Here is a 115,343-nt window from a genome sequence, read left to right as displayed (position 1 = left end):
TTTAAGTCAACACAGCGTTTCCAAACGATTTTACGCGTATCAATTCCAAGTGTGTTTCCTTGTTGGATATGATTATCAATAAACGCTGCTAATGCGTTATTGGCAGTTGTGATCGCATGGATATCTCCAGTAAAGTGAAGGTTAATGTCTTCCATTGGTACGACTTGTGAAAAACCGCCACCTGCTGCTCCACCTTTTAATCCCATCGTTGGTCCAAGAGATGGTTCACGAAGTGCAATTACTGTTTTCTTACCAATTTTATTAAAAGCTTGACCTAAACCAACTGTTACTGTTGATTTACCTTCTCCAGCTGGAGTTGGGTTAATCGCTGTTACTAAAACAACTTTACCGTCTTTCTCATCTTGTAAGCGCTTAAAAATATCAAGAGATAACTTACCTTTATAATGCCCGTATGGCTCTAATTCATCTTCTAAAATATTTAAATCAGCTGCAATTTCTTGAATCTTCTTCATACTCGCTTCTTGTGCGATTTCAATATCGGATTTCACTGTTGTAGTAGTTGTCATATACCCTAGTCCCCCTTTAATTGGTTCTGATGATATTGTATCAGTTTTTTGTATTTTCTGCACTTATTTACCTCCTAAAAATTCTTTCATTTCTTTATACGTTTTTTAACATAAATACCCATAAGAATGTTAACGATTGTTGTAACTCTGTAGGTAGTTGACCTAGCATCTTCTCATTTACTCCGCGCTTATATACGCCGATGCCATCTACAACTTCAAAACCTTGTTCTTTCGCTAACTGTTCAAATTCCCAAGGCATCATCGTATTACAAACAACGTCTTTTCCATACAAGCGAGGATAACTGTTCTCTCGTGGCTTTGCTGTCGGTCCTAAAATTGCAATACATGCATATCCATCTTTCTTTAACACACGCTTTATTTCATTTAACGCTCGTAATGGCTCTTCCGTCCATTCTAAAGAATTAATTGCCATAATTGATTCAAATTGCTCATTTTCAAATGGTAATGCAGAAAGATCTCCTTTTATAAAAGATAAATTTGGTCCTTCTCCGCGCTCCTTACCTTTTTGAATCATCACTTCCGATAAATCTACTCCCACTGCTTTATAGCCTGCGCGACTTAATTTATATGTACCGTACCCATCACCACAACCAACATCGAGCACTTGTGCTTCTTTCTTCACGTATTGTTCAAAAAACGGAATAATTGTGCTCCTACTCCCGCTATCCCACATTTCCTGACTATTTTGATTCCAAAACTCCGCACTACTATCCCATTTCTTCTCTGCTGATTCATGCCAATTAAATGTTGTCATACATTCCCCTACCTTCACGTATTATCATTCATTTCATTCTACATCATTTTCCAAAATTCCTGTTTTATCCCGCTTGCAGTAAGACACCTACCCCAAAATTCAATGGATGCGGACCAGTTAATGGGAGAGAATTGCTCATAAAAATCCAATTGTCGCTGGCTGATAATCAGTCCTAGTGGAAAAAATTCCACACTTTATCTTCAATAGGAGATGGATATGTTAACGATGGAATGCGTATTCTCCAATTTTTGCTTTACTTGGGTTTAACTCATACTCATGCTCTTCTCATTTTGAAAGATACTATAGATACACCCAATTGAAAGAGAGGGATGTACATGCGAAGAAAGAGAAATCATCATTTTAAAAGTGGTGAAAAAAACGAAGAGTATGCTGCTGAAATATCACCAGCTGGCATTCCAATTAGACATAAGCGTAAAGAAATTGCAAATGAGATAGAAGGTACAAATACCGGCGCAATGGTAGGCTATGTCGCCTTATTTCTTTCGTTATTCTCCATTGCTTTTTATCCCGTTACGCTCGGCTCCCTAGCAATTTTAGTTGGCCTATTAGCTGTCAATTTCGGAGCAAGAACACTTGGATATACAGCAATTGGCTTTGGTAGTTTTTCTGTTTTATTTACTTTACTTTATCCGCTTGCTTTGTCAGCGTTTTAAAAAAACACACCAAGTTATACTTGGTGTGTTCATTCATGATACAACATAATATGACCGCATCCACAACAATGTTTCGCTGTAATTTCTTGAAACACTGGATAATTTTCTTCATCTCGATGCTCAATAAATACTTTTTCAAATCGATACATGTTTGGTGCATATGCCCAATCTTGTTTCGTACGTGCATATAACGTTGAGGAAAAAAACTCCTCACCACCGCAAACGATACATGTGTTCTTCATCGCTATCCCTCCTATGCTTGTCTTACTTCATCTATATGAACATAAGCATAAAAAAAAGACCTTCTATTACTAGAAAGTCTTCTCTGAAACAAAAAGAAATGTACCAAACATTCCTACTCCGCTATATTCTTTTGAAACACCAGCTTCTGTTTTAAATGTTTGCTTTACAGTCATAAAGAATACACCATTTCGTGCATCTGTACTTTCAAATTGTAGTTTTTCTTTTTTACCATCTACATTTTGCGTGCATTCAAAACTACTCTCATTACAATTCAACGCATACTTATCCTCTACATACACTTTAAAATCTGATTCTTTCGGACAAGTTATAAGTAATATTGCCACGAGAATAATACTTATAATACCCACAATTGTATAATATTTCTTCATTTGTACTCCTTTCAAATGACAAGAAAACTTGACTTCATACGCCAAGTTTTCTTAGTCAACAACCCATTGCCACTCTTGTTCTTTCTTATCAAAAATGAGCCAACCTGTTTCTGTTGCTTCCTCTTTCAATTCATCGATATTATCTAACACCTCATCCGTACTTTCATACGAACCAACTACATATACCGGAATTTCAAGACCTCTTCTTGACTCAATCTTCCCTGCTAGATCTATGTAAAGACCATCTTCCATTAGTGGAATCAGCCCCATGATCAATTCTTTTGAAATTGCTGGGAAAATTTTTGATTTTTGGAAGAAAGAAAAACGTTTCTTACCGAAAGCACCGAGTTTATACGGAATGACTTTACTTAACATTCCTACAAAATCAGCAATTCTACGATAATACACTTTGTTGTACCATCCGTCATCATGTGAAAAATAAACAAATCGATTTTTCAACAGCGGAAAGAATGTTCTTGCAAGTGGTTCTTTTTTGTGAGCCAAATATAATAATTCTGCAATTTCTTTCGGCTCTAATTCATCTAAATCGCTTGCATCATCAAAATCTACCCAACAAAATTCATCAAATTCATCAATCTCTGCTTGAATTAACTTATGTATATTTTCTTCCTCAACATATTCAAATAAAGTATGATAATGAAAATCCGTCCATTCAAAGTTGTGCTTCAAAAGCAACACTTGATGAAGCGGTGAAGGGATGTTACTCGCAAACTCTTTAAACGTAATTCCTGATGTAATAAAACAATGACCTCGACGATTACCATTAATATATATCATATTCTTTACTTGGTCAGATCCTCCAGACAAAGCACCTAGCCACCTTCGTTTTATATGTTTCAATTCTATAGCATATTTTAACATGAAAAATTTTAGAAACATAGAAAAAACTTCAAAAACTATTTACAATTTCATGTGTTTTATTACATAGTGATTACAAGAAAAAACGCCTGCTCATAAGCAGGCGTTTTTAAAGGATTTCATCAGGGTTTTGAGGATGATGATTTCCCTCTTTCTTTTCTTCTTTTTGGAACATCGATTGAATTTTATCAATTGTTTGCGGAGCTAATTCAATCATTTTTTCTGCTAAATGTGTCGCATTTTGTAAATGAAGAATATTTACTCCATCTTTATTCACCACAAGAAATGCTACTGGTGTAATCGAAACACCACCCGCGCTACCGCCACCAAATGCAGCGTTACCGTTCGCTCTTTGTCCATCATTCGTTTGGAAATCAGAACCTCCTGCTCCAAAACCGAACGCTACTTTAGAAACCGTTAACACCACACCACCGTCAGCCGTTTGAACAGGCTCTCCAACAATCGTATTTACATCAACCATTTCTTTTAAATTTTCCATTGCTGCTTTCATTAACCCTTGAATTGGATGATCCACCGTTCATAACCTCCTTTGTCATATCTTTCCTAGTTTTTCCGAAAGTTTGTGAACTAAACATAAAATTTTATATTGATTTCAAAAAACTTAAGTTGTAATATTTAGAAAAATAAAAAAGAGGTCGATTCGTTATGATGCGAAAATTAACAAAGAAAGATCATGAACAAGTATTCGCTTATCTAAAAGAAGAAGCAGCCCTTAACTTGTTTATTATTGGAGATATTGAAGCTTTCGGTTATGACACAGATTTTCAAGAATTATGGGGAGTATTTAAAGAGAATGGAACATTAAAATCAATTCTACTCCGATTCCACGATTCATTTATACCCTATAGTAAAGAAGAATTTATTACCACTGATTATGAGGCACTTCTTTCCGCATATAAGCCACTTAAACTCTCTGGTAAGTCGACTATCGTAGAACAATTTGAAACTGCTTCAAATATACAACTAGGTACTAAAAATGAAATGTATTTTTGCGAATGTCTAAATGACAACAACTTACCTAGCACACCAATTCATGAAACAATTAAACTTGCCTCACTCGATGATATAGAACGAATTATGAAATTACGAAGTGACATTGCTGAATTTCCGACTACTAATGAATCAGAGAAAATATTAAGGCAGGCTATCGAAACGAATACAGGACGCACATACTATATTGAAAAAGACGGCGTGATCATCGCATCCACCTCTACTTCCGCTGAAAATTCATTATCCGCTATGGTAGGACAGGTGAGTTAATTCACCCGAGGCAGGACAAGCCTCACAAGGTCAAGCTGAATGGTTGTCTATGACAGAAACAATATTCTCACAAGAGACCACTTTCTAGGTTACTCACAAGTAGCCTATGGAGGTGGTCTTTTTGTGCGTACTCAAGGGGGGGAACTAAATGGCACTACTTAGATTTATGATTAAGGATTACCTAGAGGATAAAGAACTCAGTGGGCTAGCTCCTAGGACAATACAGAGCTACGGAGATACACTCAATGAGTTTTCTCGCTGGCTCGTCGCTGAGAAGGAGATCATTAACATCGAGGATATTACTCCACCAGTTATAAAGGGCTACCTCCTCTACTGTTCCAAGGAGAGAGGAAACACGGTGGTCACTCGTAATGGTAAGCTCCAGCACTTGAAGACATTCTTTAGATACTTAGAGGATGAGGACATTATAGAGATCCGTAGCAATCCCACTAACAAGATTAAGCCTGCTAAGACGGACAAGACCATCAAGGTGTACTCCGATGAACAGATAAAGCAAATGCTTAGATACTACAGGAGGATGCGCTCTCGAGAAAACACGCTGTATAGCTACAGAGGACATACCGTGATAGTCGTCCTCGCTGGTACAGGCATAAGACTAGGCGAGCTGGTATCCATGAGGTGGGATTCCGTGGATCTACTCAATAAGACTATCACTATCTTCGGGAAGAATCGTAAGAGCCTGTCTACTCCATTAACGGATAAAGTTGCTCGAGAGTTGTACGAGTGGAGATTATTCTGCGAGAGGTTCTACACTAAACTACCTACTCATGTGTTCTGTGACCACAGAGGACGCCAACTCACAGTTAACGCTGTTAAGCTCATGTTCACTCGGCTGTCAGCTCGTATGGGATTCAAGTGTACAGCTCACATGTTTAGACACACCTATGCAAGCAACTGTCTTAGAGCTGGGATGGATATCTACACTCTTAGCAAGCTCATGCACCACTCACAGATAAGAACTACTGAGGTGTACCTACATGCTTTCGGTAACTCATTAGCCGAATCAAACGATAAGTACAACCCACTCAATAAGTTTGACATATAGAAAAAGGCTCTACCCTGACAGCTGGACACTGGAGGTAGAGCCTTCTCACACCATAACTAATAAATGGAGTACACTCAGTTTACCATCCCTATAGGTATCCTGCAAGTGTCTCCTATCAAGGGGGATAACCATGAAGGAATTACATAAGTACAGTCAGTTTGAATCTGTAGATGAGATGGACAAGTCTATTCAGATGTACCTAGAGGAGTATGACTTAGGAGAAAGAGATCGCACTATCCTATGGAAGATTGCTTGCTACTCAGTTAAATTCAAGGGAGTTAGCTATCTCAAGTTACAAACGTTAGCAGACCTAACTGGATACGCTAAGAGGACTGTTAGTCGTGCTATGAAGAGTCTAACTGAGAAAGGAATCCTAACTCGTATAGACCAAATGAGAACGGTCAACAAAGGACAAGGAGCTTCTATAACAGTCATTAATCCTTATGGAAGTCAACCCCTACTGTCTACCCTAGAGAACGCTACAGAGCCTACAGTTAAGCCTAGCGAGGCATCTATCTCTAGTTGTGAATCAATTAACTCTAAAGCTAAACCATTAAGTTCAAATACTTACGTAGAGGACAAATTAGAACTAACTGCAGTAGGTGTGCCTGTAGAGTTCGCTATCTCTGCATTATCCTATCTAGATGTAACACAGGTGTACAAGCTATGGAGCCGTGTCCAGTTAGCAGCACGTAAACACGCACCTGACTTGGTGGAACTAACAGAGATTGCCGTCTCAGCAGTACGAGCTAGTGTGCTTGCATCTAAGGTTAAACGAGTGAGAAACTTCACAGGGTACTTCTATGGAGTTGTTGCTAGTAAGCTAACTCAAGCTCAGCGATCTCTCAAGTGCCGTCTGTTTAACTTCCTCCAGTAGGATTACTGTAAGTAATATTCCTGCTATCTGGTTGCTGTCCTATTTCGGTTAAAACTAAAGACGGCGCTATGTAGTCAATGCTCGATTGGATACTTGGTAGGCATTCAATCTGGTTCTTGCCCTACCTCTGTGGGTACAATCCTTTAGGTTGAACTTCAACCCATAGAAGCTGGCATCTCGTCAGGCATATGCTCGATTGATTACCACTTCAAGGTTACCTTCAAAATGAAGGTAACCTAATTCGAACTCTCAGATTCGTCTGTACGGGGTTCTACGAGACTAGTTTTAGTGTTTGTACCTAGACAAGATAAATCCCGTGTATGAACTCTGTAGAGCTTCTGTAAGTACTCCGTCTCATGTAGCACCTAAACCGCTACTATCTATCGAGAACGAAAAAAGTTTAACAAAAGGGTTGCGCAACTTATTGAAGGCGTGTTAAGATGATTTCAAGCAAGGGAGGTGACAAACTTGCAAGAGAAACAACTTAGATACTTCACTAAGATTATGGACGCCTACTCCCTAGATTCAATCGAGGAGGCACAGAGGTTCTACAAACTGTTCAGCGCCCTCAAGTTATTACCACCGAGTAAACGCAAGGAACTAGTAGATCTATCTTTTGAACGTATCAATGCAGGCAAATCCATTGTGGATAAGTAAACACAAATAGCCCTACCTAGCGAACACCCTGAGAAAGTGGCTAGATAAGGCTATGCAATTCAGTCGAACCAATACAGGCTCTCCCTCCATAGTAACATGGGTAGGAATGGCTGTAAAGGTTCGACCTCAATAGGAGGCGATCTCATGAACGAAGAACTAAGAGAGGCCATCGTTGTTGTTAGTGGCTCTACAGCTTTCTTGTTTGGAGCTGGATACTTAGTCTGTTACTTAATCGTTAACTTCTAAGCTTTCACCTATCTCATAAAATACTAGGAGGAATACAAATGAATACAACTGTACAGGTAACTAAAGAGGATATTGTTATGCACGAGATCGACACATTAGTATCTCATTATCAGGATGCACTGGCTCGTATTACTGATAATGAATGTGTAGTAGATACATTCCAACTAGGCATTATATACGTAGTAACCCTGAGAGCCGGCCGAATCTTCAAGGCTCTTAGCTTCAATCTACAAGAGTTGACTGAGGAGGCAAACTAATGGCATATACTGTATTGACTGTCTTAGGAATAATTGGAATGAATGTGGCTGTGGTGGTTATGAATTTAGAAGAAGACCAAACTAAGGGGGAGCTCAAATGAACTTATTCAAGCGAGTACTAGCATGGGAGAAACGTGAAAGAGAGAATCTATTCAGCCAGCTCAAGGGGGACATACAAACCCACAGAGACAGACCTGTTAGTGGCGCTGAGTTCTACCTAGACGGTGAACGCTGGATAGTAACTGGCATGTCCGATCTCAAGGTGGTTTGGAGCTACAGAGAAGCAAACAGACGTGCTCATACAATGACCAATCAATTGACAGGTGAGAAAGCTAAGTTGAACATGAACCACATAAGTAAGATTAGAAAAGTTACGTACAATCCAGTGACAAATGAGGTAACAGCCTTTGAGTATTAACACTAAACTCACTATCTCATATCACTAATAAAGTTTGCAAAGTAGATACATTCCAACTAAGCCTTACGTATGCAGTTATCTCACGAGCTGGCAAAATCTCTAAAACTCTTAGTTTTAATTTAAACGAATTAACCGAGGAGGAATACCAATGAAAAAACGAATGGTTGTTTTCCTGTCCAGTATTATCCTGCTGAGCGCCTGCAACAGTTCAACAATCTCCGAAGATGAGTATAACTCTCTAGAGGAAGGGATGACGCTCTCAGAGGTTGCAGATCTCGTGGGCGGTAACGGAAAGCGCACCAACTCTAATGGCTACACCAACGTAACTTATGATGGTGACGGTGAGGAAACTGGTGAGATTGACTTTGCAGTAATGGTATTCGAAAAGGGTAAACTAAGAGTGTGGGATCGAGTAGATAATAACTAAGGGGAATAAACTAAAACTCTAGGACACTCCCCTTCGAGCTGGCTCTCATTGAGTCAGCTCTTTTGTTTTCTTCCTCACATATACCATTACGGTAATTGAAATTATAGTTTGTATTCATGTGAATAACTTTTATGAGACCGCCTTACTAAGGTTACACCCGATGTTACCAATATGTATTTTCTCTGTAAGTCTACATTCCCCACAGGCACCTACCCCTATAGCCATAAAAAATAGGTAGCCTCCTCGGGAAAGAAAGCTACCTCGTTAGCCAAGCACACAGATTATAGCTAACCAAAACACTGTATTGATTGTAGCTCCTATAATGATTCCTTTATAGAACTCACTCACCGACATTACCTCCCTCACAATGCTAATATAGCTAGCGCTATGAGACCGCCTCCTATGAAAGCTATACAGGCCATTACACAGACTAGCCCACACAAAGCAGGTATACTCTTCCTCATCGTATCACACTCCTATGATTAACTCGTAGATGATTATTACTCCTCCCAATAGAGCTAGACCGCCTAGACCAACGGCTACGGATAACACGAAGGCTACACCCCATCTAAAGGAGTGAAACTTAATGTGATCCCATAGCGTCTCTGGAGGATAACCTATACGCTTAAACCGTTTAGCACTCCTATCTTGCCTCTCTTTAACGAGTCGGACTAACTCGGAGTCTGTGTTTTGTTTGGCTAACTCCTCGGATCTCCTTTGAGCTAGATACTCTTTGTCCTTCTCTAGTTGTTCATTCATTGTATTGATTCTTTCCTCAGTGGCTCGAAGCCTCTCCTTGAGTTCTTCTCTTTCTTCCTCATCACTCTTGAGAAGGCTATTAAATCGGTCACCCAGTCTTACCACATTAGACCACGTCCCTTCATTGATTGAATTTAGCTCATTAGTTCATCTTTTATAGGACTACATAGAGTACGGCATATTAATTGCATCCATCTAGAATTACTAGCTCTTTGTTGGCTTCAAAATGTTTCCTTGATACCTTACGAGTACGAACGCTGTTGAGCGTTCCTCCTAGTGGCTCGATAGACTCCCTCACTAACCTCTCCGTGTTCCCTCTCAATTGTACCGCCGCTAAGACTGGGTTACCCTCCATAGCCACACACTGTTGAGTTTCCATACGCTCGCCGTTCTCTACAAAGTTAACGTTCACTTGGTAGTAATTCATCGTCTAACACCCCTTTTCTGTAGGTTAAGGTCTCGCTTGCCTTCTCTGGAGAGTGCGTGTCTTTTGTATTCAATCTCACTTACTTCTCTAGGAGTAACACTAATGAGATCGCACTGAGTAATAACGAATGCCTTCTCGTATGCTCGTTTGGTTGCTGCTGAGTAAGCTTCCATTGTCCGTGTGATATCGTCCTCAGTTTGGAACATACGGCTCTCTAGGAATCTCTCATTGTTTTGCTTGTAAGCTACCTCTATACAAAAGTAATTCATTGTCTATCTCTCCTTTTAATAACCAAGGAGACCGAAGTCTCCCTAGTATTTTCTAATTGATTGTTGTAAACCTGTGTAGTCCATTCCGCTCACGCCTTGCTCATAAGCTGTTCTTGCGACTCTCTGCTCTACAGTGCTTCTTAAAGCATCCCCGTCTACATCTACAGTGCCATTAACATTATGCTCGTGCTTGTGGGTAACTGTGATAGCCGTCTTTCCTCCGGTGAATGCCTCCAAACCTGTACCTGCTAGAGCTACATTAGCCTCGTTAGCAACTCCTTTGAAGGCACCTCCTACAGCACGTTCCATCGATCTCACTTGTGTTAATGCAGCTTCATACCACGTAGGGAAGAACGCTTCACCTGATTTGTCTAAGTCTGATAGAGGCCCTTTCTTTGCTGGTGAGAACGGTAAGTAAGCACGAATGTTTTTCATACCTCTAGAGACAGCATCAGCAGCATCTCCGAATCCTTTCCAGATACCATTTACGAACTCACTAAGTAGCCCTTTCCCTGAGTTGTAGAAGTCTCTGAAGTATCCAGTGAACTTGTTTACCATCTTTCTAATTCCGTCGCCTGTGGCGCTAACAGCATCGTTGAATCCATCTCTCACAGAGTTCTTTAATGCTCTTAGCATATCTGAGCCAGCTTCTCCAAAGTTACTTACCTTGTCTTTAGCAGCTTGAACCATATCGTTAAACTTCTGCTTAGTGTCATTCAGCATTCCTTGTAATTTATCTACTGTCTTACTCTTTAGTTCTTCGTATTTCTCGACAACACCGTTCTTCAAGTTAGTTACTTTCTGCTTAGCATCATTAACAATACTGTTCCACTTGTTAGCATTGTCTTGGAGGATACCTTGTATCTTATCGACTGCAGCTTGTTTCATCTCTTCGTACTTAGCGACTACTTTGTCTTTCATCTCCTGAGCTTTCTGTTTAGCGTTGTCTACAGTGTCATTCCATTTCTGCTTAGTCTCATTCCACCACTGTTTAACAGCCGCAATCATCTGATCATGAGCATCACCAATAGCCTTAGTCATTCCGTTCCAAGCATCCTTAACCTTGTCCCAAAGCTCCTGAGCATACTTCTTAACCTCATCCCAGTTTTGATACAGGAGAACACCAATAGCAATCACTGCTGCAATAGCTGCTACTACCCAGAACCAAGGAGAAGCCAACAGCGTCATACTCAACCGACCTAGCAACTTGATAGCGTCAAGTATCCACGAGCCAAACAATTTACCTATCTCGATTACCTTATTGATAGCCTTTCCTGTATCATCAATCCAAGTAGCTACACTTACTAGGATACTGAAAGTCTTAAAGCCTGCTACGATACCAATCACTAATGGAGCTAGCCACTCAATGTTGTCGATGACAAACTGCATAGCATCCTTCACCAGTCCTAAAGCAGTATCTAAAGCACCTGACTCTCTAGCCCACTCCATGAATCTATTAGCTAACTCGAATACTTGTATAGACACTGGAGCTAACGCTTGGATGATATCCCACAGAGTCAACACTAAGTTGCCTATGAATTGCATAATGACTGGCGTACTCGTCTTAACAAAGTTAACGAAGTCTTGGAAGGCTGTATTCGATTGTAATCCTGCTGCCCAGTTAGCGAACTTCTGAGTCAGATCTACCATGCCATTCCCTAAGTCCATACCTAGTGGAGTGAATGCTATCATGATGTCGCTGAACCCCTTGAGGATATTACCGGCAGATTTCATTACCATTTCGAACATCGGAACCGCGAAGGTATTCATATGCTCGAAGAACTTATCAGCTTTACCTTGAGTGATACCTTCGTTCATTTTGCCTATCATGTTGGAGAATGATTGTCCGACTCCTTGGAAAGAAGGGAACAGTTTAGTCATTGTCAACCGGAGGAAGTCTGTAGAGTTAGCTACGAGGTCTAATGTAGTCGGAGCCATTTTGTTTTCCATCTCTCGCCAAGCATCACTTAGTTGGTTAATGGCTATTACAGCTCTCTTCTCTTCCTCCGTGAGACTCTCCATGATGGCTTGCACCAGAGCCATCTGTTTTGCATAACCTTTGGTGTCACCTGCTATCAGGGCAGCGTTAGCCTTGAGTTGGGCTTCCTCTAATTGGTTTGCCGTCTCTACAGTCTTCATTATGGTAGTAGTCGCTAAGGCTCCAAACCCAGCAGCCGCTATACCGGCAGTACCGAATAGAGAGGCGATTGCTCCTAATCCACCTAACAGAGCTGGAGTCATTGCACTTGCCGCTATCGTGATTCCACCTATGATAGCTGCCATCTTCTTAGCTTCTGACGAGGTTTGCCTGAACTGACCGCTAGCTCTGTCTTGAGCTTGAATTATAATATCTATCACTGAGGCCATTTAGTAATCACATCCTTATGTTTATGAGAACGACAAATAAGCCTACCTGCAAAGTAGGCTAGCAAGATCCGTCCTCACTAGTTTTTAGTTATCAAACAATTGGTTATATATGTTCACGTTGTTAGTATTGCTTGCGTTCTCTCTAGACTTACGGAACTTACGAGACATTCCTAAGTCGTCCATTAACCTAATTAGACGTCCTTCAAAGTCAACCATTGAGACTTTCTCATTGACCGCATAATCCATAGACTTACCATTCTTGCGCCAGCTCTTAATTGTATTCATGAGAGCTAGGTCAATCTTAGAAATGTCTAGTGGATCTAAGTCCTCATAGTTATTCTTGTACCATTCCATCATGTCAGCATACCAGTCCTTCTCCTCTTGAGTAAGAGTTGCCAAGAAGTCTTTTGAGTACAACCCATGTATAGGCTGTCTCCCTTTAGCTAAGTTTTCTTTCATTTTATTTTTCCCCTCCTCTGTAGTTGCTCCTGTGCTTCTACCTCCGTGGACAATACAACGACCGTTCTTGTGAGATGGCGTCGTAGAACAAACTCGACCACTCCCAGTCACAGCTCCACAGATAGTCATTTCGGCTTTCAATACCTTCTTGATTTCTACCATCTCATCTGAATCCCTCAGGAGTTCACCACTACGTATCCTATCTCTGATATCGTTTATGTACTCTCTGAGTCCTGCTTTTAGTTTCCTTGGGTTAGCCATCTTACTTCCTCTTTTGACCTAAGCCTAGTGAGGTCACGTATTTGTCGTACTCTGCTTGTTCCTTGGGAGTCATCTTGCTAGGAGCTTTCTTTTTACCGATGCTAATGAGATAGTTATCATACTCTTCTTGATGTTTCTTATCGAGTTTGTCCTTCTTGCTCTTCTCATGCGTCGCCTTCTCTTCAGCTAATTTCTTCTCAGCCTTGTTTAACTTCTGAGCGAACTCCTCGAATCGTCTTTCCATTCTCAATTGCATATCTTTCATTTGTTGTTTTGCATTCATATTGTTTCCTCCTCGCTTGTATGCTTATTAGAAAGCCACTTGTTGTGTGTTGGCTGTTTGTCTGTTGTGTAGATCTCCGGTGGAGACAATTTACCAAGCTGGCTTCCTCCACCTGTGTAGTCTGGTTTCAGCGGTTACCAACTCAGCATCCATCTCTAGGGTGATGCTATATAGTCATCCTGCCTTGTGTTAACGATTTAGGTTGATCACTGATTGAGGTGTTAACTCGATGTCGTGTTTCTCAAAGACAGCCTTGATAGCTTCTTGGAGTTCTTTCTTGATAGCCTCAGCTTGTTCGTAAGCCTGCTTCTCGTCCTCATTGTTCATAGCTACGATGTCTTTCCAATCTTCTGAGCGAGGATCAAGTGAGTCCGTGTCTCCAACCCCATAGGCTTCTCCTAAGTTGATGCCTTCTTTGTTTGGCGTGTAGATACCTAGTACGTCTCCTAATTCGAGTCCAAACAGTTTGTTGAACTGAATAGTCGCGATACTATCTCGTCTAACTTTAACGTTATGCTTACGAGCTAGGTCACCTTGAGAGCGGAATGTTTCTCGAATAGCTAAGCGCTTCTTTTCAGCTACCTCTACTAGCGCTTCCTGTGTAGCCGCGATCTCCTTAGTTAAATCGTCTAGCTTGCTTGTAGCTTTCTTCTGTTGAGCTAGTGCTTGTTTGTCGTTCTCATCAATTACTAAACTAGCTTCCACTACAGTTAATGCTTGTTGGATTTTAGCCTGATTCGATTGTGCCTGAGCTAGTTGACCTTGTAGATCTGACTCTTGAGCTTGTACTTTTTCTAACTCCTTGTCTGCTGACTCCTGTGTCTTAACTTTACCGCCTGTTAGTAATCCTTTAAGTGTGTTCATCATATTCAATCATTCTCCTTTTGCCTCTGTGGGCTGTTTAGTTGGCGTCCTCGTTGGACAAGATGTGTAGCTATGTGTTACCATTAGAGTCGGGATATTCTAGACTCATTCTCTGAGAATGCCTACTGGGTCTACCTCTCGTAAGTACTCTGCTGTCTGTGCTAGTAAGCTCTCAACCTTGTAGGACATAATGTGTTTAACTGTTAGCTCGTCCTCAATGATTACCTCCGTAGGCGTGTCACTGATTGAGCCAGCCCACTCTAGGTTCTCCACAAAGTGGATACTCTTCTTTGGTTTGTCTAACTGTCTCATATCATTTCCAAAGTAGTAACTGTTAGTGTACTCTCCGCGCTTAATCTGTAAGTAACCTTTGTCGGCTAACTCCTGTACATGATTCTTAACAGTACGTAAAGAGAAACCTGTTAGCTTTGCCATATCAGTGTATGTGATAGATCCACCTACAGTGGCAATAAGCTTGATAGCCTCGAACGTAGTCTGTACGTTTTCCTTAACAGTCACACCCTCAAAGAACTCTTCTAACTCCTTAGCTTCCTTTCTAGATAACTTCTCGCCTTCCTCTGGAGCTTCTGTCTCAACTATGTACTCATTGTATTGCTCCTCAGTAGATAAACCCTTGTAGCCTTTCTCCTTGCGCCATCCTAAATAGTTCTCCCAAGTTTTGTCCATTAGATCACCTCCATGTGTTGTTGTTTTAATAGTGTGTACTCACATTCGTCTACCTCTCTACAGTCGATACTAACTAGGCTAGTAATACCTGAGTCATACAATCTCATGTAGGCTGCTATCAGGTTAGCCTTGTGCTTGTCTTGTTTGCCGTCTCTACAAGATGCAATATGGTTAGTTAGGAGCACTGTAGGTAATCCTTCAAAGCGCCATCTCACAGTGTAATGCAAATAAGCTTTCTTCATTTACTTCACCCCTAGTTTTCTGAAATGGTCCCTCATTCGCTCTTCTCTGTTAGCGTCTAGCTGCTTAGCTTTAATCTCCATTAGTTTGAAATCTACATCGCTGTTCTTCTTAGGGATAAACATCTTGAATACTTTTCTCATTAGTCATCCTCTCCTTGACTTATACTGTTAGCGCTGGCTCCTTGGTACCTTAACCCTTCATGACTTTAATGATCTTCTCTGGCTCGTCAATCTTAAGTGCTGTTGCTATTGAACTGATCGTCTCTAGTGTAGCTGACCCAGTAGCCTTAACTCGTGAGAGTGTCGATCTCGTTACACCTGACTCTTCAGCCAATAGAGTTAGCGTCTTATTATGTTGCTTACATAGGCTGTCTAAATCGACATAAAACATAATAGCCATTTCTCTTCCTCCTTCTCGTTAGTTATAAATCTATATTGTTATCGTTTAAGTGTATAAGCAGTTATACCGTGAGACTAAAAAGGAGCCAGCTCAGTAGTTAAACCAAGCTGGATATGATTGAGTCACCCAGAAGGATGACCAATGACCAATTTAGTTGAGGCTCCCCAGCCTCATTCTACACGGAGGAACTTGTGCATAGGAGGTGCAATGTAGTTCCTCGCTAGCTACCTCTAAAGGGGGAAAGAGATAACCACCAAGCAAATACACTCGTTTAATTGCTTCATATATATAGTAAGAAAACTGCAACTAGTTAAGCTCATATCTCATCTCAAAAGGTTAACTCCCCCTATTGAATTACGTTTCAAAAATAAGACACAAGATATATTTGTAAAGAACGAACAAAAGAGCTACCCTCCTCAGGTAACTCAACTTCCTTTTTCCACTGTTTGGCAATCGGCTTGCGAGAAAGCATTAGTAACTCGTAGATTCCGTCTTCCGTTATAAACCAGTATTCGTTGTTGCTTGTGAGTAGACCTAATTTTTGTTTAGGGCTGATTTTAACTTTTTCTTCTTCATCCACTGATTTCAACATCATAGTTAAATTCGTATGTCCAATCCACTCAGCAACATCCTTCGCTAGAAACAACGGCTCCTCCACAGTTCCATAAACTTTAAAGTTTCTTCCCAAAACTTCCTGCTCATAGTCGATCTCATAAGTCTTAACCTCGATAGCCGCATGTTCTTCGATATTTAACAACTGAGTACGGACTTCCTTGGCTACTTCCGAGTCACGTAGTAACATTCCTACTCGGAGGATTGCTCTCTTAGGGAAGAACCCATTACTCCTGTTTGAGAATGATACCTCAACATTATTTCTTAAGGTTACAACGTATTTTCCTTTTTGAGCTTCAATTTTCTTTAGTGACAATTTGTCACCATAGAGATTCGATGATTCTTTTCCAGTTAATGTATTGTATCCATCAGTTACTAATTCATCTCTATTTCTTTTTACAACCCATTTGATTGTATCTAGGCTTACACCATAGAAGTCCGCAACCTGTTGAGTAGTAGCCATTTCCAACTCGGGTAATAACAATAAATCTTTCACCTTCTCCAGAACTTCCACTCGTTCTACCAAGCTGTCACGCTCTATTTTGTTGTCGATTACCTCGATAGTTACTATTCTTGTATAACAATAAACTCCTTGCCCACTCCTCAGAAACCTTCCCGAAAGTTGTAACTTTTCTTGCACTCCGTACCTAATTTGGCTACCTCTAAATGAATGTATCCCTTGTACCACTAGGGTTAACCCCTATAGCCGGCTATCTCAAAGTAAGGCTATACGTGTGGGCTATAGAGACAGGTCTAGAGAGAAGTACCTAGAGAGGATTACTATATAGACAAAACTAATAGATTAACCTGTTAGTTAATTATTTAGATATTTAAAAGTCTACTAGAGGAGTATGTCTCTAGAGAATAATCTTTAAAGACTTGTCTATCTCATTACAGAGATGGAATATCTTTAAAGACTTACCTCTAGAGAAGTATTCTAAGAGATGCTGCCTCATATAGTTCTTTTGTTTTTAAATATTTAAATACCTAAAACCTAGAGAAGGATAATCTAATTAGAATACCTATAAGTAATTCTCTAGAGATTTAACTAATAGTCTGTCTCTGTATAGACTTTGTTTTAAATGATTTTAATAATTAAATACCTATAGAGCTGGGAACTAATTAGAATTACTTATAGTCTTTCTCTATAGACAGTCTCTTAGGTACTTCTCTTTAGTCTTTTATATCTTTTCTAAAGAGGTATATCCTAATTAGTTAATTCTCTAGAGTAGGTCTTTAAAGAATTGTCTAACTAGTAGTAAAGGTATGGCCTATTTGTACCCTCGAGACGGCAACCTCTAAGTATTTGACTATGAGTATTCGGCAGGTTAGACCGTCTCCATGGTATTTCGAGATAGGATTCTGTCACGTTGGCACTGAGGAGGTTGCAGTTTTCTTACTATATATATGAGCCAGTTAAGTTAGGCTTATTTTATTTACCCAAGTAGTTATACAAACAGATAACCAAGGAGAGATGACTAATGGACAAGATTAAAAACAAGCGTACTCTAGAAAGATTCAATCACTACAGAGACAGCAATGGAGTTACTTTAAGATTCCTAGCTAAACAACTTAGACTGCATCACAATACGATCTCTATGTGGAGAGCTAATAAGAAACACTTTGGGGATGAAACTTTGAGACGGATAGATGCTTGGTTGAATTCTAAAGAGAGGTAGCATACAGATACAGAGAAAGCCGACAACAAAATAGACTCATTCCCTTGTGAGAGTAAGACTCAAGGGCTTTTTCTGCTGAACTTCTCATACACCAAAAATGAGTTTGCTGAACGTTTCATACACCAAAATTAAACCTACAGGAGGAATCACGATGGAACAATATACTACAGATGAAAGAATGAATATGACTGGAAGAGAGTTGCTCAAGAGCGGTCATGTTATATACAAAAGAGAAGACGAGAAGGAACAAGAGGAGAAGCACTACGAAGGCAACACACAATTTGTATTTGTTAAAGAAGGGACTGATGAGGTGGACAAGCTATTAAGTTTAGAACAATCAGGAGTAATGATGTTTCTCTTAGGGTTTGCCAAGATGGGTAAGGACGGCGATCTCTATATAGAAGAAGGTGATAAAAAGAAAGCTGTCAAGTTAACATCTTCAGAGTTAGCCAAGTTACTAGGAAAGACTCCTCAGGCGACTAACAGATTGCTTGCAGAATTAGAGAAGCTTAGCTTAATAGACCGCACTAAGGAAGGAAAGAGCTTCGCTATCTCACTAGGTCAACAGTTCTTCCACATAGGAAAACTCAATGGAGAAAAGTCTTTCCTGACTAAGGTATACAAAGAGAAACTAATGGAGCTAGCTAAGAAGGTGACGTTCTCAGAGTTAGGATTGTTCTTTAAACTTATCAGCCACTTCCATTATGACTTGCATATCTTAGTGGACAACCCTCATGAGAAGTCAATTGATGAGCTGACTATCTGGAGTAGGAAACATATTGCCGACTCTGTAGGATGCTCGCAAGACTTTGCTAAGCGAGCTATCCCTAAGTTGCTTAAAGCTAACTTCCTTATGGAGATTACATCTGCCAAGAAGGTAATCATCTTGAATCCATTACTAGTGAGTAAGCAAAAGAAATCACCTAGCCTATACGAGATCGCTGAGGCTATCGAGACAGCAGCTTTTTCTAAGGCTAACTTTAAGAAATAACCCCTACCAAATAAACCTCGTGTTAACCCACACTAAACAAGACCTGCCTCTCAGGTCGAAGGAGACTACAATGACAAATGAATTATTCGAGTTATGGATGCCAGTTAAAGGATACGAAGGACTATACGAAGTAAGTGACCTCGGTAGAATCAAACGATTAGAACGATATGTAATCAATGAGTACGGTAACGAAGAGATCCTAGAGGAGCGCATCCTCAATCAGTACAACGGAGAATACAAGACGGTCTCCCTCTACAGAGACGGCAAACAAGACTGGATTAGCGTACACAGGATAGTCGCACAAGCCTTTATAGATAACCCTCATAGTAAACCTTGTGTGAACCATAGAGACTTAGACAAATGGAATAATGATGTAAGGAATCTAGAGTGGGTAACTCACAAGGAGAACACCCTACACTGGATGCAAGCAAGATCCTCTAAAATAATAGCTTCATAGGCTCACCCCTTGAGCCGACACTGATAAGCCGTCCTCTCTAAGAGGGTGGCTAAAACTTAAGAGGTAGTTAAACTAACTTTCTAAATCTAAGATGGTTGCCAAAAACAACTATCTAAAACCCAAGGAGGAATATCAATGAGACAATTAAACCTAAGCATGTTGCCTATCAATAGCGGAATTAGAGTGCAACTAGAACGAGCGTACCTAGGAGGATGCCAAATGGATATGTATACTAAGGAGACCGTACTCGAGGTGTTAGCTGAAATGAAGTATCTAGGTAAGCCGATCTCAAGTGTAAGCCTACAAAGAGACCGCCCTCAATTGTACACTGCTGCGGTAGAACACTTTGGGTCTGTAGAGATGGCGGTCTCACAGGTACCAACCGTAAAGTACAAGACTAAGAATTTAGCTGAGCAAGACAGAGAGCACAATAGGTATCTGCTTGGATTACACTAGGAGAGTTTACTCATTTGTGAGTGAGCCTTCTTTTTTGTATATAGAGGTAGCGGTCTCATCAGCAACAAACTAAACGACAACCCATACAGCACGAACCCATTTAGGCATAACTGTGTAGCGCTCTCCTCAGTATTCAATAGTTGAGCACGAACCTTTCTGGCAACTTTAGAGTCACGTAATAGCATTCCAATTCGGAGGATAGCTCTTTTAGGAAATAACCTGATCTCGTGGCTAGAGTATGTATACTTCTTTCCATTTCTCGATTTTACCGTATATGATCCTCTTCTTTTCTTTTCTTGAAAGAAGAAGCTTATTTTGTTTCCCGTCATGAGCGTGTACCCATCTGAAACAAGTTCATCCTCGTGAGATTTAAGTAGATTAGTTATCTCTTTATCTGATACATCGTAAAAATCTGCGACCTGTTGAAGAGTAGCCATTTCCAACTCAGGTGGCAACAATAATTCTTTTACTTTGCTAAGTACCTCCACTTTGTCAACTAAACTATCGCGCTTATCTTTCGGGCTGATTACCTCATTAGTTATTTTTAAGTCACTCATGAATATCCCCCTTTTGTTTATTTTAATTATATGTCATCCTCATCAACATCATACTAGCAGCCATCCCATAGAGAACGCATCCATTTAAGTACAACTGCATAGCATCCTTTCCCCTATCCTTCTTTCTAGTAAACCACCACTCTCTCATGATACTAAACTCATCTTTAGTAGAGTTCGTTCTCTCAAAGAACTGTTGCAACCCTCTATCTGTCAACACTCGTAGCTTGTAACCAGAAGGCGTCTGTATGGTTCCCTGCTCTGTGTCGTCTACCTTGGCTAGCAGATCAGTCATACTCCTATAACCTATCGTACTCATGAGAACGTCCTTAGCTACATACCAATCCTCGTGAGTACGGATACTGCCTAGCGGTGACTCTATGGTCGTGAACATACTATCCCCTCCTCTATGGTTATTATTATAGGTGAGGACTGGGGAGGTAGCCAATAGTAATTCTATATATTGCATATAAGTAATACTGGGGTATGACTAGTGAGGAAGCTGTCTCTGTAGATGAAGATGAAAAGGGTCTGTACAATGTAAATACCCTTGGAGAAAAACAAAATGCTTGGTTCCTCACTGAAGACGGAGTCTACGAAGTACTAATGACATCTCGTAAGCCGATTGCCAAACAGTACCCGTCTCGTCAGTATATGACTATAGAGAGATATTCTCCCTCAAGCGCCAGCTCATTAGCCTTCTTCTTTAAGGAGGAGGCTAACAGTCAATGTATTTAAATATTTAAAAGTCTAATATAGGAGACGTCTATCTTGTAGATCTCTGTAGGCTGTCTGGTGAGTAGGTCAATGTTGGAGATTCTAAAAATTTTATTCTGGTGAGATGGGAATCTATGTAGGCTTTTCTCATGGGTAGGCTCGATATTGGGAGATGCTGAATAGTTTTACTGGTGAGGTGGTGACTAGATGGGTGCTGGCTCTAGAGGTAAATACTAGGGGGTCGATTTTCCTATATGATTTCTCCTACATAAGTTTAGGTGCGTACGCACACATCCCCCTGCACCTCCTAAAAGGTGGGGTACCCTTGGAGGTGATGGCTGGTGAGGACGGTGGCTACTGAGCTGGCTGTCTCATGGCACTGCTCCCTAGTCCACACACTGTAGACGCACACTTAGACACACCAAGTAGGCTCATACAGAGGAGGCAAGGCACTAGTAATACAAACAAATATAAGCTTCCCTCTTAGTCACACTACAAAGCAATGTATGCCGTCTCATGTGCAGCCTAGTAGGCATAACACTGTGGCCACACACATAGGTTATACACTGGTGAGGTAGCAGCACTGTAGGTATACACCGAGGAGGCAAGGCTAACAGGTAGCCTGTATGTACCCAGCTCATAGGAGCCTCTCCGTATGTAGCTCTCCTCTCTTGCTGTCTCATGTGCTTTCACTTTCGGCTTAGTACTTTCGGAGGGGTGTGTCCAGTGAGGTGGTCAGTGCGTGAGCGTACTTTCATGGTAGTAGATCGTAGTGATAGTGGACTGCATAGGACAGTGCTTTACTTTCATTGGTTGATTCAAGATTATTAGGAGTTGGCATCTATTGAGGTTCGCCCTCTGTAGCTACACTGGAGAGAAGATGATACTACTTATAGCTACCGTCTCATACAGGTCAATCTGAAGTGTTTAACAGGTATGTCTGTATGAGTACCACTGTAAGTTGTACTGGTGAAGTAAGCTAGGTGGATCTACCCTAAGAGTTCGGCTACCGTTACTATACGTTCAGCAAGGCTAAGAGCTCATACAGAGGCGCACCCCTATACATAGTAGTCGTTAAGCATCCCCTCCCTGTAGGTATGCACAGAGGCAGGCTCATGAGTTCACTCTGTAGAGTTCAGCTACCTCGCTTTCATATAGTTGTAACACAGATAGTTACTACCCATAAGACTGATTATGTCAACTACAGGTACAGCTCCGTAGATATACTCTAGGGTATCTGCCCCCTTGGTACATCTACACTGATCGTACTTTCACTAGTCCTTTGAATAAATTACTGTATGAGGTGGCGGTCTCCACAGGTATTCACCTAGTGTATATCTACTCAGTCGTATTCACCGCAAGGTGGCGCTAACTAGCATGGATATAGGGTTTCTGTCTCTGTTGGTTATGCACTTCCTTATGGGTTCCACCTCTGTAGTTGTACTCTGTGGGTAGTTGCGAGGAGGTATACTCTGGAGGGGTACTTGTAGACTGACTCAAGGGCGATTACTTTCAAGGTCATATGACCTTATAGTTCCTAAATTGGATATCCCAACAGGCACCGCATCGAGGTGGGGGTTTTGCTATTTAGTATCACCTGACAGTTACTTTAATTGGTTAGAGATTGCACCTCGCTTACTTCTTTTTAGGTACAGCACTCCACAGGAAGAACCAACTCCCTATAGCTACAAATAACAAAGCCACTGTTCCAGCAAACCACTTGCTCATCACTACCTCCATAGTATCCGTTAGTTTCCTACCTCCCAATTGCTACTCTATAAGTTGTTCTCTTGTAGGTACCCACATGAGACACCCTAAATCGTATATTCGTTCCAGTTAATTTATTTTCAACATATAGAGTTTGGTATTTCTTATTAAAGTTAGCTACAAAGTTCCTTGCATCAGCACCTATGAGAACGACTCTATCATCACCGATATAAAACTCAATAGCAGCCTGATCTAGATTATCGGGCCCTTTAACCCACTTCTCAAACCACTTAAACATTTTATATTCCTCCTCTTAGTTTTCATAAATAGTTATTCTATTTATTCCCAATTCCCCCCTATCCATACCACCTGAGATGGCACCTATTTTAATCTCCTAATTTTGTCGAATACTAGCTCACAAGTTTTGTCTGAATAGTACACCTTGTTAGTATGCTGTCTCAGTGAATCTATAAGTTAATAATCATTTACAATATCTCTCTTGAGAACGTTAACTTAAAAGCTAAAACTGTGGAGGTCGCAGCAAAAGAGATTGACTACATAATCCAGCTCTCTTGTTACAGTTCATACACGAGCTAGGTAAATCCATTAGTTCAGCTTTCTTCCCTACCTCACAAGTGTCCGCTGAATAATTTACCTCTGATAGTTATTGACTCACAAGTCTGTAACCTCTATAATTTTCCTAAACGAATAACTAAAAGAGTGGTCACTCATAGATAAAACCTCATCAGGCATCGCATCCGCCTCTACTTCCGCTGAAAATTCATTATCCGCTATGGTAGTTGGTGTATGTACACACCCGAATTATCGTGGAAATGGCTACGCTTCACTCATATTACAAAAAATGATTCAAGACTTTACGAAAGAAGGCCGAACACTTTGTTTATTTTATAACAATCCAGCTGCTGGACGAATTTATAAACGACTAGGATTTAAAGACATTGGAATGTGGACGATGTATCGATAATAAGAAGTACTCTATAAGAGGAAATAGTTGTAACTTAGCAATAAAAGCCGATTACACAAAAACTTCACACCGTTATTATGAAGAAACTACTTGAGGAGCGAGGACTCTAACTAAAAAATGGTATGCATTCAAACTAAATTTAGACAGATAAAGTGAAACTTTAATCAGTGGGGGGTTTTCTCCATCCCCCACTGATTATTAGTTGAACCAATCGGACTTTTATGGGCAGTTGATCCCCCACCTAACTTCTTTGCTTTCGCTGCATTTTGAGGTGGGGGTCTTACTGCCCATTAAAGCGGGATAAACGCCCCAGTTGCATCTACTCCAGCAACTGGGGCTACATATTTATACTCAATTTCTTTCCACTACAAATAGAAATATTTATGAAACATTTATCACACTTATGTCGCTATTATCTTTCCGTACAAATGCCCTTCTAAGTATTACTGCGTCTCATTATACTTTGCTTTAAAATCAATATATTCCTGTTTCGCATCTTGGTTATTACCTTGGTGACTATCAAAAGATGTGTGTATTTGTGATATATATTCTACTAACTTACCTTCATCATTTCGCTTTTTATAATTTATTACAATACTTACCTCCAATATCTGCTCTGAACCATTTTTTGAATCAATATGCAATGCGATTGATCCACCATCATATTCATCATATTGTATTTTCAACTTATCATTAATGATACTCTGAAACTCTAATTCAGTTAGTTTGTATCCAACAGTACTAGGCTGATCAAACTTTTTTATATCATCTCCGGGCTTCATCTTTAGTTTCCCTATTCCTTTTAAACGATCAACAATTAAGTTTACGTATGAAACATCCAAATTTGAATCCGGACTTTTCACCTGTCCATTTTTATACATAATATTGGTACGATAAACACCTTCTTTTTTATTATCTTTGCTGTCTACTGCTGAAGTAACCGCTTGTGTTGTACTTCCATATAAACTTTTATCTTTCGTATTATATATCCCTTCCGAAGTTTGATAGATTGTTTTTCTATGCTCTCCATCTTCCTTTTGTTCATATGTACTATATATACCTCTTTGTTTCACATACGCATATCCATCATCACTCGCAGACATAACCTTTCTCATGTCACCTTCATCCAATGCCTTAACAAATGGCTCATACTCTATCTTTTCTTCAAAAAAACTACATGCTTGTAGTAGGCTGATTGCTATTATGATCGGAATTATTTTAGAAACACTTTTTTTGTTCATTTCATCATCACACTACCCACTCTACATTTTCGATCAGATAACCTCCTAATCACTTTAATCACCTTACATAATTAAATTTTCTTTTAGAAGTGAAAATACTCTCCTGTAAATAATTACTTTTCTATCATCAAAACGTACAATACGCACTTTTTTTATGCCTTACGTTTCGATTTACCTTTTTTATTTTTCTTTCGATATCTTGGAGTCTCTCTTTTATGTTGCTCCCACGTTTTATTAAATGATGGAAATTTAAATCTGCAATATGCTAATAGTTGAAATTCAGCTGCTCCTATGGCTATCGTATACATTAAAACAGTTCCTATTACATATCCAATAAAAGTATCAAACGCATAATCATTATGAAAATAAATCAAAATAAGAATGATTAATGCGTATATTGAAGCAACTTTCATCATAGTTCCTTTTGTTTTACTAAAAAAGGATACGGATCTTTCATCCATACTAAACGCACCTTCACTTGCCAATTTAAATGTATCTATTGTTGTTACAATATGAAAAATTACTGCTCCTAAATATAGCAAACATACATAATTCAACGTAATACGATCCATTGAATTATTAGCTATTTCAGAAACAACTAAAACTGTAAGTAATATAGTAGCCATTTGAAGTGCGTATAATAATACGACAAGTGTTTGTAGCTTTTGAAATTTAAATTGAGCTTTTGGAAATAAATATAAAATGAAAAAAATTACTTGCAGAGCATATAACAACACTTCCAGCTTAACAATTCCTATATTAAGGAGAACCATACAGTAATCCCAATCACCTGATACAATAATAGAAAAGACGGCTATTGAACTATAAAGTATTCCTCCAAACATAAATCCTGTAGCACCCTCAGGACTTAAACGATCATTACATGTCATCCTAAACTTATCTAAATCTTCTTCTTTTATATTCCACATCCTGACTTTTCACCTTCTATACAGTTTAAATAATTTTCATTCACTAAAATCCCATTACATTCCTAACTTTTTAAGTACATTCATCTTTGTGTAACTATATTCAGATAATATTATCTCTATATTAATTACCGTACATAATCAGAATACTTTTGATAGTTCAAATAGCCTTCTTTCTCCTCAAAAGCTCTAAATATTCTTCTCTCTTTCACTTAACCATATCCCTCATACTCTATTTTTGTTTCTCTGAAATTGCACTCACTTAGTAAAAACGTTACTGTCATCACAATTGTATCGAGATAATATAGCTTTAATTTTATCTTCAGAAAGGTGATAACCTCCCATCAACAATATGCTAGGAGGTTATTACAGTTATTTAAAATTTGTTTTTTATTTTAATGGATTCGATTTTTGCAAATAATAATGTTATTTAATTTGAGCAGCGAATATTAAAAACATACTGCTTAATAACTCGTAATTAAGTCTTCCCCCTCATATCTAGGGTCTTTCTCAACTTTACCATCTTTTGTTTTGATGACTTTTAGTCTACCTAACCACTCTGCTCCGTTATATGTCTCTTCACTTACCCATACATTATGCTTTTTACCATCTACCTCAACTACTAATGTGGGGTGTGTAAACATGAATTCCTTCTCTACATGCCTACCTACAATTTCTGCATGTAATGATGTACCTTCTTCAACTAATTTACTATTTTGATACCCTTCGATAATAGGTAATCCAATAAATACAAAGAGTATCAGTCCAAATACGATTACTTTCTTCTTTGTACTCCATTTATTCTTTTCTTTCAATTCCTTCTGTCTCGCTTCTCTTTCTTCGCGTTCATCCAAACTCTCATTTAAAGCATCTTCCCATGCCTTAATTTCCGCTTCGATTTCTGCTTCAGCTCTTGCTAGTTGTTCTAGTTGTTCATCGGTTGCTACCATCTCATATGAGTTGTCTCCAACCAAACGAATTTCAGCACCATTTTCTTTTACTTTTCGCAAGTCTTTTTCTGTACAATTAAACTCTCGAATGATTTCCCCTTGTGTGTTTACCAGTCTAACGTAAATGTTTTTTTTCTCCTTCTTCTTAAACATCTGAACTCCCCCTTATTTGTTTCCTATCATAGATAACCCTATTGCAATAAGATAAAGAAAACGATAATAAGGAAAGTCTTCCCTTTGCTTACTTGTGTTGTAGAACCTTCCAAGACAGCCCATATAAAAATTTGGAAAAGAAGAATACCTAGGAGAATATCAATTAACTTGTTGCTACTCTTCTTTAGTGGTTTTTCTTCTACTATCGGTTTTATCTGAACAGCTTCTTTTCTTATTTGTTTCGGTTTCTTTTTCTTCCATCTATGATTCACCCAACATACTCCTTTTAGAATAACTTTTTCCTAACTATAAAAATACCGAAATATCCCCATTTTCCATTTTATAAACCTGTCCAGGTATTACAAAATCTGTGGCTTTAATGGCGCCATCCAAAGGACCATATTCATTTATAAGACTGCGGCAATTCTTCATATTGGTCCCGTATACGTACTTAACCACATCCTTATTTAAAACAGGCGCAGGATTTAAAGCTAATACGTTTATATTATCTTCTTTCCTTTATTACCCGCCTTGACTTTTTCATAAAATTTTTCTGCTTGACTATACTGAAATTCCGCTAATGACCCCAATATAGGTGAATTAGTTAAATTATGCAGCCAAATTGCTCCATCGGTTGCTAAATAGCCTATTTGGCTCGGTTGGTTTCCAACGTATACAATGAAAATTTCATGCGTGTTTCTATCCTCTAAAGCATATGCCCCAAATCCAGTTACTGAATGAATATCATCAGAAACTATAAGATTAGCATTAAAGTTGTCTTGTAATTTCTATTTATTTATTCATTTATTTATTATTGGATCAGAATTATTATATTTTTTCTTGTGCATTATAATCATAAATATCTCTTGCCGATAATCTTAATTTTCCTACATCACTACTTAATTTATAATCTTCCTCGTTCGCCATATTCTCCCCCTTATATATATTAATGGCTTTCTTTAAATTTCTTTTCATATTGTAAATAATCTTTTTTTGATTTCCGATTATTTTCTTCTTTATTACGTAAATATGTTGTTATTTCTTGATCATGCCTAATCATATTATTTTCTTCATTTCTTTGTTTATAGCCTATCGAAATTGTTATCTCTGTTATTTCCATCGGATTTTCCTTTGTATCCTTAGCAGAATTAAATTCAATTAGTAGTGTTGCATAACTAAACTTCTCATACTTTAATTCTAAATTCCCATTAAATATCTCTTTAAATTGAATTTCTGATAAATTATAGCTTATCGTAGCTGGTTGGCTGAAGCTTTTTTTATTCACATTTGGTTTCAATTCTTTTATTCCTTGCACTCTATTAAGCATTAATTTTATATTAGACATATCTTTCCCTCGATTTGAAGCTTCTAGCTGTCCATTTTCGTATCTTATATCTGACTTGAATACAACTTCTTCTTTATATTGTGGGTTGTCACTATGTTTTTCATCCTCAACTGGAGTATTGACTTTCTTTTGTGCCTCACCAAAAAGAATATTATCTTTAATACTATAAATACCTTGCGTTGTTTGATAAACTACTCCTATTTGCTTATTATTATCCTCAATAAAAGTGCTATCCCTAACCTCTTCTTTCACATACACATACCCTTCATCACTCGCAGACATAACCGTCTTCATATCACCTTCATCCAATGCCTTTACTAATCTCTCATACTCTATCTTCGTCTCCCCAAAACCACATCCACTTAATAAATTTGCTACTATTGACAGAACTATTATCATCTTAGCTTTCTTCTTTAACTTCATACTGACACCCTTATTCAATCAAAATAAGCTTTCCTCTTTCCATTTTTGGAAGAGGAAAGCTTATTTCCTTTTAAATTTCTTTTTTTCCCTTTATTTCTAACTCTTGTGCTTGTTGTTGCTTTTTATTTTTTTCAATTACTTTTTCAACAAACTCATTTCGCCACATTTTAAACTTAGCTGCGAATTGACCTTCAATTTTATTTCGATACCCTTCAAATTTAACCTCTGCAATATCCGTGTGGTTAAATAATTTATACGTTTCTTCGGTTAAACCCACTGGATGCAACACTCCACCATAATCATAGAATGTGTTTTCATCAAGTAATAAACCTCTCGTAGTGATTACATACTCCACATCTTCCTCTTCTTTAAGACCCAATCTTACAACACTGCCTAAAGGTAATACTTTATCCATATAGTCTTTCATATTAATTCACTGTCCCTTTTAGTACGCTAATTTTCTCTTCTATTTTTTGTCTTTTTTTCTCTAATTGACGGATACGATCAATAAATGCCTCACGTGTTTTTCCTTGTAATGTGCTATCAATACTACTCTCTAACCTTCTAATATCCCCCGTTAAAGATGCAGCTGCTTTTTCCAATTGCACTACAACGTTTATAATTTGTTCTCGTCCACCACTAGCTGGAAATGTACTATGAACTCTTGACATTATTGTATGTAAATCCACCTTCATTCCCCTCTCTTTTAAATTTATAAACTTGGAGTTTTAATAATATGAAACTGCTCCTAATTCTTCGTCTTTTGCAAACATAGAAAATACCGCTTCTGAAACATCGTCGTTTAATTGCTTTAAATCTTTTGATAACTCCTTCACATCTTTAGCAATTTCACCTAATAAAGAACGGTTTATCCCCCTGCTGTTGTCATTCATAAAAAGATTTAACAATGAGTGACGATGACTTAATATATGTTCAGATACAATTGCAGCTACATTTGTATCAACTACAAAATCTCCTTTAAACAAATCTAGTAAATCTTGCACGTAAGAAGCTGCAACTTCTTTTGCAATTTCTAAAATTTCACTTGTAGCTAAATATACTACAACACTTCCAGCTAAAAAATTTATAGCAGTATTAAATACAGACTCTAATACTTCTAAAACTTTTTCCTTACATTTCGCTAAAGTTGTTTCAATCCATTCTACAGCGATATCTATCGCTCCTTTTATTTCAACTGTAGCCATTATACTAAATTGGATTGCTTCTGCTGTAATTTGAGATTTTAGCCCTTCATACTTTGTATTTAATCTTGAAAAACCTTCTTGAACTTTATCTTTTAGCTTTTCAAGCTCCTTGCTACCTTGTACAATGTCCGAGTAACCTAATATTCCGTTTATAATAGTAGAAATTGGCGTTGCACTTAATATCAAATTAAGTGTAACTCCAGCTATCTTTTCTTCATGTATAGAAACTTTTCTATGAAATACATCATGTATAGTTCCTGTGTAAATAGCCCCAGCAGATTGAGCAAATTCCAGAAACCCCGGGATAGCATCCCACCCCGTGTCATTATCACTTGTTAGTTTATCAATCCATATTAGATGTCCATTCTCATCATAATCCTTCTCTGTAAAAGCATATGAGTGTCCTGCTTGATTCGGAATTTTATACATTCTTCCTGGAAGTGTGAAGTCTGCTGCCTTTATCCCAATATGTAGAGGATCATTCTGATTAATGATATTCCGAACATTTTTCATATCAAACCCATTACCGAATTTATCTACATCTCGATTTAAAACTGGAGCTGGATTTAGTGTTAAAACATCAATATCGTCTTTTTGATGCCTTAATGCTACTGTATTTGCAATACCTCCGCCCAAAGAATGTCCTGTTATACTAATAGTTTTACCATTAGCATATTGTTTCATTTTTTCATAAAATGCCTCTCCTTGGTCATATTGTTTTACTTTTAATTCATGTTCCCAATTACTAAATGCTAATTTATTTGCATTTGTTAAATTGTGAACACCTATCTCTGCATCTACTACTACATCACTATTGTTGTCTTTTCCAGGTTCCGTCCCAACATATGAAATAATAACTTCTCCTGTTTTATTATCTTTAAATGCGTAAGCAGCAAATCCGGTGTCTTTATCTTCTGCTGAATCTATTAGTCTTGCATTAAATTTTTTTCTAAGAGATCTTCGTTTTTCTCTTCGGCATCCTCCCCAATATTATTATACGGTTCTTTGCCATCTCTAAAATTATATATATCTTGCCCAGCGAGCTCTAACTTTCCCATATCAGAGTTTATTCTTAAATCCTCTTTTTTTTCCACACCTTTCTTCAAAAAAATCAGCTCCCTTAGAATGATTTATTATTTTGAAAAGACTTTTCATAATTCACATAATCTTGCTTGGCTTCCTGATCATTATCCTTTTTACTACTAAAATTCACAGATATTTGCTGAGTATGTGTTAATAATTTTCCCTCACTATTTTTCTTTTCATATACAATTGAAATTATTAATTGTATTATTTGCATTGGATGCTGTTTCGTATCTTTAGAATCGTTAAAATTAAATACAATTGATGCTGTTTCAAAACTATCATATTGCAAATTCAATTTATCGTTAATTATTTCTTGAAATTGTGATTCCGTTAACGTAAAACCAACTGTATTTGGTTCATTAAATTTCTTTTTATTTCCATCTACTTTCAGTTGTAAACTCCCAACACCTTGCAATCTATTAAAAATTAGTTTTACATGTGAAACATCCAAGCTCGAATCAGTACTGTAACCCTTTCTATCTTTATACATGAACCTAGTGCTATATTTTTCTTCTTCTTTATATTTATTATCCTTATGTCTATCTTTTATGTTCTTAATATCACTTGTTATTTTTTGAGTGGTCTCTCCATACAATAAATTTTCTTTCAAATTATATATACCTTCAGTAGTTTGATATAGTGTATTATGAATTCTGTCATCACCATTTTTTTCTGTCGTAAAATCAATAACCCGTTCCTTCACATACGCATACCCATCATCACTCGCAGACATAACCTTTCTCATGTCACCTTCATCCAAAGCTTTGACAAATGGCTTATAATCTATTTGCTTTTCCCCAAAACCACATCCACTTAATAAACTTGCCACTATTGACACGACTATCATCACCTTAGCTTTCTTCTTTAATTTCATACTGTCACCTCGTTAGTTACTCTAGGCATTTTTAGTTTCATTATGTTCCCTTTTTGATAGTAATACACTTCATCTTTACCTAATGGCGCTTCGTTGCTTATATATTTTATGTTGAAGATACTTTGATCATTTAATGGCATTGCGATAATTGCTGCTGTTAGCTTACTTCTCATTTTCATAGGTAGAGCTTCACGATTTCGGTCCATGTAGTCGTGGTGACCTGCTAATACAAAGTAAATACCTACTGTACGAGATAAATCAATTAAAGTCGCTGCATCCTCCATTTCTAAATAAACAAATTTACTAAACTCTTCAACATTTGTCATGATAATGAGTTGTTTTGTGAATGCAGGAATTTCTCTACCTTCTTGTCTTGCTTGTGCTAATTCAAAAGCTCGTTCACGAATTACTTCCATCCAATACTTCGCATGCATATTGATTTCATTTTCGTCTACAATGTAGTGCGTCACATCGTCTTTATATTGAACGAAACTATACTCTGCTGTATCCAACAACGTCACACTTTCAAAATAATCTTTATTCAATTGAGATAGGATGCTAGATACAATTTGTTTTCTCATACTATCATCTACACTATAAATCATTAAATGATCATTCACTGCAATATCATGAGCTACAACTTCTACGTTTGCAAAATCAAGCCCCATTGGAATTCTTGCTGCTTGTAGAGCTTTTGTAACGTCTTTATTTTTACGATAAGTAGCAATATCAATAATTTCTGGCATCATTGGAATTGCCTTCGGACGTTCTCCATCCCATTCTCGGTCCATATCATTTGCTTCTTGTTGTAATAATTGAATTTGCTGTAATTCATCTTCTGCTTTCGTAGGTAATGCAACCTGGAATAATGTGGGAGATTCTAGTTTTATTAACGCTCTTCCTGCTGTTTCTTCCACTTTTATATCAGATCTCCCTACAATACTAGCTACTTCACTTTGATCAATCATATATAGGCAAGTTTGGATTTTAATATTATTGTACAATTGAATTCTAAGTGCATTTTGTCGCCCTGCACTAATTAAGGTATGAATTCCTAAACTTGCACCATCTCGGACAATTTGCATAATTAGCATTTCAAAGCTTTCATAGAACTTCGCTTCTTTTACTGCATCATAATTGTCGATTGCAATAATAATATGTGGTATTTCTTTCCCACTTGCCTTTTCATACATTTCAATATTTGCAACGTCATATTCACTTAATAATCGTTTACGATTTTTCATTTCCTGAGTTAATCTTTCAACAAACTTTAAACATTTTTCAGATTCGTCAATCGTAATCGTATCCGCTACATGAGGTAATCCTTTTAAAGGTAGAAGACCATTTGTTCCAAGGTCCACTAAATACACATGCAAATGCTCCGGACTATGCTGACGAGCTACATCCATAATGACTGATTGTAAGAATGTTGATTTTCCGTAGCCTGGGCTTGAGAAGACCGCTACGTGTCCGTCTTTACTAATATCTAATGTTAATGGTGTTTGTGATTGTAATTCAGGCTGATCTAGTAGACCAACTGTTGCTTGTAATGGTTTCTTTTCTTTCGTCCATGCTTCTTTGAACTGAATTGCATGTAAGTCTTGTAAATATACGCTTTCTGGAAGTGGTGGTAACCACGGTCTAGCTAACGCTTCAATTTCATTTATTTCTGCGTAATCGTGAATGTAGTCAATAACAGCATCCAGTTCAGATGGTACGCTTATTACTTCTTTACTGCTACCAAGTCCACTTAAATCTTCACTTAATATTTCATATTGTCCTAGATCATTTATTGCATAGATTGTTGCGTCTAAATGTTCTTTATCCTCTTTGTTTTCTACATAGTCTGCTCCGCTCCAAGCTGATTGGAATAATTCATAAATTTCATTATTCCCAACTTGTAAGTAAGCACGTCCTGGTAATGTAATTTCAGCAGCATCCGGTGTTTTTAAAATTTCATTACTATCTGACGTATTTTGAACTTTTAGTGCTAGTTTGAATTTCGAGTTACTCCAAATTTGATCATCTACAACACCACTCGGTTTTTGCGTAGCTAATATTAAATGGATTCCGAGTGAACGACCGATACGCGCTGTTGAAACTAACTCTTTCATAAATTCTGGTTGTTCTGACTTCAGTTCCGCGAATTCATCACTAATTAAAAATAGATGTGGCATCGGTTCACTTACTAAGCCTTCTTTATACAGTTTTTGATACTGATTAATATGGTTTACATCATTTTCCCCAAATAATCGTTGTCTTTTTTGTAATTCAGCTTTAATTGATGCGAGCGCTCTCATACTTTGTGCTCCATCTAAGTTCGTAATTGTTCCTAATAAATGCGGTAAGTTTTTGAATAAATTCGCCATACCGCCGCCTTTATAGTCAATTAGTAAAAAGGCTACTTCGTACGGATGGAAATTAACTGCTAGAGATAAAATGTACGATTGTATAATTTCTGATTTACCTGAACCTGTTGTACCTGCTATTAACCCGTGTGGTCCGTGTGCTTTTTCGTGTAAGTTTAAGTTTACGATATCTTCTTTCCCACGTAATCCAAGTGGTACAGCTAAAGATTTATGCGCTGCATTTTTCTCCCAGCGACTTGTAATATTCAGTTCTTTTACTTTTTCAACGCCGTACATTTCTAAAAATGTTACGCTTTCTGGAATACTATTTTTTAAGTTTTGCAAATGATTTAATGGTGCTAATGCCCTTGAAATATCTTCTAAATTGAACCCTTTTGGCACATGATTTAGTTTAAATTGACGGTTAACAAGCTCTCCTTGCTCTAAGATGATGTTCCCTTGTTTTGCATCTCTTATATCTATTACCGTTTTCACATGCTCCGGTAAACTTTGCATAACATCTTGTACAAATACAAGTGATACACCTAATTGACTCGGATCATCATTAAAGAATTCCATAACAACATGGTCTAATATTAGTTTTTCATCTGTAATGAGAACGACATAGTGCGGTGCAAAGTACATTTTTTCATTAGTAGAACTTTTTTCATCTAGTTTTAATTTTCGTTCTTTCAATATTTGATACAAACTATTTAACACTTGATCACGGCTACGATCATGGTATACAAATCCACGTACATTTATATCGCGAACACTTCCATGAGGTAACCAGCGCATCCAATCCCATTTTTCTTTTTCTTCTTCCGGAAAAATAGTAATAAACTGCAAGTCATAATAACTATGGAATAAAGCCGTTTGTGCAACTAATAATTGTAATTGCTCTAACACTAAAGAGCGTTGACCAATATAACCGACTGGTCCATTCATTAAATCTGTTACAACTGGTACATCTTCCAATGATAGATAACGCTGTCTTAGTTCACGTGCTATATCAATTAATTCATCTTTCGTTTGACTAAATTCTTCTTCATTAAATTGAATTTCAAAACTCGTATTAGCTTGTCCTGTTCCAACGCTAAATGTTAAGAAATCATGATGTAACATTGTTTTTTCATAAATTCGAGGATTTACTTGAACTGCCATATTACGTATTACTTCTACATTTGGATTGTGATAATGTAATGCGTGACGCTGTTTTTCACTTTCTGCATGTAAATCTTTCGTTTTTTGTTTTATATACTCTCTATAGCTTTTATCTCGTTCAACAATGTCGACTTTATATTGCTTCAAATTTTTAATATACGATGTGACAGAAACAATGATTGTTACTAATGTCATCGCAATCGATGCGATAATAAACATTCCATATTTCATGAAAATAGCAAGTAATACAGTTACGACAATCATGACAAGTGAAGGTGCAATGATTCTTGCTAAATGCTCCGTTGGTTTTGATGGCATACTTGAAGGCTTTGCAATTGTCATTTTCTCTTCTGGTTCACGGTAAATAATACGTGGTGAACGATGATAGTCTGGATAACCACTTTGATAATTCGTTTCTGATTCTACTAAAATAGGTAACGCAGATTTCACTTTATCTTCTGAAGAAAGTACTTGAATGTCTTCACTACCAATCTCCAATAAAATACCATCAAAATATAATACGTCTCCTGATTCCAACATAACGCTATCTTTTAACTTCGTATAATTATGAAATACATCCCCGCCATACACGTTCACTTTAAAAGAATCGTACAACGTTTCGCGAGATAGCATTAAATCTACACTAGTCCCGGTAATAGAAATATCATCGTAATCGTTTCGACTCACTGTAAGAGAAAGTTTCGTTCCGATATCAAACACTTTAGTTGTGCCAATAATAGATATAAAGATTTTCAAGCTCACATCTCTTGTTTTTCCAATCTCAACTTCCTTATTGAATTCTATTAATTGATCCTGTACCATCCAAGCATTTACTTCATTATTCCACTTTAACTCTATTTCTTGTTCTAAACTTGGATTCGTAATATCATTTGTCCACTCTTTTCCAATCGACACTATTGATTGCTCATTTGGATGTAATGTGCACTTATATATTTTGTCTCCATAAGTCAATACTAATAGTTGCTCCATCCGTGTTCACTGCTCCTTTTCAACTGTCTCATCAAGTGCTTACTCTTTTTTCTCTGTGTCCGACAAATTTTTATCGCTTGATGAATTGCCATATTTCTTTTTATATTCATCTAATTGTTGCTCATATGTTTTTAACTTTTGATCACGTTCTTCTCCTGATAAATCCGGATTATTTTTCAGTGATTCAATTTGTTTAACAAGGCCGTACATAATAAGCTGAGGATCATCAAGTGTCTTAGCTAAATCTAATGATTTATCAAAATTACCTTTTCCGTTATACATCCAATACAGCAAATACTTTTCATCACTTTTCAAACTAATGTTTTTCATAATCGATTTCTTTTGAGCTTCACCTAGTTTTTCAGCTGTAATGTATGCAAATGCTAACTCATATTTAGATGCAATCGGTAATGATTCAAATTCCTCTTCATTTAATTGCGTAATGACTTTGTCATAATCAGTTGCTATGAAACTTGCATTTGCTTCTAACAATTTATTTTGATAAGGAAATTTTATAAAAGTGAAATATATTAAAGGAGCAGCTAAAATAACTGTCGCCGCTATGAAGGAAAAAGCTAAGTATTTAAACGATTTATAGCTTTTTTTAGGTACTAACTGCATATTTTTCTCTGTTTTTGTTTGTTCCTTCTCAAAGCTGTCATCAAGAAACTGCAGTAATGCATCTAAGCTTTCCATTTGAGCAACGGTCTGTTCAAATGTTGTTTCTTTTGCATCTTTTAGTAACCCAGCATACAAATCATCAAAGTTATGTTTTTGGGAGAATAAAGCAATAATTAGACACTTATATTGTGTTAAAAATTGTTCTTCTGATAACGGGGTTGGTGGAACAATATCTCGAATTCCTCTATGTATAATACTTGGTATTAAATTAGCATTAAAAACTATATTGTCTGGATGTAAAAAGAACGTGATTCGTTTATTCAAATATTTACGAAACTGCGCAACATTCCGAAGTAGTCTTAATTTCTCATTTCTTCCAAAACGGCTAAGATTGTCCCACTTATATAATTTTTTATCTACTTGATATAGAAACGTAAACATATCATCCGCTTCTTCTATTGTTAATGGTACAAATTCAGATGATACGCCCGTAATTATATCGAATTGACGGAAGTCTTTTATACGTGTTTGAGATTTGGTCATCTCCAATTTCCAATTTTCTTTTTCTATTTGAAATTGATAGTTCATTGCATCAATTTGAATTATTTTTTCCGTCATGTTTATCCTCTTCTCCTTTTCTTTATAACCCGTAATAACTTATTTTCAAATAACTAAAAGTAAAAAATATTCTTTATAAAACTTGCAAAATATCTCCATCTGTTATTTGGTGATCAATTAAACGATCATTATCTGTTAAAACAATTGACTTATTTTTCACTTTAATTACAAAATGTGAACCTTCATGATTATCAATCTTTAGCGTATCTAATAAGTTTTTCAATAAATATTTAATAGATTGGTGATTCGGAATACGCAAATCGTATGTATTTCCATTCCATTTATTAAAATCTACTGTGACATTAATATGTGTTTGTATTGCCATCGCTTTACCTCCAACTTTTACGAAGAACCGTATAAATACCGATGCAAATAAGTAGAATGCCGCCGCCAAATAATAATATTATTGTTATACTAATTGGCTCTTCATTCATTGTTTCATTACTCGCTACTTCATCTGCACTTTTTCTGACAATGTATTCACTGCTAAACAAACTATTTTTCGTATCTTTAACACTATTATTCTCTTTTGGTTTTGTAAAAAGAGAATCTCGCAAAGCTTCCATATCTTTTTGTTCTTTCTTTTTCTTTTTCTCAATTTCTTCTTCTATATCTTTGTTAAATAACTCAATCGATGCTTTATCTAATTCTGTTTCCTTATGTTCCTTTTTATTTTTTTCTTGGTCGCTTTCTTCAAGTCGATCCACTTTAAACTTAATCTTCCCATCATCACCAAGATAACTGTCAGCCGCGCTCCTTATCGGTAGCGCGACAAACAGTAAAAGGATAGAGAGAAATGATAACTTAGCCACTATGCTCCATTGTTTGATCATTTACTTCTTTTTCCTCCCATTTCTTATGCCATACAAATAGATTACTAACCAATCCAATAATGGCAATTACAAACAATACGACAAAAATAACTTTCCCAGTATCTTTACCACTAATAAAATCATTTAGAAAACTTTCTATATACTGAAGCGGTGAGAATTGACGTATCTTTCCGACAGACGACATTTGATCTACTTTACTTCCAACTGCCTCAGTTAAAAATAGGTACATGCTTAAAAATACTAATAGTATAAACATTCCTACCATTTTTATTTGTCGTAATAAGTAGGTTGAGACTAATACAAACGCCATCATAATAAATGTGATGAACGCAATCCATAGTAAACTTTGATCCTGACCGAACTTTAAAAGACGCCCAGAAATGATACCTATACTAATCCCTTCCACAATTGATATACCGAAAGCTACTACTGTAGTTGGTACATTCATATCAATTAATGAGAATTTCTCTTCAAAATGATCTGATTGCATTCGTTTCTTTTCTTGATTCGCAATTGCGTATGCTGTAAATAATGCAACAATGAAACAAGTTAATACAATTAAGTACGGTGTAAAAGCATTACCTGCTACAATTACTCCATCATTTTGCTTTTGAACTGGACTAGCTAAAAAGTCATATAGCATCTCATTTTGACGATCTCCAATACGGCTATTCGCTAAAATTTTCGTAAAGTTTTTGGAGAATGATTTATCATCTTCCATTTTCTTCGTAAAGTCATTTAATAATAAATCAGCTTTTGAAACAATTGTCGTTCCGCTGTCTTGAATTTCTTTTGCTTGTCCATTAATTTGATCAAATGTTTTATATACATCGTCTGAAGTTGCTAAACTATGCTTCGAACTTTCGACCAATGACTGACTTTGCATCATTAATGATTTAATACCAGAATCTAACGATAAAATAGCTGTTTGCTCACCAGCATGATTTGTTGTTAATACTTGCTGCTCTTCAACTAGCTTTAAGCTATTCTCACGCCATTTCGCTAAACCTTTTAAATACTCTCCTAAATTTTCATTCATACTAGTTGCTTGTTGCGTCGTTCCATTTAATTTCTCCGCTAGTAGCATAGAATTTTGATCCGCACTAGTAATAGATTGTTGATAAGAGTTTATTTTTTGTTTTAAACCTGACATATCTTGTTTTATTTCTGTAGTAATACTTGATGAAACAAGATTTGAAATTAAATCAATTAAGCTTTGTTTATTTAATACGTAGTACAAAGATTGATCCGTCGCAATTGCATCTAAACTTCCTTCTTCTAACTTAGGACCTACATCTTTCGTTCTTAAATCAATCCCATAATACATTTCGTAAAGGCTCATTAAACCTTGATAACTTTCGACTGTATCTACTGCTTCTTTAATTAATACACTAGAAGTAATATCTGTTATTTTTTCTGTTTTTTGATGTATAACTTGATTCGTTGTACTTTCAATAACTTTACCGTTATCTGTTCCCGTTTCGCCTCCTGGATTTCCTCCGGTTCCGTTATCTGTTCCCGTTTCGCCTCCTGGGTTTCCTCCAGTTCCGTTATCTGTTCCCGTTCCGCCTCCTGGGTTTCCTCCAGTTCCGTTATCTTTCCCTGTTGTGTTTTCCATTTTTTTAATAATAGGCGTTTTAGCATTGTGTACTAACGGCATTATGCCATACTGTGACTTATGAACCACATTTTCCACCTTGCTATTTTCCGTTTGTGTTCCTTTATCTTCTTTGTTAGGTTTTTCTTTTTCAGGACTAGTTTCTTTTGTATGAGTCCCACTCAATTCCCACTGCCATGTTACAGGAGAGAAAACATCTATATTGATGTTTGGATCTTTTAACTTCACATCCAAGCTAATCTTTATATCCCCTTCATTACGAGGAGCTATTGTAATTTCTCCTGCTTCGCTTTGAAGAAAGTCACTTGTACGATCCACATCATCAATATGTAAGAATCCTGTACTTCCATCTAGTTTAAATTCTTCTGGAATACTTATCTTCAAAATTTGCGGAGATTCCATTTTAATTACTTTCGCAGTATCACTAAATGTAATTCCCTCTGTATAAAGTCTATCCTTTACTTCTTTAATTGCGTTTCCTAAAGATATTTTATTTACAGGATCATAATAAAAATTATTTTCTTTATTATATTTTTTTGTAAATTGAATTACATTTTGCAGTTGTAATTTCGTCGCATCTGGTAAATCACTTTGACCGATTTCTTCCATGTTTAAACTAGGTAATTTCGCAATTAAATTCTCGATTTGTTTCTTTATTCGAGCATCTGGTTGTTTCATTAATGTATTTATGAAAATTTCTTGCTTTCCATCATTCGACATAGATTGCTTTAACTTCTTAATTACCGTCTCTTGAATATCACTTTCTAACTTTCCTGCAAGTTCTGTATCATATTCAGATACTTGTTTTTTTACATCTGCTAAATATTTTTGAACTGCTGCAGCATCAGTTAAAATATTTGGTTCTTTCTCTGAAAACGTAAATTGATTTGAAATAATTTTATTAGCGGATTCCAATGCACTTAATTGCTTTAAAGCATCGCCTGTATTCATATCATTCATATATTGATTAAATTGATTTGTGAAATTATTCGCTAATAAATTGTTATCAGTTTGCATTTTTTGAAAGTTATTAAAACCAGCTAAGTACGTACTGTTAGATTTATTCCCTTCATCTAACGCTTGACCGAAACCTTTTAAAACATCCTGAAATCCTTTGAAACTATTAACAGAAACACCTGTATAATCTTGTACTGTTTTAAATTGATTTGTGTAATTTGCTAACGGACTATGTATATCTTTTTTATACATAGTTGTTTGAACGTTTCCTTTTTCAATTATTTTACCTATATTATCTTGTGCACCTTGTAGCTTACCGATAATACTCGCAAAATAAACGTCGATTATTTGCTTATTGAAATCTTCTAAAATAACAGAAGCTGTATTTTCTGCCTCAGCTTTCAAATCCTTATTCCCAGTTGCATTTACTTTGTAGTTTAACGTTAATTTCTCCGGAATCTCTGAATCAATCGCAACTGCTTTCCTAGAAAAATCATTTGGAATAACAATCATCATATTGTAATTATTATTTTTCAATCCATTTTCTGCTACCCCGCGACTAACTACGTACCATTCTTGTTTCGTATTTTTATTTACATTTTTAATAAATTGATCTCCAAACGCTATTTTATTGCCCTCAAAAACAGTGCCCTGATCTTCATTTACCAACGCAACTGTCATTTTTGGTGTAGTATTCTCATTAGCTTTCTTAACATTTTGATTTAATGCTAAATAGGAGACCCCTGTTGATAGTACAAGAGCTAAAATAATAAACAACAAGATGCTCCATTTGAACTTTTTCACAACTTATCACTCCTGCGACTGCGAGTCTATCTAATGAAAGACTTCGTATCTTACTCTAGTTTTAAAGTAATTTAGCCATACAACGTATGGTTGCATGGCTAAATTATATATTTCTTTTTATCTATCTTATTGTAGACCGAAATTACGAGAAAGATCTTCGTCATGTCTAGCAACAGCTTCTGCAGTTTTATTAAGCTGCATATTAATTTCTTGTAATAACTGTGCGAAGTTTTGTACTTTTGGCTTTAATTGATTGAACTGTTGGTCAAAACCTTCGAAAGCACGACCTTCCCATTCTCCTCTTAATTCATTTTGTAAGTTTTGTAGTTGACGTAAAATGTCCTCAATTTGATTTGCACCTTGTCCATATCGAGTAGCTTTCGATTTAAGTTCCTCTGGTGACATACGAATTTGTCCTGCCATTATTAAATCCCCCTTAAAATTTAAAAATAGTAAAATTAACCAATAATCAATTCTACAAATTGATTATATCAATAATTTAAAAATTTCTAAACAAAAAAATGATATTTTTCCAAAATATATCTTTTACTATAATAACGATATATTGTATACTAGTAATTTATTTATTTTTTAAGCATACTCTATCAATCTACTATAAAATAAAGGCAAACCATCTATTTTATATATTTATAAAGACTTATTGGCTTTAAATTCCAGCGATAAAGTAGCCACTAAATCATTATTTTCTCTTCTCCCATTCCGACTATAATACTCACTTCAAAGTCATAATTACCTGCCTTTCAACAAACCCAAACTCTTCGTACATCTCTTTTGCAAAATTCCCAGCAAATACATTCAACCTAATTTCTGAATACTTCTCCTTTAATTCCTTAATACCAGCTTCCATCAGTTCTCGCGATAATCCTCTCCCGCGATATTCTGGGAAAACGTACAATTCATATATAAATCCAAGTTTTTCACGAGAAAAATAGTCTGTATTTTCCCCTATTAATATCCATCCCATTACTTTATTTTCTTCTTTAATGATTAAATAGTATGCTCCTTTTTCTACAATCGGCTTTGTAATTTCAATCGCTTTCTCGGTACTTAATTGACAATTCCCTCTCGTCCCTTCAAAAAGCGATTGAGCCGCATATTTTAATATTTCATTGGTATCTTCTTGATTCGCCTTAATTATCATTTTTCACAACTCCCCTTGAATAATAGGCATTACTATCCCTTGTTCAAGATTCTCCGCTTCCATAACAATTGCCGTTAATCCTTGTTCTGTACTTGTTTCATGAAGCTCTCCCTTCTCCCAAAACACAGCTTGTCCCGCCTCTATCTTTACCTTTTCCTTATTTGCCCCACACACATATCCTACTCCGTCCACAATAAGAAGCAGTTGAGATACAACTGCTTCATGACATCCGATTATTCCATTGGCTTGTAAATGCATAGCACCGATATGTACATTTCCTTGATGGTTTACTATTTTCGACATGATGAAATTAGATTGAAATACTGATAAGTGCTTTCCTACTTTTTCACTAAAATCAAAAGTTTTCATTACTAGTCCTCCTTATACGTATAAAACCATCCTTACTGTCTGCATCATATGTCCTTCAAAGTCTTCTTCAAATTGCTCTAATTCAGCAAAACCTTTCGCTTCATAAAAGCGTTTTCCTTTTTCATTTGCAGCTTCTACATGTATGTACAATTTCCGTATCCCATTTAATGCCTTAATCCCTCTTTGTAATAAAGCACTTCCGATCCCTTTTCCTTGCTGATCTGGTAACAAATAAATTGCCCCTAATTCCGCTTCGTTTTGTAGTCTAACAGGTGAAAAGTTCGCAAATCCTATTACTTCTCCCTCTTCTTCCGCAACGAATAAATGTGTATTTTTAAGGCGATATTTCATTTTTTCATCAGAATATGCCTCGTCTAAAAAACTATCTTGAATCTCTCTCGGAATAATGCCTTCATATGTATCATGCCAAGCTATTTTCGCTACTGATTGTACAGCCTGAATATCTTCTTGCTTCATTTCTCTAATTATATATGTCATCTCGATGTCTCCATTCTCTTTAAATTATATTCTGCTAATATACTAGAAGAAACGGCAGAACCATTTTCATAATTGACCTTAATTAATTTTAACTTTTCAATCGAAGCTGTTGTAACATCAAAATTCTCATATATATACTCCATCACACTTAAAAAATGAGTTGAATTCAAATGATTCGCAATCGTACAATGCGGAACCCATTTTCCTGGTACATAATATGAATTTGAATTATCATGAAAAGTTTTGAAATGATCATGATAAAAATGATGAAGTCTCAATAAATCATAGGTAACAGTCGGCGCTAGAAAAACCGTACCGTTAGTAGGAAAAGTTCCAACAGAAGGAAAAGTGACTGCAGACATGTTTTCTTGAATAGCTACAAATTCCTTTAATTTTTCAATATACAAATTAACATCCAACTCATTATAATCCGCAATCGTTATATGAGGTTCTACTCCAGCTAATTGATTTGTTCCAATTACATTTGTTAATTTATTTTGTAATTCTGTAATTTTATTAGTAAACACACGATCAAATGTAGCAATGATAGCGTACAATCTTTCTCACCCCTTCGTTACACATAGCGCTTCCCATTCTTCACGAATCATGCCCATTCGAATAGAATCATAGTATGTTCCGTTATAATAACGACACTTTCGCATTCTACCTTCTAAGCTCATTCCTATTTTCTCTGCTACTTTCATCATTCGTTCATTGCCAGACCAAGTCGTGATTCCTACTCTACCAATCTCCATTTTTTCAAATAGCAAATCTCTATATAATTTTAATGCTTCTGTACCATATCCACCATTCCAGTATGTTGGCTCATAAATCACAACTCCCATCTCTAACCAACGCGTCGTTTTATATTCCCAATAAAACCCGACTGTCCCAATGATTTGACCGTTATTTTCTATAATTAAATTTGACAGTGGTTCTTCTTTCAAACGATTTTGCATCTTCTCTTTATAGGAAGAGTATTCTTGCATTGAGAACGGGAAATATGGCGCATCCCATTTCTTCCATTCTGGGCTTTCTTCTTTAAATAAGATATTCCATAATGTTTTTATATCCGATTCTTCTATTGTACGAATTGTAACTTTCTTCCCCTTTAATACAACGTTTTGCATAATTCCCTCCTGCATTCCTCTTTATTTCATATATAATTATAATGTTTTTTCAGAAAAATCAAAACTAATATCATATATTATATTGTATAATTTTGTTATTAGATACCAATTATTGATTTAGAAAGCTGGTGATTCAGTGAATAATCGATTTAGTATTGCTTTATTTCTCACTATTGTTACCACAAATATTATTCTATATTTCTTCTTACCATCAAATATTGTTACGAAATGGGACTTCAATGGAACGCCTACATCAACAATGGATAAAAGCACTTTTGTAATCGTAAATATAATTATATGTTCCTTCTTATTCTTTATATTTTTAGCTTTATCTAAAGCAGCGAGTAACCAGAAATTTCTCCATTGGATCGGCAACACAATATTACTATTCTTATTTTTTGTCGATATTGTCATCGCCCTCATTGCTCTTGGCTTTTCACTCCCTCTTGATCATTTCATATTTTTAGCATTAGGGCTTTTATTTATATTAATAGGTTATTTCAGTTCCAAAATTGATACGACTAAATCAACCGTTTCATTAGAATGGAATGATAAGCACCTTGAAAAAAGAGCTTCAAATATTAGTAGTATTTCAATGATGATAGCAGGGATTTTTTTAGCGATACTTCCTTTTATCGTTTCTGCTCCCTATAGAGGTTATGCTATACTAGCAATTCTTTTAGGAATGACGCTTATCATTCTGCCGACTACGATTTATTTACTTATTAAAGACAGCAAGCAGTCCACTAATTTAAAAGGTTAATTGAAATATGTGATTGTAAAATAGGTAATAAAAAATAGGAGGTTATCCCCTCCTATTTCAGCTCAATATATTATTTCCCTTTTTATTCACCTCAAGCAAAATCCCTTTCTCTATCCAACCCTCTACGCCATCTTTTTTAATTAAATCATATCCTGAACAGCTATCATCAATGAGAGAAACGATATCTCCCTTCCTAACGCTTATTTGCGCACAAGAAATATCGGTTTTCACTGTATATTCACCTGACTCAAGTTGTTTCATATATTCATTTTTTACAGTGAGCAAATTATTCGTTTCCTTTTGCTTACATACGGTGTAATCTTGCATCTTCTCGATAGGCTCTATGTAATAATACGGATATGTCACTCCGCCCTGCATTTCTGAATTCGCATTAAAATCCGCTATTACTTCATGCTGTGGGAAATAGTCTACATATGTATAAGAAAATGTATCGCCCGTTTGTTTCCTCTGAATAATAAATGCATTTAATTGTCCTGCTTCTTTAATTGCATTTCCTCCATCAATTGCAATAATTTTTTTCTCCTCATCAATAACTGGATTGTTAGACGGTGCTTCTTCAGAATAGTTCACGACTGGCCAATGACCAACTATTACATACTTATTTGCTTTATGTGATTTATAAAAAAACTCCGGCATTGCTATCGCATTTTTGCGCTCTGTTTCTTTCCAATCTACTCTATCTTCTAGCCCTGCATGCACAAAAATATAATCTTCTGTTTCAATCGCTGTTGGCAACTCCGTTAGCCAATATAGTTCTTGTGAAAATTCACTTAGCAATGCTTCTTTCACTTCACGAATTGAAGTACCTTCATGAACTGAAAAATCCAATTGCTCTAGCCATTCATTAAAAATTGAATGCTTCCTCGTACATAAATAATTAATAAGACGAGGATTTTCATTTAGAAGAGCATCAACTAAAACTTCACAATTCCCTTCAACAACGTGAACCTTTGAATTGTTCTTTACAAGATTCATAACGTAGTTTACTACACCTACGCTATCTCGTCCTTTCTCGCAAAGATCTCCATTAATAATTAAATAATCTTCATCTTTAAAGTTAACTTTATGTAGTGCTTCTTTTAAAAGATTTAATTCTCCATGAATATCCGATATGACAATAACTCTAGCATCATTAGGGATTGATAGTTTCTTTATTTTTTTCAAGTATAAGCGCTCCAATCATTCTCTTTATTATTACTTAAAACAATTCGATACAATAACACTATATAACCTTTTCAAATACATATACCATAACTTACAACCTATTTACGGTTCAATAATAACTTGAGAAATAATAATAAGAAGAAGCTGTTCCCAACTTTTCGAGACAGCTTCTTCTTATTATTTATAATTCTTTATGAAAAGAATAACTCACCTTATCATACCCTTCTCTTTCATAAAAACGATGAGCATCAATTCTTGAAAATGCTGACGTGAGGGTGATAGACTCACATCCGTTTTCCTTTCCCCAGTTCTCTATATACGAAAGTAATACATTTCCATGTCCTTTTGAACGATGTGCGTCTGCCGTTACAAGGTCATATACGAAAACGTGCTTCTTATTATAAAAGTTCGTACAAATCGCTACACCTGCAAGGCTAACAACTTCATCATCTTCATTACGCAGCGAGAATAGTTTATAATTTTCTTCTTTCATATTTCGAAATAAAGTGCCTGTTTCCTCTTTTGAAAGTTGTGTTCGTAATTGCTGTAAAACAGGTAATACTTCATGTAATTGCTCTTCTGTTACTACTTCTTTAACATTCATTTTTAACTCTCCCTTAACTATTTATTTAATTTTCTAAATGTTATATCATTATTATAGAAAGTGACTGCCCTTTACTTAAGTGGCAGTTTCAGTATTTTTTATAAGGTCAGTTTTAAAGGAGAGTTTTATATGGATTTTACTATCCCATTGCAATTACAAAGTAACACACCTATTTACTTGCAAATTTACGAATATATAAAAGCTGAAATTATACAAGGGACTATTTCTGTTGGCACACGTCTACCCTCACACAGAAATTTAGCATCACAACTTAATATTAGCCGCATTACTGTTGAATCAGCTTATCAACAATTATTAGCTGAAGGTTATGTAGAAAGTAAACCGAAACGTGGTATTTTTGTAGCAAATTTCGATATTGACGTTATCCCAAATAAAAAACGAAATGCAGCAAAGAAGACGAGCAATTTGATAGACGAAAAATTCGAATACGATTGTAGCCAAGGGCTTATTGATCAAAATAAATTTCCGATTACAAATTGGAAACGGGCATTACAAGAATCCATACTTACATACGAAAATGCACTATTTGCCAAAGAAGACCCTCAAGGTGAATTCGCTCTTCGAGAGCATATATCAACATATTTATATCATTCTCGCGGTGTACATTCTTCACCTGATCAAATTGTGATCGGTGCCGGAACGCAGCCACTTCTCTGGTTACTACTTCAACTGCTTGGCCCTACAAAAGAATACGGCATTGAAAACCCTGGATTTCACCGTATACACGCAATCATTAAAAGCTGTGATAGACAAATCCATCCCATACCATTGGATGAAAAAGGGATTAATATTTCTAGCTTATACAATACAAATGCCAATGTCGCATACGTTACACCATCACACCAATTTCCACTTGGGATTATTATGCCTTTACCTAGAAGATTAGAATTGTTAAAGTGGGCTAATGATTGCAATGGATACATTATTGAAGATGACTATGATGGAGAGTTTCGCTACGCTGGTAAGCCGATTCCTTCTTTACAAAGTCTTGATTCAAATGAACGCGTTATTTATATGGGGACTTTCTCAAAATCTTTTTTACCTTCTTTACGAATGGGATATGTTGTTTTACCACCACATCTTTTAAAAATATATCAAGAACTGCATGGAATTTTTAAACAAACAGTGGCTACAATACAACAACTTGCTTTTGCTAACTTTATACAAAGCGGGAATTGGGAACGTCACCTTAATCGGAGTCGTACACTATATAAAAGAAAACATCATGCGTTAGTAAAATCCATTATGAAAGAAATGGGGGCTAATGTTCAAATTCTTGGCGAACAGTCCGGACTTCATATTGTTTTATGTGTACATAACAGTATGAATGAAAATGAACTGATTGAATCCGCTAAAAAACAAAGCGTTAAATTATACCCACTTTCTCCATATGATTTCATGAATGATTTACGCAAGGAATCATATGTATTACTCGGTTTTGGTAGTATTCCGGAAAATAAAATTGAGACGTTGGCTACATTATTGAAAGACGCTTGGTTCCCTAGTTGCAAGGAAACTTGTTAACAGTGGGTTTAACTTGTAACATACTAACAATTCAACAAAATAAAAAAGAAGGTTGTTCCAAAATAACTTTTTGGACAGCCTTCTTCTAGTTACTCACCTGACCTAGCTTTCCTTCCCGGACGTTTCACACCAGTCGTTTCTGTTGAATAGGAAGCTTCAATTATAGCGGTTGGATCTACAGAGAGAACGAGATCTTTCATTTTCGGATAAATGAATCGGTTTGTAATGCAATAAATGATTCTCTTATGCTCCCCTAAAAAACCACCTTCTCCATGTAGATACGTAACAGATAGTTGCAATTCTTTCATAAGTAAATCGCCTATTTCTTTATTCTTACCAGAAATAATCATAACGCTCTTACCTTGATTAATACCATCTAATATAAAATCAATCATCTTCGTAACAATATAGAAAATTGCTAATGAGAACATCGCTTGTTCGATTGAAAATAAAATTGCAACAAAGATGAAAATAACTGCATTTACTGCAAGTAAAAATGTACTAATTGGTACATTAAAGTGTTTATTCATCCAAACTGCTAACATTTCCGAACCGTCAATTGCTCCACCCATTTTAACAACAATCCCAACACCAATTCCGAACAGCACTCCACCATAAAGTACAATTAATAACTCAGAAGTCGTAATTGCTGGAAATGGTTTTAAATAAATTAATCCGAGTGTTGTAACTACATTCGCATAAGATGTACGGATAAAAAATTTCTTTCCCATTACTTTTGCAGTAAATAATAAAATTGGGATATTAATTCCTAAGAAAACGCCATAAAGCGGCAATCCTGCAACTTTATTTGCCATAATAGCAATAGCCGTTACCCCGCCATCTACTAATCCATTAGGTGCTAAAATAAGCTCTAATGAACCTGCTACTATAATTGAGCCAATTGTTAATAATACGTATTCAAATACTTTCTTCATTCATTACCCCCAAAGCTTATATATTTTCTTAGTATTATTTTAACGTAATTTTTCTGCTAAGACAAAGATATCAGTTTATATACACAAAAGTTTCACCTTTATCGCTATTTTTATGTAACACATTTAGCGCGTAATACTAGAAACACACTTACCAATTAAAAGTAAGTGTGTTTTTAACATCTATTTAATCTTTACGTACGGCTTCATTTTTAATTCAAGTATTTCCTCAACTGCCCTTTGATATCCACCAGCATTTCTAAGCGACTCTCCCACTTTACGACTATTTTCCTTAAACGTCACATCATCCATTACTTTCTTTACAGTCTCACATAACAATTCAGAAGTTAACTCGTTACGATTAAGTCTTATGCCTGCCCCTACTTCAGTCAATCGTTTTGCAACGAATGGCTGATCTCCTGTTACCGGAATTACAACTAATGGAACACCGTAATATAACGCTTCACTCGAACTATTCATACCACCATGTGTCACGAATACATCAGCATGCTGTAAAACTTCTAATTGCGGGACATAATTATACAACTTAAAGTTTTTCGGGATATTTTCAAATTGACTTATATTTATCTTCTTACCAACGACTAATACGACTGTCGCATCTACATCTTTAAACGCTTCAAAACACTTTTCATACAGAGCAGGTTGCTCATTAAAAACTGTTCCCATAGAAATGAAAATTACTTTTTCATTTTTTAAATCTTCAGTAGGAAAACTCCCCACTTCTTTTCGAGTAGCAATTGATGGACCTACAAATTTATACGATTCATCAAATACATCTGAACGCGGCTGATATTCTTTTGAAGTATATACAATCGTAATATCACCAGGATGGTTCATAATATCATACATACTATTACATTTCATTCCATACTGCTTATTCCATCTTTCCATTCCCGCTAAACAAGATTGATATAATGGATTCATTTCATCTACTTGTCTCGATTCTTGCCCATCATGAAAATTAATGTACTGATTAACAGCAAACGTTGTACAAGATGAAACGCTTGGTAATTGTAAAATATTCGCTATAATACGTCCTACTGGAAAATGATTATCATATATTAAATAATCGTATTTTTCCTCTTTTGTTTCCTCTACAATTTGAGTAACAATACGCTCTGATGCTTCAATCATATGAGATAGCATCGTCAAAGGGCTCCCACCTTCATTTACTCGTTCCATAATATTAATTTGAGAGAGAAAATTCTCAAACACTCGGAATTCCGCACCTGTTGCTTCAACCTTCTTTCTATAATCTTCAATACAATAAGAAACAACTGTTTCCCCTCGCTGAATTAACTCACTTACAATAGCTAAAGTCGGATTAATATGACCTTCCCCAGGGAAATTTATTACGAGTACATTTGCCATAATATTCTCTCCTATCCATTTAATATAATAAAATTAACAATTAATTATATTAATTAATTTAAATCTATTATAAATGAATGCATTCTACTTCTTCATGCTTTTCTCTTCATTTTATTATTGAGAAATATTTTCAATAGTCTACATTATTATGATTCACAATCTTATAAACGAATGCTTAATTCTACTTTTACTCTTCATAGCTTTAAAGATACGAGCTTTACATTCAAATACTATCACTCTGTTTTTTTGACAATTCACACAAAAATGGAGAAATATAATATTTTTAATAAGTTCTCACTATAAATGTAACTATGATTTCAATTTTTTATCTTTATCCCCATAACACATCACCTGTTATATAATAAATTTATAGAATTTACAGAAAAAGAGGTCTTTTCATGTTACAACAACTATTCAATTCACCTATTCTATCCGTTCAAGCCTTGCACCCAGGTTATGAAGATCATGCAAGTGATGTTTTTCTCGTTCAAACAGAAGATACAGAAGTTATCGTTCGTGCTTCTAAAATGAATGAAGAACCAAATAATGATTTTTGGTGGGGATGTAAAAATTTATTTGGAATTGATCCAAGGAACGTCCATCATTTAGAAACGGTACATACATTGCTGCAAGAACATACGAATCTTCCTATCCCAACAATATTAGAAGAACATGTTTTAAATGGCCGTGAATTTGTGGTGGTTGAAAAGTTAGTAGGTAACACAGTTCAATCTTTTATCGAGCAACCAGATTCTATTTTATTCAGCCTAGGAAAAGGACTTGCAGAAATACATAAATTTAAAGCCGATTTCATAGGAAATCCGTCAGGCACGTTCCAAGTTCCACTAGATGAATTCCAATCACATATTTTAAACGTAAGTAAAGAGCTTGTGAATATGTTTTATTCTGATGATGAAAGCATACAAAATACATTCCCTACCTTTGAATCACAACTTTCTTCCCTGTCCGTACCAAAGGAATCTACACTCGTCTTAATTGATATGGATCCTACTCAATTTTTATCTGACGGTACAACTATTACGGGTTTAGTAGATACTGAAGCTTACGCTGTTGCTCCGCGAGAGCTTGATTTTATCGGACTAGAATATGTACTTACCGAAAAAGAAGCACATGCCTTTCAAAGTGGTTACGAAACAATTATGTCTATTCCTCACTTAGAAGAATATAGACAGCCTTATCGTTATTTATACCGACTGTTATCTGTGCAAGGTAATGTGGAATTAAAGAAATGGTTAAGTCACCCATCCTATTTTTAAATACGAATGAGAGGGATTATACAATGGATATTCGGAAAAAGCGTTCTGTAACAGAAAGTGAAATACAGCAAATGAAGGATTTGGCTTATATTTGCGGGCAACAAGACAACCTTGATTACTCTTCAGATTTACATATCAACTTTTTAAAAAATCGAAATGAAGATTATATAAACGATTTTCTTCTTTATAACGGCACTCAATTAATTGGCGCTTTAAATATGTATGATTTTGAAAGACCAACAAAGCTTGAACTAATAGGCTTTGTACATCCTCATTTTAGAAAACAACGTTTCGGAACTATCCTTTTACAAACTGCAATGAAAGAAATACAAAATAGAGAGACAGATGAAGCTCTTCTTATTATCAATGGGGATTCTATTTCTGGGAATGAATTTGTAAAACATATGAAGTTACCATATTTATATAGTGAATATAGTATGGAGTTCAAGACAAACGAACTTCAAAAAACAACAGATAATAATATACAGCTTACTCTTGCAACTTCAGAATCACTTCTTGATCTTATTGAAATTTCTAGTAAAGCTTTTGGTGATTCAGTAGAAAATACGGCTACATGGTTACAAAAAATGATGACTTCACCTTCTCATAAAGTTTACAGTGCTCTTGTCGATAAAAAAATGATAGGAACGATTACAGTTACTGAGCAAGATCATTCTACTATATTATCAGGATTCGCTGTCCACCCTTCCTATCAAGGTAAAGGCTACGGTAAAGCTATTTTAAACTATATGACACATAAGCTCTTCACAAATGGTGCTACAACAATTGAATTACAAGTTGAAACAAAGAATAACAATGCTTTGAAGCTTTATACACAATGCGGTTTTGAAATTATGATGAAGCATGATTATTATAATTTAATGAATAGCAAGGAGAATATTTATGTCTAAAAAACTTATTTATTCTAATTATGATATTTTCGCATCTATTTATAATAAACATTGGGGACATTTTTCTGAACACTCCTATCCAGCTTTTGAACAACTCGTTTTACAATATGCACAACCACGTTCTCATATTTTAGATCTTTGTTGCGGGACTGGTCATCTTACTAGGAAACTACTTGATCATAATTTTGTAGTAACTGGTATAGATGGTTCTACTCAAATGATTGAGTATGCACGTAAAAATGCGCCAGATGCAACCTTTATCGTCGATGACGCTCGCTATTTCAATATAAATGAGCAATTCCACTACGTCATCTCTGCCGGTGATAGTTTAAACCATATTATGAATTTAGATGAACTAAAAAGTGTGTTTCAGAAAGTTTACTCCGTATTACATAACGAGGGTATATTCGCATTTGATATGAATATGGAAAAAGGATTTCTTAAAAACTGGATTGCTTCGTTTCATATTTCAGAGAAAGAATATGTTTGTACGATTGATTCTACATATAATAATGAAAATAAAAAAGCAGAAATGAACTTTATACTATTTCACCATGACATAGATAATAATTGGACAAGAAGTGACTTTTCTTTTGAAGAAGCTTGTTATTCCAATGAAGAAATAATTTCTTCATTGGAATCTGTAGGTTTTAAGAACATTCAATTCCACGGTACAAATAGAGCATTTTTCACTTGCCAAAAATAAAAAAACTGAATCGAAATGATTCAGTTTTTTCTTAATATATTTACAACTGCAGTTGTTTCGTCATTTTCTTTATAGACACGCGGAATTCTTCTATCTAGCATACATGTAACTTCATAGTTTATTGTACCTAACATATCCGCTATTTCTTCTACTGCGATATTTTCTTCACCTTGTTTACCGTAGAATACTACTTCGTCTCCTACTTGTACTGGCATCGCTTTTGAAACATCCAGCATTAACTGATCCATACAAACACGGCCGATAACAGGTACTCGAATCCCGTTAATTAACGCATAGCCTTTATTAGATAATTGACGATTATAACCATCAGCATAACCAATTGGTACAGTCGCAATCCATTCTTCACCAGTTGTTACATACGTATTCCCATAACTTACACCGCGATTCTTCTTCGCATGTTTAATATGAGCTACTTTTGATTTTAACGACAACGCAGGCTGTAAAGAAACGATTGTATGATCCACTTCTTTTGACGGATACATACCGTATACTCCTATTCCAACGCGTACCATATTTTGAAATGTGTTACTTAATTCCATTGATCCTGCACTATTTGAACTATGAATATATGGTATTTGAATTCCTAATTCTCTCGCTGTATTAACAGCTTTTTCAAATAAACTTGTTTGCATATTCGTATATGATTTATCGATTTCATCTGCCTTAGAGTAATGCGTAAATATCCCTACTACCTCTACATACTCCATACGGTTTAATTCTTCTAAAAATGGTTTAACCTCTTCTTCTTGTAAACCGATACGACTCATTCCTGTATCAATTTTCACTTGAATTTGTACTTTCTTTTGAAGACGGTTTGCAATTTCATTTATACCATGTAAATCTTCTACTCTATAAACAGTCATCATAACGTCATATTGAATTACATCTTCTACAGCCGCAACTGGTGTGTATCCTAAAATTAAAATCGGCACAGTAATTCCTGCTTCTCTTAATTCTATCGCTTCATCTACAAATGCAACTGCAAGTTGATTTATTCCTGCTTCAATTGCAGCTTTGGCAACTTCAACTGCCCCATGGCCATACCCATTCGCTTTTACAGCAGCCATCATCTTAATTTTTTCATCATTTACATGTTTTTTAAATTCGTTTACATTATGTTTTACAGCATTTAAGTCAATTTCTACAATTGTATCTCTTCCATATTTCAAACTCATTGGTCTAACTCCTAACTCAATAATTGCATTCCATTCTATTTCACGTTTCATATGACCTTTTACAATATAATACTTTTCATTATGCTAGTCAAACTACTAGAATTTTCGGAATTTTGAGTATGATATAATATCCTCAAGAAACTATTATATACGGAGACGAGGAGAATTACAATGTTTGTTCAATCTGCATTACATCAACTAAAAGTTGCTATTGATACTTCTATTGATATGCTTAACCAATATAGTGAAAACGATTTAAAAATACAACCGATTCACTCAAAACGATCATTATTTGAAATGTATGCACATCTTTCTCTTATTTGTCATGCTGATTTACTCATTTTAAATGGTATTTCAGAAAAAGAATTACATACCTTTTATATAGAACATACGCCCGTAACAGTTGCTCACATGCAACAAACGATGATTGAAGGATACAACCTTCTCTCTAAAACATTTCTTTCCTACTCCCAAATAGAATTAGCAGAAGTTATGACTGCCTATTGGGGGATTTCTTATTCGCGCTTTGAATGGTTACTTGAAATCGTTGCACACTTTTATCATCATCGTGGACAAATTCATATTTTATTATGCGAGCATATGAAAGATCCTCGCATTCCTTTATTTGAGTGATTTTCCACTCATTCATTAATTATAAATAGAGAAGCTACAAAACCAATAAAAAGTATCATTCCTAATAAAATAAATGTTTGAGCATAACCTCCTATTTTCATAAGATAAATAGAAATGATAGGCCCTATACTAGTACCTAAAAATAAAATAAAAGTATAAATAGATACCGCTATTCCCCTTGCTTTCCCTCCTAATTGACCTACAAGAGAAACTAAAGACGGAACGGATATAGCAATACCTATTACAAAACAGACACTCATCATTACAAGTAGAAATAGATACGAAACAAAGCCCATTGAACTTAGACTAAAAATAGCAATCAACAATCCTCCTTGAAGAACTTTCCTTATTTCAAACCTCTTTGTTAAACGACCTGCAAGTGGTGACAGCAACATACCAAACAGCCCTGCTAAGCGAAAATAAAGGATTTGTTCCGCAGTTAAATTGTAAGTAGGAGAGCTCAAATAATTCCCTAAAACAGTATACATATTAACAAAAGCCATTAATAAAACGAATGCAATTATATAGCTTAATACTAAGCTTTTATTTGTAAAAACTTTACTCATCTGTTTAATTGGTCCCAAAATAGCAGTATAGGATTGAGACGTCTCTCCTTTCGGAAGAGAATAATAAACCCATATAGCAGTACTTATATAGACAATGCTAAGAAGAAAGAAAACCATATGCCATCCAAAATGCTGACTAACAGCAGTACTTATTACCTGCCCTACAATTCCAGCTACTAAAAAACCGGTACTAACAAACCCTATTGTTGTAACCCTTTTTTCTACTGGGAACATTTCTACAACGTAGGCTAACGCTACTGGAGAAAATGTAGCTGCGGCTATCCCCTGTATACCTCTAAAAATAACAAGCCAAAAGAAACTATCTACAAACCCTAAGCAAAAAGAAACTATCGACAGTGCAAGCAATCCAATAAAAATCACTTTTTTTCGTCCATATTTATCAGAGATTGCCCCAAATAACAAACACCCTATAGCAAAGCCAACAGAAAATATACTTCCTGTAGCTGCCGAGTGTGTTAATGACGTATTAAAAATGTTTGAAAATAGAGAGATTAAAGGTATTGTTACATATAGGCTAGACATAACTACCATACCCGACCAACATAATACAGCTGTCATTATTGTATAATTCTTTTCACTATTTACTTCCTTTCCTATTTCCATCATAAACTCTCTCCCTTATTACCATTTATTTTTATTAGTTTAAAACCTCTAGATCACTAAAATAGCATTCCTTTAACTCTTATTTATTTTAATTACATAGCAAAAATTATCACCGTACAAAAAGTTAGTTAAACATATAATAAGACAAGCTAATTATATGTCCAAATAAATAAGTTGATCTTCATAATCAACTTATTTACCTACCTTCTCCTAATTTCACCTGCATAGTTGCTTGCATTTTATTTAATAGCTTTTCTAAAACTTGACGCTCTTCTTGATTAAAGCCATCAACTAACGAAGCGCAAGATAACCAAAAAGTTGGTAAAGAATGTGTAACTAGTTCTTTTCCTTTCGGAGTAATTTTCACCTTTAATCTTCTTCGATCTTTAGAATGGTGGAATCTTACGATTAACTCTCGTTTCTCCATCCAATCTAATAAGCCAGTGACAGAAGCACGTGTAATCCCTAATCGACTCGCAATATCCGAAGGACTCATGTTCACTTCTTCCCCATTCGCTTCCATTTCACGCAAAATAAACAATAGTAAAAAATCTAATTTACTCTCTGAAATACCAAGTGGAGCTAAATCTACGTCAACAGCATCAAGAACATTATCAGACGTCCATAACATTAACAAACCAAGTTTTGCTGCGATTGGATCCGTTTCCGCTGATGCTGTCTTTTTGATTAACTCTGCGTACGGCTCAATCCCTAAAGGAAGAGAATCTTTTCTTGAATCCATTCATCTTCACTCTCCTTTCTCGTTAAATAATTAGCTTACCTAATTACTTTCTCATTATACTCATATTTTTCCTTTTATTGCAAGCACATTGTTGAACAAAAAAATCCTATTATTAAAACAGGATTTTTCACACTGACTAGCTATCAGTTTTAAATAATGCGTAACTTCTTTAAGGCATAAGAAATTCCGCCTTCACTCGCCTTCGTTGTAACGAAATCAGCCCTTCTCTTCAACTCCTCTCCACCATTTCCCATCGCAACTCCTAATCCTACATACTGCAACATCTCAATATCATTTCCACCATCACCAAAAGCAATGGCTTCTGATTTACTAATATTTAAATGTTCCAATACTTTTTGAATTGCAGTTAGCTTCGATACTTTACTATCTTCCAATACATTTATAACGTAACCATGAAAACGGTCAAACGTAAGTGCTGGATATCTTTCAATGAATTTTTGAGCTTCTGCTTCATCGGCATACAGACATATGCAATACATCTCATCTGACAAGTTTTTAACTTTGTCAGGATACCGCTCTAAATTTAAAGTTTCATTTAACGCTCGTATGACACGTTCATCTTTGGAGGCAATATCATTCATTGCAAATTCTTCTGTAAAGTAAGAAACACTGTGACCATGTAATTCAGCAAAATTTGAAATATCATGAACGATTTCGCTTGAAAGTACTGATTTATGTATAACTTCTTCCCCACATTTTATATGTGCACCATTTGCAGAAATATACGTATTTATGCCTAACCCCTTAAATTGTGAGCATAAACTATATGGTCTCCCTGTTGTAACAACTACGTGAATCCCCTTATCTATTAATCTTTGTACCGCTTCTTTTGTACTTTCGTGCATACTTCTATCAATCTCGCTTAAAAGCGTACCGTCAACATCAAAAAATGCAACTTTGTACATAAGTCTTTACATCCCGTCCAAATGATTCGTATCATTAATGAAATGCACCGTTTTTTGTTCACCCTCAATTTCAATTAAACTTATTCCCGTATCTCCCATTTTGAAATAGTAGTCCATTGAAATTGGCATATTGAAAAATGCACGTAATAGACTATTAATTACGCCTCCATGGGCAACAATCGCAATTCGATCATATGTATTCTCTGTCACAATTTTAGAAAAAATCCCTTCTATTCTCATTCGAAACTCAATAAATGACTCTCCGTTTTCAAAACGGTCATGAAGAAACTTTGGTTCTGGATATTTCTTTGCTTCTTCAAATGATAAGCCAGCTTGTATTCCATTATTAAACTCCATTAATTCCTCTTCTAATTGAATTGGACAACCAATTACTTCTGCTAATGTTTCACCCGTTTCACGAGCACGTTTTAATGTGCTTGCCCAAATGAAATCTGGTGCAAAATCTTTTTTCACTTTCTGTACAAGTTTTTGTACTTGTTGTCTCCCTTTTTCAGTTAACTCAAAATCAGCTCGTCCTTCATGCACATGTAAAATATCAGCTTCTGATTCTCCGTGGCGTATTAGTAGTATTTGCATGTTTCTCTCTCCCTTTATTTAACATTCATAAAATTCCATTATATCACATTTTAAGATTTCAAAATAAAAAAGGAACGGTCTCCCGTCCCTCATCCATTCACTTTTTCCGCATCATTCCAATAATATTTACTAAACGCTTCTGTTAACACATCAATTGTGTTATATAATTCATCTAACGTATTATCAACACCACCAACTTCAATTAACATCGCATTTTTCGATAAATCTTGGTTATAAACGCCATTTCCATCTTTTTTATACTTTGGAAAAATCCCTCTACTTAATCCGTAGTAGTTTTCATCTAAATAACTATTGATTGCTCTTGCAATTTTTTCATTTTCAGCACGCCTTTCATTTTCCATCCCAATTATAAAATATAATCTTGCATACGATTTCCCGTTAATTACTTTTGTTGTTACTTTCTTACGCTGGTCATCACGATGTATATCAATCGGAAACGCAATTTTATTATTTTGTGCTAATGCTTCTTTTACATATTCATGAGACGCTTTATATGACTGATACCATACCCACTTTTTACTCGCTAATAAATCACCCATATTCGTTTTATCGTGAATTACTGGAATTCCTTGCCCCTCAAGTTGTTCCTTCATACGTTTTCCTAGTAAGGACACATTTACATCTGGGCTAGATGGATCAGTTGCCCCTGGTAATAATGGAAAGAAGGATTCCCAGCTATGTGTATGATAAATATATACTGCACTCTCACCTTTTTTCGCTCCGTTCTTTTTCTGAACCGGATTATTCTTTTCCGCTTCTGTAACTTTATCTTTTGCTACTTTCCGCTCTTTCGTTACTTCTTCAATCGGTACACTAGATTCATTTGGGATATTCGTCAAGTTTGTCCCTTCCCCAGCTACGATAATGTTAGAATAATACTTTGACATACCAGGTACTTCTTTACCGACAAATGTTCTTAAATCTTTAATCTTCAAATCTGTCGCAATAGAGAACATTAAATTCCCAACTGACTCTCGTTTATTCTGCTTAAAATAATCAAATCCATAATAGCGATTCTCACTTTCTATCATTTGAACAAAACCTTGCATCGATACTTTTCCAAACCATTGATTTGCATAATTCGATTTCATTGTATGTAAAAGTGACGTCAGAATCGACGCTATCATAATTACTATTAGCGCATATAAAAGGAGTAACGAAATTAGTTTCTTCCCATGTATTCGAGTTGCATACTTTTTCACTGCATCACCTTCTTTATACATGGATATGTACAAGCTTTTCGGAATATACGCACAAAAAAAGAGAAATGGTATCCCATTTCTCTTCCTCACTTTTATTGTTCTTTTCCTGTATCATTTGAAGGTAGTTTCTTCGCTTGTTTTTCTTTAAATATTTCTCCAATTGCCCCAAGAGTACCAAGTGTTTCAATTGCATTAGACGGAATAAAGACTTTATTTGCTGGTCCTTTTGCAACTTCTTCTAATGATTCAAATGATTTATAAGCAAGTATACGTTCATCTATATTCGCTTCACGAAGCAATTCAATACGGTTTTGTTCTGCTTTTGCGATTTCTTCAATTGCTCTTGCTTCCCCTTGCGCTTCTAATTCTTTCGCTTCTTTTAAACCTTCAGCTTCGCGAATACGCGCTTCTTTATCCCCTTCAGCCATCAAGATTTTACTTTGCTTTTCCCCTTCAGCGCGAAGAACTTTATCTTGTTTTGCTGCTTCAGCTTCTAAAATAATCGCACGTTTATTACGCTCAGCCTTCATTTGTTTTTCCATTGATGCTTGCACATCTTTTGGCGGGTTAATATCAACAACTTCGACACGTTCAATACGTACGCCCCATTTTTCTGTTGCTTCATCAAGCGCTAAGCGGATTTCTGTTGAAATTTTTTCACGACCAGATAACGTTTCATCTAGTTCCATTTTACCGATGATTTGACGCATCGTTGCTGAAGTAATATTACGAACACCATATTCATAGTTTGAAATACCATATGTCGCAAGTTCTGGTTCAACAATTTGATAGAAAATAATTGTATCAATTTCTACTTGAACATTATCTTTCGTAATTACCTTTTGCGGTGGTACATTCGTTTGTTGAATACGTAAGTCATGATATACACGGACACGATCTACAATTGGTATTAAAATATTTAACCCAGGGTGCATGATACGTTGAAACTTACCAAATCTTTCAACAACCCCAACTTTTTGCTGAGGAATAATTTTAATTGTTAATGCGATAAATGTAACTACAATTAGTGCGAATATAATCGTTAACGTTAATGCTACCATATTTATTCACTCTCCTTTTTCACTTGTAATATAGTACTATGCCTCTTTATAACAACGACTTTTTCTCCAGCATCAATTGAAGAATCTGCAATAGCTGTCCAAGTATCTCCATCCACCTTTACAATACCATTCGCTTCATTTGTAATCGCTTGCATAACAATCCCTTTTTTACCAACAAGCATATCTACTGTATCAGTAAAACCTTTTGCTTCTCGAAAGTTTTTTGAAATTCTTTTCGTAAAGAATGTCAAAGTTAAACTTACAATTGCACCAACAGTAACTTGTAACAGTAGTGCATCAGGAGCAAACAAAGCAATAAGACCTCCGACAACAGCCCCAATTCCAAGCCAAAGCATGTAAAATGTAATCGACAACATTTCTGCGATAAATAAAATACCAGCTATTATAAACCAAATTACCCAAGCAGCCATATGCAACCCTCACTTTCTTTCTCATTTTCTATATGTATATGAAGAAAAGAATGGTTTATCCGCCCTTTCTTACACTTGGGCGTTTGCTACAAGCTATTGTACATACTCACTGTTACAATGATTATTAATATAATACTATATCAATATATTCTTCATTATACATGAAAATTCCTTTCAAAAAGTGACAAAAAATGAAATTCTTTAAAAATTTTAATTTTTAAACTACAATTATTCTAATTACTAAATACTATTTTTTAGAGGTGGTATTCTTATTGAAAAACCAGTCACTAACTTACTACTTAGGTTCCAAAATATGCATTACTCTTGCTGACATCGTATATGTAATGATTATTACAACTCATATTTATATAGCAACTAAATCAGCTACTATTACTGCTCTTTTTCCACTATTACAAGTTATCACAAATCTAATTGCTAACATCTCTGCACCTCTTATAGTAAATCGTTTTCCACCTTATACGTTGTTATATACGCTACAATGGCTAAAAACAGTCTTTTTACTATTATTAATGATTTTATTTCCGGTCTTATCCACAAATATTATAGCTCTATTAACTTTTATTTTTTTCATTTCATTATGTAGTGGATGGAGTGCTCCATTACTATACAGCATTCTTCCGCGCCTTACACCAAAAGAAAAATTAGTAAAAGTAAATAGTATCTTTTCCTTTTCAACACAAATTGCGCAAGCCGCCGCTTATTCATTTACGAGTGTTATCGTTCTTCTCATTGGCGCTACATCTACACTCATGATTAATAACATGTTGATGATTTTTGGATGCATTGCATTACACTTTTCATTACATACCATACATACTGAACGAATAGCAGACCCTCCCTCTTCAAAAAGTACTGCTTTATTGGAAGGTTGGAAACTCTTATTTCAAAATCCTTCTCTCCGTACCGTTACATATATGGACTTAATTGAAACTTTCGCAGGGACAATATGGATTGGTGCTATTACAATGGCATATGTTACGTCTATTCTTCATAAAAGCGAAGAATGGTGGGGATATATTAATACAAGTTATTATGTTGGTACGTTAATCGGTGGTCTATTAGCATGGAAAATGAGTTCCTATATTCAAAACAATTTAATACGATCCATGTCGATTGGCTCTCTTATGTTTAGCATTCTTACATTTTTATATGGTATGACGAGCAGCGGATTTATTGCGCTTTTTCTATGTGTTCTAATGGGACCATGTTATCAAATTAGAGATATTTCTCAAACGACAGTTTTACAATCAAGTGTCGCCCCTTCTTTATTATAAAAAATGTATACGGTACATGGCGCCCTTCTTTCAACAACTTCTGGTCTTTCTATGCTTAGCGTTGGCATTATTACTGATATGTTCGGTGTCCGTACAATTTATATAATCGCTTCTATTCTTATTTTATGTTCCGCTTGTTTATCTTTCAGTTTATTAAAATATTATAAACCAGAGTAGAATAATCTATCACTGTAGTCAACACAGCAAAAAGGACAGGAATTCCCTGTCCTTTTTGTTTATTCTGTTCATGACAAGTTCGGGATTTTTCTATGTTTTGTCGCCTGTTCAAAAGCGTAAGCTAGCTTAATTAATATCCCTTCACTAAAGGCAGTACTTGCAATCGTAATTCCAAAAGGTCTCCCGCTTTCCATATACCCTGCTGGTATTGCTATAGACGGATAACCCGCTTTCGCACATATAGTAGAACCTATATAGGAAGGAAACAGTATCGCATCAAGATTATATTTTTCCAATGCAAAATCAATGCCTTGTTCTTGAGAAAAATATATATCTTCTAATCTCGCATTTAAATATTCTGGATTTCGTAACGTATTAGGAAAATCTTTTCTTCCCTCTAACTTAGTTTGTCCATATTTTAAAGCTCTTTCTGCCATGTTTTTATTAAACTCCATTAACTCCGAAATAGAATGTACCGGAATAATAGAACGTAATTTAGAAAGATAGTTATCTAAACTATGCTTCAGTTCATAAAGCGGAACTCCCCAACTCCATTCTCTATGAAAAGAATGAATATCAATATTCTCTACTACTGCCGCTCCCTCATTACGTAATACTTGGATCGTTTCTTTAAACAATTTTTCATCATACTCACCATTTTCGTAATAATCTTTTGGTGCGTCGTTAAACACACCAATTTTCGCTCCATTTAAACCATTAGCATCAAGGTAAGATGTATAATCCTGATATGCCCTACCTTCACTTTTACGAGTTGCTACATCTTTCTCATCCACTCCAGTTAAGCTCCCTAGTAAAATAGCGGCATCTGTTACTGTTCTAGCAAATGGTCCAGCTGTATCTTGCTAATAAGTGAATGGAATAATTCCTCTACGACTAATTAGACCGACAGTCGGTTTAATGCCAACTACAGAGTTTTGAACAGCGGGGCTCAAAATAGAAGCATCGGTTTCTGTCCCAATAGATACTACTGTAAAGTTAGCGGCAACTGCTATCGCAGAGCCTGTACTTGAGCCCCCAACAAACATACCATCCTTACCCGTTCCGTATGGATTAATTGTTTGACCACCTCTTGCACTATATCCAGCCCACATTTTAAAAGACATTGCATTTGCTAATTCTGTCATATTCGTTTTTCCTATTATCACGGCCCCTGCTTCTCGCAGTTTAGTAACGAGAAATGCATCTTCACTACTTATATTTTGTTCTAGAGCAATCGTACCTGCACTTGTATGCATGGAGTCATTCGTTTCAATATTATCCTTAACCAAAACAGGTATACCATGTAGCGGACCCCTTACACCCTTTGTCTTTCTTTCATGATCTAACGCTTCTGCAATAAAAATAGCATCTGGATTGATTTCTAAAATTGAATTGATTTTCGGTCCGTCTTGATCATACTTTGCGATTCTATAGAGATAATACATCACTAGCTCTTTTGAAGTTAACTTTCCAGATTCCATTTCATTTTGAATATCTTGAATTGTTAGTTCCGTTTTTAAGATTGGATTAAACTGAATTTCCATTTATATTCTCCCTTATATGAACTTTTTTAGCGTATACCCCTTACTTTTTCATTTTTTCACCTCAACACATCCTAAATTAATATCCCTTTAAAGAAATTCAATTTCCTTATTTAAACACCTTTAATTTCCCGAAAAATAAAAAAAGTCTGAAACGGATTAACCTTCGCTTCAGACTCTTACATTACTGTGCGTATACTTCATCTAACAAATGTAAAAACTCACCTTGTTTCCCAGCTAATTCAGGGCATTTTGCAATATTAATCCATTCGTAGCAAAATACTAATCCTTTATCTTCCTCACCAGCACTTACAATATGTTCCCAAGTATCCTTTACATCTGTTAGTAAAGTTACATGGAAAAAGTGGCGTTTTTCATATTCCTGTTTTTCTTTCATATGTATAATGTAATCTGCTAAAAAACGCTCTATGCATAAATGACGCAATCCGGATTCTTCCTGTACTTCACGCAATATAGCCGCTTCTAACGTTTCACCTTCATCAACCGTTCCCCCTGGCACTTGAATACCAGCTTCATGTATATCACGATGTTTAAAAACAAGTAATTGCATAACCCCCTCTTTTTCTCTTGTAATATATGCATGTACTTTTTTCTTATATAACATCGTCATTGTACGCCTCTCCCCTCAATTGTTCACTCTGTTACTTCTTCAAGCGTCAGTTGATTATCATACAAATATGTAGCTTGTGGATTTCCCACATACCTTACGTGCCATGGTTCATACCGATAGCCCGTAATCGTCTCTTTCGCTTTTGTGTATCGAATCACAAAACCAAATTTATGGGCATTTTCAGAAAGCCACTGACCTTCTTTCGTTTCCCCAAAAACCGTCTCTAACTGAAATTTAGCAGATTGAGACGTAATATCCATAGCTAGTCCAGTTTGATGCTCACTTGTACCAGGAACCGCGCTAGACATTGCTGTTTTTGCTTCTCCATCTTGTTTTTTATACATCGTATTTAATGCTTTTTGTCGATCAAAAGATCTAAATCCAGAAACTGCAAACAGGAAAATACGCTCGTTGTCAGCCTGCTGAAACATATCCTCAAGCGCCCTCGCTGCCTCTTTTCTCATCTTTTTCTTTTCTTGATCACCTTCACTAGAGTAGCGCACTTTCGGAATAACTAAATCTGGCGGTCTATACCCATCTGGTAAACGCCTACTTTTATTCACAAGTACAAGCATTGAATTCGGATTATTAATTACCGCAATATCCCCATCCATATTAGCAATCGTTTCTTTTGCTTTCGGAAATATGCTATTTACACTTACTTCCCGCGCCTGCTTATCCTTATACATTTTATAATTGATTCCTGCTACTCCAACAATAATTATTGCAGCTATGATACCAAGTAGTGCCCATCTTTTTTTCATATAACGACCTCTTATTTTAATAATTTGGCCATTTCATACTCATCGATGCCCTTTCCATCGATAATAAGAGCAGCTTTTTTGACACCTTCTTTCTCAAATCCAGCTTTTTTATATAGTGCCTGAGCTCTTGTATTGTGGGCCATTACTGTTAATTCTAAACGCCATACATCATGTAATTTTGCCCACTTCTCAACCTCTTTAAACAATCTCGTCCCAATACCTCGCCCGTTATACTCTTGCAAAATACCAATTACAATGGTTGCTACATGCCTCTTTCTTTGAATGTTATTTCCATTCACTAATATAAAACCTACTATCCTCTCATCTTCAACTGCTACAAATATTGTTGCATATTCATTTTCTATAAAGCGATGGATCATTTTTTCTTGTTGCTCAGCTGTAGTTTTTCTTTCTCCTGGTTCATATAACATAAACTTCGTTTCTTCATCTAATTGCTTACTTAATTGCAAAAATGATGCTGCATCTTCTATTTCGATTTCCCTAATCACTTCAATCACCCTACCAGTTTCATAATAAAAAGTTTTCCTTATAAAAAGATTTTCTCTACTTTCCCGAAAATCCCTTTGTAAATCTCCTACTATAAATTGACAAATTTCGATATTACTATAACAACGACAAATTATGTCTATTCTGTGACGTCTCATCATTACAAAGAAAAAACGCAAGCATTACACTTACGTTTTTTCAAAAATACTGTGAACTCATCTTCATCAGGTGAGGTCTCTCACCAATTTAAATTTCACTTTATCCATTCACTTTTTCTGCCTGCCAAAAATATTCACCAAATGCTTTAGCAAGTGCATCAATTGATCGATTCAATTCTTCCTCTGTATTATCTACACCGCCAACTTCTATTAATATCGCTTGTCCTGATAGGTCTTGATTATAGATTCCATTTCCTGTCTGGAACCCTTTTTGAATGACCCCACGACTCACTCCTGGATATTTCTTATTAATCGCCTCATGTAAAGCTGTCGCTAATTGTAAGTTTTTTTCATAGTTTTTATTTCCTTTCCCTACTACAAATGCAAGCTTTGCATATGATTTATCTCCAATTGTTTTTGTCGTTACATTCTTTCGGGCACTATCACGATGCAAATCAAAAAAGTATTGAAGATCTTTATTTCCAGCCATAGCTTGCTGCACAATTTCTCGTGACATCTTATACGAACTATTACTGTTTAAACCTTTACTTATTAACTTTTGACCAACATCACTCTTATCGTTAGTGGCGCCAATTCCTTCACCTTCTAGTTGTTCACGGAAACGGTCTCCTAATATAGAAATATTCGATACAGAACTCGTTGCTTTATTCGGATTCGGGTCATTCGTTAAGTTAAGTAAAGGTAAATAGGATTCCCAGCTATGTGTATGATAAATAAACGCAACTTGTCTTTTCCCGGTCGTTTGGGACGGCTGTTTTTTCTCTTTACTCGTATCTTGTTTAGGTGCTTGTCCAGTTCCACTAGTCCGTTCCTTCACTACTTCTTCAAGAGGGACACTCGACTCTATCGGTAAGTTAGAATAATTTGTACCCTCACCCGCAATAACAATTTCTGTATCGTACTTACCAAACCCAGGGAGCTCTTTCCCGACAAAACTGCGTACATCATTAAAGCGAATATTTGTAGCCATAGAAAAGAGAAAAGAAGAAATTGAAAAATCTTGATTCAAATTTCGATACTCCTGTGTAAAATAATGATTCTCTTTTCCAAGTACATACATGTAACCATTCATCGATAACTCATTTAACCAATTATATAAATACGTTGACTTCGTCTCTTTCATAGAGGTTACCATCATACTAATAAGAAAAAAAGTCGCTAGCACTGTAGTAATAACAAATAAAACTAACTTACGCATGCTTGTAAACTTCATAAAAAAAAAGCCCCGATTCATACTATCACCTCTCTATTTCAAGTTATGTACAAGCCCTAGAGAATAGACCGTTAAAATTTCGGCTATATTGTTAATGAGGTGAAATGAATTGAAGCTATTAATAGGAATATTACCAATCGCTCTATCATTCATTTTTTATTTGTCCGCTAAGCATCCAAAAGTCTCTATTGTGCTACATATTTCTGCGTACTTGGCACTGTATGTACTCGGTACAATTATTTCCATTAATATATACGATGTTTTAATACAAGATTTAGTTTTCATGACAAGCATTCATGGAATTTTACTGAATCCATTTTTCCTTATTGCAGGAGCGTATATAGGAACTTACACTTTGTACCTACTTTTGTCTCACATTATTATGAAAATAAAAAATGGAGCGTAATGAAATGCAACCACCATTTATCTGTCATACATGCAAAAAAAGAATTGTAAGAAAGAAAGATCTTATTACAGCCACATGGTGCTTCCGCTTTTATTTATTTCACAGTGATTGTTTTAAACGACAGCAAGTGTTCATCTCACGGTTTCTCCCTGTGAATACACTTTTCAATTTCTTTCTTATTGTATATGGACTTATTTTTGGCAGTATTCTTATGATTACAGAACCATCTATTATTTGGCTGACTTTCTTTTTCCCCATTTTTTATCGGTTTCTTTCTTATTATTATGTTGAACGTTTTTTCTCTACATAACGAGTTGACTGTCCTTTAGGAATGCTTAAACATAGCCACTCATTTTCTTTTAACATTTTACCGATGTAAATAATCTGTCCAATATGCAATGCATAATGAGAAATTTGCCTTTCAATTGCTTGCAGGACCGTATGAGCTTCACCACGAATGTATACCGTCTTCAATAGATGTTCCGGCAATATCGTATTCATCGTATTAAAAACGTATTCCCATCCTTCTTGCCACGCTGCAAGGGCTTCCTTCTTTGAAGAATAGCCTCCTTCAAATTCACCATCTCGGTCACGATCAACTTTTTCACCATCAGATGTTAAAAAATCCGTCCATCTAGAACGCATATTACCATGCAGATGCTTTATAATAATCGCTATACTATTTGTTTCTTCATGAGAAGACCATTGTATTTGTTCGTATGATAATTGAGAAAGTGCCCGTTCCCCTTGCTTCTTTGTTGCTTTAAAGTTCGAAATCGCACATTGTAAATATTCTCGTCCGATACCCATATTAGCCCCTGCCTTCACCCTAGCTAATTTTTGTTCCATTTGGCAATTCCATATTAGGCTGAAGCAACACAACATCATCAGCTTCAGGAACGCCGCCAAGCACAAGCACTTCCGATTTAAATCCAGCTACACGCTTTGGCGGGAAATTTACAACAGCAACAATTTGTTGACCGACTAAACCTTCTGGACTATACCTTTTCGTAATTTGAGCACTTGACTGCTTTATCCCAATTTCTCCAAAATCAATTTCTAGTTTAATCGCTGGAACTCTCGCTTCTTTAAATTCCTCTGCATGTATTACAGTTCCAATTCGCAAATCCAAATTTAAAAAATCTTCAAAATTAGCCATTTTATCATTCCTCCCAATTATTACTTAGACAAAATATAAAAATCCCCTTCAAAAAAAGAAAGGTGCCTAAGCACCTTTCTTTTGTAATTTACTTGATTCATTTGATTTATAGAGGAAGAAACCGAGAATCCCGCCAATACATGATGGAATTAACCATCCGATTCCTTCGTTATATAACGGTAACATTTGTAGTACATTAGAAATCACGTCAATTTTAATGTTCGCACTTTCTAAACCGTTAAAGAAACTAATTAACAATGCACCTAAAATAGCTCCAATATAAATTGTATTACGCTTCCCAATCCACTTATGGAAATACGAAAGTACGATTAATACAATTGCAACTGGATAAATGATCATTAACACAGGTAATGTTACGGCGATTAATTGTGTTAAACCTAGGTTAGATACAATTAAACTAAATACACATACCATTGTTACAATCGTTTTATGTGAAAGTTTTGGGAATAAGTTTGTAAAGAAACCCGCACACGCAGATGTTAACCCAACAGAAGTTGTTAAACAAGCGAGTATAATAACAAGCCCCAATAAAATTTTACCACTCGTCCCATATAGCTCATTTACAACATTCGTTAAAATAAGACCACCGTTTTCTGAGACACCAAGTGATGTACTTGTTGAACCAAGATAAGCAAGTGATAAATAAATTAACGTTAAACCAAGTACAGCAATAATACCTGATACGACTGTTATTTTTGCAATTTGACTACTCTCTTTTATCCCTTTAGAGCGAATAACTTGTACAACGACAATTCCAAATACGAGAGCACTAATTGCATCCATCGTTAAATATCCTTGAATAAATCCACCAAAGAAAGCATTTTCTTTGTAAGCAGCTAACGGCGCAGCCGGCTCTCCAATTGGATCAATAATTGCCTTTCCGACAATAACAGCGACAATTAATACCAATAGTGGCGTAAGAAACTTTCCGAACCAATCCACTAATTTAGATGGATTTAATGATAAATACCACGTTATTCCGAAGAAAACTATCGTGAAAAGAAATAGCATGTACCACTCTGAAACCATTGCCTCTGATAAAAACGGCTTCATACCCATTTCAAACGAAACAGCTCCAGTACGCGGGATTGCGAAAAATGGTCCAATTGCTAAATAACTAATCAATGGGAAAATAAACGCAAATATAGGGTGGACTCTAGAAGACAGCGCTTTCAAGTCCCCCTCTACAAACGCGACAGCTGTTACAGCTAGTAGGGGTAATCCGACTCCCGTTACAAGGAATCCTATTGTAGCAATCCAAACATTCTCTCCTGCTTGTTGACCTAAAACTGGCGGAAAAATTAAATTTCCTGCTCCTAAAAATAATGCAAATAGCATTAAACCAATTGCTACCGTATCACCTGGCCTTAAACGTCCCTTCATGCTCTTCATTTGCATAGCACTTTTCCATTGTTTATCTCTATATTTTACAATATGCTATGCATCCTCCTCTCTGCTCAAGATGATAAAATATGCCCCTTACAAAGCAGTGTCTTTCTCCATAATTTCTCCATTCCCCTTATTTTTACTCTAATCATTAATACAATTGTTATTTTCGAATTTTGATTTTTTTGAATTTTTAAATCATTAGAGTGTTATTACGTGGAGTATAGTTGTCAGACCTCTTTGTTTTTATCACACATATAGTAACATATTTAGTTGCAAAATAAAAACATATTTTCAAATTGATTTTTTTGAAAATCGAAATTATCTACAATTTTTATTCTCTTACACAAATATTGTTACAATCTCTCCTATTATCCTATCGTTATTTTCAAATAACTTTACACACGTAACATAACAAAAGCCATCCAAGATAATTAGATGGCTTTTGTATGTTACTCTATCGTTTCAACTTCACGTGGATTTTTCATCTCTTCCACATACACAACTCTAAATCCGTGATCTTCTAAATCTTTCAATAATGTCTCTAATTCACCGTCGTTAAACTCTTCTCCTAATGTAAACATAATTCTACGAACTAATAAGGCATCATTATCAAAAGTCATCAAACTTTGAATACCAGTGTATTTCTTTAAAACTGTCGATAACTTTTGAATTGCTCCATTATAGTCTTGCGTTCCAATCATGACGGAGTATTTACTAGAGTGAACGCCCCATGCATCCTCTAATAACTCAAAAACTTTTTTATGCGTTAAAATTCCAAGGAAAATCCCTTTTTCGTCAACTACTGATAAATATGGCAATTTTTTTATTGTAAAAAATACTTTAAAGAAAGATGAATCTTCTCTCACAAATCCTTCTTTATCGTTTAATAATTGTATTACACTCTCATCAAGCGATCCTTTATATTCTAAAATATCTACTTTATATATATTCCCTAAAAATTTCTCTTTTTTTTCATCTAAAACTGGTACACAACGATACCCCGTTTTATTTAAATGCTCTAACGCTTCCCCTATCGTAATCGAACTTGAGCACAGTAAAACTTCCCTTTTCGGCACGTAATTCCCTTTAATCCTCATAAAAAGCCTCCTTATGTTAAAATACTTTCTGTGCCATAACTATATTATATTTTCAGAAAAAAATAAATAATTCATTTTATTTTTCTGAAAATTTTCCATTTTCTTGTCATAATTTATTCATGAATCCTTCACTTGCACTTTCTTCAGCATCTAAAACCCTTCCTCTGAATTCTGAATCACTTCAATGTATCATTTGTACGGACCTAGTTGCTTTTTAGAAAAGTAATGATTTGTCTCCTTACTTTTCATTAATATATTTCCTTTTATAATTAAAAAATAGGTAGCTATTAGAAAGTAGATCACCCCAAATAACCAATCCAAATTTGTAGCCAGATTGTGTAAAAGAATATATCTTATATATACATAACCAATTGGAACATGTAGTAATACAACCGCACCTAATCCCGGATTATATATTGTTTTAGCTTTTATATTCGCAAAAATACCATGCCATATGAATTGAAAAAATCCCATTAAAATAGGTGCCAACCCAAGCCATATTATATTTTGAAAGAAAACCGGGAGTAAATAAAAAACATACGTAATCAAAATATTTATTACCATAGCAGATTGCGTATTTAATGGATAGCGATCTGGTATATCACTTTTAAATATAACTACATTAAATAGACCAGCAAAATAACCTGGCCAACGATACTCTTCAAATTGATGCACTAAAATGGCCACAAAACTTAACCATAACAGTACTTTCATTTCACTCATTTCTCCCAAATTCGCGACTAAACAAACTACGACAACAATAGCGACCACTAATCCTATATCACACCAATGCTTTCTAAAGAAACTAGCCATCTCTATCACCCACTATCTCAATTTTTATAAAAATAGCGTTCAAATAGGAAATCAATCTGTTTTTCTACAGATGGTACTTTTATATCTGCCCCTGATTCGAGAATTGGCATCATTAATGTGGGAAGAAAAATAGATCCAAATATTTGTACTGTCATCATCATTAAAATTTCCTGATCCGTTTCATTCGTTATTTCGCTCAAAATATTCTTCACTTTACTAAAACCTAGCCTCTTCAAAAAATCCCCATATTCGTATTGAGATGTAAATGCCGTAGTTCCCATTGCAATAATCTTCCTAACTAACTCCGGATATTGCCGAATTACTAGTACATAATCCAATAAAAATATTTTTAATCTTTCTTTTGCTGGCACTGTAATATTATCTAAAATAGAAAAAGTGCCTTGAAAGCTAATTAATAAGACTCTAATCGTCTCACTAATCAACTTTTCTTTTGAACCAAAATGGTAATTTACAAGCGCGATATTTACATCTGACAATGCTGCAATTTTTCTTATCGTTACCTTTTCAAAACCTTCTTTTTTAATTAATTCCAATGTTGTATTTAAAATCTTTTCTTTCGTTGATACGTTTTCATTCCCCCCCCAATTTATCTCCCCCCTCTAGAATGTATCAGTTAAACATCGTTTAATTTTATGGTATCACTTTCCAATTTTAAAAATCTATTTAATCCTTTCAACATTTCCCTACATTCTCTTCATTCCACACAAAAAGCGTGAAAATGCAAAACTGTTCACGCTTTTTGTATTTGTACTGTTACATACCAGTTTCTGCTTTATATTCCACACATAAAATAGATTTCTAAATACAATTTAAAATTATCCATATGCCCATACATGAAGAAAAATATATTGTAACTTGCTCCAAAAACGGCTAAAATAAGAATAAGAATTTTCTGAATATTCCAAGAGTAGGTGGTTTATATGTCCTTATTACGCTCACATATATGTAAATTTATAATTGGTGTTATTGTTATTTTTGCCATAAGTCCTATTCCAGCTCTTTTTATTACACACAATTACTCTTATCAAAATGGATTTATTAGCATTTTTCAAAACTTCGCACAGCTTTCTTCTATATCAATTCCAAAGGTTGATTGGATGCATGAATCTATCTTTTTCTCAGCAAATCAAATGATACATACTTCTAATCATTCAACACCATTATTCCCTTACATATGGGAAATATATTTTATATCGATTGTTCGTTTTACTTTTACCCTTGCGATCGGATTTTTCATAAGTTTGGGTATCGGCCATTTATTTTTCAAAGTACCTAACTCGTTTAAAAAGTTTACTACTGTATTGAATTGGATACCTTACTCTTTTTGCACTGTAGTATTACAATGTTCAGTCTTATTACTACTTCTATACGTCGCACAATTTATAAACCTTCCTTACTACTCATCTTTTATCATCGTATGTAGTACTTCCATGATTATCGTTATGCAAGCAATAAAAAAATGGATTCCTTTCTTGAAAAACACAAATGAATATGAAATAAAACATGATTCTTTTCTTGTGGATACATTATTTTTGGCGCTTACTTCGAATCATAAATCAATTTTAGGTTCCATTATTCTTTCATTCGTTTTTATGGAATGCGTTTTTCATACAAGTGGACTGTTACAATTTATCGTTCAATTTGGCGGAAATTCACCTATAATTGTTACAGTCGGCTTATTACTACTCTATATCCCATATAGCATACTTTCTTTCCTTCAAACACTATGGACCACAAACTACTCCAAGCAACAGTCATATACTTTAACAAGAAGTGTTCCAAAACCTTAATTTGAAATTACCCTCTATAATCTAAAAGTAAGGGGTTATTCCTTTTGTATAGCGGACAAAATAACAGCAAATTCAAAAACTATTACAGAAACATACCAATATTTACCCTTTTCCTTTGACTATTCTTTTCATTTGGATTTATTATAAAAGTATAACATAATTGCAGGAGGTGACATCTTTATTCCAAACCTTGGAATAGAGAACACACTTGGACATATTAAATATTTTTCTCATATTTGTACTTATTCTTATTTCTGGCTTTTTCGTCGCATCAGAATTCGCTGTTGTAAAAGTACGTAAAAGTCGAATTGACCAACTTGCAAATGAAGGTAATAAACAAGCTTTAGCTGCAAGAAGTGTCCTATCTAATTTAGATGTTTATTTATCAGCTTGTCAACTCGGCATTACGATCACTTCTTTAGGGCTTGGTTGGCTTGGTGAACCGACTGTGGAGCATATACTACGACCGCTCTTTGAAAAAATTAATATTACTGGAACAATGGCTAACACTTTATCTTTTGTTATTGCTTTTAGTGTTATTACATTTTTCCACGTTGTATTAGGTGAGTTAGTTCCAAAGTCTTTCGCAATTCAAAAAGCAGAAGCAATCACACTCAAATTTGCAAGACCACTTATTTTATTTGATAAAATTATGTATCCATTCATTTGGCTACTAAATAGTGCAGCTATATTTTTCACAAAACTACTCGGATTAGAACCTGCGAAAGAAAATGAACTTGCTCATTCTGAAGAGGAATTGCGACTCATTTTAGGTGAAAGTTTTAAAAGCGGTGAAATAAACCAAACCGAATATAAATATGTAAATAACATTTTTGAATTTGATGATCGAGTTGCGAAAGAAATTATGGTTCCTCGTACCGAAATGATTTGCTTATCTACTGAAAATACGTTAGAAGAAAATATGGATATCGTCGCTACTGAGAAATATACACGCTATCCAATCATTGAAAAAGATAAAGATGATATCATTGGGATGATCAATACGAAAGAAGTATTCCATGATCAAACGAAAGGTATTTATAAACCACTTGAATCTTATATACATCCTGTTCTAACTGTATTTGAAACAGTTCCAATTCGTAAAACGTTAGTCCACCTTCAAAAAAATCGCGTTCAGATGGCAATCGTTATGGATGAATATGGTGGCACTGCCGGACTTTTAACGATGGAAGATATTCTTGAAGAAATCATTGGAGAAATTCAAGATGAATTCGATGCGGATGAACCACCTATGATTGAAAAACGTACACCTAAGCTTACTGTTGTAGATGGAAAGGTACTTATTTCTGAAGTAAATGATATGTTTGGCCTACATATTGATGATAGTGATTTAGATACAATCGGAGGGTGGATTCTCTCTCAAGCAGTTGACTTAAATATTGAAGCTGGCTATTCCATTGAATATGCTGGTTTTCAATTTAAAGTATTAGAACTTGATGGACATCAAGTCAAAAAAGTTGCTGTACATAAACTAGATATTAAAAAGGAGCTATAAAGTGACTGTTTTATTAACAATTTGTATCATTGCCTGTTTCATTGTTTCATTTCTCGCCTTTATTTATCCCATTATCCCTGGCATACTAGCTGTCTGGGCTGGATATTTGATTTACCATTTCGGTATAAATGGAGGAGAATTAACAACTTCTTTTTGGATTATTCAAGTCATTTTCACTCTTTTCATTTTCGTTGCTGATTTTATTGCAAATGGATATTTCTTAAAAAAATACGGTAGTTCTAAATGGGGCGAACGTGTCGGAATGATTTCTATCATTGTTGGATCGTTTTTCTTCCCACCATTCGGACTTATTATCATACCGTTCTTATCAGTATTTATAACAGAACTAGTGCATAAAAAAGCGCCAAAAGATGCCTTTCTAGTTGGAGTCGCTACTGTAGTTGGTTTTTTAAGCAGTACAGTAGCGAAAGCAATTCTCCAAATCATTATGATTATCATCTTCGTATGTTATATCATCTTTTAACCATCCCGACTTCGGGATGGTTTTTTAATATGCAATACCTACTCGGCTATTTTCATATATGTTTTTCTTACATAGATCCCATGCAAAGTGTGCCGTATCACCCACTGTAATTTTTGATCCACCTTCTGGCAATATATCTTTTTCAGTTCGATATACCTCTGTCGCCTCACCATCTATTAAATGTGTCGGACAAACAACTGTCCAACATAAATTATTACTATTACTTAGTACCTTATATGCAGCCAAATGATCTTCTGCTGCTGTTGTCGTTTTCCTTTTGGATTCCGTTGATTGGAAACGATATAAATTTGGATTTGTTCTTGCTTGTAAAATACCGGCTGTTCCTACTGTAATAATTTTATGAACCCCTGCTTCTTCCATTTGCTTTATAATTTGTGGCATACTCTTCGCTAATGTTCTATTTTGATCCGTTCCAAGTGCACTAATTACTATATCACTTCCTTCTATCGCTTTCTTTATATCCTTTTCGTTCAATACATTACCTTCTATAACTCGTAACCTTTCATGTTGTATTTCTATTCTATTTAAATCACGCGCTAATGCAGTCACTTCAGCTGAATCCTTTAATGCTAAATTAATTATATTTGAACCTACTCGTCCTGTTGCTCCCAATATACATACTTTCATTTGTTTTCCCCCTCTTTCATTCTCTTTCTATTTTTCAATAATCTCAATCAATTTACAACAAAAAAGCTTCCTCATATAAAAGAGGAAGCTCTATTATTACATTATTTCTTTTCTTTAGAATCCGTAGACTTCTCAGTTCCGCTTGTTTCTTTATCCTTTTTGTCCTCTTGTTGTGTAGTTGTTTCGTCTTCTTTCTTCTTGTCCTCACCTTTACTACAACCTACCATTAATAAAGAACTTGCAAGTGCCATAGCAGTTAATGATTTAACCCATTTATTCATTTGCGTTTCCCCCTTGTGATAGAATATGTACAACCTCATATTACTCTCTATTTTTAAAGAAGAGATTGAAAAACAGTAAATATACGGTAAATTTTTGTAAATTTTCTGATAACAAAACCTAATTTAAATTTATATATTTCATTTCCAATTGATACACAATAAAACTAGTTTTTCCCTCTCAATGGACGTAAAAAAACTAAGGCGCATACCATTCCGCCTTAGTTTCTCATGCAAACTTTTCATTTTCATATAGATGTGTAATCTTATATTCCTTCTTCATAACATATTGCCACACACTATAAGCGTAACGGTTCATTTTCAAGAAACAATTTTCCAAAAATGAGCGAAACTCCGGATTAGCAACCTCCACTGCAACTTGAGCAAACTTTAAAGCTAATCGTTTCAAGTGCGCAATATAACAGGTTGCAATATGAATATCCCCTGTAATTTACTAACTGTCTCCTTTTCCATTTCATGCAAATCAAACTCCGTTGTTTCACAGGTTATATGCTGCACATTCTCTCCTTCTTGAAAATTTACTTGTTCATTATATGCTTGTAACATATATGGTAAATGGTGCTGTAATAGATTTTTTAATTCTTCGTCTCTGACCTTTCCAGCATACTCTCCAACCTTGTATATTAGCATATAACTATATCTCATTAATTCTTTCATACAGTCCATTAAAGCGCCTCCCTTCTCTTTTGTCCATATGCTATAAATATGATGCTAAAACATTCGCTATTCTTGCTAAAAACCAATCCCATCCACTAATTTTCTCAAAATCTTCTTCAGAAAATCGTTTTGATTTATGAAAGTCTACCTGTAATCGACTCCATACTTCATCAACAACTGTTTTATCATATATGATACAGTTAGACTCGCAATTTAAATAAAAACTTCTATTATCAAAATTCGCTGTCCCAATATCAACAATTTCTCCATCAATGATTGTTACTTTCCCATGAAAGAATCCATTTCGATATTGATAAATCTCCGCTCCAGCATGTAACATATCTTTCAAATATGGATAGGCAGCTTGTTTTAACAATATGGCATCACTTTTAAATGGCACGAGAATTTTTACATTAACACCACGATTTAATGCAGCTTTTAACTCTTTCACCATTTCTTTACTTGGTACAAAATATGGTGTAGCGATAATTAAAGACTTTTTAGCCTTTTTTAAAAGTGTCCCATACTTTTCCCATAAGCCTTTTCCATTTGAAAATAAATATTGATATTTCACATTCCCTAATGTAGGTATACTTTCATGTATAGGCATTTTTTCTCCTGTATCTTCTTTCCAATCTTCGGCGAACTTTCTTTCCATATCCGCTGCACCATCACCATGGATGCGCACGTGATAATCACGCCATGGCCCAAACTTCGGATCTTGTCCAAGGTACTCCTTTCCGATATTAAAGCCACCGACGTATGATATCTTTCCATCTATGGTAACAATGCGTCTATGATTCCGTTGATGCAAAGAATAGAACACATTTTTCAGTTTCAGTTTTTTACTAAATGTAAACTTCACACCGTTTTCCTTTAATCGGCTAATTACCTTTTTCTTCAACTTATATCCGCCTATCCGATCGACTGACAATTTCACTTCTACTCCGCTAGATGCTTTTTTCTCTAATAACTGTAAAAACTCTTGGCTTATTTCATCTTTTCCTACAATATAAAAATGGATATATATATACTTTTCTGCATCGTTTATATCGTCAAATAATTTTCTATATAACTCTTCACCGTTCGTATATAGTTGAAATTCACCTAATCGAACTTGTCCTAATTCATATTCACTAGCCATTTCCTTCCCCATTTCCACATCGATGTTCATCCAAATGAATACACCTATTAAACAAAGAATTATAGCGAAAAAGTGCTTCATGGATAAATTCCTTTCTCCACTTACTGTTATTTCTATATCTTCCCTTTTTTATTACATTATCATTCAAGAAAATATGTCATTGCATGATATATGTCCATATCAAACAATAGCTCATTTGCATATTGTATGTTGTATCTTAAAATAAAAGGAGGAAATAACAATGGGCTTCGCACATGGTAATGGATTTGCGCTACTAGTCGTATTATTTATCCTCTTAATCATCGTCGGTGCTGCTTGCTTCTGCTAAGTAGCTACTGTCATATGATATGTGGATGAAAAAACTATAAAAGCGGACACCTATTTTTAGGTGTCCGCTTTTCATTTTAAAACCATTTCCGCCTACTATAGTAAATTAAATGGCTAAATATTCATCTCAAAAGGTTAACAATGTGGCTACTTTCTTACTCTCTGCCTTACGTATATGACGCTGTTCTGCACGTAACACAGCAATACGATGTAATTCTTTCTCTTCTTCTGTTTCAGGGATAACACGCGGTACAGGAACTGGATTATTTTCCTTACTAAGTGCCACAAAAGTAACGAATGACGTTGCCGCTATACGCTTCTCACCTGAGATTAAATCTTCAGCCACTACCTTCACAAACACTTCCATTGAAGTTCTTCCCGTCCAAATTACGAAAGATTCATAACTAACACAATCTGAAGAACGAACAGGATGTAAGAAATCGACCCAGTCCATAGATGCTGTGACACATTCCTTTCTCGAATGTCTGGATGCTGAAATAGAAGCAACCATATCCATCTCCGCTAATATCTTCCCACCAAATAGCGTGTTATGATCATTTAAATCTGTTGGGAATACTCGGCTCGTTTTGAACACCCTTGACTCATTGGCTGTTTTCCCCTTTACTTCTGTCATTGTTATCACCCCTTTAATGATTTATCCCTAATATTTCAATAATCACTATACGAAATGAACTACACGTTTAATATTAACAACATTCAGAACTTTTAGTCCACAAAAAAGAACCGATCTTATCAATCGGCCCCTCTAAATACATATTGTTCTTTCGGCTGTTCAACTTTATTCCATTTCGTTACTTCTAATACAGGAATATTCGCATGAAACGGCTGATAAAATTCAGTAGAAATTTCTCCCTCTATTTGAATCCAATCATCATTTTTCCATTCTACACCTTCTGGTTTTTTCACTAACATACCATACACACCAGAATCTGCTACACAATGTATAATACCGAAACGGAATAAGAAGTATTGTTCTTTTTTAGAAGAATCATCTCTAAAAACAAACCCTTTAAAAGATAATTTTTTCCCAGTAAACTCGCCAGGATAATTATAAATTGTTTCCATACCCTTTAGGAAGTCTTCATCTTTCAAATTAATATTGTCTTTCGTAACAAACTCTTTCTTCCCTTTTTCCATTACACCGCGGTATCCTTCTTTCCCGTAATAAATGCTCGTATCAGGTCTTAGAAATTGTCTTGTCATAAATGGATCCTTACTTTCTGCTTGTGCAACAGGAAAATGAAATCCTTTCGCCTTAACAATATCTGAATCTAACGTTGCAATCGGGAAAAATAAGCCTGAGATAATTGGAAAACAAAACAATGAGTACGAAAATGCTTTTTTCCACCATGTATTCTCATCTTTTGAATGATCATGCCCGCAATGGCTATGGTCACAACTGCAATCATTTTTCTCTTTTTCCTTTTGGTGCTCTTTTTGGAAAACGACGATAATTTGTACAATCGTTAAGAAACCTAAAATAATTGCTGCTGTTGTTGATAAATAAGCATACTCCATATTGATATACTTCGTAATGTTACCCGAAATATGAAGCTGCGCAATTAATATTGTAAAACCTAATAATATATACGCTCGAAACATAACCTACCACCCCATCGCATAAATGAGTAGTGAGCTTGCATAAACAACAAGTGTAACTGTAACTGTAACGACAATTACAAATTTCGTTTTAAATGTCGCAAGCATCATAAACATATTTTTAATATCCACCATCGGTCCGTAAACAAGGAACGCGACAAGTGATGCTGTTGAAAATGTACTTTGGAATGATGAAGCAATAAACGCATCCGCTTCTGAACAAAGTGATAATATGTAAGCAAGTCCCATCATAACAGCTGGTGAAGAGAACGGCCCTTGTCCTATAGCAAGAAGTGTTGAAGTTTGTACGAACGTTTGAACTGCAGCTGCAATTAACGCACCTAATACTAAATATTTTCCCATCGAGAAAAATTCCTCAACAGCATGCGTACATACATCCCACATTTTTTTACGTAATGGACGCTTATGATTCACTTCTGAGAAGTGATCATCTCTTAATTGATGTTCTCTAAACATAAATGATAATATAATTCCAACGATAATTGCTACGATAATCGCTACAATAGAACGATACCATACCATGTGCATACTACTTCCAAAGGCAACGTATGTTGCAAATAAAACAACTGGATTAATAATTGGCCCAGTTAACATAAATGCAATCCCCGCATATGGCGGAACCCCTTTTCCGATTAATCGTCTTACAATCGGAACAATTCCACATTCACAACCTGGAAACAACATCCCTAAAAAAGTAGCTACTAAAACAGACAGAAATCGGTTTTTCGGCATCCATTTTGCTACCATATCTTCTGTCACGAACATTTGAATGAATCCTGAAATAAATACACCAATGAGCACGAAAGGAAGTGCTTCGATCAATATGGAGATAAAAATTGTATTCATTTGCAGGAATGCTTTCGGTAATTGAAACAATTCCATGATGTATTTCCTCCAACTTTTCATTAACAATATGTAATTTTAACCCCATTTCATTAATTGGACAAGGTTTATATGGAATACATACCCTTTATATACATTACATTGTACAAGTTATATTCTATTCAAAATTTGAGATTTCATAGCAAAAAAGCTGCTCTAGCGTAGTTATATAACTATGCTAGAGCAGCTTTTTTATCGTTAAAAGTAACGTTTCTTCCAAAAAACAAAAGCTAACGTGAAAGATAGTGTTACACATATGATGAGTACAATTACAAAACCGTGGGCTTCCCCTTCAAACGGAACCTTTACGTTCATTCCAAAGAAACTAGAAACCATCGTCGGTAAAGATAAAATGATCGTAATTGACGTTAACAGTTTCATAACACTATTTAAATTATTTGATATAACGGAGCTAAAAGTATTCATCATTCCACTTAAAATGTGACTATATATTTCCGCCATTTCAATAGCCTGTTTATTTTCAATTAATACATCTTCTAATAAATCTTGATCGTCTTCATACATTTTTAAAAATGTACTATTACGCATTAACTTTTGAATCACAATTTTATTAGCCTTTAATGACGTTGTAAAGTATACTAAACTTTTCTCAAGGCCTAATAATGTGAAAATCTCTTTATTTTTCATTGACTGATTTAATTGATGCTCTAAATCAATTGTTTTTCGATTTATTTGCTTTAAGTATCTTAAATAATAAGTAGAAATCGTATATAAGAGCTGAAGTGCAAAGCGCGTCTTCTTAAACGTATAAAATTCTTTAATACGTTGATTAATAAAACGTTCAAAAATTGGGTTTTCTTCTAAACAAATTGTCACAAAGCAATCTGGCATCACAATCATACCTATTGGAATCGTGTCATAAATCGAATTTCCTTCTTCGTCATGTCTAACTGTCGGAATATCCACGATAATTAAAGTATTATTGTCTTCCTTTTCAATACGAGAGCGTTCTTCATCATCCAAAGGGTCTTTAATGAAATCTAAGTCTACATTTAAAGTTTGTACTAGATATTGAATTTCTTCTTCTGTTGGATGAAGTACATTAATCCAGCACCCCTTTTGCATTTCCTCAATCTCTTGTAGTTTTCCGTTTCGGTCTGTTAAATATATATTTAACATACTATCACCCCGATTCTTTTTACATGTAGGAATCTACCTCTCTTAAATCACAGTTTTTAAACCGCCATTCTCAGCATATGAAACATACGTTTAAATTTCAATAGAAAAATTATTTTGAAAACGTTTTTATAAGAAAAATATTATAAACATAGAAAAAGACAGAGTGCTCTCTGCCTTAAAAGCTTATGTTGCCTTTATAACATATTTAGAAAGCATCCACAAGTTAAACCCAACTGAAATCGTATAGCCCGCGTATGTTGAAATAATAAAACTTACATAATCGAAATACGGAAGCAATACAATATTTAAAACTATTTTCACAATAATTCCAATCACTAGTCCTAGCACCGTCTTCTGCTGTTGATTGATTCCTTGTAGCATAGCAGCCGTTACTGTAAAAAGAGAAAATAGTATGCAAGCAGGAGCATAATACTGTAAAATGATTCTCCCCATCTCTGGATCATTTCCAGCACCGAATAAAAGAGTATATACAGGCTTGGCTAACACAATCATTCCAATTGCAGCCGGCACCGTAATCGCTACTACTAATACATTTGTTCTCGTAAAATGTTTGTACAATAGCTTCGTATTTCCTGCTGTGTAAGCTTTCGTCATCTCTGGTACGAGAGACATACTAAAAGCTGTCGCAACGGATACCGGGATGAGCACAACCATTTGAACAAGACCAATTATCGCATTAATTTTTTCCGCTTCTCCTTGCATATACCCTATTTGTATAAGTAGTTTATTGATTGTAAATGTATCAATAGTCTGATACAACGGAATTGCTAAGCCCACCACAACAAAAGGAATAGAATATGTAAAGAGCTCCTTATACAATGAGAAAAAGGATTTTGTTGTTTGTGGTATACTTGCCATCTCTTTTTTCTTTAAGTGCCTTCTCCTTCTTATATAATATGCACTTAAAACAGTTAATCCACCTACAGCTCCCATAAATGCACCGAACGTTGAAATACCAACCGCTAATGAAACAGACGCTTTTAAAACATATAAAACGACAAAGCTTCCTATTAAAATGGTTAAAACCCGAAAAAATTGCTCTACAACTACACTTAATGCAGAAGGCCCCATCGATTGGAATCCTTGAAAGAAGCCCCTTAATAAACTCATTACTGGCACAAGTATTAACGCAAAACTTACAATTCGAATATTAGTAGTAACCGCTCCTACACTATTCCCCGTTTGATCATTTCCATCGATGACAAGCTTAGCTAAATGCGGAGCTAGCATATATAACGTAAAACACGAAATGACTCCCATTATAAACATAAACACGATTCCACTTTTCAACACTCTCTTAACCGTATGATAATCATTCAGTTGATCATATTTTGATACCATTTTTGAAACTGCAAGTGGTAATCCCATTGTCGCAATGCTGAGCATAATTGTATAGGGGCGATATGCATACGTATATAAAACGTACCCACTCGTACCGACCATTGCTGTAAATGGTATAACATATATAAACCCTAACATTTTTGATATCATCGTTGCCATCGTTAAAAATATCGTTCCACGTATAAACGGTGACCCTTTCATCACATTCCTCCGCTACGCTTTATTATTATACATTATGGACAACTCTTTTTTTTTAGAACCGAACCGAAACAAATAAAAAAAGCCAATGAATTATCATTGACTTTAGCGTGTTGTTTTTTTCTTTTTCAAATATTTTAAACCGAAGTATAGAGCAATAAAAAGAACAGCTCCTATAATTATGTAATGTGTGTAATCAGATGCATACTCTTTAATTTGTCGCCAATTCCCACCAAGTTTTTCACCTAAGTATATAAATAGAATTGACCATGGAATGATCGCTACAACCGTATAAAGCGTAAATAGTTTTAATGGCATCTTAGCTAGTCCTGCTGGAATAGAGATTGCATGACGTACTACTGGGATAAAGCGCGCAGAAAATATTACGCCAGCTCCATAACGCTTAAACCAACCTTCCGCTATGTCTAAATGGTGTTTATTAATAAGCAGATATTTCCCATATTTCTCTACAACCGGACGCCCTCCGTAGTATCCAAGCCAGTATAAAAAGATTTGGGCTAAAGTACCACCAATCGTTCCGGCGATAACTGCACCCACAAAACTAATTTTACCATCCGCTACTAAAAAGCCAGCATACGAAAGTACAATTTCACTTGGGATTACTTCAATCATTAAAGCAAGAGCTACTCCAAAGTAACCTAAGCTTGCAAAAAATTGCAATAACTGATCTATTATGTTTGCTAACATGTTCTTTTTTATCTCCTTTTTTCTTCACATACCATCCCATTATTACATAAAGGCTGCAATCTGCCAATATCTTCATTTTAACAATATGTACAATTCAAGCAGGATTAATCTATTAATTTCTCTTTCTGCGGGTCTTTCATGTAGGCAAACATCTCTTTAATTTGGTCTTCTGTATTTCTAGCAATTGATAAATTAGGCAATTCATTTTCACCAAAAAACTCCACCTCTTCTGTTTCAATGCTAGTTTTCTTTTCTCCACCAATAATCTCGCATCCAATGAAAATCTTATATACATGCGTCGCCGATGGAGATGGTTGATGTTTTTCTTTATCAAATATAGCTAGTAACTTAAAATGATCTACCTCATAACCCGTCTCTTCGACAACCTCTTTTGCTGCAACTTCAGTTGGCGTATAACCGACATCAGCCCATCCACCTGGCAATGCCCATTTCCCATCGCTTTTTTCTTTCACAAATAATAACTTTTCATTTTGAAAAACAACTGCTCTTATATCAACTTTAGGTGTTTGATAGCCTGTCTCACTTGCAAATAATTTCTCTACAACTTCCCAATCAGTTTTTGTGTAATGTGACATCATCGAAATCGAAATGTCTCGTAATTGTTGGAAGCGTTCTATATCGTACACATCCTTAGAATACGTTAAACCTGCTTGGGTTATAGATTGTATTTGTTTTACCCAATCAATCCATTTAATCGTCATATATCCGCATCCCCATTCTCTTTCAAATATATTACTTCACTTTTATTGATACATCTTTATTATACAAAAAAAAGAGATTGATAACGTTTCAATCTCTTTCAAAATTAATCCAATTCATATAAGTGGTCTTGTATATATTTTCTTCTTTTATTTATATATTCATAAATCATATCAGCCTCTTGATCAAATGTTTCTAATTTTTCTTTCATATATGGATCTTGTAGTAAATATGGACGAATCAATTCACACAATCCTTCTACTTTCGGCCTCATAAACGAAACTGTAAATTGGTCTTCTAATATTTCTTCTAAAATACTTCGATACTGCTTTCTAAACACAGGTATGTCTAACAATCTTGCACTTAGCGTGTTATACCCTTGAATGCGGATATATTCATGATTAAGCGGTCTCCCTTGTACATCTCGCCCCCAAGTCGCATCATAATCCCACGGTATAACTTCAAATAAATTTGTTTCATCGTTATGATATAGTGCATAGTTATGGACAAAACCATCAAAGTTTTGCGTAAAAATAACTCCTGCTAACCATCGTAAATATTTATCTACATGTAGAAACTTCCCAATCTCTTTTTCATAGGCTTCCCTCGTCAAAGTATTCGCTTGAAATACAAATTCACTCAGTTGTTCTTCACTATTTTCATTCGAATATTTAAATTCATAACCCGCAAAGAGCTCCGTCTTAACATCTTTATCTCGTTCACTCATTAATGAAAAATTCGCATCATCATCTATCGCATAATAAATAGAACCACTCGGTAATCCTCTATTTTTCAAAAAGTTTTCATCAACCGATTCTAACTGTAAATACACACCTTGAATTTGACCATTAATTTTTATAAATACATGTTGTGATTTTGGCGAAAGTACACCAATGTTATGAAAAAAGTCTAGCGATAGTTTATTTCGTATGAGAGACGGATCCATAAACTCAGAATTCAAATGAAACTCTTTCGCACCTTGAAATTTTTTTGGTTTATAAAACATAACATGATAAGATTTTTTCTCAAACTCACGAATATGAGCTCCTCGGTATACGATATCAATGTCATATTTCTTTTTTCCATAAGTTAATTTTGCTGGCACTGGACTATCTGACCAAATGTCTTTTTTCAATTCCACTAAGTACATTGGATGAACAAAAAAATCATATGAAGGTAACATATTTTCTCATCCCTTCTCAGTTCTCTTCATTCAATGTATGCGCCTTGTCTTGTCCATACATCCGCTATCATCTATTTATAGAAAATTACACTCTTGTCCTGTTCAGAAAGACGTCATCTCTCATATCATGTTAAGGAAAAAGAATACCTTTTCAACTTAATACATGATAAGGAGGATTTCTATGAAACGTGATATTAGAAAAGCTGTTGAAGAAATCAAAAGTGCTGGGATGGAGGATTTCTTACACCAAGATCCAAGCACATTCGAATGTGATGACGATTGCTCTTCAAAAATTGAGTGTAGCGACGATTGTAAATGCCCAAGAACAAGATGTACTCGTGTGAAACATTGTACATTTGTTACAAAATGTACTCACGTTAAAAAGTGGACATTTGTTACGAAATGTACTCGTGTACGCGTTCAAAAATGGACGTTCGTTACGAAAGTAACACGTAGAAAAGAATGCGTTTTAGTTACAAAACGTACGCGTAGAAAACATTGTACTTTCGTTACAAAATGTGTACGTTTTGAAAAGAAATTTTACTGGACTAAACGATGTTACTGTAAAAAATGCGAATTCTTCCCTCACGGACACGGCGGCTCTTGCGATGATTCATGTGATCATGGTAAAGACTGTCACGATGATGGGCACAAATGGAATGATTGCAAAGGCGGACATAAATTCCCATCTTGCAAAAATAAGAAATTTGATCACTTCTGGTATAAAAAACGTAACTGCTAGTTTTTATACCACCAAAAAAAGGCCGTTTTGCGGCCTTTTTTACATTTATTGAAAGTGACTTATATCTGCAAATTGTTTCACTTTACCAATACCCTCTTCAAATTCTATTATGCTCAAACTAGCACTATGCATAAATGGATCATCCCACACATTTTCTATTTCAATTCCCGCGAAATGCCCTACAAGTAATTTTGCTGCTGCCGCATGAGAAACAATCAATATGCTTTGTCCCTTATGCTTCTCTAAAAGAAGCTGCATCCCTTCAATTACTCTTTCATAAACGGCCTCAAAATTTTCGCCTGATGTTGACTGAAAAAGATGTGGCTCATTCCAAAACAGATGTACTTCTTCTGGAAATTGCTTTTCTATATCCGCGATTGTTTGTCCTTCCCATATACCCATGTTGATTTCATAGAAATGCTCATCCGCTATAATGGGTATATCACGTTCCCCCTTTATTAACTCTGCCGTATGAAGTGTTCTTTCGCTCGGACTACTATAGATCGCATGGATTGGTAAATCTTTCATTCGATTCCCTAATTGTTTCGCCTGAACTATACCATTTTCAGTTAAAGCAGAATTTTTCCGTCCTTGCATTCGCTTCACTACATTCCACTCTGTTTCACCATGCCTTGTTACATATATAGTTGTTTTCATTTCTTACTCCCCCTCACCATGTTGGTCGTAATTCCCACGGTTCAACTCTCCCTACAATCCACTCCGCTCGTTTACTTTCAATCCCTTTTATAACTCCATCAGCTATCTCTTCATGAGTAAGCCATCTTCCATATGTATCTTCTAAAATAAAACCTAAAATAATTCTATGATAACTACATCGCGTACTCCCTATTTTTTGTGCAGTCATACGTGATGCTTTACTACCTAAAATATGAAATAAACTATATGTTTTAGACGATAAATCTAGTTCTTTACAAATATTTGATAGTGCATGCTTTGCACTTGAGTGTACCCATGCAACAGCTAATGTGATCGGGCCATTTTTCTCAACTGTACTTTTAATAGCTAGCTTTACATCTTCATCATTATGATAATCTAACGAAAGGCATGTAATATTTTCTAGTGTAGAACTCATCCGCTTAACATTTTCTAATTTCACTTCATCTCGCCCGATAATAGAAACATGAAACCCTTGCTCACAAAGCCACATAGAAACTCTCTTTAGCATTCCTGTTCCACCAATTACAAGTGCATGCAAATGCTATCCCTCCCTAATAAAATGTCATATGAGGTTTCTCATCTCTATAATAATTTAAACGATCTTGCAGTGTCCCTGAGTGAAACTCAAATTTATGACCGTCAGGATCAACAAAGTATATAGATTCGCAATCTCTGACATCACGTTCTCTTCCTTTTAAAATATGAACATCATTTTCTTCTAATCGCTGTATTAGATATTCAAAGTCTTCTTGTTCAACAGAAAATGCAATGTGCGTATAAGATTGATGAATCTCATTTCTCGGAATATGTGTCTCTTCATTAAGCGCTATCCATACTCCACATATGTTAAAATACGCCAATTCCCTCCCTTTAACTAATAATTCTCCTTCTAATACTTTTTCATAAAACATAATAGAGTTTTCTAAATTAGATACCGAAAAACAAATATGATTGATTCCCCTTAACAACTATAATTCCTCCTTATACAAATAAAAGATGAGCGAAAATTCACTCACCTTTTATTGTACTATTTTTTTGTAACATATGCCCATTTATAACTGAAGTCCCCGCCAAACGTATGGTTAGCAATGCCTTTTACAAACGGCTTCTCTAAATAAGCTGTACTTTGTTGGTACGTAGGAGAAATTGCTGCGTCTTGACCAATTAAGATTTTTTCAGCTTCCGCAAGTGCATTCCAGCGTGCTTTATCATCTTTTAATAGCTCTCCTTTTGATTTCGCTACTAAATCATCATACTTCGGATTAGAATAATCCATTTCATTAAATGAGCTTCCAGTAACAAACATATCAATATAAGTCATTGGATCCGGATAATCAGGGCTCCATGCAGATAATGAGAATTCATATTGGAATTTCTTTTCTAAATCTAGCTTCTGCTTGTATGGTTGCTGTTTCAAATTCACTTTAATACCAGGCAAGTTTTTCTCTAGTTCTTCTTTAATAAAGTCGCCTACTTTTTTACGGCTACCGTTATCATCGTTTAGTAATTCAACCGTAATTGTATCTTGACCAAGCTCTTTCTTCGCTTCTTCCCATAATTTTTTTGCTTTCTCTGCATTATCTTTACTATCACGGAAGTTTTTATTTACAGAGCGGAAGTCTTTTCCATCCGGACCTGTCGTGAATTTTTCAGGTACTAAGAAATATGCTGGCAATGAACCGTCATTTAAAATGACATCAGCAATTCCTTTTTTATCATATGCCAAATCAATTGCTTCACGTACTTTTTGGTTTTTAAATGTTGCATTTTTTTGGTTAAAACGCAAGAAATATATGCGTGGATCTAACTTCGTTTTAAATTCATCTGGTTTATTCTTTTTATATTTATCAACAAATTCAGAAGTTAAAATAACTCGATCTGCTTGATCACTATCATATAAATTTACTCCCGTGCTTGTTTCCTTCACAATACTTACATTAATTTCGTCTAACTTTACAGTATCTTTATCCCAATAATTAGGATTTTTCTTTAACTGATAATTTTGTTCATGTTTCCATTGACTCATTGTAAATGGTCCATTATATAATAATTTATCTGCTTCTAATCCATATTTATCTCCTTGCTCTTTCACATATTTTTCATTTAATGGGAAAAATGTAGGGAACGACGTAAGCTCAAGAAAATAAGGTGCTGGTTGCTCTAATTCTACTACCAACGTTTTATCATCCTTCGCTTTAACACCCAATTGATCTGCTGGTAATTCACCTTTATTTACTTTCTGTGCATTTTTCACATCAAATAAAATGAATGCATATTCTGCCGCTATTGCTTTATCTAATGTACGTTGCCATGCATATACAAAATCTTGTGCTCGAACTGGATCACCATTTGACCATTTCGCATCACGTAATTCAAATGTATATGTCTTTTTATCTTCACTAATCTTCACATCTTTTGCCATACCTGGTGTTGGTTTATTATCTTTATCTAGACGATATAAACCTTCCATTGCATTTACAAATACACGGAAAGATACAGAATCCGTTGATTTAGATGTATCCATTGAAGGAATTTCAGCTGTTTCTAGCAAATTTAAAACTTGTTTATCGGCCATTCCCTTATTCGATTCTTTCTTCGTTGTCGAAGCCTTCTCACCATTCCCACATCCTGCAACCAATACACTCGTCGTTAACGCAAGTGCAGCAATTGTTGTTGTCTTTCTCTTCATTCTTCCTTCCCCCAATCTATATGTATAAGTTAAATCCTATATAATATATTTTATTATACAAAAGATTCTGATTATTTTAAATATTTATTTTAACAAACATAGAAAAAAGCGATCGGAAATTTCTTTCCAGTCGCTTCCTTGAATAGCATTTACTTGTAATCCATCCTCTATATCAAATGGATTTTGAACTTTAAATATTTCTTCCATCAGCTTCAAAAACTCTTCTTCAGTTTTAGATTCACCATTAACCATAAGTGAGTATGGTTCCACTTCACCTAATTTATAATCGACAACAAATTGAATCTTCACCTTTTGTCTTGGCGTTCCGGCGTTATATCCTTGGAATTCTACTAATTCTAACCCTTCCGTTCCACGATAATATATCCAACCTGAATTTTGAAAATAATTTTCGAAAGATTCACCTATTGAAAAGAAAGGATATTCATAAAGCGAGCTTGTACGAACCTTTTGAATAACGTCTCGATCAGTCGGAAAAAAGAAATGACTAAAAAATATGCTAGCAACTGCTAAAATAGTAACAATTGTCGCTCCCATTTTGCTCGTTCCGCCGCTATCATTGATTAGATAGTTTTCAACTGATTTATCTTTTATTTCTCTTGCTTTTATTCGGTATATACGTCTTTCCGCAAATTGATAGTATAATCCATTTGCAAAAATCCCCATTCCAAACAGAATAAAAATGAGTAATAAAAACGTAAGAGGTACCATATTAATGATTGGCAACGCTACATTAAATCCCATATAATACGAAAATGCATCACACGCTACTAATAACAACATAAATAAAGCAGCTGGTACATAATACTTACGATATCCTAGCCAGCCTATATTGAAAATAGCAGCCCAACCATTCCAGCTCCACCTAGCAATCCGCTTATTCTCAAGCTCCCATTTCCTTTTGTAATACGGATATTGTCTCCCTACATATACTTCTAGTTCTTTATCTATTAACGAGCTGCCTTCATCTTGTTCATTATCCAAGTTTCGCTGACAACTTGCACAATTTAACTGTTCCTCCTCGCAAGGTTGCCCACAATTTATACATTTCAAAACAATCCCTCTTCCCATACATACGTCATTTCAAAATACCTTCGTGTTTTAATAACCACTCTTTCCTCCATAAACCACCCGCATATCCAACAAGCTTTCCACTCTTTCCTATTACACGGTGACATGGAACGATTATTGAAATTGGATTCCGACTATTTGCCCCTCCTATTGCCCGTACAGCTTTTGTATTTCCAACCTTCTCTGCAATATCTAAATATGAAGCACTTACGCCGTACGGAATAGTATAAAGAGCATCCCATACATTTTTTTGAAATGCGGTTCCCTCCGCAGACAGCGGGACCGTAAACTCTTTTCTTTTCCCTTTAAAATATTCATCTAACTCATTTATACATTGTTCTATCATTTCATTTTTATTCTCTTCTTGTCGTTCATCAACAAATATAACAGACGTAATGCCTTCTTGATTTGCTGTAATTTCTAGCAAACCTACTTCGCTTTCATAATAAGCCTGGTACATATGTCATCCTCCAATTCAGTTCATATTAGTCATTGTAACACGAATAAACAAAATTTTTCGTATAAGCGTTTTATTAGAGAAACAAAAAAGAGAATGGTAAAATATAAGAAAATTCAATCAAGGAGGCCATTTGATGAATTCCAAGCTTTTTTCACCTTATACAATTAAGAACGTTACACTAAAAAATCGTATCGTTATGTCGCCTATGTGTATGTATTCATCGGGGAATGAAGATGGCCGCGTTACGAATTTCCATCTCATTCATTATGGAACTCGCGCTGCTGGCCAAGTAGGTTTAGTTATGGTTGAAGCAACTGCCGTTTTAGCTGAAGGACGAATTTCTAACAAAGACTTAGGCATTTGGGATGACAACCTAATTGAAGGCTTACATAAAACGACTACTTTTATACATGATAACGGTGCAAAAGCTGCCATTCAACTCGCTCACGCCGGAAGAAAAGCTGAATTAGGTACGAATGCTTTCGCTCCTTCTGCAATTCCTTTTAGTGATACGATGAAAATACCAGTAGAAATGAATATACAGCAAATCAAAGAGACTATATTAGCTTTTCAGAGGGCCGCGTTACGTTCAAAACAAGCCGGATTTGATGTTATCGAACTACATGGCGCTCACGGTTACCTTATCAATGAATTCCTATCACCACTTACTAATAAACGAACGGATGAATACGGCGGCTCACCTGAAAACCGCTATCGCTTCTTACGCGAAATCATCGACTCTGTAAATAAAGTTTGGGACGGACCAATATTCGTTCGTATTTCAGCAAATGATTATCACCCTGACGGACTAACAGTTCAAGATTATGTTCAGTATACAAAGTGGATGAAAGAACAGGGAATAGATTTAATCGATTGTAGTTCTGGTGCAGTTGTACCAGCACATATTGATGTGTATCCTGGTTACCAAGTACAATACGCCAAACATATTAAAGAGTATACTAAGATTGCAACTGGTGCAGTTGGATTGATTACGACTGGATCTCAAGCAGAGCAAATTTTAAATGATAACGAAGCAGATTTAATTTTCATCGGACGTGAGTTACTTCGCAACCCGTACTTCCCGAGAATAGCAGCCAATGAACTTGGCTTTGAATTGCAAGAACCTCACCAATATAAGCGAGCACCAGGAAAAATTCATACGAATAAATAAAACCGAGAAGTCATTCTTCTCGGCTTTATTTATTCTATCGTTGTAATTTCATTTGAATTATAAGTATGGATACCCGATTCTTCTCGCAGCGCGGTTATATACATCCCTTTCGCCACATCTTTAGCTGAAATTGGTTTATACTTTTTGAAAGCCCCTTTAAAGATAAAAGGAATAATACGAGATAACTTTTCAGCCATTCGTTCACCGAAACGAAATTCTTGTCGATTTCCTACTAATAATGATGGTCTAAAAATGTGAATACCACCGATCACTAACTTTTGCAATTCTTCTTCCATTTTTCCTTTCACTTGTGAATAAAAGAAAAATGATTTAGGATTCGCTCCCATAGAAGACACAACAAGGAAATTTTGTACCCCTTGTTTTTCAGCTAAACAAGCAGCTCGTAACGTATATTCATAATCTACTTTTTTAAAATTTGCTTTTGTTTTTGCTTTTTTTATTGTTGTTCCTAAGCAACTAAAAACATCATCCACAGCAAAGAACTCTTTATATTCCTCTAATACCGAAAAATCAACTTGTTTCTGCTGTAACTTTTCATGTTGCCATTGCATTGGATCTCTTACAAAAATAGTAACCGAATCATAGTAATCTGATTCAAGTAATAGACGCGTTATCTCTTGTCCAACTAAACCACTTGCACCAAGTATTAACGCTGTTCGCTTATTCATATATGCATATACCTCTTATTTTACTTTTCTCTCCTTCAGTAAAATACAACCTTTAGGAGTTTCCTGATCTTATTTTACCACAAGTAAAACACTATGCGTACGCATAGTGTTTTACTTACTCTTTTTTCTCATCTCTCTCTTGTAATTTCGTTATTGTTGTAGCGTCCCCTAAATTACTTATTAATCTTCTTAAAAAAATTAATACAAAAGATAATGGCAATACTACCGCTAATATTAATAAAATAGCTTCCATTAAGTAACCCAAACGCTCACCCCCCTCTTTAACCTCCTTTTCAATATATGAAAACAGCGTTGTCACATATGCATGCATTTGCAAAAATAATACCCTTATATTTGACAACTTTATAACAAAAACAAATCGGAATGATTATTATTTATTGCAACTTTATTAAAGATGTATTATACTAAGTTCGCAAACTAAAACGTAATTATTCCGTTTTGTATTAAAATGATATTTTTCTTCTATAATTGGGGAAAATATATCCGTAAAAAAGAAAAGAGGAGAACTTCATGCCTAAAAGATTGACTATATTTTCATTCTTACTTATTTTTACCTTAATTTTCGCTGGCTGCTCAAATAAAAAAGAAAGTAATGCCAAGAAAGATGGAAAGCTAACAGTTTATACAACGATTTTCCCACTTGCTGATTTCGCAAAGAAAATCGGTGGCGACTATGTAAATGTTGAAGCAATTTACCCACCTGGTGCAGATTCACATACATTTGAACCAAGTCAAAAACAAACAGTACAAGTTGCAAAAGCTAATTTATTCGTTTATAACGGCGCTGAATTAGAACCATTTGCTGAAAAAATGGAAAAAACATTACAAAAAGAAAATGTTAAAATTGTAAATGCATCTAAAGGTATTGAGCTTCGTGCTTCTACTGAAGAAGAGCATCATGATCATGGAGATGGCCATAAAGAAGATGAACATCATCACGATAAAGACCCGCATGTTTGGTTAGATCCTACTCTAGCAATGAAACAGGCGGAAAAAATTAAAAATGCACTTGTAGAATTACAACCTGAACATAAACAAGAATTCGAAAAAAACTTCGCCGCACTTCAAACTAAATTTACTGATTTAGACGATCAATTTAAGGCAGCTGTAGCGAACGCAAAAACGAAAGAAATTTTAGTTTCTCATGCTGCCTATGGTTACTGGGAACAACGATACGGCCTAAAACAAATTCCTATCGCTGGAATTTCAGCTTCTGATGAACCATCTCAAAAGCAGCTTGCTGACATTACAAAAACAGTAAAAGAACATAGTCTAAAATATATTTTATTCGAAACGTTCTCTACTCCAAAAGTAGCATCCGTAATTCAAAAAGAAACTGGTACAAAAGTTTTACGCTTAAATCACTTAGCTACTATTTCTGAAGATGATGCGAAAAATAATAAAGATTACTTCACTTTAATGGAAGAAAACGTAAACACATTGAAAGAAGCAACAAACTAATCCATTATATTTTCTAGGCAGCTGAATCTGGTATTCAGCTGCCTTTTTATGTATTTATCCTTGACTTGACCAAAATAACAAGTAAAATTATCCATATTAGCTTTAAAGCTATATTAATTTAGAAGGTGAGTTGGAATTATGAATCTTCACATTTGTGAAGTAACAGCAAAAAATTGGCGTTCAGTAGTTGCTTTAAACGTCACAAAAGATCAGCAACAATTTATTGAAAGTAACGCGTTTTCTTTAGCAGAATCATTATATGAAGGAAACGGAACGTCAGTAGGTTTATATGATGGAGAAACACTTGTAGGTTATGCAATGTATGGATGGTATTCAGTAAAACATAAAAGTGTATGGCTCGATCGCTTTATGATTGACCAACAATATCAAGGAAAAGGATACGCAAAACGTTTCCTTCGCTTACTCATTCAATTCTTACAAGAAAAATTTGAATGCAAAATAATTTACTTAAGTTTACATCCAGACAACAAACTTGCAATGGGACTGTATGAATCATTTGGTTTCCGCTTAAATGGTGATATTGATGATGAAGGTCCAGTTGTAGGTGTTGTAATGGAGTTACTAATAGACGAAAATACAAGCCTGTGAAAACAGGCTTTTTATTATACATTTATCAATTTTTAATTTCTTTCCCTTATTTAATTCTGTTTTGCAATCTAATAGAATGTTCATAAAAAATAAGCCTGCAATTTACGCAGACTTATTTCACACACTCCTGAAAATGTTCTTGGAACCACTCTTTATTAATATCTCTTCCGATGAAAACTACTTCACTTACTCGCTCTTCACCCTCTTGCCACTCTCTATCGTACGAAGCGGCAAATAAAGTATGTACACCTTGGAAAACGATACGTTTATCTACTCCATCTATCGATAAAATTCCTTTGTAACGATATAAATATTCCCCTAGCTCTTGAACGACAGCTGACATCCACTCATTAAGCTTTTGTAAATCCAGCGGACGTTCTTCACGTAATACAAATGATTTCACACCTTCTAAGTGATTATGTTCTTTATGAGGGTAAATTTGCAACGTATCTTTCGTTTTAAACGTTTGGATTTGTAATAAAGATGGTATATCTACCTCACAGTTAGTCGCCTCAATTAACTTTGCAGTCGGGTTAATTCCTTGAATTTCATGCAAGAGATTTTCTTTCTCACTCTCTTCAATTAAATCTAATTTATTTACTAAAACGACATCCGCAAACGCAATTTGCTCTTTTGCCTCTAATCCTTTTTCAAAATGTTTATGTATATGATAACTATCTACCACCGTTACAACACCGTTAATTTGGTATGCAGATTGAATGACTGGATCTAAAAAGAATGTTTGAATAATCGGCCCTGGATTTGCAAGTCCAGTCGTTTCAATTACTAAACCATCAAAATCCATTTTCCCTTCTGCTTTTACGTCCAGTAACTGTTTTAAAGCAACAAGTAAATCTTCACGTACAGTACAGCATAAACAGCCATTTGTCATTTCCATAATTTCTTCTTCTACATTCATAATCAACTGATTATCAATGCCAATTTGCCCTATTTCATTTACAATCACCGCTAATTTCTTACCGTGATTTTCTGATAAAATACGATTTAATAAAGTCGTTTTCCCTGATCCAAGAAAACCAGTTAATATTGTTACTGGAATCATTCCTTACATCTCCTTATAGCTATATGTTTCTACATTATAGCATATAGAGAAAATCATTTTTTTAGCAAAACATATTTATTGTATGTACGCCCCCCAAACTATATAATAATACGTAGTAAGAAAGCCTTTTCAAAATAATAATCATTCATCAAGGGGGTACTTATAATGGAACGAATTCAAATGAATGAAACGCTAGAATTCTCTCGTATTATTCAAGGATTTTGGCGTTTAGCAGAATGGAATATGACGAAACAAGAATTACTTTCTTTCATTGAAGATTGTATGGATATGGGAATTACTACTTTTGATCACGCTGACATTTACGGCGGATATACGTGTGAAGGGTTATTTGGCGAAGCTTTACAATTAAAGCCTTCCTTACGAGAAAACATGCAAATTATTACAAAGTGTGGAATCGCTCCCCCATCACCGAAATTTCCAGAGCGATATGTTGCTCACTACAATACTAGTGCAGAGCATATTATGCAAAGTGTAGAAGCATCACTTAAAAATTTACATACAAATTATATTGACGTATTACTTATTCATCGTCCCGATCCTTTTATGGATCCAAATGAAGTGGCAAAGGCATTTTCACAATTAAAACAAGAAGGAAAAGTTCGTCACTTCGGTGTATCTAACTTCTTACCTTCACAATTTAATATGTTAAGTTCTTACTTAGATTTCCCGCTTATTACGAACCAAATTGAAGTTTCTGCATTGCAGCTTGAGCACTTTGAAAAAGGGACAATTGATTTATGCCAAGAAAAACGAATCAATCCAATGATTTGGTCACCTCTTGCTGGTGGGGAAATCTTTACTGGTCAATCAGAACGCGCCGTACGTGTACGTGAAACTGTGCAAAAAGTTGCTACTGAGCTAGGTGTTACTAGTATCGATACGGTTATGTATGCTTGGTTACTTGCGCATCCAGCTAACATGATGCCAATCGTTGGATCTGGTAAATTAGATCGTGTAAAAACGGCCGCTCTTGCTACAAACGTTAAATTAGATCGTCAACAATGGTTTACAATTTTCGAAAGCTCTAATGGACATCCTGTACCATAATACACAAAAAGAAGAGCTGTTTCTTTACAGCTCTTCTTTTTTATATGTATTTCTCGTCATTGCAAATACACACATATCCCTTAATCCATTTCCATCTACTGCAATACTCGCACTTTCTAAAATCCCCTCTAATTTAAAGCCCAATTTCTCAGGTATCGCTCTACTCTTTTTATTTAGAGAATCACAACGAATTTCTACACGGTTTGCTTTCAATTCAGAAAAAGCATAATCCGTTATACCTTTCGCAGCCTCTACCATATAGCCTTTTCCGCTAAACCTTGTATCAATCCAATATCCGATTTCAAATTGAGGTATATCCCAATTAATACGATGTAATCCGGCAGAAGCAATAAATTCACCTGTTTCTTTCGAAAATACTAGTAATCTTAAATCCTCACGTTGCAAAAATTGAATATGCGATTTTCTAATACTCTCTTCTATTTCTTCCTCTGTTTGCTCTTTTTGTGCAAAAGCCATCCAAGGTTTTAGTTCTTGTATTGAAGCTTGAATTGCATCATATACAACTTTACCATCTCCTGGTTTCGGCATTCGAATAAAAAGCCTGTCAGTATAAAATTCAGAAGGAAAATCGAATAATAACGGATTCACTGTAAACACTCCCTATAATTCTTTTATATATAATAATATCCATCTCAATTTATATAGTAAAGAATTTTCTGAATTAAAAACATTTTACTCATTCACTTCCATCGCTACAAAAATTCCAGATTCAATCGCACCTTGAATCCATCCGTGATATAGCGTTGTATGATCTCCAGCGAAGAATATTCTCCCCTCTGGTTTGACAATCGCTGGTTGTAGCTCAGATTCTTGACCTGCTTGAAAAAGCGCAAATCCTCCAAGCGCATACGGATCCAATGTCCAGCTTTTTGATATTCCAGATATGAACTCATCATACACTTGACCACCTAATATTGTTGCTAAGTTGTGTAAGGCGTAATAAATACGATCGCCTTTTGATAAACCATCCCATAACAATGCATCGTAAGACCATGTATAGCTACCTAACATCATAGCAGGTCCTTTTTCTCCAATTCCATGACTTGGATAATAGGCATAACGAATTGGCAAATCTGTTATAATTCTGCCACCTAATTGCCCTTGTTCTTCCCAAAATCTGCTTTTAAATTGAATTCCTATTTTCGTCGCAGGCATGTAATGCAATTCACGAATTGCTTTCCATTTTTCATGAGATATAGAATCAAACGGATCTACTTCTACAAAACGCATTGTCGAAAACGGGATAGTAACAATAACTAAATCTCCTGTAATACTACTATATTCAAAAGTTTCCTCGTTCCGATAGAAAGCTGTCACACCATTATCGTGTTGATGTAACTTCATTAATTTTTGATTATATATAATATTTTCTTCTAATTGCGGTAAAAATGACTTTGGTAATCTATCATTCCCGCCCATAATTTCACAAAATCCGCTCTCCTCTTGCATAATGTATAGAAATCGTAAAGTCTCTACAAACGACCGCTCTAAAAAACCTTCTAAATCTAATAGAACACCGATCATCTCAATTGTTACTGGCGAAAAGTAAGTATTATACTGATAAGGATGATACTTTAAAAATTGTCCTGTGGAATATCTCCCAAAATCCTTCACTACAACATCCCAATTTTTCTCTGGATTTCTTTTAATAAAATTTATTATCGGCTGTACTGCTAATAACAATAGTTCTTCAGACGTTTTTCCCACTTCGTTCATTTCCACAGGATACCTTAAAATACTCGGATCCTTTTCATATTGTTTCAACGTCGTTTTCCGTCCATTTACATAAATAATATCCGTCTCATTCCTATTAATAAAAGGACTCACCTGTAGCCCAAATTTTCTTATATATGCCATCGTTAACCTATGTGTATACGGAATTCTCATTGCTCCCACATCTAAATATAATCCGGTATCTTCCATTCTAACTGTCTCTATACGGCCACCTACCCGGTTGTTTGCTTCAAAAATTTTCACATCATGTCCTGCAGCCTTTAATAAAGATGCTGAAACTAATCCAGCCATACCAGCTCCCACTACAATAATTTGTTTTGGACTTATCGTCTTCTTCAATCCTTTATCTATAACTTTTAACGCTTCATCCATTTCAGTGTTATACATTATATCTTTCTGCACAATTCCACCCCTTATTTCATCAAATGGACGTTAGTGGTTTAGTGCATTTTATTCATAGATCTCCATAAACATAACACCATTGCAATTTGAATATTCACTAAAAATACATAAGAGACAGATTTCATATTTCTTTATGCTTCGTATAATATAGCAACTGCAAAGAAGGAGTGGTTAAAAATGAAACATACTTATGACTACCATGCTACAAAAAAACATTTAGAATTAAAGAAACAAAACTTATGTAAAAAACTTAGCAATATGACACTATCTGCAAAAGAACGTGAACAGCTAAAACGTGAAATTGACAACTATGAATATATTTTAAATCTAGTCGAAATGAATCATTATGAACGCGGATTTTCTCATTAAAAGCGGAAATAAGATTATCCGCTTTTCATTTTGAGCATTTCACTACGCATTTTTCATAAGTAAATATATAATAGGATGTACATTAAGATTGAGAGGTATATTCTATGATCAAGTTAAGTGTATTAGACCAATCACCTATTTCAGATGGTAGCACAGCAGCCCAAGCTTTTTCACATACAGTTACGCTTGCACAAGAAGTTGAAAAACTCGGATTCACACGTTTTTGGGTATCCGAACATCATAATTCCGTAGGCTTAGCTGGTTCAAGTCCAGAAATACTTATTTCTCATATTGCCGCAAAAACGGACCATATTAGAGTCGGTTCAGGTGGTGTTATGTTACCGCATTATAGCCCATATAAAGTCGCTGAGAATTTCCGTGTTTTAGAAGCACTGTATCCAAATCGTATCGATCTCGGTGTTGGTAGAGCCCCTGGTGGTATGCCAATAGCAACTCGCGCACTTCAAGAAGGGAAAATGGTCTCACTTGATCAATATCCAGAACAAATTGCAGACGTTGCAATGTACATACATGATCAAGTACCAGAAAACCATCACTATGCAAACTTAAAAGCCACTCCAGTTATCCCAACATCTCCTGAAATGTGGATGCTCGGTTCTAGTGGAGAGAGCGCTAAAATTGCTGCAAACAACGGAGCTTCTTTCGCATTTGCACAATTTATTAATGGCTTTGGAGGCCCTGAAGTTATGAGGGCTTACCAAGAACAATATCAGCCCTCATTTTTAGGAGATAAACCAAAGTCAATCGTTGCTATTTTTGTTATTTGCGGAGAAACAAATGAAGAAGCAGAAAAAATTGCTTCTAGTTTAGATTTATCAATCTTATTATTAGAGCAAGGAAAACGAACTACTGGTACACCTTCTATTGAAACTGCTCAAAATTATTCATACAGCGCTTATGATTTATTCCGTATAAAAGAAAATCGTCAACGTATGATTGTTGGTGATCCGTCTTCTGTAAAAGAAAAAATAATAAACTTAAGCAAAGCATACAATACTGACGAATTTATGATTGTCACGATTACTCATCAATTCGAACATAAATTAAAGTCTTATCGCTTACTAGCAAATGCTTTTAATTTATAATTCTAAAAAGAGATGCATCACATATGATGCATCTCTTTTTCTTACTACTTATTGTTTTCATTTCCTATATATTCAATAGCTTCTTTTAATAGCTCATCAAAGTTAATAGGATAATTATGATCTAAGTCAGGCACAACTTTATACTTATGTTCTATATTCTTATCTCTTAATAGTTGCACAAATTGCTGCACGGATTCGAAACAATCTTCATCTTGATCCCCGCATACTATATATCCTTTTATATGTTTATCCTGCAGCACACTCAACAACTCATCCCATTCTTCAATCTTGGGAAGCCAGGGTGCCATAAAAACAAAACCATCTACATCTATATCTTTTTGTAAAATCGTATATAAAGCTACTCTTGCCCCTGCAGAAAAACCACCAATTATTACATTTTCTACTGTATGATTTTCTATAAACTTATTGTAATGCTCTTTTAATTCCCCTTTCCCTCTCTCTAGATCATCCCAAACAAATCCATCTGAAAACTGAATTTGTGAAGACTGTGGTAAAGCTAACGTGTAATCTTGTGTCAAAACTGATTTCCAATATGGCTCTACTATTTGAATATTTTCTTGGTCACCATGTAATGTAAGTAGTAGATTTCCCTCTTTCTTGCTGTATATATATTTCACGTCTGGTCTTTCCGTTTTATGTGCTAATCCTTCTCTTTCTTTACATAATTGAACCATTGTATGAAATTCTTCAAATTTATGTAGTGATTTTAAATCATCGTCCAAAATTAAATACTCATTTCCATACCAGAATCCCTTTTCTATAATGGCCTCTCTCATTAAATGTAATGCTTCTTTTTCAAGTCCCGATGCACTTGCGAGCGCATACTTAAAATTATATATTTGCGCCTCATTCCCTATTACACCTGTAGCATTTTCCATTATATAATTGTACGCTTCAAAACTTCCTTTATTTGCATAACAACGTAACGTTTCATTTAATAATTGAATGTAAGTCATACTATTTTTCATGTACCAATTCCCCCGAAACCTTTTATAATATTTTTTTGCGAATCTTTATACCACTTTGTATAACCTACGCTAACAATATCTTATTCTCAGAATGATGCTTAATAGTTACTCTTCCCTGTCCAATACATTTAGTATAAATGAAAATAGACTGAAAAATCAATATTTTAACAAACAAAAAAAGACAACAATATATGTATTGTTGTTTTCATTACATCTACCCGCTCTTTTGTTTTTTTCTATCTGGTTTACTTGAAACTAAATAATGTTTTTCTGAAATATATAAGTCTCTTTTTAAGCTACGATTTAAGTAAGGTCCTAGTTTCATTCCGCATATGAGGCGATCTTCGCTACCTTCAACAATTGGGAACATTTCTTTTTCTGTTACGTATTGATCTACTGCTTTTTGTACGACATCAATTTCTTTCACTAGGTTTAAATTTTCTGCTGTATGTTCAAATACCTCAAGCGTTTCCTTCGTTATGAGAAAATCATTTGTTGGAAATGCAGGTAAATACGGTTTTAACAAATCATAATTCACTGTATAATCGTCATTTACTAATACTGTATAAACAATATTAGCATTCGTTTCTAAAAACTGAGCCATCGCTTGTTCTAATTCATCTTTCGTAATTTCCCGCTCTTCTTTTCCAGTTCTGAAAAAGCGAAACATCGCATCGCCTCCTTTTTACTATATTATAGCATAAAAGAAAACTGAAAAATCATAAAAAAACCCATTGAAATAATTTTTCAATGGGTTTCTATATATTTATCGTTATTTTAAGAATGCACTTAGCATCCATACATGTTGTTCTAATGTTGTATGAATTGCTAACAACATGTCAGCTGATGTTTCATCGCCAGCTTCGCCCGCAACTTCCATACCTTCTTTTAATTCTTGAATAAGTGCAGAATAATCATTCACTAATGTTTGCACCATTTCTTCTGCAGATTCTTTGCTTGTCCCTTCGCTGACACTAGATGTTGCGAGATATTCTTTCATTGTCGCTAATGGTTTACCTTCTAAAGCTAAAATACGTTCTGCTAACTCATCAATATACGTTCCAGCTTCATTATAAAACTCTTCAAATTTCTCATGTAATGTAAAGAAGTGTGGCCCTGTCACATACCAGTGATAATTATGTAGTTTCACATATAACACATTCCAGTTTGCTACCTGCTTGTTTAATACTTCAACAACATTTGTTTTCGTACTCATACAACCCACTCCTCTTATCATTTTGTAATGTTTATCTTTTAATAACCTAATTACATTTTACCATACATTCCCTTTCCTTTCGAACAATCGGCTTATATGTAACAAAGTTTTAACACCTTTAATACTTCCCTAATATCATTTAATTCATGTATTTTTTCAAACACTTCATACGTCTAATTGTCCAAGCTCATACATATGCATAATAGTACATCAAGCTCATCATAGTAGAAAGAGGGATAACATGGACAATCAACAATGGCAAGTAGCAAAGAAAGTAGCTGCTACTTATATCGGAACTGTCGTTGGAGCTGGATTTGCTACTGGACGAGAAATTGTTGAATTTTTCACAGTGAATGGATTATATGGGACAATTGGCATATGTGTAAGTGGATTTTTTTTTATTTGGCTCGGCACAAAGATGATGTTACTTTCATCGCAAATTGGGGCATTTTCAGCGCAAGAATTTAACAAATATTTATTTGGGGATGTATTTGGGAATGTTGTAAACACATTATTATTACTCGTTTTATTCGGCGTAACGAGCGTTATGTTATCAGGGGCTGGTGCAGTATTTGAAGAGCAACTTCGCTTACCAAGACAACTCGGTATTCTCATTACAGTTATCGCTTGTCTCATTATAAGTAGCCGCGGATTACAAGGTGTTTTTGAAGTAAATACACTTGTCGTACCTATTATGATGATTTTTATTATCGGACTTGCTATTACAACCTTTTTTCACGGTACACCTTCCATTAATAACACTATTCCTGCAGAGAGTTGGAATATGAAATGGATTACTAGCCCTATTACATATGTCGCCTTAAATCTTTCTCTCGCCCAAAGTGTTCTCGTCCCATTAGCCAGTGAAGTTAAGGATCGAAAAGCCATTTTTTGGGGTGGGATTTTAGGGGGTGCTGGACTTTCTTTAATTTTATTATGCAGCCATTTAGCAATCTTATCAGTCGATCAATTTTATCAATATAACATCCCAATGGCTGAAGTCATAAGAAGATTTAATGCAACTTTTCACTTCTTCTTCGTTCTCATTATTTTCGGTGAAGTTTTCACAACTTTAGTTGGTAATGTGTTCGGAATGACAAAACAGATGCAATCTATTACTGGGTGGAAAAATAACAATATTATTTTCTTTATTTTACTAATTAGTTATTGCTTTAGTTACATCGGTTACAGTGACTTACTTCACATTCTATATCCTATCATCGGATGGGTAAGTATTGTTATACTTCCAATCATTGCATTTAAACAACTTCAAAAAACATAAAAAAGCATCCATGTTATTGGATGCTTTTTTATGTTCATTCACAATCATCACATACTTCCCAGTACGGCCCCATTTCTAATGCTAAATATGGCTTTAATTGCAACCGAATCATTCGACTAGGCATGCGCTCTAAAACAAATTGAATACCCTCTTCATCTTCGTCTAATTCAACTTTTGAAATCGCAATTCTTTGCATAGTCGTAATGGGAATTCCATCTTTATATAAAGTGATTTTCACCTCATCGTATTCATTAAAATACAATTCGACACTCATTTGATTTTTCAGAATTTCATCAACAATTTTATATGTATCATTTTGTTCTTGGATTATATATTTCCATCCGCCTCTATCTTCTTTCGGAGCTGTTTGAAATAATGTCTCCAAATCCTCGTATAGCATAAGATAACCCCTCTCTTACTAAAAACGATGAGTATTTTATATACCCTTTATCTCTATCACTATCCATAGCTATTGTACCATATATCACCGTTCTTACCGTATTCATTTGTTTCATACATACTTATAAAACAACTAATTCTATCTCCATTATTATGTATATTACCTCATTACTCCATACTCTCTTACAAGTTCAAATAACATCAGACTTTAATCAATGCAAATATTCTCTACTGTCCGCTTTTATTAGCTTACAGCATTCACACTTTTACATATAGTAAGACTAACACAAATAAAAAAGGAGAGTGACTTATACCACTCCCCTTAAAAGAACTTCCCTATAGCTGCTAAAACTAATACGATTATTAAAATTGCGAATAATAATGAGACAATGAAACTAAAAATAGGTAACGCTTTCTTTTCATTCTTCTTAAATAGTAACTTTAAACTAAGAAAAATATTTACTGGCACAAGTATAAAATAAAAATATTTAACAATTTGCACCGAGCTATTCGAAAGTGTTTTTAATATAAACACTTCAATTAGAAAAACAATAAAAAATGAAATACTTAGCCAAAATGAAACGTAACTAAGCCAAGAATGTCTTTTTGTCCCCCAGTACACTCCCATAATACTCTCCTTTTATTTGTATTCTATAGGTTAACAATTATACACAAAGCTAACAAATACCTCTATTTTTCGACAAATATTATGCAAAATACCATTTTAAACGTCATAAGAGGACTCTACATCCCACATTTAAATTTACATAATAAAACAGACTCTCCCAATACATACTTCTATTTTAGGGACAGCCTGTTCTCTGTTAAACTTTAAATCTGTCAATTAGTCCTTGTAACTCTTCAGCCATTTGAGATAACGTGCCCGCTGCGGATCCAATTTCCTCCATCGAAGCTAGCTGTTCTTCAGCTGAAGCCGCAACATTTTGTGTGCTTGTTGCATTATTTTGTGCTGTCATTGCAATTTGTCCTACCGAAATAGATACTTCATTTGCCCCTTTTGACATTCCATTAGCCGTTTCAACCATCGTCTTAATTTGATTAGCTATTTCATTTGTAGATTGTAAAATTTCAGCAAAGTTTTGCTTCGTTTCATTTGCGATAACAAGTCCAGATTGAACTTCCTCATTTACATGATTCATAGATTTGACTGTCTTACCCATATCATCTTGTATTTCACATATTAATTTACTAATTTCACTAGAAGATACGCTAGACTGCTCTGCCAATTTACGTACTTCATCTGCAACAATCGCAAAACCTCTTCCATGCTCACCGGCTCTTGCAGCTTCAATCGCCGCATTTAGAGCTAGAAGGTTTGTTTGATCTGCAATATTTTGAATTACTTCTAAAATATCACCAATTTGTTTTGATTTATTATTTAGTAATTGTATAACTGCATCTGATTGTGACACAGATTCTGCAATAGACTGCATCTGGTTTACTGTTCTTCCTACTAGTTTCCCACCATCTTCTGCTTTTTCACGAGTATGTGCGGAAGCCGTATTAATAGATGATGAACTATTTGCTACATGCTGAATTCCTTCCGTTACATCAAATAGCAACATAGCACCATTTTCTACGCTTGTTGTTTGCGTCGTTGCCCCACTTGATATTTCATCCATTGCGATTGTAATTTGCTCAGTCGCTTCACTTGCTTGCCTTACACTTGCAGTTAGCTCTTCTGATGCCGCTGCAACATGCCCAGCTGAATCGTTAATTCTTCCGATTAACGTCCGTAACGAATTCGTCATCTCATTAAAGCCTTTAGCAAGTTGGCCGATTTCATCATTAGAATGAATTTCAATTGTTTGCGTTAAATCCCCTTCACTTATTTCTTTAGAGGTAACAACTAATCTCTTTAAAGGCTTCGTAATTGAAAGTGTTACAAAATAAATAAGTGCTCCACCTATTACTAATGAGATAAGCATAACAATTAACATATTATAAAATACAGGTTGAGCAGCTTCAATTACTTCACTTGAGTACATAGTCCCACCAATTTTCCAACCTGTTTTTACATTTGTAGCAAATACCATATTCTTTTCACTACCACCATAAGAATATGAAAAAGCACCGTGATTATCTTCATAAATTTTCTTTGCCCAAGAATCAGCCGCTTTTTCTCCTGATTTTTCTTGTGGATGAGCAATTATTTTTTGCTTTCCATCTAAAATGAAGGCATATCCTTTTTTACCAATATTAATTAACTTTGATGTTTTTAATAAATTATCTAAACTTAAATCTAGCGCAACAACCCCATTTTTATCTTCTGTTTGTTTTGCGATTGTTACGACAATATGTCCATTTCCTTTTGCCTTATACGGCTCAGTAACAACAATACCACCTTGTTTTGCCACTGCATCTTTATACCAAGGTCGTGCTGTTGGATCATAATCTGCTGCCATTTGTATATTTGGTTCTTGCACAAATTTTTTATCATTTCCGGCAACATATACTTGTTCAACATCTTTATTTAAATTTATATATTGAGATAATATTTTTCTTAATTCATCCTGATTATCTCCTTGATACATATTCCCCTGAATCACCCGTGCAAAATTATTCACATCATTAAATTTTGCATCAATCATTTGATTGATTAAATTATCCAGTATTTTTATATTGTCGTTGGCACTACTCTTAATTTGTGATTCAAAATTCTTTTTGGCTGTTTGATAAGACATGCCTCCGATAATAGACACAGCCGCAATTAAAATTACAAAGAATGAAATTAATAGCTTTTTTGCTACTTTCATATCACGAAACAAATTTAATAGTTTACCCATTATGAACCTCCTAATTTTCAAATTTAAAAGTTAAATTGAGTTAATTATTAATATTTCCCAATCCCTAATTATTATTTTCATAACCTATTATGATGAATACTTTGTAAAGTTTAAACAATTAATTTCTCTTTGTCTATATATATAAATAATATTATTATAAAATTTACAAATAGAAAAAACCAAAGGGCACCCTTTGGTTTTTACATTTTTTTATGTTGTTTAGAAAGCTTTTTCCACTTATCACGCTCTGCTCTGGCAAGGATTGCATCTTGTCTTCTCATAAAATACGCCAGTTCTCTTTGTAATTTTTTATAGCTTTTCAAACGATCTATCGTAATAAGTCCGTTATCAATTGCACTATGCACCGCGCATCCTGGTTCATTCTCATGCTTACAATCACGAAAACGGCATGTTGTCGCGAGTTTTTCAATATCAGAGAATGTTGTTTGAATCGCTTCGCTTCCTTCCCAAAGTTGCAATTCCCTCATGCCGGGAGTATCAATAACTAAACTACCACTCCGTAATCGGAACAATTCACGATGAGTTGTCGTATGTCTTCCTTTACTATCTTCCTCACGAATATCTCCCGTTTTTGCTACTTCAATTCCTATAAGTGCATTTAACAAAGTGGATTTCCCAACACCGGATGATCCGACTAAAGCAATTGTTTTCCCTGAAGAAACAAATTGCTGCAACGATTCAATACCAGTATGCTCTAAACTATCAACGACGAAGATTGGGACACCAATTGCCACAGCTTCCGTTTCAACAATTTTCTGTTCCATGTCCTCACATAAACTACTCTTTGTTAAAACAATTACAGGCATTGCACCGCTTTCATACGCTAAAAGTAAATAACGTTCCATTCTTCTTACATTAAAATCATGGTTAAGTGCATTCACTAAAAATAGATAATCTACATTCGCTGCTATTACTTGTTCTTCCGTTCGAGTACCAGCCTCTTGTCTAGAAAAAGAGCTTCTTCTCGGAAAAATACTATGAATGATAGCTTTCTTTTCATTCTCTATTTTCTTTATATACACCCAATCACCAACAGCTGGATAATCTCCCTTCGTTACTGCTTCATGCCGAAACTTCCCAGACAGTTCTGCCATATATTCACCATCGTTACAAATAATGCGATATATATGCTTATGCTCAAGTAAAATACGACCTACTTCAAATTTCTCTACAGCTTGTTCCTCAAAAAAAGAATCCCAGCCATACGATTCTAAAATATTTTGATTCAAATTGATATCCTCCCTAGTTTTAGCTAAGTGGAAGGATAGTGCGCTCACTTATATCGTTTCGCCCTTTCCATCCACCTTTGTATTTGGTTTATTATTCATATAAGTTATTTTCGCCATAACACATCACCCCGTTCTTATTTTAATTACTCTCATTATATGGAATTCTCCTATAAAAAGCTACATCATTTAACGTAATTTTCAAATAACTTGCTTTTGAGCATTCTAATTTGTCCTCGGTGACTAATTTCATCTTCTAGCACATGAAACCAAAGATAGTGCTGGTTATATACTACACCGTTAGGCCACTTTCTTTCTGACATGAGCCACTCATCACCTTGTTCACTTAAATACTTCAGAGATTCTTCTCGAACACTTTGTAGAAGTTGTACATAATACTGTATTTCATGACCACGGATTGCTCTACCCGCTTCCCCTAAATACAGTGCATCTTCCCATATTTCTAATTCTTCTTTTGTAAAGTCACGATCTTGAAATGAAATAAGCTGATGAACTTTTTCAATAGCTGCTATATGTTTTAATAAGGCACCAATTGAATTCCCGCTACTCTGCATAATTAAATCTAATTGCTCAACTGATAAATTTCTTACTTCGCCTAATGTTACAGCTCTCGTATGCTCAAGCATGCTTACTAATTCCCCTATTTTTTTTGTATAACCATCTACACTTCTTATTCGATAATCTATATTCATATCACGCACCCCTTTCTGCATTCATATTATTGTAAAAATGATTCATATAATAGACTGAAATCTATCGGAATTTTCTGTTATAATTAAATTGAATACAAAATATACCCAAACAAACTTTCTCAATATGCTTATATGAAATATTAAAAGGAATCAATATAAAATAATCGAATCTTATTCACTAAAAGGAGTGGATTCGATGGAAATGTATCAATGGCTAACCGCTGTTCTCGTTGGTGGCATTACTGGCTTCGTTTCCCATCTAATCAATAACCAAGGTAAGTTATTGCTTCCACGCCGTTTGAAAACATTTTTTCATTTTGGATTTTTAACTGATATTTTTACCGGTAGCCTAGCCGCACTTCTCGGACTCGTTTTATTCGATGTCACCGCAATAAAAGAAATTATAAAAGTATCCATTGTAACTGCTATTTCCGGTCAAACTTTCTTACTACATCAAGCTCTTGGTGGCGAACAGGCTAAAAATACGCAAATTGGGAAAGCTGATGAGAAGATTCAAGAAATTGACAAATTATTGCGACGTTAGTGTATACTTTCTTTTAAAATTATTGTTATAATGAGAAATAAATATTTTCTATTGCGTCGTTTGTCAGGAGAAAGGGTGTTTCGTATGACAAAAAAGAAAATAGAAGATTTCTTAACAAACTCCGAAAAAGAGGAACTGCTAGAAAACTATAAATGTTTACGAGAAGCCCGCACAAAAAGCGAAGCTAACTATTTTGGTGAAGCAGTGAACCATCTATTAAATAAAGCAAAACAACGAATTATTAAAGATGCAGGTATACATGATGAAAATGCAGCAACTGTTCAATCAAAAAGAAAAGCACTGTTTTAGTTACATTAGCTAAAACAGTGCTTTTTGTTACAATATTTTTCACATTACTTTCACATCTATTTCACAAATATAAGTACTTCTATATGTTAAACTAGGTATATCCTTTTCCGAGGAGCTATATGCCGATATATAAATCCCTATCACCATAGGGATTTTTTATTTTCCCATAATTTTATTACAATTCTTTTTCAATAATATAGCTGAACAACGAATTATTAAAGATGCAGGTATACATAATGAAAATGCAGCAACTATGCAATCAAAAAGAAAAGTACCTTTTAGACTTAACCCAAAAAGTGCTTTTTGATTTACTAAAACTTTATGATGCAATTCCTTTTTCATTATCTTTATTAATGTTTTCACTTTTTCTAAACAGAAATAAAGCTAAAACATATAATAACGCAGTAAAGCTACCTACTAATATAAAATTATGAGATGTTGCAAATAACATTCCTGCTATTGCCGCACCAATCATTTGGCCAATGTACATCGAGGCATTTGCAAGAGCAGCACCTGTTCCTCTTGCTATAGTAGACATGTTTTGTAAGTGTCCCATCATTAATACAAACAAAATTCCTGTCACAAAAAATAAAACAAAGAAAAATAATTCAACAAATATAATACTCTTTAAATAAGGGAGTATTACATATAACACTGCTGTAAATACAATTCCACCATAGAAAGAAAAATTGTAACCAATTTTATTTACGAGTCTAGGGCCCAAAATATTACCAGCTAAATTTCCTAATCCTAGTACAAGCATAGCCGTACCTACTTCATGAACCTGTAACCCAAATTGAACGAAAAGCCATACACCAAAGAATGAAAATGCAGCAAAATTTCCGGTTTGAAAAATAAAGTAGGCAAAATAGGAAAGTGAAACCTTTGAATCTGTAAGTAATTGTTTATAACGCTTTAAGATAGATTTTTTATTTCCACTTATATAAACAGAGGGTACTATCCCTCTGTTTCACTAATCTTCTAAAATAGATTGGATTTCTTTCATGACTCTTTTATTCAATGAAACGTCTACCGCTTTCACACTTTCTCTTATTTGCTCTGCCCGCTTTCCACCAGGTATAACTGTATCAATTCCTTCTTTATTTAATAACCATGCTAACGCTAAATGAGACACTTCAATATGATTTTCTTTAGCTAGCCCTTTTAACTTTTCCACTTTCTTAAAATTACTCTTATATGTATTTTCTTCAAATAGATTTACATTTTGGCGCCAATCGACTTTGTTCAATTTAAAATCTTCTGTATATTTTCCGCCTAATATTCCAAAAGCAAGAGGCCCATATGGAATAAATGAAATACCCGCTTCTATACAATACGGCAACAGTTCTTCCTCAGCCGTACGTTCTAACATATTGTACGGAGATTGTACAACATCTATATGACCATGTTGGTTCGCTTCTTTTAATTGTTCTATGTTTACGTTCGATATTCCAATTGAACGAATTTTCCCTTCTTCTTTTAAACGAGTAAGCTCTCCGATTGAATCTATGTAACTTGTTTCAGAATTTGTAAAATGCAAATAATATAAATCAATATAATCAGTCTGTAACCTTCTTAAGCTATTCTCCACAGCATTTCTTAAATAACTTGGTTCATTGTTAATATAAGTTTCTCCATTTAATAACGGTTGAATTCCACCTTTTGTAGCAAGTATAAGCTTATGGCGTTTTCCCTTTAATACTTCTCCTACCATTTCCTCAGATCTACCGACACCATATGAATCTGCTGTATCAAAAAATGTAATCCCTTGCTGAATAGCTTCTTCTACTAATTGCTTTCCTTCTTCTTCATTCACATCAGCATATAAATTATGTCCCCCTACTGCATTTGTACCTAAACCCAACTTTGAAATATTTAATCCTGCCTTTTGCAATTTTGTATACTTCATTTTTTCTCCCCCTATATTTCTATTGTTCGAATATATTCGAACAATAGAAATATACCACTTTATATGTTATAGTGCAAATATCTCAACTTATACAAGCAGGTGAAATATGCGTACACTCTATCA

Annotated in this window: 120 protein-coding genes and 11 pseudogenes (2 of these 131 running past the window's edge); 37 read left to right on the top strand and 94 right to left on the bottom strand. The window is 35.1% G+C overall.

Going from position 1 to position 115,343, the window contains the following annotated elements; translation table 11 throughout:
* Both NZ044_RS10600 and NZ044_RS10595 read right to left on the bottom strand, forming a co-directional pair.
* On the bottom strand, positions 1 to 527 hold the 5' end (the start) of the coding sequence (locus NZ044_RS10600) for a formate--tetrahydrofolate ligase (RefSeq protein ID WP_014482011.1). It extends 1,162 nt beyond the left edge of the window; 527 of the gene's 1,689 nt are visible here — the first part of the coding sequence; it begins with the start codon at positions 525 to 527; its stop codon lies beyond the left edge, outside the window.
* Positions 528 to 621: 94 nt separating this feature from the next.
* Positions 622 to 1,302: a class I SAM-dependent methyltransferase gene (locus tag NZ044_RS10595; protein ID WP_000206579.1), complete on the bottom strand. Its 681-nt coding sequence runs from the start codon at positions 1,300 to 1,302 to the stop codon at positions 622 to 624.
* A gap of 335 nt (positions 1,303 to 1,637) precedes the next feature.
* Between NZ044_RS10595 and NZ044_RS10590 the strand changes: the two genes are divergently transcribed.
* A complete protein-coding gene (locus NZ044_RS10590) occupies positions 1,638 to 1,976 on the top strand; it encodes a hypothetical protein (protein ID WP_001253201.1) in 339 nt (112 codons plus the stop codon).
* A gap of 29 nt (positions 1,977 to 2,005) precedes the next feature.
* Here the strand turns inward: NZ044_RS10590 and NZ044_RS10585 are convergent, their stop codons facing one another.
* The 4 genes from NZ044_RS10585 to ytfJ form a co-directional block, all read right to left on the bottom strand.
* On the bottom strand, positions 2,006 to 2,218 hold the full coding sequence (locus NZ044_RS10585) for a hypothetical protein (RefSeq protein WP_000798747.1): 213 nt from the start codon (positions 2,216 to 2,218) through the stop codon (positions 2,006 to 2,008).
* A 69-nt stretch (positions 2,219 to 2,287) separates the two neighbouring features.
* Positions 2,288 to 2,608 (bottom strand): hypothetical protein, encoded by a 321-nt coding sequence (locus NZ044_RS10580; RefSeq protein WP_000761171.1) that lies wholly within the window; start codon positions 2,606 to 2,608, stop codon positions 2,288 to 2,290.
* Between the two features lie 51 nt (positions 2,609 to 2,659).
* A complete protein-coding gene (locus tag NZ044_RS10575) occupies positions 2,660 to 3,436 on the bottom strand; it encodes an oxalate:formate antiporter (protein WP_000014087.1) in 777 nt (258 codons plus the stop codon).
* A gap of 160 nt (positions 3,437 to 3,596) precedes the next feature.
* Entirely contained in the window at positions 3,597 to 4,022 is a 426-nt protein-coding gene (ytfJ, locus tag NZ044_RS10570) for a GerW family sporulation protein (protein WP_000349986.1), read from the bottom strand.
* Between the two features lie 131 nt (positions 4,023 to 4,153).
* Between ytfJ and NZ044_RS10565 the strand changes: the two are divergent.
* From NZ044_RS10565 to NZ044_RS10535, 7 genes and pseudogenes are all read left to right on the top strand, one after another.
* Positions 4,154 to 4,753: pseudogene (locus tag NZ044_RS10565) on the top strand (GNAT family N-acetyltransferase); the annotation flags it as partial.
* A 163-nt stretch (positions 4,754 to 4,916) separates the two neighbouring features.
* Positions 4,917 to 5,834 carry a tyrosine-type recombinase/integrase gene (locus NZ044_RS10560; protein WP_340949731.1) on the top strand — a complete coding sequence of 306 codons (918 nt, stop codon included), beginning with the start codon at positions 4,917 to 4,919 and terminating at the stop codon, positions 5,832 to 5,834.
* Between the two features lie 130 nt (positions 5,835 to 5,964).
* Positions 5,965 to 6,711 carry a helix-turn-helix domain-containing protein gene (locus tag NZ044_RS10555; protein ID WP_340949730.1) on the top strand — a complete coding sequence of 249 codons (747 nt, stop codon included), beginning with the start codon at positions 5,965 to 5,967 and terminating at the stop codon, positions 6,709 to 6,711.
* Positions 6,712 to 7,179: 468 nt separating this feature from the next.
* Positions 7,180 to 7,368: a hypothetical protein gene (locus NZ044_RS10550; protein ID WP_017762677.1), complete on the top strand. Its 189-nt coding sequence runs from the start codon at positions 7,180 to 7,182 to the stop codon at positions 7,366 to 7,368.
* 284 nt (positions 7,369 to 7,652) lie between these two features.
* Positions 7,653 to 7,871 (top strand): hypothetical protein, encoded by a 219-nt coding sequence (locus tag NZ044_RS10545; protein ID WP_211478032.1) that lies wholly within the window; start codon positions 7,653 to 7,655, stop codon positions 7,869 to 7,871.
* Between the two features lie 97 nt (positions 7,872 to 7,968).
* The gene (locus NZ044_RS10540) at positions 7,969 to 8,289 is read left to right on the top strand and encodes a hypothetical protein (RefSeq protein ID WP_340949729.1); all 321 of its coding nucleotides are present in this window, start codon (positions 7,969 to 7,971) and stop codon (positions 8,287 to 8,289) included.
* Between the two features lie 148 nt (positions 8,290 to 8,437).
* Positions 8,438 to 8,716, top strand: a complete 279-nt coding sequence (locus NZ044_RS10535; RefSeq protein ID WP_144560625.1) for a hypothetical protein — start codon at positions 8,438 to 8,440, stop codon at positions 8,714 to 8,716.
* Positions 8,717 to 10,213: 1,497 nt separating this feature from the next.
* Here NZ044_RS10535 and NZ044_RS10530 read toward each other — a convergent pair.
* Entirely contained in the window at positions 10,214 to 12,310 is a 2,097-nt protein-coding gene (locus tag NZ044_RS10530; RefSeq protein ID WP_340949727.1) for a phage tail protein, read from the bottom strand.
* 1 nt (position 12,311) lies between these two features.
* Here NZ044_RS10530 and NZ044_RS10525 point away from each other — a divergent pair, with 1 nt between their 5' ends.
* On the top strand, positions 12,312 to 12,488 hold the full coding sequence (locus tag NZ044_RS10525) for a hypothetical protein (RefSeq protein WP_340949725.1): 177 nt from the start codon (positions 12,312 to 12,314) through the stop codon (positions 12,486 to 12,488).
* Positions 12,489 to 12,622: 134 nt separating this feature from the next.
* On the opposite strand, the gene NZ044_RS10520 is transcribed toward NZ044_RS10525, so the two are convergent.
* The 6 genes from NZ044_RS10520 to NZ044_RS10495 form a co-directional block, all read right to left on the bottom strand.
* Positions 12,623 to 13,126 (bottom strand): HGGxSTG domain-containing protein, encoded by a 504-nt coding sequence (locus NZ044_RS10520; protein WP_245002875.1) that lies wholly within the window; start codon positions 13,124 to 13,126, stop codon positions 12,623 to 12,625.
* 133 nt (positions 13,127 to 13,259) lie between these two features.
* On the bottom strand, positions 13,260 to 13,541 hold the full coding sequence (locus tag NZ044_RS10515; protein WP_144560621.1) for a hypothetical protein: 282 nt from the start codon (positions 13,539 to 13,541) through the stop codon (positions 13,260 to 13,262).
* 189 nt (positions 13,542 to 13,730) lie between these two features.
* A complete protein-coding gene (locus tag NZ044_RS10510) occupies positions 13,731 to 14,408 on the bottom strand; it encodes a hypothetical protein (protein WP_144560620.1) in 678 nt (225 codons plus the stop codon).
* Between the two features lie 102 nt (positions 14,409 to 14,510).
* Complete coding sequence (locus NZ044_RS10505; RefSeq protein ID WP_144560619.1) at positions 14,511 to 15,092, bottom strand: winged helix-turn-helix transcriptional regulator; 582 nt, start codon at positions 15,090 to 15,092, stop codon at positions 14,511 to 14,513.
* A gap of 432 nt (positions 15,093 to 15,524) precedes the next feature.
* On the bottom strand, positions 15,525 to 15,734 hold the full coding sequence (locus tag NZ044_RS10500; protein WP_144560617.1) for a helix-turn-helix domain-containing protein: 210 nt from the start codon (positions 15,732 to 15,734) through the stop codon (positions 15,525 to 15,527).
* Between the two features lie 361 nt (positions 15,735 to 16,095).
* Entirely contained in the window at positions 16,096 to 17,034 is a 939-nt protein-coding gene (locus tag NZ044_RS10495; RefSeq protein WP_340949723.1) for a BRO family protein, read from the bottom strand.
* A 1,142-nt stretch (positions 17,035 to 18,176) separates the two neighbouring features.
* Here NZ044_RS10495 and NZ044_RS10490 point away from each other — a divergent pair.
* Positions 18,177 to 19,016 carry a hypothetical protein gene (locus NZ044_RS10490; protein ID WP_144560616.1) on the top strand — a complete coding sequence of 280 codons (840 nt, stop codon included), beginning with the start codon at positions 18,177 to 18,179 and terminating at the stop codon, positions 19,014 to 19,016.
* Between the two features lie 70 nt (positions 19,017 to 19,086).
* The gene (locus NZ044_RS10485; protein WP_144560615.1) at positions 19,087 to 19,473 is read left to right on the top strand and encodes an NUMOD4 domain-containing protein; all 387 of its coding nucleotides are present in this window, start codon (positions 19,087 to 19,089) and stop codon (positions 19,471 to 19,473) included.
* Positions 19,474 to 19,925: 452 nt separating this feature from the next.
* Here the strand turns inward: NZ044_RS10485 and NZ044_RS10480 are convergent, their stop codons facing one another.
* On the bottom strand, positions 19,926 to 20,486 hold the full coding sequence (locus NZ044_RS10480) for a hypothetical protein (protein WP_144560613.1): 561 nt from the start codon (positions 20,484 to 20,486) through the stop codon (positions 19,926 to 19,928).
* A 22-nt stretch (positions 20,487 to 20,508) separates the two neighbouring features.
* Entirely contained in the window at positions 20,509 to 20,877 is a 369-nt protein-coding gene (locus NZ044_RS10475) for a hypothetical protein (RefSeq protein ID WP_144560612.1), read from the bottom strand.
* A gap of 92 nt (positions 20,878 to 20,969) precedes the next feature.
* Here NZ044_RS10475 and NZ044_RS10470 point away from each other — a divergent pair, with 92 nt between their 5' ends.
* A complete protein-coding gene (locus tag NZ044_RS10470; protein ID WP_340949721.1) occupies positions 20,970 to 21,221 on the top strand; it encodes a BRO-N domain-containing protein in 252 nt (83 codons plus the stop codon).
* A 1,735-nt stretch (positions 21,222 to 22,956) separates the two neighbouring features.
* Here NZ044_RS10470 and NZ044_RS10465 read toward each other — a convergent pair.
* Entirely contained in the window at positions 22,957 to 23,205 is a 249-nt protein-coding gene (locus NZ044_RS10465; RefSeq protein WP_098772246.1) for a polyprotein, read from the bottom strand.
* Between the two features lie 447 nt (positions 23,206 to 23,652).
* Here NZ044_RS10465 and NZ044_RS10460 point away from each other — a divergent pair.
* A pseudogene (locus NZ044_RS10460) lies at positions 23,653 to 23,892 on the top strand (GNAT family N-acetyltransferase); the annotation flags it as partial.
* A 443-nt stretch (positions 23,893 to 24,335) separates the two neighbouring features.
* Here NZ044_RS10460 and NZ044_RS10455 read toward each other — a convergent pair.
* The 22 genes and pseudogenes from NZ044_RS10455 to NZ044_RS10355 all read right to left on the bottom strand — a co-directional run bounded on the left by NZ044_RS10455 (position 24,336) and on the right by NZ044_RS10355 (position 45,207).
* Positions 24,336 to 25,133, bottom strand: a complete 798-nt coding sequence (locus NZ044_RS10455; protein WP_098505709.1) for a DUF3952 domain-containing protein — start codon at positions 25,131 to 25,133, stop codon at positions 24,336 to 24,338.
* Positions 25,134 to 25,285: 152 nt separating this feature from the next.
* Positions 25,286 to 26,062: a hypothetical protein gene (locus NZ044_RS10450; RefSeq protein ID WP_000267127.1), complete on the bottom strand. Its 777-nt coding sequence runs from the start codon at positions 26,060 to 26,062 to the stop codon at positions 25,286 to 25,288.
* Between the two features lie 461 nt (positions 26,063 to 26,523).
* The gene (locus NZ044_RS10445; RefSeq protein WP_000473563.1) at positions 26,524 to 27,162 is read right to left on the bottom strand and encodes a hypothetical protein; all 639 of its coding nucleotides are present in this window, start codon (positions 27,160 to 27,162) and stop codon (positions 26,524 to 26,526) included.
* 12 nt (positions 27,163 to 27,174) lie between these two features.
* A pseudogene (locus tag NZ044_RS10440) lies at positions 27,175 to 27,434 on the bottom strand (hypothetical protein).
* A gap of 37 nt (positions 27,435 to 27,471) precedes the next feature.
* Positions 27,472 to 28,089: pseudogene (locus NZ044_RS10435) on the bottom strand (lipase); the annotation flags it as partial.
* Positions 28,090 to 28,108: 19 nt separating this feature from the next.
* Entirely contained in the window at positions 28,109 to 28,930 is an 822-nt protein-coding gene (locus NZ044_RS10430) for a DUF3952 domain-containing protein (RefSeq protein ID WP_118961975.1), read from the bottom strand.
* A 70-nt stretch (positions 28,931 to 29,000) separates the two neighbouring features.
* Positions 29,001 to 29,357 carry a DUF4176 domain-containing protein gene (locus NZ044_RS10425; protein WP_000656384.1) on the bottom strand — a complete coding sequence of 119 codons (357 nt, stop codon included), beginning with the start codon at positions 29,355 to 29,357 and terminating at the stop codon, positions 29,001 to 29,003.
* A 1-nt stretch (position 29,358) separates the two neighbouring features.
* Complete coding sequence (locus NZ044_RS10420) at positions 29,359 to 29,619, bottom strand: hypothetical protein (protein WP_000363098.1); 261 nt, start codon at positions 29,617 to 29,619, stop codon at positions 29,359 to 29,361.
* 39 nt (positions 29,620 to 29,658) lie between these two features.
* A pseudogene (locus tag NZ044_RS10415) lies at positions 29,659 to 31,241 on the bottom strand (lipase family protein).
* A 14-nt stretch (positions 31,242 to 31,255) separates the two neighbouring features.
* Positions 31,256 to 32,095: a DUF3952 domain-containing protein gene (locus tag NZ044_RS10410; protein ID WP_070183744.1), complete on the bottom strand. Its 840-nt coding sequence runs from the start codon at positions 32,093 to 32,095 to the stop codon at positions 31,256 to 31,258.
* Positions 32,092 to 36,321: pseudogene (essC, locus tag NZ044_RS10405) on the bottom strand (type VII secretion protein EssC); the annotation flags it as partial. The pseudogene essC and the gene NZ044_RS10410, both read right to left, overlap by 4 nt.
* Positions 36,316 to 36,597, bottom strand: a pseudogene (locus tag NZ044_RS30835) (FtsK/SpoIIIE N-terminal domain-containing protein); the annotation flags it as partial. The pseudogenes essC and NZ044_RS30835, both read right to left, overlap by 6 nt.
* Positions 36,598 to 36,636: 39 nt before the next feature.
* A complete protein-coding gene (gene essB, locus NZ044_RS10400; protein ID WP_000136616.1) occupies positions 36,637 to 37,836 on the bottom strand; it encodes a type VII secretion protein EssB in 1,200 nt (399 codons plus the stop codon).
* A 73-nt stretch (positions 37,837 to 37,909) separates the two neighbouring features.
* Positions 37,910 to 38,161, bottom strand: coding sequence for an EsaB/YukD family protein (locus tag NZ044_RS10395; RefSeq protein WP_001007566.1), 252 nt, complete (start codon positions 38,159 to 38,161; stop codon positions 37,910 to 37,912).
* Between the two features lie 4 nt (positions 38,162 to 38,165).
* Positions 38,166 to 38,669: a type VII secretion protein EssA gene (gene essA / locus NZ044_RS10390; RefSeq protein ID WP_000595655.1), complete on the bottom strand. Its 504-nt coding sequence runs from the start codon at positions 38,667 to 38,669 to the stop codon at positions 38,166 to 38,168.
* Positions 38,641 to 42,048, bottom strand: coding sequence for a type VII secretion protein EsaA (gene esaA, locus NZ044_RS10385; RefSeq protein WP_340949717.1), 3,408 nt, complete (start codon positions 42,046 to 42,048; stop codon positions 38,641 to 38,643). The genes essA and esaA overlap by 29 nt, the downstream gene beginning before the upstream one ends.
* 126 nt (positions 42,049 to 42,174) lie before the next feature.
* Positions 42,175 to 42,471: a WXG100 family type VII secretion target gene (locus NZ044_RS10380; RefSeq protein ID WP_000918601.1), complete on the bottom strand. Its 297-nt coding sequence runs from the start codon at positions 42,469 to 42,471 to the stop codon at positions 42,175 to 42,177.
* 310 nt (positions 42,472 to 42,781) lie between these two features.
* Positions 42,782 to 43,210: a GNAT family N-acetyltransferase gene (locus tag NZ044_RS10375; RefSeq protein ID WP_000584237.1), complete on the bottom strand. Its 429-nt coding sequence runs from the start codon at positions 43,208 to 43,210 to the stop codon at positions 42,782 to 42,784.
* Between the two features lie 3 nt (positions 43,211 to 43,213).
* Positions 43,214 to 43,579, bottom strand: coding sequence for a hypothetical protein (locus NZ044_RS10370; RefSeq protein WP_000846433.1), 366 nt, complete (start codon positions 43,577 to 43,579; stop codon positions 43,214 to 43,216).
* Between the two features lie 12 nt (positions 43,580 to 43,591).
* Positions 43,592 to 44,077, bottom strand: a complete 486-nt coding sequence (locus NZ044_RS10365; RefSeq protein WP_000221053.1) for a GNAT family N-acetyltransferase — start codon at positions 44,075 to 44,077, stop codon at positions 43,592 to 43,594.
* Positions 44,074 to 44,634: a 2'-5' RNA ligase family protein gene (locus NZ044_RS10360; protein ID WP_098506273.1), complete on the bottom strand. Its 561-nt coding sequence runs from the start codon at positions 44,632 to 44,634 to the stop codon at positions 44,074 to 44,076. Before NZ044_RS10360 ends, NZ044_RS10365 begins: the two co-directional genes overlap by 4 nt.
* Positions 44,635 to 44,640: 6 nt before the next feature.
* Positions 44,641 to 45,207: a GNAT family N-acetyltransferase gene (locus tag NZ044_RS10355; protein WP_098506276.1), complete on the bottom strand. Its 567-nt coding sequence runs from the start codon at positions 45,205 to 45,207 to the stop codon at positions 44,641 to 44,643.
* Positions 45,208 to 45,343: 136 nt separating this feature from the next.
* Between NZ044_RS10355 and NZ044_RS10350 the strand changes: the two genes are divergently transcribed.
* Positions 45,344 to 45,970: a DUF1648 domain-containing protein gene (locus NZ044_RS10350; RefSeq protein ID WP_017763060.1), complete on the top strand. Its 627-nt coding sequence runs from the start codon at positions 45,344 to 45,346 to the stop codon at positions 45,968 to 45,970.
* A gap of 57 nt (positions 45,971 to 46,027) precedes the next feature.
* Here the strand turns inward: NZ044_RS10350 and NZ044_RS10345 are convergent, their stop codons facing one another.
* Together NZ044_RS10345 and NZ044_RS10340 are read right to left on the bottom strand one after the other, a co-directional pair.
* Positions 46,028 to 47,155 (bottom strand): metallophosphoesterase, encoded by a 1,128-nt coding sequence (locus NZ044_RS10345; protein ID WP_118961793.1) that lies wholly within the window; start codon positions 47,153 to 47,155, stop codon positions 46,028 to 46,030.
* A 181-nt stretch (positions 47,156 to 47,336) separates the two neighbouring features.
* Positions 47,337 to 47,759, bottom strand: a complete 423-nt coding sequence (locus tag NZ044_RS10340; RefSeq protein WP_001101124.1) for a GNAT family N-acetyltransferase — start codon at positions 47,757 to 47,759, stop codon at positions 47,337 to 47,339.
* 129 nt (positions 47,760 to 47,888) lie between these two features.
* Between NZ044_RS10340 and pdxR the strand changes: the two genes are divergently transcribed.
* Positions 47,889 to 49,304, top strand: a complete 1,416-nt coding sequence (pdxR, locus tag NZ044_RS10335; RefSeq protein ID WP_081143887.1) for a MocR-like pyridoxine biosynthesis transcription factor PdxR — start codon at positions 47,889 to 47,891, stop codon at positions 49,302 to 49,304.
* A gap of 89 nt (positions 49,305 to 49,393) precedes the next feature.
* On the opposite strand, the gene NZ044_RS10330 is transcribed toward pdxR, so the two are convergent.
* Complete coding sequence (locus NZ044_RS10330) at positions 49,394 to 50,239, bottom strand: YitT family protein (RefSeq protein ID WP_000755126.1); 846 nt, start codon at positions 50,237 to 50,239, stop codon at positions 49,394 to 49,396.
* Positions 50,240 to 50,419: 180 nt separating this feature from the next.
* Complete coding sequence (locus tag NZ044_RS10325; RefSeq protein WP_000024469.1) at positions 50,420 to 51,628, bottom strand: macrolide family glycosyltransferase; 1,209 nt, start codon at positions 51,626 to 51,628, stop codon at positions 50,420 to 50,422.
* 398 nt (positions 51,629 to 52,026) lie between these two features.
* Here NZ044_RS10325 and NZ044_RS10320 point away from each other — a divergent pair, with 398 nt between their 5' ends.
* From NZ044_RS10320 to NZ044_RS10310, 3 genes are read left to right on the top strand one after another with little or no spacing between them, the layout of a single operon-like run.
* Entirely contained in the window at positions 52,027 to 52,905 is an 879-nt protein-coding gene (locus NZ044_RS10320) for a nitrate reductase (protein ID WP_081143886.1), read from the top strand.
* Positions 52,906 to 52,928: 23 nt separating this feature from the next.
* Positions 52,929 to 53,816 carry a GNAT family N-acetyltransferase gene (locus NZ044_RS10315; protein WP_000354633.1) on the top strand — a complete coding sequence of 296 codons (888 nt, stop codon included), beginning with the start codon at positions 52,929 to 52,931 and terminating at the stop codon, positions 53,814 to 53,816.
* On the top strand, positions 53,809 to 54,522 hold the full coding sequence (locus NZ044_RS10310) for a class I SAM-dependent methyltransferase (RefSeq protein ID WP_000038499.1): 714 nt from the start codon (positions 53,809 to 53,811) through the stop codon (positions 54,520 to 54,522). The genes NZ044_RS10315 and NZ044_RS10310 overlap by 8 nt, the downstream gene beginning before the upstream one ends.
* 20 nt (positions 54,523 to 54,542) lie before the next feature.
* Here NZ044_RS10310 and alr read toward each other — a convergent pair whose 3' ends face one another.
* Positions 54,543 to 55,718: an alanine racemase gene (gene alr, locus NZ044_RS10305; protein WP_118961798.1), complete on the bottom strand. Its 1,176-nt coding sequence runs from the start codon at positions 55,716 to 55,718 to the stop codon at positions 54,543 to 54,545.
* Positions 55,719 to 55,889: 171 nt separating this feature from the next.
* On the opposite strand from alr, the gene NZ044_RS10300 reads away from it, so the two are divergent.
* Positions 55,890 to 56,351, top strand: a complete 462-nt coding sequence (locus NZ044_RS10300) for a DinB family protein (RefSeq protein WP_000497993.1) — start codon at positions 55,890 to 55,892, stop codon at positions 56,349 to 56,351.
* Between the two features lie 8 nt (positions 56,352 to 56,359).
* On the opposite strand, the gene NZ044_RS10295 is transcribed toward NZ044_RS10300, so the two are convergent.
* The 7 genes from NZ044_RS10295 to NZ044_RS10265 form a co-directional block, all read right to left on the bottom strand.
* On the bottom strand, positions 56,360 to 57,541 hold the full coding sequence (locus NZ044_RS10295; RefSeq protein WP_340949714.1) for an MFS transporter: 1,182 nt from the start codon (positions 57,539 to 57,541) through the stop codon (positions 56,360 to 56,362).
* A gap of 196 nt (positions 57,542 to 57,737) precedes the next feature.
* Positions 57,738 to 58,283: a MarR family winged helix-turn-helix transcriptional regulator gene (locus NZ044_RS10290; protein WP_000378334.1), complete on the bottom strand. Its 546-nt coding sequence runs from the start codon at positions 58,281 to 58,283 to the stop codon at positions 57,738 to 57,740.
* Positions 58,284 to 58,432: 149 nt separating this feature from the next.
* On the bottom strand, positions 58,433 to 59,209 hold the full coding sequence (locus NZ044_RS10285; protein WP_000278724.1) for a Cof-type HAD-IIB family hydrolase: 777 nt from the start codon (positions 59,207 to 59,209) through the stop codon (positions 58,433 to 58,435).
* A gap of 6 nt (positions 59,210 to 59,215) precedes the next feature.
* Entirely contained in the window at positions 59,216 to 59,806 is a 591-nt protein-coding gene (locus NZ044_RS10280; protein ID WP_001166447.1) for a histidine phosphatase family protein, read from the bottom strand.
* 89 nt (positions 59,807 to 59,895) lie between these two features.
* Complete coding sequence (gene spoIIP / locus NZ044_RS10275; protein WP_374058747.1) at positions 59,896 to 61,101, bottom strand: stage II sporulation protein P; 1,206 nt, start codon at positions 61,099 to 61,101, stop codon at positions 59,896 to 59,898.
* A gap of 20 nt (positions 61,102 to 61,121) precedes the next feature.
* Entirely contained in the window at positions 61,122 to 62,090 is a 969-nt protein-coding gene (locus NZ044_RS10270) for an SPFH domain-containing protein (protein ID WP_000226256.1), read from the bottom strand.
* A 2-nt stretch (positions 62,091 to 62,092) separates the two neighbouring features.
* On the bottom strand, positions 62,093 to 62,521 hold the full coding sequence (locus tag NZ044_RS10265; protein WP_000741974.1) for an NfeD family protein: 429 nt from the start codon (positions 62,519 to 62,521) through the stop codon (positions 62,093 to 62,095).
* Positions 62,522 to 62,793: 272 nt separating this feature from the next.
* On the opposite strand from NZ044_RS10265, the pseudogene NZ044_RS10260 reads away from it, so the two are divergent.
* Positions 62,794 to 63,993 (top strand): annotated as a pseudogene (locus NZ044_RS10260) (MFS transporter).
* Between the two features lie 68 nt (positions 63,994 to 64,061).
* On the opposite strand, the pseudogene NZ044_RS10255 reads toward NZ044_RS10260, so the two are convergent.
* The 5 genes and pseudogenes from NZ044_RS10255 to spoIIP (NZ044_RS10235) form a co-directional block, all read right to left on the bottom strand.
* Positions 64,062 to 65,537, bottom strand: a pseudogene (locus NZ044_RS10255) (amidase family protein).
* Between the two features lie 181 nt (positions 65,538 to 65,718).
* A complete protein-coding gene (locus tag NZ044_RS10250; RefSeq protein WP_000178282.1) occupies positions 65,719 to 66,165 on the bottom strand; it encodes an NUDIX hydrolase in 447 nt (148 codons plus the stop codon).
* A gap of 23 nt (positions 66,166 to 66,188) precedes the next feature.
* Entirely contained in the window at positions 66,189 to 66,929 is a 741-nt protein-coding gene (locus tag NZ044_RS10245) for a M15 family metallopeptidase (protein ID WP_000747643.1), read from the bottom strand.
* 11 nt (positions 66,930 to 66,940) lie between these two features.
* Positions 66,941 to 67,438: a GNAT family N-acetyltransferase gene (locus tag NZ044_RS10240; protein WP_000617571.1), complete on the bottom strand. Its 498-nt coding sequence runs from the start codon at positions 67,436 to 67,438 to the stop codon at positions 66,941 to 66,943.
* A gap of 256 nt (positions 67,439 to 67,694) precedes the next feature.
* Positions 67,695 to 68,849, bottom strand: coding sequence for a stage II sporulation protein P (gene spoIIP / locus NZ044_RS10235; protein ID WP_001079284.1), 1,155 nt, complete (start codon positions 68,847 to 68,849; stop codon positions 67,695 to 67,697).
* 88 nt (positions 68,850 to 68,937) lie between these two features.
* Here spoIIP (NZ044_RS10235) and NZ044_RS10230 point away from each other — a divergent pair, with 88 nt between their 5' ends.
* Both NZ044_RS10230 and NZ044_RS10225 read left to right on the top strand, forming a co-directional pair.
* Positions 68,938 to 69,234: a hypothetical protein gene (locus tag NZ044_RS10230; RefSeq protein WP_000770731.1), complete on the top strand. Its 297-nt coding sequence runs from the start codon at positions 68,938 to 68,940 to the stop codon at positions 69,232 to 69,234.
* A gap of 4 nt (positions 69,235 to 69,238) precedes the next feature.
* Positions 69,239 to 69,544, top strand: a complete 306-nt coding sequence (locus NZ044_RS10225; RefSeq protein ID WP_043333388.1) for a hypothetical protein — start codon at positions 69,239 to 69,241, stop codon at positions 69,542 to 69,544.
* Here NZ044_RS10225 and NZ044_RS10220 read toward each other — a convergent pair.
* The 6 genes from NZ044_RS10220 to NZ044_RS10195 form a co-directional block, all read right to left on the bottom strand.
* Positions 69,517 to 70,083 (bottom strand): DUF1572 domain-containing protein, encoded by a 567-nt coding sequence (locus tag NZ044_RS10220; protein ID WP_000435822.1) that lies wholly within the window; start codon positions 70,081 to 70,083, stop codon positions 69,517 to 69,519. The two genes, NZ044_RS10225 and NZ044_RS10220, sit on opposite strands and share 28 nt — an antisense overlap.
* Positions 70,064 to 70,393, bottom strand: a complete 330-nt coding sequence (csaA, locus tag NZ044_RS10215) for a chaperone CsaA (RefSeq protein ID WP_001263021.1) — start codon at positions 70,391 to 70,393, stop codon at positions 70,064 to 70,066. The genes NZ044_RS10220 and csaA overlap by 20 nt, the downstream gene beginning before the upstream one ends.
* A 66-nt stretch (positions 70,394 to 70,459) precedes the next feature.
* Positions 70,460 to 71,797: a branched-chain amino acid transport system II carrier protein BrnQ4 gene (gene brnQ4 / locus NZ044_RS10210; protein WP_395939124.1), complete on the bottom strand. Its 1,338-nt coding sequence runs from the start codon at positions 71,795 to 71,797 to the stop codon at positions 70,460 to 70,462.
* A gap of 455 nt (positions 71,798 to 72,252) precedes the next feature.
* Positions 72,253 to 72,900, bottom strand: coding sequence for a cyclic di-AMP binding protein CbpA (gene cbpA, locus NZ044_RS10205; protein ID WP_001220522.1), 648 nt, complete (start codon positions 72,898 to 72,900; stop codon positions 72,253 to 72,255).
* Positions 72,901 to 73,089: 189 nt separating this feature from the next.
* Entirely contained in the window at positions 73,090 to 73,713 is a 624-nt protein-coding gene (locus tag NZ044_RS10200) for an HXXEE domain-containing protein (protein WP_172583209.1), read from the bottom strand.
* 17 nt (positions 73,714 to 73,730) lie between these two features.
* Positions 73,731 to 74,324, bottom strand: coding sequence for a TetR/AcrR family transcriptional regulator (locus NZ044_RS10195; RefSeq protein ID WP_033669507.1), 594 nt, complete (start codon positions 74,322 to 74,324; stop codon positions 73,731 to 73,733).
* A 330-nt stretch (positions 74,325 to 74,654) separates the two neighbouring features.
* Here NZ044_RS10195 and NZ044_RS10190 point away from each other — a divergent pair, with 330 nt between their 5' ends.
* The 3 genes from NZ044_RS10190 (at position 74,655) to NZ044_RS10180 (ending at position 77,524) form a co-directional block, all read left to right on the top strand.
* Entirely contained in the window at positions 74,655 to 75,524 is an 870-nt protein-coding gene (locus NZ044_RS10190; protein WP_000055270.1) for a hypothetical protein, read from the top strand.
* Between the two features lie 208 nt (positions 75,525 to 75,732).
* Positions 75,733 to 77,040, top strand: coding sequence for a hemolysin family protein (locus tag NZ044_RS10185; protein WP_000353734.1), 1,308 nt, complete (start codon positions 75,733 to 75,735; stop codon positions 77,038 to 77,040).
* 1 nt (position 77,041) lies between these two features.
* The gene (locus tag NZ044_RS10180) at positions 77,042 to 77,524 is read left to right on the top strand and encodes a DUF456 domain-containing protein (RefSeq protein WP_000217335.1); all 483 of its coding nucleotides are present in this window, start codon (positions 77,042 to 77,044) and stop codon (positions 77,522 to 77,524) included.
* Between the two features lie 24 nt (positions 77,525 to 77,548).
* Here NZ044_RS10180 and NZ044_RS10175 read toward each other — a convergent pair whose 3' ends face one another.
* From NZ044_RS10175 to cls, 4 genes and pseudogenes are all read right to left on the bottom strand, one after another.
* Entirely contained in the window at positions 77,549 to 78,172 is a 624-nt protein-coding gene (locus NZ044_RS10175) for an NAD(P)-dependent oxidoreductase (protein ID WP_000861642.1), read from the bottom strand.
* A 101-nt stretch (positions 78,173 to 78,273) separates the two neighbouring features.
* The gene (locus NZ044_RS10170) at positions 78,274 to 78,453 is read right to left on the bottom strand and encodes a hypothetical protein (protein WP_001045962.1); all 180 of its coding nucleotides are present in this window, start codon (positions 78,451 to 78,453) and stop codon (positions 78,274 to 78,276) included.
* A 226-nt stretch (positions 78,454 to 78,679) separates the two neighbouring features.
* A pseudogene (locus NZ044_RS10165) lies at positions 78,680 to 79,137 on the bottom strand (spore coat protein).
* 31 nt (positions 79,138 to 79,168) lie between these two features.
* Positions 79,169 to 80,353, bottom strand: coding sequence for a cardiolipin synthase (gene cls / locus NZ044_RS10160; RefSeq protein ID WP_000680093.1), 1,185 nt, complete (start codon positions 80,351 to 80,353; stop codon positions 79,169 to 79,171).
* Positions 80,354 to 80,513: 160 nt separating this feature from the next.
* Between cls and NZ044_RS10155 the strand changes: the two genes are divergently transcribed.
* Complete coding sequence (locus tag NZ044_RS10155) at positions 80,514 to 80,600, top strand: YjcZ family sporulation protein (RefSeq protein WP_000505094.1); 87 nt, start codon at positions 80,514 to 80,516, stop codon at positions 80,598 to 80,600.
* Between the two features lie 126 nt (positions 80,601 to 80,726).
* Here the strand turns inward: NZ044_RS10155 and NZ044_RS10150 are convergent, their stop codons facing one another.
* The 8 genes from NZ044_RS10150 to cotH all read right to left on the bottom strand — a co-directional run bounded on the left by NZ044_RS10150 (position 80,727) and on the right by cotH (position 88,433).
* Positions 80,727 to 81,233 carry an acyl-CoA thioesterase gene (locus NZ044_RS10150; RefSeq protein WP_000141164.1) on the bottom strand — a complete coding sequence of 169 codons (507 nt, stop codon included), beginning with the start codon at positions 81,231 to 81,233 and terminating at the stop codon, positions 80,727 to 80,729.
* A gap of 119 nt (positions 81,234 to 81,352) precedes the next feature.
* On the bottom strand, positions 81,353 to 82,222 hold the full coding sequence (locus NZ044_RS10145; protein ID WP_097890444.1) for a TIGR03943 family putative permease subunit: 870 nt from the start codon (positions 82,220 to 82,222) through the stop codon (positions 81,353 to 81,355).
* A gap of 3 nt (positions 82,223 to 82,225) precedes the next feature.
* The gene (locus NZ044_RS10140; protein ID WP_340949708.1) at positions 82,226 to 83,122 is read right to left on the bottom strand and encodes a permease; all 897 of its coding nucleotides are present in this window, start codon (positions 83,120 to 83,122) and stop codon (positions 82,226 to 82,228) included.
* Positions 83,123 to 83,320: 198 nt separating this feature from the next.
* Positions 83,321 to 84,262 carry a magnesium transporter CorA family protein gene (locus NZ044_RS10135; RefSeq protein WP_000932389.1) on the bottom strand — a complete coding sequence of 314 codons (942 nt, stop codon included), beginning with the start codon at positions 84,260 to 84,262 and terminating at the stop codon, positions 83,321 to 83,323.
* Positions 84,263 to 84,445: 183 nt separating this feature from the next.
* Positions 84,446 to 85,825, bottom strand: a complete 1,380-nt coding sequence (locus NZ044_RS10130) for a putative polysaccharide biosynthesis protein (protein WP_000678844.1) — start codon at positions 85,823 to 85,825, stop codon at positions 84,446 to 84,448.
* Between the two features lie 102 nt (positions 85,826 to 85,927).
* Complete coding sequence (locus NZ044_RS10125) at positions 85,928 to 86,530, bottom strand: DedA family protein (protein ID WP_000880690.1); 603 nt, start codon at positions 86,528 to 86,530, stop codon at positions 85,928 to 85,930.
* A 104-nt stretch (positions 86,531 to 86,634) separates the two neighbouring features.
* Positions 86,635 to 87,252 carry an NUDIX hydrolase N-terminal domain-containing protein gene (locus NZ044_RS10120; RefSeq protein WP_000153595.1) on the bottom strand — a complete coding sequence of 206 codons (618 nt, stop codon included), beginning with the start codon at positions 87,250 to 87,252 and terminating at the stop codon, positions 86,635 to 86,637.
* A 104-nt stretch (positions 87,253 to 87,356) separates the two neighbouring features.
* Entirely contained in the window at positions 87,357 to 88,433 is a 1,077-nt protein-coding gene (cotH, locus tag NZ044_RS10115; protein WP_000938005.1) for a spore coat protein CotH, read from the bottom strand.
* 181 nt (positions 88,434 to 88,614) lie between these two features.
* Here cotH and exsB point away from each other — a divergent pair, with 181 nt between their 5' ends.
* Positions 88,615 to 89,175, top strand: a complete 561-nt coding sequence (exsB, locus tag NZ044_RS10110; protein ID WP_000817480.1) for an exosporium protein ExsB — start codon at positions 88,615 to 88,617, stop codon at positions 89,173 to 89,175.
* Between the two features lie 45 nt (positions 89,176 to 89,220).
* On the opposite strand, the gene NZ044_RS10105 is transcribed toward exsB, so the two are convergent.
* The 6 genes from NZ044_RS10105 to NZ044_RS10080 form a co-directional block, all read right to left on the bottom strand.
* On the bottom strand, positions 89,221 to 89,832 hold the full coding sequence (locus tag NZ044_RS10105) for a phosphoserine phosphatase 1 (protein ID WP_000858837.1): 612 nt from the start codon (positions 89,830 to 89,832) through the stop codon (positions 89,221 to 89,223).
* Between the two features lie 13 nt (positions 89,833 to 89,845).
* Complete coding sequence (locus NZ044_RS10100; RefSeq protein WP_000543153.1) at positions 89,846 to 90,391, bottom strand: short-chain dehydrogenase; 546 nt, start codon at positions 90,389 to 90,391, stop codon at positions 89,846 to 89,848.
* Positions 90,392 to 90,404: 13 nt separating this feature from the next.
* The gene (gene fosB, locus NZ044_RS10095; protein WP_098851566.1) at positions 90,405 to 90,821 is read right to left on the bottom strand and encodes a FosBx1 family fosfomycin resistance bacillithiol transferase; all 417 of its coding nucleotides are present in this window, start codon (positions 90,819 to 90,821) and stop codon (positions 90,405 to 90,407) included.
* 59 nt (positions 90,822 to 90,880) lie between these two features.
* A complete protein-coding gene (locus NZ044_RS10090) occupies positions 90,881 to 92,542 on the bottom strand; it encodes a peptide ABC transporter substrate-binding protein (RefSeq protein WP_000824270.1) in 1,662 nt (553 codons plus the stop codon).
* A gap of 84 nt (positions 92,543 to 92,626) precedes the next feature.
* On the bottom strand, positions 92,627 to 93,631 hold the full coding sequence (locus tag NZ044_RS10085; RefSeq protein ID WP_017763053.1) for a DUF2628 domain-containing protein: 1,005 nt from the start codon (positions 93,629 to 93,631) through the stop codon (positions 92,627 to 92,629).
* Positions 93,632 to 93,638: 7 nt separating this feature from the next.
* Positions 93,639 to 94,091 (bottom strand): methylated-DNA--[protein]-cysteine S-methyltransferase, encoded by a 453-nt coding sequence (locus tag NZ044_RS10080; RefSeq protein WP_000283913.1) that lies wholly within the window; start codon positions 94,089 to 94,091, stop codon positions 93,639 to 93,641.
* Positions 94,092 to 94,224: 133 nt separating this feature from the next.
* Between NZ044_RS10080 and namA the strand changes: the two genes are divergently transcribed.
* A complete protein-coding gene (gene namA, locus NZ044_RS10075) occupies positions 94,225 to 95,262 on the top strand; it encodes an NADPH dehydrogenase NamA (protein WP_001086172.1) in 1,038 nt (345 codons plus the stop codon).
* A gap of 29 nt (positions 95,263 to 95,291) precedes the next feature.
* Here namA and NZ044_RS10070 read toward each other — a convergent pair whose 3' ends face one another.
* Positions 95,292 to 95,951 carry an oxidoreductase gene (locus NZ044_RS10070; RefSeq protein ID WP_001042730.1) on the bottom strand — a complete coding sequence of 220 codons (660 nt, stop codon included), beginning with the start codon at positions 95,949 to 95,951 and terminating at the stop codon, positions 95,292 to 95,294.
* A 115-nt stretch (positions 95,952 to 96,066) separates the two neighbouring features.
* Positions 96,067 to 96,216 (bottom strand): hypothetical protein, encoded by a 150-nt coding sequence (locus NZ044_RS10065; protein ID WP_000540932.1) that lies wholly within the window; start codon positions 96,214 to 96,216, stop codon positions 96,067 to 96,069.
* 266 nt (positions 96,217 to 96,482) lie between these two features.
* Between NZ044_RS10065 and NZ044_RS10060 the strand changes: the two genes are divergently transcribed.
* Both NZ044_RS10060 and NZ044_RS10055 read left to right on the top strand, forming a co-directional pair.
* Entirely contained in the window at positions 96,483 to 97,433 is a 951-nt protein-coding gene (locus NZ044_RS10060; RefSeq protein WP_001126157.1) for a metal ABC transporter substrate-binding protein, read from the top strand.
* 138 nt (positions 97,434 to 97,571) lie between these two features.
* Positions 97,572 to 98,042, top strand: coding sequence for a GNAT family N-acetyltransferase (locus NZ044_RS10055; protein WP_001048684.1), 471 nt, complete (start codon positions 97,572 to 97,574; stop codon positions 98,040 to 98,042).
* A 112-nt stretch (positions 98,043 to 98,154) separates the two neighbouring features.
* Here the strand turns inward: NZ044_RS10055 and NZ044_RS10050 are convergent, their stop codons facing one another.
* The gene (locus NZ044_RS10050; RefSeq protein WP_000613427.1) at positions 98,155 to 99,105 is read right to left on the bottom strand and encodes a CobW family GTP-binding protein; all 951 of its coding nucleotides are present in this window, start codon (positions 99,103 to 99,105) and stop codon (positions 98,155 to 98,157) included.
* Positions 99,106 to 99,270: 165 nt separating this feature from the next.
* Here NZ044_RS10050 and NZ044_RS10045 point away from each other — a divergent pair, with 165 nt between their 5' ends.
* On the top strand, positions 99,271 to 100,173 hold the full coding sequence (locus tag NZ044_RS10045) for an aldo/keto reductase (RefSeq protein WP_098506282.1): 903 nt from the start codon (positions 99,271 to 99,273) through the stop codon (positions 100,171 to 100,173).
* A gap of 24 nt (positions 100,174 to 100,197) precedes the next feature.
* Here the strand turns inward: NZ044_RS10045 and NZ044_RS10040 are convergent, their stop codons facing one another.
* Positions 100,198 to 100,782, bottom strand: coding sequence for a GNAT family N-acetyltransferase (locus tag NZ044_RS10040; protein ID WP_001068739.1), 585 nt, complete (start codon positions 100,780 to 100,782; stop codon positions 100,198 to 100,200).
* A gap of 84 nt (positions 100,783 to 100,866) precedes the next feature.
* Positions 100,867 to 102,330: a flavin monoamine oxidase family protein gene (locus NZ044_RS10035; protein ID WP_001168122.1), complete on the bottom strand. Its 1,464-nt coding sequence runs from the start codon at positions 102,328 to 102,330 to the stop codon at positions 100,867 to 100,869.
* A gap of 177 nt (positions 102,331 to 102,507) precedes the next feature.
* Between NZ044_RS10035 and NZ044_RS10030 the strand changes: the two genes are divergently transcribed.
* Together NZ044_RS10030 and NZ044_RS10025 are read left to right on the top strand one after the other, a co-directional pair.
* Entirely contained in the window at positions 102,508 to 102,699 is a 192-nt protein-coding gene (locus NZ044_RS10030) for a DUF3896 domain-containing protein (RefSeq protein WP_000683363.1), read from the top strand.
* Between the two features lie 104 nt (positions 102,700 to 102,803).
* On the top strand, positions 102,804 to 103,805 hold the full coding sequence (locus NZ044_RS10025) for an LLM class flavin-dependent oxidoreductase (RefSeq protein WP_000594036.1): 1,002 nt from the start codon (positions 102,804 to 102,806) through the stop codon (positions 103,803 to 103,805).
* 44 nt (positions 103,806 to 103,849) lie between these two features.
* Here NZ044_RS10025 and NZ044_RS10020 read toward each other — a convergent pair whose 3' ends face one another.
* The 3 genes from NZ044_RS10020 to NZ044_RS10010 all read right to left on the bottom strand — a co-directional run bounded on the left by NZ044_RS10020 (position 103,850) and on the right by NZ044_RS10010 (position 106,010).
* On the bottom strand, positions 103,850 to 104,794 hold the full coding sequence (locus NZ044_RS10020; protein ID WP_098506285.1) for an alpha/beta hydrolase: 945 nt from the start codon (positions 104,792 to 104,794) through the stop codon (positions 103,850 to 103,852).
* A 214-nt stretch (positions 104,795 to 105,008) separates the two neighbouring features.
* Entirely contained in the window at positions 105,009 to 105,464 is a 456-nt protein-coding gene (locus tag NZ044_RS10015) for a DUF3939 domain-containing protein (protein WP_000488205.1), read from the bottom strand.
* Positions 105,465 to 105,566: 102 nt separating this feature from the next.
* Positions 105,567 to 106,010 (bottom strand): Dps family protein, encoded by a 444-nt coding sequence (locus NZ044_RS10010; RefSeq protein WP_000105199.1) that lies wholly within the window; start codon positions 106,008 to 106,010, stop codon positions 105,567 to 105,569.
* Between the two features lie 241 nt (positions 106,011 to 106,251).
* Between NZ044_RS10010 and NZ044_RS10005 the strand changes: the two genes are divergently transcribed.
* Complete coding sequence (locus NZ044_RS10005; RefSeq protein ID WP_000370209.1) at positions 106,252 to 107,292, top strand: YkvI family membrane protein; 1,041 nt, start codon at positions 106,252 to 106,254, stop codon at positions 107,290 to 107,292.
* A gap of 34 nt (positions 107,293 to 107,326) precedes the next feature.
* Here the strand turns inward: NZ044_RS10005 and NZ044_RS10000 are convergent, their stop codons facing one another.
* The 5 genes from NZ044_RS10000 to NZ044_RS09980 form a co-directional block, all read right to left on the bottom strand.
* Positions 107,327 to 107,692 (bottom strand): DUF3979 family protein, encoded by a 366-nt coding sequence (locus tag NZ044_RS10000; RefSeq protein WP_000965064.1) that lies wholly within the window; start codon positions 107,690 to 107,692, stop codon positions 107,327 to 107,329.
* 321 nt (positions 107,693 to 108,013) lie between these two features.
* Complete coding sequence (locus NZ044_RS09995) at positions 108,014 to 108,319, bottom strand: hypothetical protein (protein ID WP_000539571.1); 306 nt, start codon at positions 108,317 to 108,319, stop codon at positions 108,014 to 108,016.
* A 196-nt stretch (positions 108,320 to 108,515) separates the two neighbouring features.
* Positions 108,516 to 110,498: a HAMP domain-containing methyl-accepting chemotaxis protein gene (locus NZ044_RS09990; protein ID WP_000517283.1), complete on the bottom strand. Its 1,983-nt coding sequence runs from the start codon at positions 110,496 to 110,498 to the stop codon at positions 108,516 to 108,518.
* A 200-nt stretch (positions 110,499 to 110,698) separates the two neighbouring features.
* On the bottom strand, positions 110,699 to 111,748 hold the full coding sequence (gene rsgA / locus NZ044_RS09985) for a ribosome small subunit-dependent GTPase A (RefSeq protein ID WP_118961791.1): 1,050 nt from the start codon (positions 111,746 to 111,748) through the stop codon (positions 110,699 to 110,701).
* 182 nt (positions 111,749 to 111,930) lie between these two features.
* Positions 111,931 to 112,458 (bottom strand): DinB family protein, encoded by a 528-nt coding sequence (locus tag NZ044_RS09980; RefSeq protein WP_340949706.1) that lies wholly within the window; start codon positions 112,456 to 112,458, stop codon positions 111,931 to 111,933.
* 196 nt (positions 112,459 to 112,654) lie between these two features.
* On the opposite strand from NZ044_RS09980, the gene NZ044_RS09975 reads away from it, so the two are divergent.
* On the top strand, positions 112,655 to 113,002 hold the full coding sequence (locus NZ044_RS09975; protein ID WP_000426317.1) for a DUF4257 domain-containing protein: 348 nt from the start codon (positions 112,655 to 112,657) through the stop codon (positions 113,000 to 113,002).
* Positions 113,003 to 113,086: 84 nt separating this feature from the next.
* Positions 113,087 to 113,311, top strand: a complete 225-nt coding sequence (locus tag NZ044_RS09970) for a hypothetical protein (RefSeq protein ID WP_000162602.1) — start codon at positions 113,087 to 113,089, stop codon at positions 113,309 to 113,311.
* Between the two features lie 319 nt (positions 113,312 to 113,630).
* Here the strand turns inward: NZ044_RS09970 and NZ044_RS09965 are convergent.
* Positions 113,631 to 114,269: pseudogene (locus NZ044_RS09965) on the bottom strand (MFS transporter); the annotation flags it as partial.
* 15 nt (positions 114,270 to 114,284) lie between these two features.
* A complete protein-coding gene (locus tag NZ044_RS09960) occupies positions 114,285 to 115,220 on the bottom strand; it encodes an aldo/keto reductase (RefSeq protein ID WP_000877951.1) in 936 nt (311 codons plus the stop codon).
* 106 nt (positions 115,221 to 115,326) lie between these two features.
* Here NZ044_RS09960 and NZ044_RS09955 point away from each other — a divergent pair, with 106 nt between their 5' ends.
* Positions 115,327 to 115,343, top strand: partial view of an ArsR/SmtB family transcription factor gene (locus tag NZ044_RS09955; RefSeq protein ID WP_001259904.1) — the 5' end (the start) only. It continues 292 nt past the right edge of the window; the window shows 17 of its 309 coding nt (coding positions 1–17); its start codon is at positions 115,327 to 115,329; its stop codon lies off the right edge, out of view.

Origin of the sequence: Bacillus sp. FSL K6-1338, from assembly GCF_038006965.1 — a bacterium.
In the GTDB taxonomy this organism is placed as follows: Bacteria; Bacillota; Bacilli; order Bacillales; family Bacillaceae_G; genus Bacillus_A; species Bacillus_A thuringiensis_S.
This window is presented reverse-complemented; position numbering and strand designations above follow the sequence as displayed.

What these genes read in the sequence shown, in the direction of transcription:
- NZ044_RS10595 (WP_000206579.1), bottom strand. Translation starts at nt 1,302, where the DNA reads ATGACAACATTTAATTGGCATGAATCAGCAGAGAAGAAATGGGATAGT.
- NZ044_RS10590 (WP_001253201.1), top strand. Translation starts at nt 1,638, where the DNA reads ATGCGAAGAAAGAGAAATCATCATTTTAAAAGTGGTGAAAAAAACGAA.
- NZ044_RS10585 (WP_000798747.1), bottom strand. Translation starts at nt 2,218, where the DNA reads ATGAAGAACACATGTATCGTTTGCGGTGGTGAGGAGTTTTTTTCCTCA.
- NZ044_RS10580 (WP_000761171.1), bottom strand. Translation starts at nt 2,608, where the DNA reads ATGAAGAAATATTATACAATTGTGGGTATTATAAGTATTATTCTCGTG.
- NZ044_RS10560 (WP_340949731.1), top strand. Translation starts at nt 4,917, where the DNA reads ATGGCACTACTTAGATTTATGATTAAGGATTACCTAGAGGATAAAGAA.
- NZ044_RS10555 (WP_340949730.1), top strand. Translation starts at nt 5,965, where the DNA reads ATGAAGGAATTACATAAGTACAGTCAGTTTGAATCTGTAGATGAGATG.
- NZ044_RS10545 (WP_211478032.1), top strand. Translation starts at nt 7,653, where the DNA reads ATGAATACAACTGTACAGGTAACTAAAGAGGATATTGTTATGCACGAG.
- NZ044_RS10540 (WP_340949729.1), top strand. Translation starts at nt 7,969, where the DNA reads ATGAACTTATTCAAGCGAGTACTAGCATGGGAGAAACGTGAAAGAGAG.
- NZ044_RS10535 (WP_144560625.1), top strand. Translation starts at nt 8,438, where the DNA reads ATGAAAAAACGAATGGTTGTTTTCCTGTCCAGTATTATCCTGCTGAGC.
- NZ044_RS10530 (WP_340949727.1), bottom strand. Translation starts at nt 12,310, where the DNA reads ATGAAGACTGTAGAGACGGCAAACCAATTAGAGGAAGCCCAACTCAAG.
- NZ044_RS10525 (WP_340949725.1), top strand. Translation starts at nt 12,312, where the DNA reads ATGGTAGTAGTCGCTAAGGCTCCAAACCCAGCAGCCGCTATACCGGCA.
- NZ044_RS10520 (WP_245002875.1), bottom strand. Translation starts at nt 13,126, where the DNA reads ATGACTATCTGTGGAGCTGTGACTGGGAGTGGTCGAGTTTGTTCTACG.
- NZ044_RS10515 (WP_144560621.1), bottom strand. Translation starts at nt 13,541, where the DNA reads ATGAATGCAAAACAACAAATGAAAGATATGCAATTGAGAATGGAAAGA.
- NZ044_RS10510 (WP_144560620.1), bottom strand. Translation starts at nt 14,408, where the DNA reads ATGATGAACACACTTAAAGGATTACTAACAGGCGGTAAAGTTAAGACA.
- NZ044_RS10505 (WP_144560619.1), bottom strand. Translation starts at nt 15,092, where the DNA reads ATGGACAAAACTTGGGAGAACTATTTAGGATGGCGCAAGGAGAAAGGC.
- NZ044_RS10500 (WP_144560617.1), bottom strand. Translation starts at nt 15,734, where the DNA reads ATGGCTATTATGTTTTATGTCGATTTAGACAGCCTATGTAAGCAACAT.
- NZ044_RS10490 (WP_144560616.1), top strand. Translation starts at nt 18,177, where the DNA reads ATGGAACAATATACTACAGATGAAAGAATGAATATGACTGGAAGAGAG.
- NZ044_RS10485 (WP_144560615.1), top strand. Translation starts at nt 19,087, where the DNA reads ATGACAAATGAATTATTCGAGTTATGGATGCCAGTTAAAGGATACGAA.
- NZ044_RS10480 (WP_144560613.1), bottom strand. Translation starts at nt 20,486, where the DNA reads ATGAGTGACTTAAAAATAACTAATGAGGTAATCAGCCCGAAAGATAAG.
- NZ044_RS10475 (WP_144560612.1), bottom strand. Translation starts at nt 20,877, where the DNA reads ATGTTCACGACCATAGAGTCACCGCTAGGCAGTATCCGTACTCACGAG.
- NZ044_RS10470 (WP_340949721.1), top strand. Translation starts at nt 20,970, where the DNA reads ATGACTAGTGAGGAAGCTGTCTCTGTAGATGAAGATGAAAAGGGTCTG.
- NZ044_RS10465 (WP_098772246.1), bottom strand. Translation starts at nt 23,205, where the DNA reads ATGTTTAAGTGGTTTGAGAAGTGGGTTAAAGGGCCCGATAATCTAGAT.
- NZ044_RS10455 (WP_098505709.1), bottom strand. Translation starts at nt 25,133, where the DNA reads ATGAACAAAAAAAGTGTTTCTAAAATAATTCCGATCATAATAGCAATC.
- NZ044_RS10450 (WP_000267127.1), bottom strand. Translation starts at nt 26,062, where the DNA reads ATGTGGAATATAAAAGAAGAAGATTTAGATAAGTTTAGGATGACATGT.
- NZ044_RS10445 (WP_000473563.1), bottom strand. Translation starts at nt 27,162, where the DNA reads ATGTTTAAGAAGAAGGAGAAAAAAAACATTTACGTTAGACTGGTAAAC.
- NZ044_RS10430 (WP_118961975.1), bottom strand. Translation starts at nt 28,930, where the DNA reads ATGAAGTTAAAGAAGAAAGCTAAGATGATAATAGTTCTGTCAATAGTA.
- NZ044_RS10425 (WP_000656384.1), bottom strand. Translation starts at nt 29,357, where the DNA reads ATGAAAGACTATATGGATAAAGTATTACCTTTAGGCAGTGTTGTAAGA.
- NZ044_RS10410 (WP_070183744.1), bottom strand. Translation starts at nt 32,095, where the DNA reads ATGAAATTAAAGAAGAAAGCTAAGGTGATGATAGTCGTGTCAATAGTG.
- essB (WP_000136616.1), bottom strand. Translation starts at nt 37,836, where the DNA reads ATGACGGAAAAAATAATTCAAATTGATGCAATGAACTATCAATTTCAA.
- NZ044_RS10395 (WP_001007566.1), bottom strand. Translation starts at nt 38,161, where the DNA reads ATGGCAATACAAACACATATTAATGTCACAGTAGATTTTAATAAATGG.
- essA (WP_000595655.1), bottom strand. Translation starts at nt 38,669, where the DNA reads ATGATCAAACAATGGAGCATAGTGGCTAAGTTATCATTTCTCTCTATC.
- NZ044_RS10380 (WP_000918601.1), bottom strand. Translation starts at nt 42,471, where the DNA reads ATGGCAGGACAAATTCGTATGTCACCAGAGGAACTTAAATCGAAAGCT.
- NZ044_RS10375 (WP_000584237.1), bottom strand. Translation starts at nt 43,210, where the DNA reads ATGATAATTAAGGCGAATCAAGAAGATACCAATGAAATATTAAAATAT.
- NZ044_RS10370 (WP_000846433.1), bottom strand. Translation starts at nt 43,579, where the DNA reads ATGAAAACTTTTGATTTTAGTGAAAAAGTAGGAAAGCACTTATCAGTA.
- NZ044_RS10365 (WP_000221053.1), bottom strand. Translation starts at nt 44,077, where the DNA reads ATGACATATATAATTAGAGAAATGAAGCAAGAAGATATTCAGGCTGTA.
- NZ044_RS10355 (WP_098506276.1), bottom strand. Translation starts at nt 45,207, where the DNA reads ATGCAAAACGTTGTATTAAAGGGGAAGAAAGTTACAATTCGTACAATA.
- NZ044_RS10340 (WP_001101124.1), bottom strand. Translation starts at nt 47,759, where the DNA reads ATGAATGTTAAAGAAGTAGTAACAGAAGAGCAATTACATGAAGTATTA.
- pdxR (WP_081143887.1), top strand. Translation starts at nt 47,889, where the DNA reads ATGGATTTTACTATCCCATTGCAATTACAAAGTAACACACCTATTTAC.
- NZ044_RS10330 (WP_000755126.1), bottom strand. Translation starts at nt 50,239, where the DNA reads ATGAAGAAAGTATTTGAATACGTATTATTAACAATTGGCTCAATTATA.
- NZ044_RS10325 (WP_000024469.1), bottom strand. Translation starts at nt 51,628, where the DNA reads ATGGCAAATGTACTCGTAATAAATTTCCCTGGGGAAGGTCATATTAAT.
- NZ044_RS10320 (WP_081143886.1), top strand. Translation starts at nt 52,027, where the DNA reads ATGTTACAACAACTATTCAATTCACCTATTCTATCCGTTCAAGCCTTG.
- NZ044_RS10315 (WP_000354633.1), top strand. Translation starts at nt 52,929, where the DNA reads ATGGATATTCGGAAAAAGCGTTCTGTAACAGAAAGTGAAATACAGCAA.
- NZ044_RS10310 (WP_000038499.1), top strand. Translation starts at nt 53,809, where the DNA reads ATGTCTAAAAAACTTATTTATTCTAATTATGATATTTTCGCATCTATT.
- alr (WP_118961798.1), bottom strand. Translation starts at nt 55,718, where the DNA reads ATGAGTTTGAAATATGGAAGAGATACAATTGTAGAAATTGACTTAAAT.
- NZ044_RS10300 (WP_000497993.1), top strand. Translation starts at nt 55,890, where the DNA reads ATGTTTGTTCAATCTGCATTACATCAACTAAAAGTTGCTATTGATACT.
- NZ044_RS10295 (WP_340949714.1), bottom strand. Translation starts at nt 57,541, where the DNA reads ATGGAAATAGGAAAGGAAGTAAATAGTGAAAAGAATTATACAATAATG.
- NZ044_RS10290 (WP_000378334.1), bottom strand. Translation starts at nt 58,283, where the DNA reads ATGGATTCAAGAAAAGATTCTCTTCCTTTAGGGATTGAGCCGTACGCA.
- NZ044_RS10285 (WP_000278724.1), bottom strand. Translation starts at nt 59,209, where the DNA reads ATGTACAAAGTTGCATTTTTTGATGTTGACGGTACGCTTTTAAGCGAG.
- NZ044_RS10280 (WP_001166447.1), bottom strand. Translation starts at nt 59,806, where the DNA reads ATGCAAATACTACTAATACGCCACGGAGAATCAGAAGCTGATATTTTA.
- NZ044_RS10270 (WP_000226256.1), bottom strand. Translation starts at nt 62,090, where the DNA reads ATGGTAGCATTAACGTTAACGATTATATTCGCACTAATTGTAGTTACA.
- NZ044_RS10265 (WP_000741974.1), bottom strand. Translation starts at nt 62,521, where the DNA reads ATGGCTGCTTGGGTAATTTGGTTTATAATAGCTGGTATTTTATTTATC.
- NZ044_RS10250 (WP_000178282.1), bottom strand. Translation starts at nt 66,165, where the DNA reads ATGACGATGTTATATAAGAAAAAAGTACATGCATATATTACAAGAGAA.
- NZ044_RS10245 (WP_000747643.1), bottom strand. Translation starts at nt 66,929, where the DNA reads ATGAAAAAAAGATGGGCACTACTTGGTATCATAGCTGCAATAATTATT.
- spoIIP (WP_001079284.1), bottom strand. Translation starts at nt 68,849, where the DNA reads ATGAATCGGGGCTTTTTTTTTATGAAGTTTACAAGCATGCGTAAGTTA.
- NZ044_RS10225 (WP_043333388.1), top strand. Translation starts at nt 69,239, where the DNA reads ATGCAACCACCATTTATCTGTCATACATGCAAAAAAAGAATTGTAAGA.
- NZ044_RS10220 (WP_000435822.1), bottom strand. Translation starts at nt 70,083, where the DNA reads ATGGAACAAAAATTAGCTAGGGTGAAGGCAGGGGCTAATATGGGTATC.
- csaA (WP_001263021.1), bottom strand. Translation starts at nt 70,393, where the DNA reads ATGGCTAATTTTGAAGATTTTTTAAATTTGGATTTGCGAATTGGAACT.
- brnQ4 (WP_395939124.1), bottom strand. Translation starts at nt 71,797, where the DNA reads ATGAAGGGACGTTTAAGGCCAGGTGATACGGTAGCAATTGGTTTAATG.
- cbpA (WP_001220522.1), bottom strand. Translation starts at nt 72,900, where the DNA reads ATGAGGATTAAAGGGAATTACGTGCCGAAAAGGGAAGTTTTACTGTGC.
- NZ044_RS10200 (WP_172583209.1), bottom strand. Translation starts at nt 73,713, where the DNA reads ATGGCTAGTTTCTTTAGAAAGCATTGGTGTGATATAGGATTAGTGGTC.
- NZ044_RS10190 (WP_000055270.1), top strand. Translation starts at nt 74,655, where the DNA reads ATGTCCTTATTACGCTCACATATATGTAAATTTATAATTGGTGTTATT.
- NZ044_RS10175 (WP_000861642.1), bottom strand. Translation starts at nt 78,172, where the DNA reads ATGAAAGTATGTATATTGGGAGCAACAGGACGAGTAGGTTCAAATATA.
- NZ044_RS10170 (WP_001045962.1), bottom strand. Translation starts at nt 78,453, where the DNA reads ATGAATAAATGGGTTAAATCATTAACTGCTATGGCACTTGCAAGTTCT.
- cls (WP_000680093.1), bottom strand. Translation starts at nt 80,353, where the DNA reads ATGAAGCACTTTTTCGCTATAATTCTTTGTTTAATAGGTGTATTCATT.
- NZ044_RS10155 (WP_000505094.1), top strand. Translation starts at nt 80,514, where the DNA reads ATGGGCTTCGCACATGGTAATGGATTTGCGCTACTAGTCGTATTATTT.
- NZ044_RS10150 (WP_000141164.1), bottom strand. Translation starts at nt 81,233, where the DNA reads ATGACAGAAGTAAAGGGGAAAACAGCCAATGAGTCAAGGGTGTTCAAA.
- NZ044_RS10145 (WP_097890444.1), bottom strand. Translation starts at nt 82,222, where the DNA reads ATGTTTCGAGCGTATATATTATTAGGTTTTACAATATTAATTGCGCAG.
- NZ044_RS10140 (WP_340949708.1), bottom strand. Translation starts at nt 83,122, where the DNA reads ATGGAATTGTTTCAATTACCGAAAGCATTCCTGCAAATGAATACAATT.
- NZ044_RS10135 (WP_000932389.1), bottom strand. Translation starts at nt 84,262, where the DNA reads ATGTTAAATATATATTTAACAGACCGAAACGGAAAACTACAAGAGATT.
- NZ044_RS10130 (WP_000678844.1), bottom strand. Translation starts at nt 85,825, where the DNA reads ATGAAAGGGTCACCGTTTATACGTGGAACGATATTTTTAACGATGGCA.
- NZ044_RS10125 (WP_000880690.1), bottom strand. Translation starts at nt 86,530, where the DNA reads ATGTTAGCAAACATAATAGATCAGTTATTGCAATTTTTTGCAAGCTTA.
- NZ044_RS10120 (WP_000153595.1), bottom strand. Translation starts at nt 87,252, where the DNA reads ATGACGATTAAATGGATTGATTGGGTAAAACAAATACAATCTATAACC.
- cotH (WP_000938005.1), bottom strand. Translation starts at nt 88,433, where the DNA reads ATGTTACCTTCATATGATTTTTTTGTTCATCCAATGTACTTAGTGGAA.
- exsB (WP_000817480.1), top strand. Translation starts at nt 88,615, where the DNA reads ATGAAACGTGATATTAGAAAAGCTGTTGAAGAAATCAAAAGTGCTGGG.
- NZ044_RS10105 (WP_000858837.1), bottom strand. Translation starts at nt 89,832, where the DNA reads ATGAAAACAACTATATATGTAACAAGGCATGGTGAAACAGAGTGGAAT.
- NZ044_RS10090 (WP_000824270.1), bottom strand. Translation starts at nt 92,542, where the DNA reads ATGAAGAGAAAGACAACAACAATTGCTGCACTTGCGTTAACGACGAGT.
- NZ044_RS10085 (WP_017763053.1), bottom strand. Translation starts at nt 93,631, where the DNA reads ATGGGAAGAGGGATTGTTTTGAAATGTATAAATTGTGGGCAACCTTGC.
- NZ044_RS10080 (WP_000283913.1), bottom strand. Translation starts at nt 94,091, where the DNA reads ATGTACCAGGCTTATTATGAAAGCGAAGTAGGTTTGCTAGAAATTACA.
- namA (WP_001086172.1), top strand. Translation starts at nt 94,225, where the DNA reads ATGAATTCCAAGCTTTTTTCACCTTATACAATTAAGAACGTTACACTA.
- NZ044_RS10070 (WP_001042730.1), bottom strand. Translation starts at nt 95,951, where the DNA reads ATGAATAAGCGAACAGCGTTAATACTTGGTGCAAGTGGTTTAGTTGGA.
- NZ044_RS10060 (WP_001126157.1), top strand. Translation starts at nt 96,483, where the DNA reads ATGCCTAAAAGATTGACTATATTTTCATTCTTACTTATTTTTACCTTA.
- NZ044_RS10055 (WP_001048684.1), top strand. Translation starts at nt 97,572, where the DNA reads ATGAATCTTCACATTTGTGAAGTAACAGCAAAAAATTGGCGTTCAGTA.
- NZ044_RS10050 (WP_000613427.1), bottom strand. Translation starts at nt 99,105, where the DNA reads ATGATTCCAGTAACAATATTAACTGGTTTTCTTGGATCAGGGAAAACG.
- NZ044_RS10045 (WP_098506282.1), top strand. Translation starts at nt 99,271, where the DNA reads ATGGAACGAATTCAAATGAATGAAACGCTAGAATTCTCTCGTATTATT.
- NZ044_RS10030 (WP_000683363.1), top strand. Translation starts at nt 102,508, where the DNA reads ATGAAACATACTTATGACTACCATGCTACAAAAAAACATTTAGAATTA.
- NZ044_RS10025 (WP_000594036.1), top strand. Translation starts at nt 102,804, where the DNA reads ATGATCAAGTTAAGTGTATTAGACCAATCACCTATTTCAGATGGTAGC.
- NZ044_RS10020 (WP_098506285.1), bottom strand. Translation starts at nt 104,794, where the DNA reads ATGAAAAATAGTATGACTTACATTCAATTATTAAATGAAACGTTACGT.
- NZ044_RS10015 (WP_000488205.1), bottom strand. Translation starts at nt 105,464, where the DNA reads ATGTTTCGCTTTTTCAGAACTGGAAAAGAAGAGCGGGAAATTACGAAA.
- NZ044_RS10010 (WP_000105199.1), bottom strand. Translation starts at nt 106,010, where the DNA reads ATGAGTACGAAAACAAATGTTGTTGAAGTATTAAACAAGCAGGTAGCA.
- NZ044_RS10005 (WP_000370209.1), top strand. Translation starts at nt 106,252, where the DNA reads ATGGACAATCAACAATGGCAAGTAGCAAAGAAAGTAGCTGCTACTTAT.
- NZ044_RS10000 (WP_000965064.1), bottom strand. Translation starts at nt 107,692, where the DNA reads ATGCTATACGAGGATTTGGAGACATTATTTCAAACAGCTCCGAAAGAA.
- NZ044_RS09995 (WP_000539571.1), bottom strand. Translation starts at nt 108,319, where the DNA reads ATGGGAGTGTACTGGGGGACAAAAAGACATTCTTGGCTTAGTTACGTT.
- NZ044_RS09990 (WP_000517283.1), bottom strand. Translation starts at nt 110,498, where the DNA reads ATGGGTAAACTATTAAATTTGTTTCGTGATATGAAAGTAGCAAAAAAG.
- NZ044_RS09980 (WP_340949706.1), bottom strand. Translation starts at nt 112,458, where the DNA reads ATGAATATAGATTATCGAATAAGAAGTGTAGATGGTTATACAAAAAAA.
- NZ044_RS09975 (WP_000426317.1), top strand. Translation starts at nt 112,655, where the DNA reads ATGGAAATGTATCAATGGCTAACCGCTGTTCTCGTTGGTGGCATTACT.
- NZ044_RS09970 (WP_000162602.1), top strand. Translation starts at nt 113,087, where the DNA reads ATGACAAAAAAGAAAATAGAAGATTTCTTAACAAACTCCGAAAAAGAG.
- NZ044_RS09960 (WP_000877951.1), bottom strand. Translation starts at nt 115,220, where the DNA reads ATGAAGTATACAAAATTGCAAAAGGCAGGATTAAATATTTCAAAGTTG.